The 115,343-nt window shown below is 45.4% G+C and carries 90 protein-coding genes and 4 pseudogenes (2 of these 94 only partly in view); 13 read left to right on the top strand and 81 right to left on the bottom strand.

Annotated elements, in window-relative coordinates; genetic code table 11:
- The 16 genes from G7035_RS23930 to G7035_RS24005 form a co-directional block, all read right to left on the bottom strand.
- Positions 1-367 (bottom strand): IS1182 family transposase gene (locus G7035_RS23930; protein ID WP_230877350.1); it reaches 994 nt to the left of the window's first position. Within the gene, positions 1-367 belong to an annotated coding region that runs on past the window's edge; the region does not span the whole gene.
- Between the two features lie 160 nt (positions 368-527).
- On the bottom strand, positions 528-5,087 hold the full coding sequence (locus G7035_RS23935) for an S-layer homology domain-containing protein (RefSeq protein ID WP_019687108.1): 4,560 nt from the start codon (positions 5,085-5,087) through the stop codon (positions 528-530).
- A 26-nt stretch (positions 5,088-5,113) separates the two neighbouring features.
- On the bottom strand, positions 5,114-8,584 hold the full coding sequence (locus tag G7035_RS23940) for an Ig-like domain-containing protein (protein WP_115293063.1): 3,471 nt from the start codon (positions 8,582-8,584) through the stop codon (positions 5,114-5,116).
- Between the two features lie 832 nt (positions 8,585-9,416).
- Positions 9,417-9,662, bottom strand: coding sequence for a type B 50S ribosomal protein L31 (locus tag G7035_RS23945; RefSeq protein ID WP_016821159.1), 246 nt, complete (start codon positions 9,660-9,662; stop codon positions 9,417-9,419).
- 176 nt (positions 9,663-9,838) lie between these two features.
- Positions 9,839-9,967, bottom strand: coding sequence for a hypothetical protein (locus G7035_RS27755; RefSeq protein WP_259348010.1), 129 nt, complete (start codon positions 9,965-9,967; stop codon positions 9,839-9,841).
- A 205-nt stretch (positions 9,968-10,172) separates the two neighbouring features.
- Positions 10,173-10,322: a 50S ribosomal protein L33 gene (rpmG, locus tag G7035_RS23955; protein WP_013370941.1), complete on the bottom strand. Its 150-nt coding sequence runs from the start codon at positions 10,320-10,322 to the stop codon at positions 10,173-10,175.
- A gap of 69 nt (positions 10,323-10,391) precedes the next feature.
- Positions 10,392-10,961: a hypothetical protein gene (locus tag G7035_RS23960; protein WP_019687106.1), complete on the bottom strand. Its 570-nt coding sequence runs from the start codon at positions 10,959-10,961 to the stop codon at positions 10,392-10,394.
- Between the two features lie 85 nt (positions 10,962-11,046).
- Entirely contained in the window at positions 11,047-12,423 is a 1,377-nt protein-coding gene (locus tag G7035_RS23965) for an MFS transporter (RefSeq protein ID WP_019687105.1), read from the bottom strand.
- A gap of 91 nt (positions 12,424-12,514) precedes the next feature.
- Entirely contained in the window at positions 12,515-12,982 is a 468-nt protein-coding gene (locus G7035_RS23970; protein WP_016821155.1) for a MarR family winged helix-turn-helix transcriptional regulator, read from the bottom strand.
- 211 nt (positions 12,983-13,193) lie between these two features.
- Entirely contained in the window at positions 13,194-16,223 is a 3,030-nt protein-coding gene (locus tag G7035_RS23975) for a GAP1-N2 domain-containing protein (RefSeq protein ID WP_019687104.1), read from the bottom strand.
- Positions 16,220-17,485, bottom strand: coding sequence for a TRAFAC clade GTPase domain-containing protein (locus G7035_RS23980; protein WP_019687103.1), 1,266 nt, complete (start codon positions 17,483-17,485; stop codon positions 16,220-16,222). Before G7035_RS23980 ends, G7035_RS23975 begins: the two co-directional genes overlap by 4 nt.
- Before the next feature lie 16 nt (positions 17,486-17,501).
- Complete coding sequence (locus tag G7035_RS23985) at positions 17,502-18,143, bottom strand: hypothetical protein (RefSeq protein WP_019687102.1); 642 nt, start codon at positions 18,141-18,143, stop codon at positions 17,502-17,504.
- Positions 18,144-18,161: 18 nt separating this feature from the next.
- Positions 18,162-19,451, bottom strand: coding sequence for a vWA domain-containing protein (locus G7035_RS23990; RefSeq protein ID WP_019687101.1), 1,290 nt, complete (start codon positions 19,449-19,451; stop codon positions 18,162-18,164).
- A 44-nt stretch (positions 19,452-19,495) separates the two neighbouring features.
- Entirely contained in the window at positions 19,496-21,862 is a 2,367-nt protein-coding gene (locus G7035_RS23995) for a hypothetical protein (protein ID WP_019687100.1), read from the bottom strand.
- A gap of 2 nt (positions 21,863-21,864) precedes the next feature.
- On the bottom strand, positions 21,865-25,254 hold the full coding sequence (locus tag G7035_RS24000; protein ID WP_019687099.1) for a tubulin-like doman-containing protein: 3,390 nt from the start codon (positions 25,252-25,254) through the stop codon (positions 21,865-21,867).
- 24 nt (positions 25,255-25,278) lie between these two features.
- Positions 25,279-27,081, bottom strand: a complete 1,803-nt coding sequence (locus tag G7035_RS24005; RefSeq protein WP_019687098.1) for a vWA domain-containing protein — start codon at positions 27,079-27,081, stop codon at positions 25,279-25,281.
- 301 nt (positions 27,082-27,382) lie between these two features.
- On the opposite strand from G7035_RS24005, the gene G7035_RS24010 reads away from it, so the two are divergent.
- A complete protein-coding gene (locus G7035_RS24010; RefSeq protein ID WP_017428401.1) occupies positions 27,383-27,535 on the top strand; it encodes a hypothetical protein in 153 nt (50 codons plus the stop codon).
- Positions 27,528-28,445, top strand: a complete 918-nt coding sequence (locus G7035_RS24015; RefSeq protein WP_019687097.1) for a hypothetical protein — start codon at positions 27,528-27,530, stop codon at positions 28,443-28,445. The genes G7035_RS24010 and G7035_RS24015 overlap by 8 nt, the downstream gene beginning before the upstream one ends.
- Before the next feature lie 137 nt (positions 28,446-28,582).
- Here the strand turns inward: G7035_RS24015 and G7035_RS24020 are convergent, their stop codons facing one another.
- From G7035_RS24020 to G7035_RS24030, 3 genes are all read right to left on the bottom strand, one after another.
- A complete protein-coding gene (locus tag G7035_RS24020; RefSeq protein ID WP_019687096.1) occupies positions 28,583-31,339 on the bottom strand; it encodes a PHB depolymerase family esterase in 2,757 nt (918 codons plus the stop codon).
- Between the two features lie 193 nt (positions 31,340-31,532).
- Entirely contained in the window at positions 31,533-32,663 is a 1,131-nt protein-coding gene (locus G7035_RS24025; RefSeq protein WP_017428386.1) for a bifunctional cystathionine gamma-lyase/homocysteine desulfhydrase, read from the bottom strand.
- Position 32,664: 1 nt separating this feature from the next.
- Positions 32,665-33,588 carry a PLP-dependent cysteine synthase family protein gene (locus G7035_RS24030; protein WP_016821132.1) on the bottom strand — a complete coding sequence of 308 codons (924 nt, stop codon included), beginning with the start codon at positions 33,586-33,588 and terminating at the stop codon, positions 32,665-32,667.
- Positions 33,589-33,841: 253 nt separating this feature from the next.
- Between G7035_RS24030 and G7035_RS24035 the strand changes: the two genes are divergently transcribed.
- Positions 33,842-34,204, top strand: a complete 363-nt coding sequence (locus G7035_RS24035; RefSeq protein WP_019687095.1) for a hypothetical protein — start codon at positions 33,842-33,844, stop codon at positions 34,202-34,204.
- A 117-nt stretch (positions 34,205-34,321) separates the two neighbouring features.
- Here G7035_RS24035 and G7035_RS24040 read toward each other — a convergent pair whose 3' ends face one another.
- From G7035_RS24040 to G7035_RS24170, 27 genes and pseudogenes are all read right to left on the bottom strand, one after another.
- Positions 34,322-34,621, bottom strand: a complete 300-nt coding sequence (locus G7035_RS24040) for a DUF6509 family protein (protein WP_019687094.1) — start codon at positions 34,619-34,621, stop codon at positions 34,322-34,324.
- Complete coding sequence (locus G7035_RS24045) at positions 34,615-36,582, bottom strand: ATP-dependent DNA helicase (protein WP_016821129.1); 1,968 nt, start codon at positions 36,580-36,582, stop codon at positions 34,615-34,617. The genes G7035_RS24040 and G7035_RS24045 overlap by 7 nt, the downstream gene beginning before the upstream one ends.
- A gap of 223 nt (positions 36,583-36,805) precedes the next feature.
- On the bottom strand, positions 36,806-37,810 hold the full coding sequence (locus tag G7035_RS24050) for an ABC transporter substrate-binding protein (protein ID WP_016821128.1): 1,005 nt from the start codon (positions 37,808-37,810) through the stop codon (positions 36,806-36,808).
- 100 nt (positions 37,811-37,910) lie between these two features.
- Positions 37,911-38,429: an RDD family protein gene (locus tag G7035_RS24055; protein WP_016821127.1), complete on the bottom strand. Its 519-nt coding sequence runs from the start codon at positions 38,427-38,429 to the stop codon at positions 37,911-37,913.
- A gap of 384 nt (positions 38,430-38,813) precedes the next feature.
- On the bottom strand, positions 38,814-39,956 hold the full coding sequence (locus G7035_RS24060) for a glycoside hydrolase family 88 protein (RefSeq protein ID WP_016821126.1): 1,143 nt from the start codon (positions 39,954-39,956) through the stop codon (positions 38,814-38,816).
- 56 nt (positions 39,957-40,012) lie between these two features.
- Positions 40,013-41,923: a hypothetical protein gene (locus G7035_RS24065; protein ID WP_019687093.1), complete on the bottom strand. Its 1,911-nt coding sequence runs from the start codon at positions 41,921-41,923 to the stop codon at positions 40,013-40,015.
- Positions 41,924-41,939: 16 nt separating this feature from the next.
- Entirely contained in the window at positions 41,940-43,856 is a 1,917-nt protein-coding gene (locus G7035_RS24070) for a heparinase II/III domain-containing protein (protein WP_029515008.1), read from the bottom strand.
- A 200-nt stretch (positions 43,857-44,056) separates the two neighbouring features.
- Positions 44,057-45,049 (bottom strand): cation diffusion facilitator family transporter, encoded by a 993-nt coding sequence (locus tag G7035_RS24075; protein ID WP_019687091.1) that lies wholly within the window; start codon positions 45,047-45,049, stop codon positions 44,057-44,059.
- Positions 45,050-45,280: 231 nt separating this feature from the next.
- Entirely contained in the window at positions 45,281-45,550 is a 270-nt protein-coding gene (rpsN, locus tag G7035_RS24080) for a 30S ribosomal protein S14 (protein WP_016821123.1), read from the bottom strand.
- Positions 45,551-45,814: 264 nt separating this feature from the next.
- Entirely contained in the window at positions 45,815-46,783 is a 969-nt protein-coding gene (locus tag G7035_RS24085; protein WP_019687090.1) for an ABC transporter ATP-binding protein, read from the bottom strand.
- Positions 46,776-47,759, bottom strand: a complete 984-nt coding sequence (locus tag G7035_RS24090) for an ABC transporter ATP-binding protein (RefSeq protein ID WP_019687089.1) — start codon at positions 47,757-47,759, stop codon at positions 46,776-46,778. Before G7035_RS24090 ends, G7035_RS24085 begins: the two co-directional genes overlap by 8 nt.
- A 13-nt stretch (positions 47,760-47,772) precedes the next feature.
- Positions 47,773-48,697, bottom strand: a pseudogene (locus G7035_RS24095) (ABC transporter permease).
- A 15-nt stretch (positions 48,698-48,712) separates the two neighbouring features.
- Complete coding sequence (locus G7035_RS24100; RefSeq protein WP_019687087.1) at positions 48,713-49,666, bottom strand: ABC transporter permease; 954 nt, start codon at positions 49,664-49,666, stop codon at positions 48,713-48,715.
- 107 nt (positions 49,667-49,773) lie between these two features.
- A complete protein-coding gene (locus tag G7035_RS24105) occupies positions 49,774-51,498 on the bottom strand; it encodes an ABC transporter substrate-binding protein (RefSeq protein WP_017428377.1) in 1,725 nt (574 codons plus the stop codon).
- 220 nt (positions 51,499-51,718) lie between these two features.
- Positions 51,719-52,633: a class I SAM-dependent methyltransferase gene (locus G7035_RS24110; RefSeq protein ID WP_017428376.1), complete on the bottom strand. Its 915-nt coding sequence runs from the start codon at positions 52,631-52,633 to the stop codon at positions 51,719-51,721.
- 127 nt (positions 52,634-52,760) lie between these two features.
- Entirely contained in the window at positions 52,761-53,699 is a 939-nt protein-coding gene (locus tag G7035_RS24115; protein ID WP_019687086.1) for an ArsR family transcriptional regulator, read from the bottom strand.
- 218 nt (positions 53,700-53,917) lie between these two features.
- Positions 53,918-54,853 (bottom strand): hypothetical protein, encoded by a 936-nt coding sequence (locus G7035_RS24120; protein WP_019687085.1) that lies wholly within the window; start codon positions 54,851-54,853, stop codon positions 53,918-53,920.
- Positions 54,854-55,044: 191 nt separating this feature from the next.
- The gene (locus tag G7035_RS24125) at positions 55,045-56,202 is read right to left on the bottom strand and encodes an amidohydrolase (RefSeq protein WP_019687084.1); all 1,158 of its coding nucleotides are present in this window, start codon (positions 56,200-56,202) and stop codon (positions 55,045-55,047) included.
- 57 nt (positions 56,203-56,259) lie between these two features.
- Entirely contained in the window at positions 56,260-57,276 is a 1,017-nt protein-coding gene (locus G7035_RS24130) for an LLM class flavin-dependent oxidoreductase (RefSeq protein WP_019687083.1), read from the bottom strand.
- A 14-nt stretch (positions 57,277-57,290) separates the two neighbouring features.
- Complete coding sequence (locus G7035_RS24135; protein WP_019687082.1) at positions 57,291-58,043, bottom strand: amino acid ABC transporter ATP-binding protein; 753 nt, start codon at positions 58,041-58,043, stop codon at positions 57,291-57,293.
- Positions 58,040-58,750: an amino acid ABC transporter permease gene (locus G7035_RS24140; RefSeq protein WP_016821111.1), complete on the bottom strand. Its 711-nt coding sequence runs from the start codon at positions 58,748-58,750 to the stop codon at positions 58,040-58,042. Before G7035_RS24140 ends, G7035_RS24135 begins: the two co-directional genes overlap by 4 nt.
- On the bottom strand, positions 58,747-59,526 hold the full coding sequence (locus G7035_RS24145; RefSeq protein WP_019687081.1) for an amino acid ABC transporter permease: 780 nt from the start codon (positions 59,524-59,526) through the stop codon (positions 58,747-58,749). The genes G7035_RS24140 and G7035_RS24145 overlap by 4 nt, the downstream gene beginning before the upstream one ends.
- Before the next feature lie 76 nt (positions 59,527-59,602).
- The gene (locus G7035_RS24150; RefSeq protein WP_019687080.1) at positions 59,603-60,454 is read right to left on the bottom strand and encodes a transporter substrate-binding domain-containing protein; all 852 of its coding nucleotides are present in this window, start codon (positions 60,452-60,454) and stop codon (positions 59,603-59,605) included.
- Positions 60,455-60,614: 160 nt separating this feature from the next.
- Complete coding sequence (locus G7035_RS24155) at positions 60,615-61,505, bottom strand: LysR family transcriptional regulator (RefSeq protein ID WP_019687079.1); 891 nt, start codon at positions 61,503-61,505, stop codon at positions 60,615-60,617.
- 107 nt (positions 61,506-61,612) lie between these two features.
- On the bottom strand, positions 61,613-62,143 hold the full coding sequence (ssuE, locus tag G7035_RS24160; RefSeq protein ID WP_016821107.1) for an NADPH-dependent FMN reductase: 531 nt from the start codon (positions 62,141-62,143) through the stop codon (positions 61,613-61,615).
- Between the two features lie 17 nt (positions 62,144-62,160).
- On the bottom strand, positions 62,161-63,501 hold the full coding sequence (locus tag G7035_RS24165) for an LLM class flavin-dependent oxidoreductase (protein WP_019687078.1): 1,341 nt from the start codon (positions 63,499-63,501) through the stop codon (positions 62,161-62,163).
- 29 nt (positions 63,502-63,530) lie between these two features.
- Positions 63,531-63,800, bottom strand: a complete 270-nt coding sequence (locus G7035_RS24170) for a glutaredoxin family protein (protein ID WP_017428368.1) — start codon at positions 63,798-63,800, stop codon at positions 63,531-63,533.
- Positions 63,801-64,071: 271 nt separating this feature from the next.
- Between G7035_RS24170 and G7035_RS24175 the strand changes: the two genes are divergently transcribed.
- Positions 64,072-64,941, top strand: a complete 870-nt coding sequence (locus G7035_RS24175; RefSeq protein ID WP_019687077.1) for a DUF421 domain-containing protein — start codon at positions 64,072-64,074, stop codon at positions 64,939-64,941.
- A gap of 120 nt (positions 64,942-65,061) precedes the next feature.
- On the opposite strand, the gene G7035_RS24180 is transcribed toward G7035_RS24175, so the two are convergent.
- The gene (locus G7035_RS24180; RefSeq protein ID WP_019687076.1) at positions 65,062-65,391 is read right to left on the bottom strand and encodes an antibiotic biosynthesis monooxygenase family protein; all 330 of its coding nucleotides are present in this window, start codon (positions 65,389-65,391) and stop codon (positions 65,062-65,064) included.
- Between the two features lie 131 nt (positions 65,392-65,522).
- Here G7035_RS24180 and G7035_RS24185 point away from each other — a divergent pair, with 131 nt between their 5' ends.
- Positions 65,523-66,389, top strand: a complete 867-nt coding sequence (locus G7035_RS24185) for a LysR family transcriptional regulator (RefSeq protein WP_017428365.1) — start codon at positions 65,523-65,525, stop codon at positions 66,387-66,389.
- Between the two features lie 5 nt (positions 66,390-66,394).
- Here the strand turns inward: G7035_RS24185 and G7035_RS24190 are convergent.
- Positions 66,395-67,581, bottom strand: a pseudogene (locus tag G7035_RS24190) (GTP-binding protein).
- A 183-nt stretch (positions 67,582-67,764) separates the two neighbouring features.
- Between G7035_RS24190 and G7035_RS24195 the strand changes: the two are divergent.
- Positions 67,765-68,744 (top strand): annotated as a pseudogene (locus G7035_RS24195) (DMT family transporter).
- Between the two features lie 67 nt (positions 68,745-68,811).
- Here the strand turns inward: G7035_RS24195 and G7035_RS24200 are convergent.
- The 4 genes from G7035_RS24200 to G7035_RS24215 all read right to left on the bottom strand — a co-directional run bounded on the left by G7035_RS24200 (position 68,812) and on the right by G7035_RS24215 (position 75,741).
- The gene (locus tag G7035_RS24200; protein WP_017428362.1) at positions 68,812-69,786 is read right to left on the bottom strand and encodes an aldo/keto reductase; all 975 of its coding nucleotides are present in this window, start codon (positions 69,784-69,786) and stop codon (positions 68,812-68,814) included.
- Between the two features lie 270 nt (positions 69,787-70,056).
- Entirely contained in the window at positions 70,057-72,732 is a 2,676-nt protein-coding gene (locus tag G7035_RS24205) for a YhgE/Pip domain-containing protein (protein ID WP_019687074.1), read from the bottom strand.
- 933 nt (positions 72,733-73,665) lie between these two features.
- Positions 73,666-74,295: a sugar O-acetyltransferase gene (locus tag G7035_RS24210; RefSeq protein WP_017428360.1), complete on the bottom strand. Its 630-nt coding sequence runs from the start codon at positions 74,293-74,295 to the stop codon at positions 73,666-73,668.
- A 69-nt stretch (positions 74,296-74,364) separates the two neighbouring features.
- Positions 74,365-75,741, bottom strand: coding sequence for an MATE family efflux transporter (locus tag G7035_RS24215; protein WP_019687073.1), 1,377 nt, complete (start codon positions 75,739-75,741; stop codon positions 74,365-74,367).
- 120 nt (positions 75,742-75,861) lie between these two features.
- On the opposite strand from G7035_RS24215, the gene G7035_RS24220 reads away from it, so the two are divergent.
- Positions 75,862-76,752: an AraC family transcriptional regulator gene (locus G7035_RS24220; protein WP_019687072.1), complete on the top strand. Its 891-nt coding sequence runs from the start codon at positions 75,862-75,864 to the stop codon at positions 76,750-76,752.
- Between the two features lie 197 nt (positions 76,753-76,949).
- Here G7035_RS24220 and G7035_RS24225 read toward each other — a convergent pair whose 3' ends face one another.
- The 7 genes and pseudogenes from G7035_RS24225 to G7035_RS24250 form a co-directional block, all read right to left on the bottom strand.
- Positions 76,950-77,750, bottom strand: a complete 801-nt coding sequence (locus G7035_RS24225; RefSeq protein ID WP_019687071.1) for a Cof-type HAD-IIB family hydrolase — start codon at positions 77,748-77,750, stop codon at positions 76,950-76,952.
- Entirely contained in the window at positions 77,743-77,931 is a 189-nt protein-coding gene (locus G7035_RS24230; RefSeq protein WP_019687070.1) for a hypothetical protein, read from the bottom strand. The genes G7035_RS24225 and G7035_RS24230 overlap by 8 nt, the downstream gene beginning before the upstream one ends.
- 178 nt (positions 77,932-78,109) lie before the next feature.
- Positions 78,110-78,402, bottom strand: a pseudogene (locus tag G7035_RS27600) (transposase); the annotation flags it as partial.
- A 202-nt stretch (positions 78,403-78,604) separates the two neighbouring features.
- Positions 78,605-79,213 carry a DUF2062 domain-containing protein gene (locus tag G7035_RS24235; protein ID WP_016821089.1) on the bottom strand — a complete coding sequence of 203 codons (609 nt, stop codon included), beginning with the start codon at positions 79,211-79,213 and terminating at the stop codon, positions 78,605-78,607.
- Between the two features lie 134 nt (positions 79,214-79,347).
- Positions 79,348-81,801 (bottom strand): glycogen/starch/alpha-glucan phosphorylase, encoded by a 2,454-nt coding sequence (locus tag G7035_RS24240; protein ID WP_019687069.1) that lies wholly within the window; start codon positions 81,799-81,801, stop codon positions 79,348-79,350.
- A gap of 46 nt (positions 81,802-81,847) precedes the next feature.
- The gene (gene glgD / locus G7035_RS24245; protein ID WP_019687068.1) at positions 81,848-82,951 is read right to left on the bottom strand and encodes a glucose-1-phosphate adenylyltransferase subunit GlgD; all 1,104 of its coding nucleotides are present in this window, start codon (positions 82,949-82,951) and stop codon (positions 81,848-81,850) included.
- Between the two features lie 23 nt (positions 82,952-82,974).
- On the bottom strand, positions 82,975-84,120 hold the full coding sequence (locus G7035_RS24250; protein ID WP_016821086.1) for a glucose-1-phosphate adenylyltransferase: 1,146 nt from the start codon (positions 84,118-84,120) through the stop codon (positions 82,975-82,977).
- Between the two features lie 255 nt (positions 84,121-84,375).
- Between G7035_RS24250 and G7035_RS24255 the strand changes: the two genes are divergently transcribed.
- Complete coding sequence (locus G7035_RS24255) at positions 84,376-84,513, top strand: hypothetical protein (protein ID WP_013370876.1); 138 nt, start codon at positions 84,376-84,378, stop codon at positions 84,511-84,513.
- 128 nt (positions 84,514-84,641) lie between these two features.
- On the opposite strand, the gene G7035_RS24260 is transcribed toward G7035_RS24255, so the two are convergent.
- The 6 genes from G7035_RS24260 to G7035_RS24285 all read right to left on the bottom strand — a co-directional run bounded on the left by G7035_RS24260 (position 84,642) and on the right by G7035_RS24285 (position 91,884).
- Positions 84,642-85,454, bottom strand: coding sequence for a DUF3891 family protein (locus tag G7035_RS24260; protein ID WP_019687067.1), 813 nt, complete (start codon positions 85,452-85,454; stop codon positions 84,642-84,644).
- Between the two features lie 135 nt (positions 85,455-85,589).
- A complete protein-coding gene (locus G7035_RS24265) occupies positions 85,590-86,390 on the bottom strand; it encodes a response regulator transcription factor (RefSeq protein WP_019687066.1) in 801 nt (266 codons plus the stop codon).
- Entirely contained in the window at positions 86,380-88,302 is a 1,923-nt protein-coding gene (locus G7035_RS24270) for a sensor histidine kinase (RefSeq protein ID WP_019687065.1), read from the bottom strand. The genes G7035_RS24265 and G7035_RS24270 overlap by 11 nt, the downstream gene beginning before the upstream one ends.
- 44 nt (positions 88,303-88,346) lie before the next feature.
- Entirely contained in the window at positions 88,347-89,993 is a 1,647-nt protein-coding gene (locus tag G7035_RS24275; protein ID WP_019687064.1) for a type 2 periplasmic-binding domain-containing protein, read from the bottom strand.
- Positions 89,994-90,019: 26 nt separating this feature from the next.
- Positions 90,020-90,907, bottom strand: coding sequence for a carbohydrate ABC transporter permease (locus G7035_RS24280; RefSeq protein ID WP_016821081.1), 888 nt, complete (start codon positions 90,905-90,907; stop codon positions 90,020-90,022).
- A gap of 14 nt (positions 90,908-90,921) precedes the next feature.
- A complete protein-coding gene (locus G7035_RS24285; protein ID WP_016821080.1) occupies positions 90,922-91,884 on the bottom strand; it encodes an ABC transporter permease in 963 nt (320 codons plus the stop codon).
- 254 nt (positions 91,885-92,138) lie between these two features.
- Here G7035_RS24285 and G7035_RS24290 point away from each other — a divergent pair, with 254 nt between their 5' ends.
- Complete coding sequence (locus tag G7035_RS24290; RefSeq protein WP_016821079.1) at positions 92,139-93,029, top strand: hypothetical protein; 891 nt, start codon at positions 92,139-92,141, stop codon at positions 93,027-93,029.
- Positions 93,030-93,197: 168 nt separating this feature from the next.
- Here G7035_RS24290 and G7035_RS24295 read toward each other — a convergent pair whose 3' ends face one another.
- From G7035_RS24295 to G7035_RS24310, 4 genes are all read right to left on the bottom strand, one after another.
- Positions 93,198-94,055, bottom strand: a complete 858-nt coding sequence (locus G7035_RS24295) for a DNA-binding protein (protein ID WP_016821078.1) — start codon at positions 94,053-94,055, stop codon at positions 93,198-93,200.
- Positions 94,056-94,232: 177 nt separating this feature from the next.
- Positions 94,233-94,679 (bottom strand): acetyltransferase, encoded by a 447-nt coding sequence (locus tag G7035_RS24300; RefSeq protein ID WP_019687063.1) that lies wholly within the window; start codon positions 94,677-94,679, stop codon positions 94,233-94,235.
- 124 nt (positions 94,680-94,803) lie between these two features.
- Positions 94,804-96,303 carry a UxaA family hydrolase gene (locus G7035_RS24305; protein ID WP_019687062.1) on the bottom strand — a complete coding sequence of 500 codons (1,500 nt, stop codon included), beginning with the start codon at positions 96,301-96,303 and terminating at the stop codon, positions 94,804-94,806.
- Between the two features lie 17 nt (positions 96,304-96,320).
- Positions 96,321-97,814 carry a tagaturonate reductase gene (locus G7035_RS24310; protein ID WP_017428346.1) on the bottom strand — a complete coding sequence of 498 codons (1,494 nt, stop codon included), beginning with the start codon at positions 97,812-97,814 and terminating at the stop codon, positions 96,321-96,323.
- 314 nt (positions 97,815-98,128) lie between these two features.
- Between G7035_RS24310 and poxB the strand changes: the two genes are divergently transcribed.
- A complete protein-coding gene (gene poxB, locus G7035_RS24315; protein ID WP_019687061.1) occupies positions 98,129-99,853 on the top strand; it encodes a ubiquinone-dependent pyruvate dehydrogenase in 1,725 nt (574 codons plus the stop codon).
- A 102-nt stretch (positions 99,854-99,955) separates the two neighbouring features.
- Here poxB and G7035_RS24320 read toward each other — a convergent pair whose 3' ends face one another.
- From G7035_RS24320 to uxaC, 3 genes are all read right to left on the bottom strand, one after another.
- Positions 99,956-100,960 carry a LacI family DNA-binding transcriptional regulator gene (locus G7035_RS24320; RefSeq protein ID WP_016821073.1) on the bottom strand — a complete coding sequence of 335 codons (1,005 nt, stop codon included), beginning with the start codon at positions 100,958-100,960 and terminating at the stop codon, positions 99,956-99,958.
- Between the two features lie 86 nt (positions 100,961-101,046).
- Positions 101,047-102,447, bottom strand: a complete 1,401-nt coding sequence (locus G7035_RS24325; RefSeq protein ID WP_016821072.1) for an MFS transporter — start codon at positions 102,445-102,447, stop codon at positions 101,047-101,049.
- Positions 102,448-102,598: 151 nt separating this feature from the next.
- Positions 102,599-104,023 (bottom strand): glucuronate isomerase, encoded by a 1,425-nt coding sequence (uxaC, locus tag G7035_RS24330; protein WP_019687060.1) that lies wholly within the window; start codon positions 104,021-104,023, stop codon positions 102,599-102,601.
- A 515-nt stretch (positions 104,024-104,538) separates the two neighbouring features.
- Here uxaC and alsS point away from each other — a divergent pair.
- Both alsS and budA read left to right on the top strand, forming a co-directional pair.
- The gene (gene alsS / locus G7035_RS24335; protein WP_029515004.1) at positions 104,539-106,254 is read left to right on the top strand and encodes an acetolactate synthase AlsS; all 1,716 of its coding nucleotides are present in this window, start codon (positions 104,539-104,541) and stop codon (positions 106,252-106,254) included.
- A 163-nt stretch (positions 106,255-106,417) separates the two neighbouring features.
- Positions 106,418-107,164, top strand: coding sequence for an acetolactate decarboxylase (gene budA, locus G7035_RS24340; RefSeq protein WP_016821069.1), 747 nt, complete (start codon positions 106,418-106,420; stop codon positions 107,162-107,164).
- Between the two features lie 155 nt (positions 107,165-107,319).
- Here the strand turns inward: budA and G7035_RS24345 are convergent, their stop codons facing one another.
- The 6 genes from G7035_RS24345 to murI form a co-directional block, all read right to left on the bottom strand.
- Positions 107,320-107,805: a tetratricopeptide repeat protein gene (locus G7035_RS24345; RefSeq protein ID WP_019687058.1), complete on the bottom strand. Its 486-nt coding sequence runs from the start codon at positions 107,803-107,805 to the stop codon at positions 107,320-107,322.
- A gap of 147 nt (positions 107,806-107,952) precedes the next feature.
- Complete coding sequence (locus tag G7035_RS24350; protein WP_019687057.1) at positions 107,953-108,933, bottom strand: S8 family peptidase; 981 nt, start codon at positions 108,931-108,933, stop codon at positions 107,953-107,955.
- A gap of 195 nt (positions 108,934-109,128) precedes the next feature.
- A complete protein-coding gene (locus G7035_RS24355; protein WP_019687056.1) occupies positions 109,129-110,523 on the bottom strand; it encodes an MATE family efflux transporter in 1,395 nt (464 codons plus the stop codon).
- A gap of 68 nt (positions 110,524-110,591) precedes the next feature.
- Positions 110,592-111,014: a metallothiol transferase FosB gene (gene fosB, locus G7035_RS24360; protein WP_017428341.1), complete on the bottom strand. Its 423-nt coding sequence runs from the start codon at positions 111,012-111,014 to the stop codon at positions 110,592-110,594.
- A 14-nt stretch (positions 111,015-111,028) separates the two neighbouring features.
- A complete protein-coding gene (locus tag G7035_RS24365) occupies positions 111,029-111,880 on the bottom strand; it encodes an aminoglycoside phosphotransferase family protein (protein ID WP_016821063.1) in 852 nt (283 codons plus the stop codon).
- A 103-nt stretch (positions 111,881-111,983) separates the two neighbouring features.
- On the bottom strand, positions 111,984-112,838 hold the full coding sequence (gene murI / locus G7035_RS24370) for a glutamate racemase (protein WP_017428340.1): 855 nt from the start codon (positions 112,836-112,838) through the stop codon (positions 111,984-111,986).
- 239 nt (positions 112,839-113,077) lie between these two features.
- Here murI and G7035_RS24375 point away from each other — a divergent pair, with 239 nt between their 5' ends.
- Positions 113,078-113,704: an FMN-dependent NADH-azoreductase gene (locus G7035_RS24375; RefSeq protein WP_019687055.1), complete on the top strand. Its 627-nt coding sequence runs from the start codon at positions 113,078-113,080 to the stop codon at positions 113,702-113,704.
- A gap of 140 nt (positions 113,705-113,844) precedes the next feature.
- Here G7035_RS24375 and G7035_RS24380 read toward each other — a convergent pair whose 3' ends face one another.
- The 3 genes from G7035_RS24380 to G7035_RS24390 all read right to left on the bottom strand — a co-directional run.
- A complete protein-coding gene (locus G7035_RS24380) occupies positions 113,845-114,354 on the bottom strand; it encodes a hypothetical protein (protein ID WP_019687054.1) in 510 nt (169 codons plus the stop codon).
- A gap of 174 nt (positions 114,355-114,528) precedes the next feature.
- A complete protein-coding gene (locus tag G7035_RS24385; RefSeq protein ID WP_019687053.1) occupies positions 114,529-114,684 on the bottom strand; it encodes a hypothetical protein in 156 nt (51 codons plus the stop codon).
- Between the two features lie 510 nt (positions 114,685-115,194).
- Positions 115,195-115,343, bottom strand: partial view of a lactonase family protein gene (locus G7035_RS24390; protein ID WP_019687052.1) — the final stretch only. It continues 937 nt past the right edge of the window; the window shows 149 of its 1,086 coding nt (coding positions 938-1,086); the start codon falls outside the window, past its right edge; it ends in the stop codon at positions 115,195-115,197.

The following is a 115,343-nucleotide window of genomic DNA, read 5'->3' on the forward strand; positions in this document are numbered from 1 at the left end:
CTTGAAAGATCGTAGTGTCTTTAAAGCGAGTACGACGATTCCAACTAATCGTCGAATGGTCCGGAACTTTATCCGTTAAGCCCAGCCCCAGAAACCAACGATAAGCCAAGTTCGTTTGAATTTCACGCTCGAGTTGCCGTTCTGAGCGAATGCCATAGAAATAACCGAGAAAGATCATTTTAAACAATACCGTAGGATCAATGGCAGGACGCCCGTTGTCTGCACAATACAGCGGGCTTACCTTCTCATGAATAAAGGAGAAGTCGATATAGGTATCCACTTTGCGAAGCAAATGATCTTGGGGCACCAGTTCTTCCAAGGAAACCAATTCAAAGGATTGTTGTTTGTCTCGATGAGATCGCAGCATACCAACACCGTCCGTTTCTATACAATAGTTACCTATATTATATAACATTAACGCGGTGTCGTCTTAAACAAATTTAACATAAAAATAGGCTGTCGAAACTTTCTCGACAGCCTGAAAGCCGGCGATTTTATCGCCGGCTTCCCGTTAATTCAACAAAATATTATGGAGTATGATGGCCAAAATATTGGAGCGTTCCATTGGGATAAGAGTTCCACTCTCCTGGAAGGTTATAAGAGGAGGAACCGGACTTAATCCCCGATTTTCGGATAATAGTCCCATTATTCAGCATAAATTGCGTTTTGCCGTCAGGATCACCTAAGACATCGATCGTTACACCGTTCTTTTTCAGGACATAGCCTGTCGTTACATTTTTATCTGATTCTGATAACATCATTTCTTCATTATAATAGGCCACAGGAACAATGTCGAAAAAGTCATAAAAGATGGAATCGATATATATATAAGGCATGCCTTTGTAAAACGAATTAATAGGCTGGCTCCACACTTTAGGAGTATTTGTAGCTAAATTGTATTGATGAATCTCAAGTGAGTATCCTGCATTTTCTATAGGCTTAGAAGTATCTCCTACCGGATTGTAAAACAGCTCAATGGCAGTACGGGTTTTATCCAAGGATAGATACTGAGAAAAATACAGTTCCTCCGGTCCTTGAGGGTTTGAGATCACTTGAAATACAGTAGCAGATCCGTTTGCTCCGATTACCCAGAAGTATTGAAAAACACCCCCGTTCCACGTCCAAACCGTCCCATTAAGAGGGGTTGGTCCAGTAAAGGTAGAATCTGCCGTACCCGAATAGACTTTAAATGAAGTTTCACCTGGGAACACTGTTGACATGTCATAAGTAATCGGATCTTTGACCCCTTGCTTAGTCCGGATTTGAATAATTCCATTCGTTGCAAGAGGGGCATTCGTTACCTGAAAATTATAGGTGGCTTTTCCGCCATGCCCATCATCCGCAGTAATTGTTACCTTGGTACTTCCTGCCTGATTACCTGGAGTAAGAGTCAGCGTTGATCCGTTAACCTCTGCATTTACCATACCGCTTGATTCAACAGTAGAAGTAAACGTCAGGGCGTCCCCGTCAGCATCACTGAACAATTGAGATAAGTCGTAGCTTCTTGCATTCGTAACTTCTGCAGTCAACACTTGTTCATAAATGACCGCATCTACTTGAGGCGGCTGATTAGAAGACGGGTTAGGCAAGCCGGATGATTGGACGCTGACCTGGAAGCTGGTTGAGGTTTCCCCTCCACGACCATCCATAGCTGTGATTTCTATGCTCGTCGTTCCTGCACTTAGTGCCTGAATTTTCAATTGAGCTCCAGCGATTTCCGCCGAAGCAACGGACGGATCGGAAGAGGTTGCCTTAAAGGTCAACGTATCCCCATCAGGATCAGTAAAAACGGAACCTAAATCGAGTGAGTAAACCTCACCACCTACAGTAAGCGACTGGTCGGCAGGTTTAGTTTCTACTGGATTCTGATTCTCCGGAGTTCCAGCTGTGACGGTGGCTTTAAAAGTTTCGATCACTTGCCCTCCCCGGTCACCTGTTGCTTTGATCGATACTAATGTGCTACCGATCGTTAACGGTGTAAGAGTGAGCATATCCCCATAAACGTCAGCCGTCACAACAGTCGAGTCAGAAACACTAACATCGTAAGTTAAAATATCGCTATCAGGACTGGAAAAGAAATCGTTTAAGGACAATTGAATATCGCCTGTATTTATTTCTTTTATCTGGTCCGGAATCCCTGACGAAACTGGGGATTCATTGACAGTAACATCAAAATCAGTAGTGACCTCGCCCCCGCGACCATCTTCTGCTTTAAGCTGAATCGTTGCTGTTCCTGAAGAAATTGCATGGACGGTGACTTGGTTTCCGTTAACGGATACAGCAGCAACTGATGAATTCGACGATTCTACCGAAACATCCACTGGATCGCCATCGGGATCGTGGAATACAGAAGATAAATCCAGGATATAATCTGCATTGCCTAAAATCAGTGTCTGATTATCAGGCTTCTGATCTATAACCGGTTTTTGGTTAGGAACAGCGGTTACTTCCATTTGGAATGACTTGCTTGTGCTGCCTCCATGGCCATCAGATGCTTTAACGGATACTGCTGTGCTGCCAATCTTTAATGGTGTAATGGTAAGCGTGTCCCCATTCAACACTGCAGTCGCAACCGAAGAATCGGAAATATCAATGCTGTATGATAACGTATCCTGCTCATGGTCGGTAAAGAAGTTGTTTAAAGATAATTGAATGTCGCCTGAATTGATTTGTTTCGTTTGATCCGGAATTCCCAAGGATGCCGGAGGTTCATTAACGGTAATATCAAAATTGGTCTTAACCTCGCCTCCAAGGCCATTTGCCGCTTTTAGCTGGATGTTTGCTGTTCCTGAGGAAACCGCATGAACCGTAGCCTGGTTTCCGTTAACAGAGACCGTCGCAATGGATGGATCCAAGGATTCTGCCGAGATGGTTAGCGGGTTGCTATCTGGATCAAGAAATACCGGGGATAAATCCAGGATGTAGTCCGCATCGCCAACAGTAAGCGTTTGGTTGCCTGGCTTCTGATTTACAACCGGATTTTGATTAGGTACTGCAGTTACCGCCAATTGAAACGACTGGCTTGCGCTGCCTCCACGACCATCGGATGCCTTGACGGTAACTTGGGCATGTCCTACAGTTGCCGGAGTTAATACCAATTGATCACCAGTCAGGGTAAAGGTGGCAATGGAAGGATCATCGATCGCAACCTCATAGGTCATGGGATCATTTTCAGAATCCGTAAAAAACGATCCCAAAGATAAGTTTACGTCGCCGCTCCCCAACTGCTTGCTTTGATCAGGGATACCCGATGAAACAGGAGATTCATTGACACGAACTTTGAAATTCGTTCCCGCTTTTTTCCCGGCCTGGTCATCGGCGGCAATCGTAATGGTTGCAGTCCCTTTGCCAACAGCCTTAATAAATAGATTTGTTCCCTCTACTCGAACTGTACTGATTTTTGTACTAGACGACACTGCCGTATATTTGAGCTCGGACTGCTCCTCGTCCGTAAAATGACCAAGCAAGTCAATTTGAAGTTCAGAATCGCCCACCGTTACGGCCTGATCGTCATATTTGGTCACTAACTTCGGCGCTGTATTGGTAACAACCGTAGAACGCGAGCTACCAGAAGAAGTTGTAGTGACTCCTGATACCGTCGAAGAGGACACACCTGCTGCAAATGAAGTATTCGTGACTTGGCTGGAGGAGCTTACACTAATATTTGCTGCAGAGTTATTTACTTGTAAATTTGAAATGGTTCCAGCTACCTCCAGACTGACCGGGGTGGAACTGTTCACAGCCAATGTATTAATGGAGGCCTTGCCTGTCAGAGCTACGGACTGATCGCTGTTGACCGACATTTGCTGAATAGTCCCCTGCAACTCTACCTGCTGGGCACCGGCAAGAACATTCAAATGCTGTATCGTTGAGGATGAATCATTTTCAATCGTTGCATTGGAAGTCAATGTCATTTGATCCACCGTCGAATTTCCTTGAATGACAACGTGGACATCCTGTTTGGAGACCTCGACATCCTTCAGCTCAGATGCATCAAATAATACGGTGTTCTGGTCACCACCCTGAATATATGTTTTTCCTTGTACCGTAAATTTAGAGGCATAGAAATCATGTCCAAGGCTTGACGTAACTGTAAAGCTATTTTTGACATTCAAATTCATAACTGAAATGTAATCACCGTCAATAGTTAAGTCTCCGTCAATCGTAGAGTTATGACCATCTAATACAAGATTACCACTGAATTCGGAAGCTTGCCCTACCGGGGCTTGCCCGCTCGCATGGATGACTAGTTTGGTGATCGATTCGATGATCCGCTGTGATGCTACAAATTGAATATCTGCTCCTTTGAGAATCTCCTGGTTAGAGGTTTGCAAGATTCCTTTAACTGAATCCGAAAGTTTATATTCAATCCCGTTAATCCAAGCCTTTCCATCCTCCACTTTTTGGAGTTGGACAACATGGTCCTTAGGGAAAAAGGTAGACATCATATACTGGGCTATATCTTGACGTTGAACAGACGATTTAGGTTTGAAAGCGGATTGATCCGTCTCCATGGAACCCGACTGTAAAGCCGTATTTACGTAAGGCCGTGCCCACGGGCTAACCCGATTCCAATCAGTAAGTTTAGCAGACTCCGTGGCGTCAGCTGTGATAGGAAGCCCGGCGGCCCGCATAAGCAGTACTGCCGCCTCCTCTCTGGTCACTACCGCTTTGGGTCTGAATTTGTTACCGTCGTCTCCATTCATGAGTCCTGCACGGTGTACAGCCTCAATATAGGGACTCGACCAACTTTTCGAGTCTACATCCGCAAAGCTACTGGTTGCTGCTTTAGAAATAGAGAGTTGCAGAGCTTGAGTTAATAGAACCGCCATTTCTTGACGAGTCAACAAATCCGTTGGCCGATAAGATCCGGATGGGTCTCCACGCAGAAGCCCAGCTTCAATGGCTTGGAGGATGCTTGTCTTTTGCTTAGAAGCAACATTATTGATGTCTTTAAAAGGCAGGCTGGCCAGAGCTGCTCCGTTTGATGCATCACTGGCAGCAGATGCAATCGTCTGCAAGGCTGTTGGAGCAACAAGTGCAGCCAAAGCTAATGTAATCAGCCATTTATTAGGTTTAGAACTCATGATGTTCCCTCTATTCTTTTTATTCATTATGGCGCCTCGCTGCTAAAGATACCGATATTATCCGTATAATCGATTCCTTCATCAATCCATTCACTTTCCTCGTAGTGGCCTGCATTTCCATGGGTAACACCGGATTGTCTAGCTATAGTGGTATGAGGCTGAAACACCGCCGTATCAATCAACTGATTATCGTAATAGAGCGATAAAGTGACAGGTGCTGAATCATCGTTATAAAATCCCATATCCGTGAAGTAATCTACATGTGCATCACCAAAATACATGGTATCTCCTATCACAAAAGTAGCTCCACCTGGAATAAAAGCACCAGCGTCTTGACTTATTTCAATCGAATTTCCACCGTTACTGCGTTCAATTCTAATTTTTGAAGCATCCAATTCCTCAGAACCTGCATTATAGAGCTCAATAATCTGCATCATAGAGTCGCTCTCCCCCCATGCCAACTCAGAGAAGAAAAGTCCCTTTTTTTCTCCAACAGTGACTTGGAAGATCGTTTGAACGGTTCCCCCCTTCCCATCATCTGCGGTGACTGTTACTGTAGCACTTCCTAATGCAAGCGGAGTAATACTCAGTTGGTCACCGGTAACGGAAACCGTTGCTACGCCAGGGTTCGATGAATCAGCAGAATACGTTAGCAAGTCCAAATCTTCATCTGCAAAAGTTGAAGCAAGTCCGATAGTTGTGTCCATAGCACCCGCTTCTGTAGAAATATCATTAATCGCGCTTTGAACAACAGGAGCATGATTAACCGCAGGCAAAGGAGTCACCGTTAGAGTGAAATTCGTATCCACTGTGCCGCCGTTTCCGTCATCTGCCGTTACCGTAATCGTGACCGTCCCCGCGTTCACTGGCGTTATTTTCAGATCGCTTCCGTTTACCGCTACTGTCGCCACGCCCGTATCTGTCGAGGTTGCGGTGAATGTCAGCGCGTCGCTGTCTTCATCTGCGAACACACCTGCAAGGCTCACGGTCTTGATGCCGTCTGCGACTCCTGTCGTTACATTGCTGATCGACGTTTCCACCGTCGGGGCATGGTTCACGGCTTCGGGGATCACCGGTGTGATCGTCACGTTGAACTGTGTATCCACTGTGCCACCGTTTCCGTCATCTGCCGTTACCGTAATCGTGGCTGTACCGGCGTTCACTGGCGTTATTTTCAGATCGCTTCCGTTTACCGCTACTGTAGTCACACCCACATTCGTCGAAGTTGCAGTGAATGTCAGCGCGTCGCTGTCTTCATCTGCGAACACACCTGCAAGGCTCACGGTCTTGATGCCGTCTGCGGCTCCTGTCGTTACATTGCTGATCGAAGCTTCCACCGTCGGCGCATGGTTCACAGCTTCCGGAATCACCGGTGTGATCGTCACGTTGAACTGCGTATCCACCGTGCCACCATTGCCGTCATTTGCTGTTACCGTAATCGCGGCTGTACCGGCGTTCACTGGCGTTATTTTCAGATCGCTTCCGTTTACCGCTACTGTAGTCACACCCACATTCGTCGAAGTTGCAGTGAATGTCAGCGCGTCGCTGTCTTCATCTGCGAACACACCTGCAAGGCTCACGGTCTTGATGCCGTCTGCGGCTCCTGTCGTTACATTGCTGATCGAAGCTTCCACCGTCGGCGCATGGTTCACAGCTTCCGGAATCACCGGTGTGATCGTCACGTTGAACTGCGTATCCACCGTGCCACCGTTTCCGTCATTTGCCGTTACCGTAATCGTGGTTGTACCCGCGTTCACTGGCGTTATTTTCAGATCGCTTCCGTTTACCGCTACTGTAGTCACACCCACATTCGTCGAAGTTGCAGTGAATGTCAGCGCATCGCTATCTTTATCTGCGAACACATCTGCAAGGCTCAACGTCTTGATGCCGTCCGCAACTCCTGTCGTCACATTGCTGATCGACGTTTCCACTGTCGGCGCATGGTTTACGGCTTCTGGGATCACTGGCGTGATCGTCACGTTGAACTGGCTGTTTATGGTCCCTCCCTTGCCGTCGTTCGCCGTAACCGTGACCTTGGTTGTTCCTGCACTCACCGGTGTGAGAGTCAGCTGACTTCCATTCACTGCTACCGTCGCTACGTTCGTGGCAGAAGATTCTGCTGTGTAAGTCAGAGTGTCTCCATCAGCATCAGTAAAACTATTTGCCAGATTAATCTTTTTAGGCTCATCTGCTGTACTTAACGTAGTGTCAGTAAACCCAGTAGTAACGCCTGGCGCATGGTTAGTCACTGATTTTGTTGAACTTCCACCTCCAGAGGAAAATGTCACGCTGCTCGACGTAACTGTAGTCGGTTCTTGAAACGTTCCGTCAGTCAACTGAATTTGTCCAATCTGCTTTTGTACTTCGTTGTAATTTTGGATAACTTGTGAAACGGATGCATCTTTAGGCAGCTTAATCGTTTCAACTTTAAAATTCGGATTCAATGTCACTTTAGCGTTCGTATTGGCAACTTGAAGCTCCGCAATTGTTCCAGTTCCTTTAATAGAAATACCATTGCCAGAATTCACAGTAAGATGGTTTACGTTGCCATTCAGCTGGATATTAGAAACACCGTCATTAAGCTCGATTACTCCTTGGATATCCCCTTTAATCTGAACACCATCACCTGAAATTCGAAGCAGGCTGCTCTCCGGCAGACCATCAGTGTTTAGCACAACATCTTTTTGTACGATCTCCAATTGTTGCAGCCCGTCCACATTACGATTGCGCGAATTAAACTTTAATATAGCTCCTTTTAACGCATCTTTATTGGAGTTTCCGATCAACTCTTTCAACTTTCCTTCTATTAAATAAGGAACATTATCGATCGTTACAATGTCTCCATCAATGCTATTGATAGTAGCTGTTTGCTCTTGAGTTTTGAAAATATCCAAGAGAAAAGGAGCAATATCCTCCCTTTTTACTTCACCTGTGGGATTGAGCTTGCTGTCATGAATGTCAATTAAGCCCAGACGAAGTGCCGTATCTACCGATCCAGCCGCCCATTGGCTTACCAAGAACTGATCTTTGGGCAAAATGCTTGATCCGCCCTCTGCATTAACCCCTCCAACTGCACGAACAAACACGGCTGCCAGCTCTTCACGTGTAACAGGATCGTTCGGACGGAAATTCCCTAATCCATCCCCGGATAGAAATCCAGCTTTTTGTGCGGCCTCTATATATGGCGCAGCAAATTGTTTACTTTGCACATCTTTAAAAGTAGAAGAACTCGAAACAGGGTCCAATTTTAAAGCTCTGACCAATAATACTGCCAGTTCCTGACGAGTTAATGTTGCTGCAGGGCGAAAGGTTCCTTGAGGATCTCCCGATAAAAGCCCCTGGCGTACAGCTTCTTGGATGGCTGCCATTTTATCACTCGTCACATAGGATGTATCTGAAAACAAATTATCGGCAGGCGTTGCAGCGTAAGCAGAAGTACCAAACGTCGCCTGAAGAGCAACAAGAGCGGCTGCCCACTTAAGTGAATAAACCTTCAATGGTTGTACCTCCTAATTACTTTTGAGTAAAACGACCCATTCGATCTTCGAAAAGTCGGGTAATAAGTCCGATCCACTATATTTCTCAACAAAAAAACACGTTTATATTAATCTTTTGTTCATATATTTATCGAAAATAAGTGATTTATGTCGTTTCGAATTAATATACACGGAACCACTGAACCAATTCTGAACAAAAGTTATTATAATGGTGCTAGTTACAGCAAGTGCCCAACTCTATTCTTCAAAGAACTCATTTCCGCGAGTGATTTATCAGAATCCTCCATTAATTGCGACTCATGTTCTATAAAAAAATAATCGCAGGCTAGATACCTGCGATTATTTTTAAGTAAGACAATCTTATCCAAAGTATAGAATTACGTTATAAAATGATTAGTTTGCCAAGATTAGCATTGTCGACAATTGTGCGCGTTCATTTTACATTGGAAAGCAGCAGCTTCTCGTACCGTTCCGGGAAAACTGCTGCTTTCATGTTCTTATTACACTTTGGCACTTGCAAAATGAGCATGTTATCAAACAATCAGGATAAGCGGTACCGATTAACAGTGTTGGGATTGGAACAACGTGCAGTTTGAGCAAAACGTGCGTGATGCGATCTACGGCTTTTTCCAGAGGAGAAGTGATCCACATGGCAATGACAAATCGGGTAACTTGATCAAGCTTACTTAAAGCTAGTAAAAGAGTGTTACATTTGAGGCGCAAAATACATTTGTTATTCGCATTGTTTTCGGACGTAACTAGTCCGTAGATAACAAAAAAGCTAGGTTTACGAATTATCAACATAATCCGTAAACCTAGCTTTCGAAGAGTCTTACTTAAGGTTGTATTTTTTGTTAAAGCGATCCACACGTCCACCGATATCCACGTTTCTTTGTTTACCAGTGAAGAACGGGTGGGAAGCGGAGCTAGTATCTACACGGATAACTGGGTATGTGTTGCCATCTTCCCATTCCATCGTTTCTTGCGAATACTTAGTGGAAGCACTCAGGAAAGAGAATCCACAGCTAGGGTCTAAAAAGATAACTTTATTCAATGTTGGATGAATATCTTTTTTCATTTGTTTCACCTAATCTTTCATGTAGTTTTAGTTTCAAACTCAAACGTACTGCAGCAATGCTCCATCAGTTAGCAAAAAGAGCGGTTATGTCTCAGAAAAAAAGACGACAGATCGTAACAGTTGCGCTCAAGGTCGTAAACGACAAGCGAACGATGCCGTATATATCGCATCGCCCATTACACGAACGCTCTGGATCTTTCGTTAGCCTCCATCGTTATATAAGCATATTGTGAATGGTTCTCCGGCTCGTCCTGCATGCTGACATCAGCATAGGAGAACTCGGTGGCCACGTGCTTTCGATTCAAAAGGCAAAGCGTGCCATGTAGCTTAGCATCTATCAAACAACCATGAAAAGAAGCCGTCCTCTTAGGTGCTAGCTTTAACTTTGGACACTCTGTCCACTGGACTAATTCAAGTTTTCGCCGGTTCCATAACGCAGGCTTTATGCAAACTTAACAGGCTCCGCTCACGAAGCAGAATCATTCAGGTTGCTATGCAGCAAACCACAAATTATCTAGTTTCACGATGAATCGTGTACTTTTTCAAACGCGGAGAGTATTTTCTCATTTCAATACGCTCCGGATGATTTCTTTTGTTCTTGGTTGTTGTATAGTTGCGATCACCGGATTCGGTGCATGCCAAGGTAACAATAACGCGCATTTGTTCTTCCTCCTCAATTGGAATACATGGTATACAATTACAATAGTAATTTTTACGATTAGTTCTATTCTATAATTCATGCTCCTCTTTGTCAACCTTGGAGTCGTGGTTTGTTGCTTCTTTTACCGTGTTCCAGCGATTACGGTACTGTACTAGCTTAGGATGAAGTTCCAAGGGTTCACTCGAAAGCACCAACCTGACGTTTCTAATCCATTCTCCAAAGGATGCATAGGAAGCGCACAAATTAGCAGTTTCAGGACTCATATACAAAAAAAGCGGAGTTGCATACTTTTCCGCCAAAAAACGAATGGCTGCTTCAATCGGCGTATACTTTTTTCGCTTACCTTCCCAGTTCTCAATCACAACAGCACTCAAAGCCTGCTCTCGCTGCCACTCTCCCAGCTCGTCGACCCGCTTATAATACGAGCGTACTGGCAGCTTCCACATTCTTCTGACGGTTTCTTCATGTAGTGGATACAGCACCAGCTTTGTAAAAGATAGTGCAGCCCCCGTTTCGGCAAAAAGCTCCAGCTCACTGGCTGTAGTCTGCTCAAACGTATCATAGTAGACCATAGTCCCTTTGTGCGTTTCGATTGGTGGTTCATAACCATAGGGTACATATTGAAGGTTTCTTGTCATGCTGGGCACTCCGTCCTTCCGTAGAAAATTTCTCCTTCTATATTATACCCTTGTTATGGCATGAGCTTACATAAAATGTTTATCCTTATTCGACAGCAGGCCTACTGCCACGTGCCCCTCGCCGGAACTGCAACGCATAAAGCCCCATCGTCACAAGTGCAATCAGCGCAAGCACCGTAAATATATTGCTAAAATTGAACACCTGGACATTAGATACAACAGGATTCAAATGAAAGGACGAGGAACTATCTAACGTTTTGCCCAAAATACTTGTTGTGATCGCCCCGGCAATGAAATTCAACAGAGATAACAGCCCCATTCCAACACCAATCTGATCTTTCGACAAAGTACGAGAAATTGTGTTGGACATGGCAATCTGCATAAAGGTCTGACCTACATTCCCGAAAATAAGCAAAAACAAAATCAGATACGGAGATGCACCTACAAACGTGGACAAGCTGATAAAGCAGATAAATAATAGCGATACGGCTGTATACACCAGAACTGAATTCCCTTTGCTATCGGCCAAGCGCCCCCCTTTTTTTCCTAATAGAGCTGACGCAATAGCAGCGGGAAACATAATCAGCCCAATCGTTGCTGGTGTAAGCTGGTTGAGACTATTCAGAAACTGTGGTGCCAAGTAAGGCAATCCAAAGCTAATCCCCGTCCCTAAAAAAGCGATAAGAAGCCCATATGAATATTGCTTGTTACGGAACAGCTTCGGCTGGATGAACGGATCGTGGGCAGTATTAATGCGCCATATAAACAGTCCAAATAAAACCACACCGATCAGAAAAAATAACATATTGGCTTGTGAAATGGAAAGCAACAAGAAGGCCACTGTTCCACCCAGCAATAATCCACCCAGAAAATCAAACTTCTGATCCTCTCCTCGCTGATCGTCCAAGTATTTGCGAAAGAACGGCAAAGCGATCAGTGGCAGCATGGAAATGACGAACAGAAAACGCCAGCTCGCAAAGCCTGTAATCAAACCAGAAATAATAGGAGCCAGTGCAGTGCCTAATGCTAAGCCGATTGCTGTGACGCCCAAAGCTCGCCCTCTTTTTTCAGCCGAGAAATAACGAACAGGAACAATCATAGCAGTTGCCGGAATAACAGCAGCCCCTGTGGCCTGGAGCAAACGAGCTACAATTAACATCCAAAATTGATTGGCCAACAGCCCAATAAGCGAGCCTAGTGCAAAAAAGATAATCCCAAATGTCAGCAAATCCTTGAGACGATACTTATCTGCCAGCTTACCGTAGGTCACCGAGCCAACCGCATACACGATCATATAACCCGTCAGCAGCCAGCTTACATCGGAGGCACTAATATGAAATTCCTCCCGGATCACAGGCATTACTACATTAAACATAAAAGCGTTCATCACTGAAAAAACAAGTGTGAAGGCCAAAACACGCATAAGCTTATCCGCATTGGGATAAGTTTGTTCTTTTATCATTTGGTTTCTCCCTCTCCTGTTAACACCTTATCTAGGTGACTTTTTATAGCTTATGGATTCCCCATCCGGGCACATTTTTCTATTTATCCGTTCAAACGCAGGTATTCGCAGGACGGTAATCGTGAAGAATTTTTTTGAGCAAACCGCGCAGCGCCTCTGACTCTCCGACAGATAACGTTTTGCCTACGGAGCTTTTAATTTGCTCAATGGTACGTTCGGCTACCTTGTGAATCTCCAAGCCTTCCTCGGTCAAATAGATTTGCTTCATTCGCGCATCTTCCGGATGACTTTGGCGTACTGCCCAGTTTTTCTTAACGATCCCGTTAACCAGGCTGGTAACACTTGATTTATCAATAAGCAATAGCTTTTCCAAATCCGTATTGGTGACTCCAGGCGACATCGCCAGTATATAGAGCGTCTGCGATTGTGGGGAGGTAAGCCCCAAAGGGCGCAGTGCTGTTTCAATCTCACGCCGGACAGTGGTGAAAATCCATTTAATTAAATACATCGTGCTCTCCTCCTCCCATGGAAGACAAACGGGGTACACCTCACTTCCCATTTCACTGCTAACCTCCATATCTATCGAATTTTAATAGTTTGAATTCCAACTAATTTTAATCAGCCGCCTATTTGGTGTCAATACCTTCGTAAAATGATCGTCTACTAAATACAGTCAGTTTCAAAATAACGAATACATTCTATATATAAACTTATACATAGCAAAAAAACAGGCCCTGAAAGGAACCCGCCTTTTTACTGTCTATAGTTGCTTAGTCCGCAGTTTTCACTTGAACTAGCGGATAATCTTCCCCATCAACGGTAACCGTGCTAGCATCATTTAGCTCTAGCCGTTGCCAAATGGTCAACAACGTACGATAAGGATACTTGTCGAGGTCATATTCCGTTATTCCTGTACCATTATCGGACGTGCTGGTCGTGGTTTTATCAGTTGCTATACCGCTACCCTCAGTTGATATCTCTGAAGTCGCGCCTCCGTCTGTGTTGTCTGTCACTGCTCCAGTCTGATCAGAGGTTTTTCCGCTGGATGTACCGTTCAAATCTGTAGAACCACCACCTGTGGATTCTCTGTCTGCTGTCTTGCTTTTGGTGGTAGCTCCCTCAGTGTTAACGTCACCGGACGAACCATTGTTAGCTTTACTGGCTGCTTCCTTATCATTCTGTTCAGCAAGCGTAAAATTTTCGTATGAGTGCTCCTGTTGATCCGCGCCGACAATGACGAGTTTTTTAGGCTTAAATTCTGCCTGCTCTGCCGATGTTTGAAACGCAAACAACAGCTTGACCATTTTCGTAGTGGACTTGGTGTTAGGTACATGTGTCACTATTGCAGTAGGCTCCTCTTTTACCGGCACTATAGGCTCTACTGGCTGTTGTACAGGCTTTGGAGCAGCGGCAGGCGTTGGTGTGTCCACAGATCCAATTACCCCGGTTGCTTTCAGGCCGCCTAATGTACCTGCAATAATGATTAATACGATCCCAGAAATCACCCCGCCTTTGCGGAAACGACGAAGCGTTTTGACCAAAGGCGTATCTGTCTCACGCTTTGCTGCCAAATAGAAATTTTTAAACACAGGCTTAGCAGATTCAAAATATTGACGCCAAAGCGTCTTTTTATGCAGTCCCTCTCGTCCTTCCTTTTGGAAGAATAAAAGCAACGCACGCCGATAGGCTGGCTCAAAACCACCACGTGGAGTAGCAAACTCAGCGTGTTCCTCCGACCAGCGGATAAAGCGGTACATCGTATCGTTATCCTTCGCCCATTTGCGGATCGAACTGACCAGGCGAGCAAAATCCAGTATTCCCTCGCCAGTACCATCAGAACGATAGAAAGCTGGCAACAGACGGGCAAAATGGCCTTCTGCAAGCTGCTGGGGCAGCCAACCATAAGCCCAATCTTGCACCTTTTCTACTTCGCTTGGCTCCAGACCGTCTAGCACCGATGGTTCCGGGTCCTCCGTGTTAAACCAATCATAAGCCGCAATCAATCGCACGGCTTGTCCCTTGAGAGGAGCAGGCAACTTTCCAACCCACTGTACCAAATCAGGCCGTGTGAAAAACGGAATCTGTACGACCTGATCAGGTGAAATTTCTTTTAGCTCTACTTCAGTGAGCAAATACCGATCCGCTGCTTCCTGTAAGCGTTCTGTCAATCCGGATTGCTCCAGCGGGGACAGTGTGCCTACGGCAGAACTACTGTCCCATTGACGCAAGCGTTGGTGAATGGCAGCCACAGCCTCTACCGGCTTTCTCTCAGCACGTAGCTTGCCCATCAATGCAGATTCGGCCAAAAGCTGAAAATCGACATTCGCCGACACTTCGATATACCGACTGCCCCATTCATGCACCACGGCCAACAGGCCCTTTACATCAGGCGTTCTTTTCATCTGACTGTCCATGTAGGGAATGAACAGCATTTTGGTGAGTGCCGGATTACCCAGTACTTTCGTAAAATAGACCTTGCCTAATGACGGATTCTCTTCAATCGTATGATAAATATATGTGACTGCTTCCGTATTCCTGGCAGTATAAGCATTGTTTAGCGAACGGATTAAATATTCTACCAGCCGATTTTCGCTGCTACGTGCATGAACTTTATAATAGTCCTTGAAGCAATCGACCAGCCCTACATCCGGAATATGTCCATCCTTCACCCGATCAAACTCATGATCAAAAAATGAAAGAAACAGATCATTCAGCCGTATTTTACGTGGTAGCGCATCAGATGGCGATAAATAATCAGTTAAGCTTCGTAACACAGTGATTCGCTGCTCGTTGTATAATGACCGCTCTCCCTGTTCAATTCTGTACAGCGTAATGAGCTCATGATAGCTGGAAGGCATTAGTTCACGTCCTGCCTCCATGCCTGTCAGCATTTGCTCGGCAAATTTGAGAAAATCGTCCGCAACCCCGCCATTCAGTAGCGTACGGACAATCCAGTCAAAATAAGGCTGTTTCACCTGCTCTGCATCCACATTCAGTATTCGACTATTGTTAGAGAGGTCAAATACAAAGTCCTTTTCTACATTCCGATCACCGGGACGCAAGCTGAAAGGCTCAACGAACATTAAGTGAATGCCTTTTCTGCTGTTCGGTTCCTGCGCATATGTAAGAAACCCGAGTCTGTTGCGAAATGCATAAGGCAGTGCCGCGTACAACACACTCAGCAGCTGCTTGGCTGAGGATGCTACCGCTTCTGCTGGCACATTCAGCGCTACATATACCTTTTTGCGACCAGCGGCTGACATCATGACTGCGTACAAGAGCTGCTTGAACACTTCTTCGCTCAGCTGCAATTGAGCCAGCACTGCAGACGGGTCAACAGCGGGGAATACACTACCACCAGGTAGACGCTCTAATTCCGGTAATTCCGTTCCCTGCTCAATATCATAGGTATCGACAAACGAAGTGTTCAGCCACTGCTTATAATCAGATGGAGACTCACCATGTCCGGCCGGAATCACATAGTTATGCGTAAAAAAAGCGCTCCGCAGCCCAGTGAAATCCGCTGCTTTATAAATACTGCGTCCGAGCACTACATCCCCGGACTCTGTCCGTACCAGATGTAAAGCTTCCGGATAGACACTCTCCTGCTTCTCACCACGCGCTGTCAAAGCCGCAGGCGCATCATACACACATAAAGGATGCAACACCTTTTTAATAAATGAAGTATCCAGTCCTTTGGAATTAGCCACGGTATCAAAGCCTTCGGTAGAACGGAAAATACCACGCCGTTCCCGTGTGTACATCTGCTGCTGTATCATACGAGAGGTAGAATAACTCACTGTGATTCTCTCCCCTCGATGTACTTCAACTTGTATAGCAGCCAAATGAATGGCTCATCTACACGGATCGGACTAACCAACCCTTGCAGCTTTTGCTCCACCGGATTGCTACCTAAAGCAGAAACCGCGAAATAGGCTGTATCTGTAAAATATACATCCATTGTGCCCTTGAACGGCTTATCCACCTTCTCGATAAAGCGCCGAACTTCGCCATCAATGTTGGCGAACTCATCCAAATCCATGTATTTGCGATGTTCCATTGGATTAAAAATATTGCTGTTCGTCTTGATATAAGTGCCTTCTTCATCTGCCAGCGCAGTAAGCATGTCGCTTTTGGTCAAGACCACAGCGGTTGGAATGTCCGTCTTGCCTTTTTCCTGGTATGCGATAAAGTCACCGAACATCGTAAGTACGACATCACGCGGCTCATCATATTGCGAGACCCATTCACCAGGCTTATCGCCAAGATTAATCTTAATACGTTCCCGGATAGAACGGATTTGTAGTGGATCGACCATAAAAAGAATACCCGCAGAATTTTTAATATGCTGTCCATGCAGTCCCAGATAGTCCTGATCGACCATCCCCTCACCAGCTACATCAAAAAATACCAAAGTCAGTGGTGGCTTTTCCTCATCCTTAAATACAAACTGGAAAATAAAAGGCTCCTGCATCTTTTCTTTTTGCGTCGATGTAAGCAGATCGCCACGTTCAAACAGTGGTTCCTCATACATCGTGCGGAACTTGCGGCTGATCTCTGCATTGAGCGGCATGCAAGCCGCGTCAAAATGGTCGGCCGTCACATGCTGCAGCGTGTGAATCAGGGAGGTCATATATACAGATTTCCCCGCCTGTGAAGCTCCAATAATCGAAATGATATTACTCGGCACCTTGCCTGCGGTTACAGGCAGCTCGTTATGGCAGTGTGGGCACAGTCGGTGACGCGTCAGCTCACCGTAACGGTCCGTCAGACCTGTCAGCACATGATCTGAATACAAGCGATGCTCCTCAGGTACATCATAGGGATGAAGAATGGCCTCCATATCATGCACACTATCCAAGCCAAAACGCTCCCGATATTTGTTCAACAGCTCATCTTCACCCAAAGCATAATCCTCATCATCTTCGCGGTGATGAGAAGCACGGAATACCACTTCCTCTGGTGAAAATTTACTAAAGCAATAAGGGCACACAATATCATAGAATAACGGCCGTGGCTCGGCCTGTGGCTTTCTTCTGAATAAATTGCTAAGAAAACTCATCGGTTGTGGCCTCCTTTCATTCAGGGACTAATTCATATATCGTGCCATACTTCTGACCGTCCGTAAAAAACAGCCGCACATACTCATCTCCCCCCACTTCAATAGCGGGTAAAACATTCCGTCCTGCGGCAAAGGGTGCCGTGAACGCATACAAGGTTCCATCGTCCCGGTCTGCCGGATAGCCACCGCGCTTCTTCACGTAGCAAAGCGCCTCCTGCGGAACAGGAACTTCGGCTGTCACCTGAATCTGGACTGTTTTGCGGCTGCGAAACCAGCTTTTTTTATGGTGAACCGCATATTTGATTTTAGCCCTACCCGTGCTCAACTCCAGTTGGTTGGCTCCGTCTTGCTGGCGGATTACAAAGGTTTCACCAGCCTCCCGAACAGCTGGATACACGGTATACCGCACACGTCCAATGCCTTCAATTCGGTCACGATAGCTGCCAGCGGCCTTATATTCCTCGCGTGTAAAAAGCTTCAGTTCAGAAGTCGGTGCTTCATTCTGTCTATTCGCACCTGTATCAGCTGATTGTTTGGCAATATAGACCACGGCTGCGCCTTCAGGCCACTGCCAGCGTAACACAACCCGGTTGTCGTCAATTTTGTGGCTCAGCTCCGAAATCACAGGATCATCGGGCTGTGCATCCCTATACTGCATAAGTTCCCGCCTCCCGTTCTAAAACCCACTGTTACGTCGATTGCGCGTCGGGCCTTCTGGTGTCCCTCTCCGGTGGCCTGACGGTCCCCCCTGGCTCCCACCACCAGAAGATCGGCGAGTATTTTCCGCAATCGGCAGAACAAGCGAAAAGACAGCAATAAGGGCCGCCAGTACGAGCGCTGCCAGCAAACGAATCATCAAGTCACCTATAGGCGAGCCCGATAACCCTCTTTCCAAAATCAAGCCAGCGAGCAAGCCGGCTGGAACTCCACCAATTGCGAAATTCCTCGCGAGAAAACGGTTATCAAACATCAATCCAAGAGCCAACCCTAATAGAACCCCAATGATAACCAGAGCCGTTACGCGATAAATGGCAAAATACAGACTGTGGGCATACTCACCTGTCCGCTCCGTTACCAGCGTGCGATCACCAATTTTGTTATATATTTTACCGAACGCCTGAGTAAGTCCTTGGGCATTAGCTACATTAGAATAAGTTCCGCCCGTTAGGCTGGCAATATTTTGCAACAAAGCTATACCTTCCGATTCTGCCAGTTTCAGGCCGATCGTATTAATCGGAATCTGGCGGGCAATGTAAGGAGCCAATGCGGTCTGAGTATCCAGTTCGCTAAAGCCGTCAGAGAGCATAATAACGAGTGAACCTTTTTCCGCATTGCCTTGGGTTTCAATCTCCTTGATCGTCTCGTCCAAAGCAAGCCCAATGTCTGTACCGGCTGACATTATAGTCTGCATACTATCGATTTTGGAATAAACCGCTTGCTTCTCTGCGTCTGTGCCAACGGGAGTAAATGGCTGCACCAACTGCGCAGTGGATTCAAATGAAACAATGGCTACGCGCTTGTCACCATCCATTTGCCCAATTAGACTCTTGGCAGCCGTTAGGCGCTCATTATCGGGATCTGTTTGCTGCATACTCCCGGAATTATCAATCACAAGCACGAGGTCCTGTACACTCTTGCGCCCTTCAGGGTTAACCTGATACCCCAGTTCTAATAGCAGACCTGCCACGAACAACATGACGAGTGTAGCAGGTACTAGTAATTTCCAGGACAATCCGGAGTATCGTTGTCGCCATGAATGTCCATTTAACTGTGGCGAAATCAGTTCGCCGATAAGGCAGCCTAGACCAATGCACAGCGCCATGATGCCAAAATATAGCCCGATCACGATGATATGCGGCCAGTGGCCTATTAATTTGTGAAGAATAAGCTCTCCCAAGATGAAGCCTACTACAGCGCCCAGCAAGCCAAACACCAATAGGAGAACGTTAAATTTACGCTGCTTCATAAGATTCGTTGCTTCCTTCCATCATTAAAGTAGGATAATTATGGCTACCGCAATTCCGGCAACCGGTCCACGTCGATTCCATGAAACACGAAACCATTCGCAGTATATGTCTCATAATACGTTTTGCCGTTGCGGTAAACCATCAGATCCTCCAGATGGAAGCCGCCCATCAAATGCAGTTTTTCCACCCCGCTGCTGCGACGCTCATGAACAAAACCCAGCTTGTAAATTCGCGAAGTAATGTCCACGTCCATCGCATAAGGAAGAAATTCGCCTTCGTAGTCACCAAAAAAATACTTTTCTTCATACCGATGCTCATGGGTATAGTCGAGCAAACGTACATTGATTCCGCCGTGCTCTTCTAACGTTTGATACAGTTTTTTAAACAGTTCATCCTTTGGAACGACCAGCCGATTTTCATATGCAGCAGCTACATTGGCACGACGTAATAATTCTTCTTCGAATGTCTGATTAAATGGCTGTGAGCTGAGAATCAAGGTACGGCAGGTCTGTGTAACTCTATCCACCAGCGCGGATAAACCTCCATCCAGCAAGCCAGATACAGGTCCCATATGCCGGGTGTCAAAGAATATAGATTTTCCCCGCTTGCTTTCTAGCTCACGCATGACATCCTCCGTCACACGCTCATAATACTCGAACAGGTTTTGGCCTGTGTAACTGTCAGCCTGTCGAATACTGTCCGTTGCAGTTTGATGTAATTCACGCTCCAGGTTGGCAAGCTGTACTGTAATATGCTTGGCCTGTGCATGCCATTTTTCCAATGCCAGTTCATAGCGGCGAAGTAGCTCCAAATCCACTTGAATCCGCAGCATGTGCATTTTATGCCCATAGACTGTTTCAGTCAGGTAACGGATCAAGCTGCGCACATTATGTTTATCCATAAGTGGCAGCCGTTGAAAGGGCTGATCCTCTACTCGTCCGTTGTACAACACATCCAGTTCGGCTGCACTAATCTGCAAATCATTGGACGTATCACGAATCAGTCCCCGAACAGCCGTAAGTACATTCCCTGTTTGATTTTCATCTGTCCAAGCTGTCAGCTCGAAAAAGCCGATTTGAGGATGTTCCTTAGCAGCTTCGTTTACGGCCATCTGCAAACGCATATCCGCCTGAAAATCTCCCAAGCGCTTATGTACGATCCGTTCACAGTTGTCGCGGAAAAAGGCTTCGCAGCCCTGACCAAACAAGGCTTCCTCTGCCTCACGCAATGTCATTCGTTTCAGCGAGCCGTAACTGGCTCCGCTGGTCATTAGTGCGCTCATGTCCATGATCGCCTCATTGTCAGGAACTAGATCATTTCGCGTGCGACTGCGCTCAGCAGCATCTAAACCAAAATAATTCAGCTTATCGCGTATGTCCCATTCCTGCTCTGTTTTCATACGCTCTAACAGCTTGACATAAAAGTGGTACAACACCGTAAGCGCAATCGACTGATTAGGTCGGTTAACCCGGGAAAATCCGGCCGACACATAACCCTGCCGCCCGGATTCCGTCATGATGTTATTTTTAAACGATGTATTATTGTAGCCCCCATCCTTTGACCGATAGGAATCCCCTGCCTGATAACGGTTTTTAAGAAGCTGAATGTGGCAAATAATATCACAGCTCTCGCGCAAGCTATTCGGCACCGTTACGCCTCGCTCGTTCTTGTCAGACAGCACATAGACAAGATCGAACAACGGAGATGGAGCATGAGATACCGGGATGGTCAATTTGTCCTCGGTCATATGCAGCGGTGCTGTAAACGTATATGCTGGGCTCTGGATGTAATCCAACTCCCGCATAAAAGCAACGGATGTTGCACTCCTGTAGCCGAATTGGGCAGCCTGATCGCTTTCGCTCACCAACACATACAAATCCATTTGTACCGATTTAAAAGATTGCGCAAAAATATACTCTGCCAACAGCGTAATTTCAGGAATTAATACGTTCATGGGATCATCCGCTGTTGTCAAGATCGACAAATGTACACGCTCGAACGAGGAATACAACCGTCCGTAATCAGCCAGATGTCCACTAGCACGGCGCAACGCGGTGTTAAGTTCAATTAACTTCGATTCATGGGTATAAAAAGCCTGGTGCAAGTCACGGCGTAGCGTTTGGTGGCTACTTTCTTCCGGTACTGCTATCGTATGAACGATGGCATCCACCGAGCGGTCTACAGCCGCATGTTCTTCCTGTGAGCGAATCTGAATATAGGTTACCCCTGTGCTGTTATCCCACTTGGTCCGGTTGATATCTGCAATTGTGTTCATCACCGGGCTCATGCGATCGCCGATAAAAAGAAACACGGACGGGAAATGGATGCTGCTGCGTCCATCCCCGCTTCCGATTAATTGGTCCTCTGCGGCTGCATAGTCAGCCGCATAACGTAACAGCTGCTCTCTCATACTTACTTCAACTTTCTGCGGATGTCGTTTAATTTTCCAGCCATTTGAGCATAGAATGCATAAAGTTCCGCTCCATTAGCCAGCTCTACCTTTTCATATTCCAATTGATTGCGAGCCTCTGTATAAGTTGCAGCCAATTCATCCAACTTCGCCAGCAGTGGTGTAATATCCTCAGATGAAGTCAATACAGCATCACGGCGATCCGCTTTGCGCATTAAAGCTGCAAATTTCTTTTCTTCCAAACCACGGAAGTTTGTAAACACTTCAAACTCCACATAATTGCGGCTCTTCATGACGTTGGCAAACGGCTCCCACGCTTCTTCCTCTTCATCACGATCATAGACGTACAAAGCGCCTTTTTTCGTAATCGTGTCCGTGTAGAGCGCCTGAATGAACTGATCCAACCATTTTTCTTCATCCTGATATTTGCCCAGCAAAGCTTCCAGTTCAGCAGCTTTTGCTTCGATTTGTATATATTTCGCCAGCTCATCACGAACCACCTGCGTTAACTCTGGTGAACGGATCAGGTTTTCCTTCGCCATCTCTTCATTGATGCTGCCAAAGATGTCCTTGCTTCCGGCCTGTTCGAGCCCTTCAGCCAGTAGACGTTTCAGCTCAGACCATGCTCTTTTCACCTCGCCCAAATTCGGCTTGGATTCCTGCAATCGCATATCGTAGGCTACCAGTAGCGCATTCAGATCTAGCGCTTTTGAGCGAATTACAGTAAAGCGGCTGCTTGTATTTTGATCAACATCCTTCTCCCGAATTACGCCGAGTGACTTGGCACGGTCGAAGTCATTGCGAATGCGGGCGTTGTGGGCTTGCACACGGGAGTTGACGTAAGTTTCTCCCCATGACTTTTCAGGAATCGGCGACGGCAGATTCGTCCAGTTGTTCTGACCTGTCTGCACCAGATGTCGGCCAATACCTTCGCGGTCAAGAATGGTTTTCTCATAGCTCTCTTCATACACTTTGAGCGGCGTATATACAAACAGAGGAACACCATTACGCGTATTGAGCCAGAAAATCCGGTTACGGACTTCACTTTCTTTAATAGTAAAGTGCGATTTGCCAATTGCATTATTTTGATAATTGCGAACGCCCTTCAGGATATTAGGCGACTGTACAGGTACCGAAACGAATCCCCATGACGGGAAGTACAAATTGCCAGAACTATTGCTCAAATGGAAGACAGGTACAGCCTCCTCATCCAGCTTGCTTGCAATGTAACGCTCCACAAATTTTTCAATTGCTTCGTCCTGTCCGTATTTCATGACCAGGAAGTCTTCCATAGAACGGGTAATGAGATCACCGAATTTGTCAGTCAAGAAATTAGAAATCGAGCTGATGATATCCATATCCTGATCTTTCACCCATTGATCTGAATTTTCCAGCAATTCTTGGGCAAAATCACGGATCAAATCGTCACCATTGCGATTATCCAGCAGCTTGGTCACAACTTCCGAGATATCCGGTACACTTACCAGATTCCAATAGTACGTCTTGTTTCCTTTGTGATCGGATTGTTCCTCGCCGTTAATCAGCAGATCGCCGTTCTTCTCGAAAATGGCACTCAGTGCATTCAAAATTTCAGTAAATACATTATAAATGCGGTTATTTTCTTTATTTAGCAGGTCATACAGGTCTTCATAGAATTCAATGAGCTGCTCTGTACGTTCCACATCAGCCCGCAGCCAATATTCATTAATTTTTGCTTCAATGTATGCATTTTTCTTCTTATCCTTGGATACAAACGCACTCTTGGCATCGCCCAGCTTCTCGTTCGCCTGCTCTCGCGCCCATTCAATGTCCGTAGGAATACGGTGCAGTGATTCACGCAACGTTTCAACATAGGAAAGCAGCATTTTCAGCAAGCTAAACCCTTTTTCAGTATATATCATGCGGGATACATAAAACGGCCCTTGCTCGGGATGTAGGAACATCCGGCGGATTTGGTCCGTAAACTGTCCTACAATTTCGCCTGGAAGCTGTTTCTTCGCTTTGATATATTCTTCGCGAGCACGCGTCAGGAACGTTTGCTCCAGCTCAGTGTCCATATTAACTACTTGCATCTTAACAACATTGTTATAACTTAGCCGTTCACTGTTTTCAAAGCCTGGAAGCGGCTCAGGTACACGGGACTCAAAGTTTTTGATCATGCTATCCAGATCCACGCCCAGCTTGCGGGCAAACTTCTCTACATCCTCCTGATTTGGCGCTTGCTCAAACATTTTGGACATTTTACCAAACATCCGGTAAGCCAGATATGTCGTCATTTCCTCCATGGGCAGCACTGCCGAAGAAGCTCCGATAATATTGTAATCGTAGTTTGCTGGATACGCCTTATTCATTTGCGCGATGTTGGTACGAATGTTGCTGATATAGTCATGAATGGCGAATTCTTCGCCTGACTGTTTTTCCTCACTCGCCATAAAGTTGGTGATGTTCTCGGCGGTGACATTCATGCAGTAATCATAGGCATTTTCCAACAGCTTGCCTTCCGTATTCGTAGCCGAAATAAGGTGACACAGATTAAATGGCGGCAGCGGCGAGTTTACAGTCAAAATGTTACCGTACTGTTGCTTAAAGCGTTCGCCACGACTGTCCACATTCATCCAGTAGTCCAGCTCTTTCAATGCAGCATAGCCGTTCTTTTTAATATATTCACGCGTATGCTCGCTCAGGCTTTTATTCGCCAGATTAATATCCGGCGTGAACAGATAACCCAGTGTGTTAACACGGTCTACACCAGCGGAACCATAATCGCGCTCAATGATGCCTCGGACGATATATGAGATATCAAGGAAAGTACCACTCCCTGTACCGCCGGACAATCCAGACAGCAGGAATACCATAAGCTTCTTGTTGGTGCCTTCAGACAGGGTTTTGATTTTTTTGTCAATGCTTTGTACGACCTGATTGATTTTGGTGAACAATAACAACCGTCCAGCCTGACGCACCCCTGCCGCCCCGTTCATACCGTCGGTAATGCTCAGCTCAGGAGACAGCCAGTCAGTGATATATGGCTCTAGAATACTGCGGTTTTGCAGCAATCCACCGATTTCCGCATTGGATAGCAGTACAAACTCATTGATGGGGTCCAAACCAATCCCTTTGTATTTTTTGTTACGGTCTTGTTCATTCGTTTCAAAAGCGAGAAATTCCACATTATCCGGCTTCTCGCTCTTTTTCTTGGAAATCGGGTCTGCAGGCAGCTTGAATCTGCGGTTTATTTGATATTTCAAGCGGAGAAGGGCGTCAATCCCCGTTCCCCCAAGTCCGATAATTAAAATAGGATTATCAATGGTATCTACTCTGATCTTATCGCTTACGATCCCTCCGCCGAGTGATACGTCTAATTGTTGGATATGCTCTCTAACTACTGGTTTCATAGATATGACCTCCTAAGGGTTCGTTTAGCTGTTTACTGAAATAAACTCCAGTAAAATGGTTTTGTCCACACTAGCCAGCGGGATCGTCAGACGATCACCGTTTTTCAGTTCAAGACCGTTGCCTGTGTCTACAGCACGCCCGGATTTTTCAATCGTAATCTCCGGAGTGCTACGCACCACAATCCGATCCTGATTCGCTGGCGTGAACACGACCTTATCGGTTCCGGCAAATTCCGGCGCCAGTTGCAGCAACTGGTGTAAATTGAATTTGCCCCGGAAGGTGTTCAGCTTCTTATACTGCGGGTATGTCTTTTCGCCGGTATTTTCATCCCGGATTTCCAGTACGATCTGGCCGACAAAGCCACGATTAGCTTTTTTGACAGCCTTCCAGATGAAATATGCCGCTACCAGCAGAACGAGCAGTCCCACCCCTAAAAGAATGAGTGGCAGCAGCTTAGACTTCTCAGCAGGTGTCGTAGGCTGGGTTGTGCCAGTATTCGTACCACTCGCCGCCCCAGCTTTGGCGCTGATGGTTACAGGCTGCGTTTCACGGTAAAAGCTCTTCTCCTCTGCTCTGACGGTTAGTTCATAGTCATGCTCATCTGGAATCGTATAAGAGCCGGTAAAAGCATCCCCTGCGTTAGTTAGGGGCACTTCATTTGTTGTACCCGTATCAAGGTCTTTGACCTTCAGGACAGCATTCATATTCGCATACAATTCCTGATCCTGATACTGCTGGTTATTGCTCGTCAGATAGGAACGAATCTGTACCGTGTCACCTTTTTTGTATGATTTCGCAGGCGGCGCGTCCAGCTTCAATTCCAAATCATAGTTAAATACCAGATTAATATCAATCTTATCCTGCTGCACTCCCTTGACTTGAAGCTTCCAGTCGCCAGCCACAGGCTTGAGCAATTTAATCAACGAGTAGCTTTTGGACTTGGACAGCAGTACATCACTCGAAGGAATCGGCTTCGTATTGCCCGACGGGTCTATTAATCTCGCGTCCACTGGTTTCGAGGACATAATTGAAATATTGGCTTCCAGCACGCTATCGTTTGGTACGGTTACCGTAACGTCCTGATAGTCGCCGTTGGCCGTAATGGACTGCAAAGGCACCACTTTCAATTTCAGATTGCTGGCGAAAATTTCACTCAAAATATTCGGCAGATCGTCCGCCGAGCTTGTAATAAAGGACTTGCCTCCCGTTTGCTGCGCGATGTCGGCGAGTTTATTCTTATTTAGCTTTCCATCTGCATTCAAACCGATGGTATAGATCGGCACACCGCTTTTTTTAGCCTCGGCTACAGCCTGCGCCATATCCTGAGTGGATTGGCTTTCAGTTCGACCTGTCGTCTTATTAAAATCGTTGTTACCATCAGCTAACATAACGATCATAGGCGCATGTCCGGCTGTTTTGCCATCCTGCAAAATACGGATCGCTTCCTTGACACCTACGGAGGTGTCAGTATACGCTCCCCGGTTCAGCCCGTCAATAAATGTCTTCAGTTCCTGCTTATCCGCTTCGGATGAAATATTAAGCAAGGCTTTCTCGCGTTGTACGACATCCGTATACGCTACAATCCCAACCTTGTCATTTTGCGTTGACAACATATCAATAAACATTTTCATGGCTTCATTGCCAATCTTCCCAGGATCACTGGTGTTCATCGAATTACTTACATCGACTACCAACACCGCATCCACTTTAGAAGCTGAGGGTGAAGCGGCATTCGCCGTCTGTGGCTGCCAGGCCGAAATCGAAGTCATGATCATTGTACATATGATTCCGATGACCAAAAACCATTTTCTGTCTCTACTAAACATCGCTTGTACCCCTTTGCCGATTAATTCTCATTCTAAATTACAGTTGTACTCCACTACTATTAAATTATAATGAGTTTTACATGAGCGCTAGCTGAAAATCCTGCCCGAACGGCCTGAATGCGACCAAAAAGCCTATTATATCGCGAGATTTTACCAATATCCTGCAGTAATGATATAATTATACCCCAACAAGGGCAATCGGGCACCAGTCTTCTCCTTTATACGACAAAAATAACCCTAGCGAAACCCACTCATGTAAAACAGTAAAAATAAAAATCTAAGCAGAAAGAGGAAGTACACTATGATCTCATACGGATGTTTGGCGATTATGTTTCTTTTTGTCGCCATTAAATCACTAATTTACTATATACATAAAAAACGCGCCCCGTCGATTGCACAAATCGACACCGAGCTTCTTGCGCTGCTGAATCGGAGAAGTGAGCACAATGAATAGTTCCAAGCAGGCTGTGCAATTTCGCCCCTTTACCCGCACAGAGCATGCCTTCCAAAAGCTGAGAGTCTGCAAGCGTTGCGGACAATTCACCGCCCTTTGGGAAGAGAAATGTACAGCATGTGGTCGGGATACGCTGGTTCCTGTAGAGCAATATGCTAAACTCAGAGCCAAACGTTATTTTCATAAAGACCTTGCTGTCGGCATTGCGTTGCTGGCTGCTTCTATCTTTTTCGCTCACTCGTCACAGCAAATGCTACTGTGCGGTATCGTCGGTGCGTTTCTCCTCCTGCCCTTGGTCCTTCTACAGCACCGCATTGTTCTTTATGAACAGCGTAGGCAGCTTATACGCCTATTCAGAGGCCGTATAGGACAGATCCAGGAAGGATTGGGCGTGAATCATAAGAACGCAGTAGCCCTGCGGCAGCTTAGTGAGCGTGTCTGCTATGAAATGCTACGCGAGATTGCCGTACTCATTCACAATGATCGGATAAGGCTCCAGCAGGTCGCTCTGCTGCAATCTTTTGTTCTCCGCAAAGATATGGAATTAACGCTCGATCCTCTTCTGATCAAAAGCTTTGAACCCCTTATGGTCAGATACATTGGAGAGGTTGCCAGACTCAATCGTGAGCTGATTAAGGACCGTACATTCCGATATGTGGTTTTTTATGAGCGCCGTATTTTGGAAATGGCCGGGGGCGAAGATATTCTCGTTCGCGTAGCCAGCGCAGCAGTCCGTAAAAAACGCTACGTAGTCACCCATGCCGCTTTCATCTCCAGATATGTTCGGAAGCTACCAAAGGAACGAATCCAACGTTTATATCATATCATTCAGGAGAATCCGTTAGAACCCTTTGGAGATTTGGCCGATGAAGTGAAGATCATGTACCTGATGGAGCAGTATAAAAGCTGAGCTGCCATAATGCCCTTTTATATATGACGTCATTACCATGACAAACCACTGCAATAAAGCAGCAAAAAACCGTCAGGATCGCCAATGTGCCTCCAGACGGTTTTTTTATATGGATTATGATAACACACTTGAATCTTTCATTGGCCTTGTAGCTTATGCTGCGCATGCCTAATGGAAGTAAAGTTAAATGCTCGTACTCCCTTGCTATCATACACAATAATCTCTTTATTCAAATACGGGTGTAGACCATTAAAATATCCGGGCATAATCAGTCTGCGCATAAAAAGGTTCTTACCCAGCAGACGGGGTGAATTGGTCGCTACAACAAGCATCTGCTGGGTTGCTGACCATGGGCTAGGCTGAATATATGACAAACAGTACTCGCCTGTCGTAAAATCGTCACCCCATGTATACCCGTCCTCGGTACATGCAATTTGAAGATGCGCTTGATACTTCTGAAGCAACTCATGTCTGGACAAATCCGAAGTGATACAAATCACGTTGCTTTCAGCTAGCTTTTTCTCTGAAATATCATTAGAAGACACCACCGGATAATGAACACCGATATACGGATTCCAAGTCGCTGTTCGTGGGCTAGCCAAGGCGTTCGCCGTCCGTCTCACCGCCTGCTCCTCCTCCGGTGTAGCATAGCTGGATGGAAGGACAATGTGAAGTCGATCCATATAAACGTCAAGTACACCCATACCGTGACTAGCACCATTTCTTCCCACGCTTTGCAAACCCGCAATACTCTTAGCTGCATCCGCATTTTTGGTGGAGTCTTCACTGCTCTCTCCCTCCCGTTCAGCAATCAAACGGTATTCGGGTGAGGGGCGTTTGTGCGAGTGTGTTTTAACAAAGCGAAAGCGGCTGTATTCTCGTAAATCCAACATGAAAATGCGGGCTCCAATACGAACCTGAGCGAGTTCCAAGGACATGTCCTCTTGCGAGAGATGAATCACAAATTCTTCTGCGTGAACAGCCTCAATATCCAATTCACCAGTGGAGCTCATTTCGCCATACAACTCCGCATATTCCTCGTTTTCATCCATGCGCGTCAGTTCCAGCCAGTAAGCCCGATTATGTCTGCCCCGTTCCGTCCGATAGGCAATACGCTGAGGCACGACATCTCTTTTCCATTGCATAAGCCAACCCAGTATGCCGTCCAAAAGTCTTAACTCATGCGTATCCCAATGATTAGACTGCCGCTCTATCACACCTTTAAAATGGTTCGATGAAAGCTCTGTTACAGGAGCTGTGTATGCTTGGGCAAATAAATAATCCTGGTCACCACATACATCTAATATTGGCATATTGATCAAATTTTTCAGATGCTTGGGATGTGGCGTCCCTGAGATTACTGCAATAGCTGCAAACCGAGAAGGATAAGCCTGTGCCATCGCCCAGGCAGCATATGCGCCATTCGAGTAACCCGTCAGATAGATACGTTCTTCGTCCACTCGGTACGCTTGCAGTATGACATCTAGTCCCTCCAAAAAAGCTGCTTCTCCAATATAACTGCCCAGCGTAACGCCACGACACGAAAAAGTAACAAATATAGCTTCGTCTTCCCAGCCCTGCCCAAAACCTCTATTCTGAAAATCTGGTAGCCCCAGCTCATATCGCTTGCCAGGCATTAGAACGATCAGAGGATACCGTCGCTCAGCCGTGTAGTTGCTGGGAAGCTGGATTGTATACCGTTGTAAACTATTGTCCAAACGGGAGACAAAAAAACCTTCGCCAATGCCGTCAGCCGTCAAAAAAATATGTTCTTTCTGGAGCAGCGATGGGTGCTGTGACTGTTCGGTATGTCCATGCATAAAAATTTGTTTTAATAGCTTGATATATTCACGCACCACCCGTGAATCCCAGATTTCAAAAGGATCTTCCGGCAAATCCGTTAATCGTTTTAATTCCTCAAGCAGGCCCTCTATTTGTATTTTCTGCGCAGAATGAAGAACATCTTTGGCGCAGGCTTGAATGAAATGATCATACTCTTCCTGTAAGCACTCCACGACGACTGACAAAGGCCGCACAAGTACCGAATACACAAAATGATGCTCTACGGCCTCATGATCCCGATATGTAACGGTGAAGTGCAGCATTCCCGTCTTCCTGGCCTTCTCCTCATCCCAGGCGTAGCTTTGCTCCTGCTCCCAATGGGCTGTAAACCGATCCAGCTTCATACCCTCATCATTCGTTACCTCGACCCATAACGTTTGATCTGAGGGAAGAAGTACCCGATCCTTACGCAACAAGTAAAATAGGATCGGGCTGTTTTCTCCTTCCCTGCCAGCACTTTGCTCAACTTCTAACCAAGCCATATGATTACGTATATTACGCTCTACGAATTCACGATGCAGTTCTATCACATCTGGTTCATCGCATACCTGATTTCCACTGATACGAATAGAACGAGCCTCATCAGGAATAAACGCAGCAATGATAACGACCGTGTGGTCACCTTCCTCCAGATATAAGCGAAAGGGACCAGATTCTGCATATACCAATGTTCCATCTATCCAAATTTGTCCAGTTCCTTCAAACGGTCTGAAAATCACTTCCTGTGCTGTCATACAACGTAGATTTGAAACCAGCAAAAGTCTTTCTTGTTCAGCCAAAGGCGGAAAAACACCTAGATTCAGTTCAGAGGTCCGGGGATCAAGCTCGGTCAATAATCGGCATGCTGCCCTTCCCCCTGCTGAAAGCTCAATTCCATCTTCACTACAAGCCTTTTCCAAATTCCATTCCTCATGCGTAAAATGACTAGACCATTCCCTGCCCACACCACAATTTTCCGGAAGCTCGACTGGACCGACTGCATAAGCAGACGCCAGACGTACCGGATGATCCAACAGCACAGTAGTTGCCTTTTCCAGATGTGTGAACCTCATAACATTCCCCCTCCAGGTTTTTGTTTCCTCAGAGACGTAGCCGCGTTATATTCGGTTTAACCTTCAAATGAACTATATAAAACTATTCGTTGTCACCTCTATGTACTCCTTTGTGCTTTCCAAAAAGAAGCTATTCTCACAACAAAAAAAGAGGCAGCTTCTGCCACCTCTCTGGATCATTATGCTTATTTTCTTACAATGCAGATTGCAAGTCTTCGATCAAATCCTCCAGATCTTCAATCCCAACCGAAATCCGTACCAAGCCCTCGGTAATACCTAGCTCTGCGCGACGTTCTGCGGGAATGGAGGCATGCGTCATACGTGCCGGAACGCTAATCAGACTTTCAACCGCTCCCAGGCTCTCAGCCAGTGTAAAATACTGCACTTTTTTCAGGAGGGCAACCGCGGTGGCATCGCTACCTACATCAAACGAAATGATGCCGCCAAAGCCTTCAGCTTGAGTTTTGGACAGCTCGTGCTGTGCATGGCTTTCCAACCCAGGGTAGTACACCTTACTAACCTTCGGATGCTTTTCCAAAAAGGCTGCAATTTCCTTTGCATTTTTCTCGATTGCTTCCATTCGCAGACCCAAGGTTTTGATACCGCGGATCAATAACCAGGAATCCTGCGGGCCGAGAATACCGCCAATGGCGTTTTGCAGAAAATGAAGCTGCTCGCCCAGCTCTTCACTGTTGACTACAGCCAAACCGGCTACAACATCGCTGTGTCCACCCAAATATTTGGTTGCCGAGTGAACGACGATATCAGCCCCGAGTGTAATTGGCGTCTGCCAGTAAGGGGTAGCAAATGTATTGTCCACAATCAATAAAAGCTCATGCTTTTTCACCAGCTCTGAAACTGCGCGAATATCAGTAACTTTCAACAGCGGGTTGGTTGGTGTTTCGACATACAATGCCTTCGTATTGGGACGGATTGCTTGGGAAATAGCCTCCAGATCAGTTGTATCCACAAATGTGGACTCAATCCCGATCCGACTAAGCACCTTGCTTACAATACGATAAGTGCCCCCGTATACATCATCGGTCAACAAAATATGATCCCCTGCTTTAAACAAGGAAAATACTGCATGAATCGCTGCCATACCGGAACCGAAAGCAAAACCACGTTTGCCTTCCTCCAGTTCCTTGATCAGCTCTTCCAGTGCAAACCGGGTCGGGTTGCCTGTACGCGAATATTCGTATCCTTTATGAACGCCGATTTCCTCTTGCTCATAAGTACTTACCTGATAAATAGGAACGTTAACCGCACCAGTATGAGGATCGGTAGGGAGTCCACCGTGAATCAGTTTTGTTTTGCGTCTCATTTTAAATCCCGCCTTCATATATTTTTTTGCTCAGATAACGTTCACTGCTATCTGGGAAAATGGTGACAATATGTGCACCATCCGGTGCGCTCTCTGCTTCCAGTAAAGCAGCGTGCAGGGCTGAACCGGAGGAACTGCCGACGAGAATACCCTCACGTTCCGCCAGTTCCTTGACGCGGTTGAATGCGTCCACATCGCTAATGGTATGAATGGCATTAAAAAAGCCTTTGTCCACAAACTCAGGGATTAATTCCATGCCGATCCCTTCTGTTTTATGAGGGCCTGACTCGCCACCATTCAGAATGGACCCTTCAGGCTCTACGATGACCGTTTTAATGGCTGCATTCTGCTCCTTAAGATAACGCGAGGTTCCCATAAATGTGCCCCCCGAGCCTGCTCCTGCCACAAATACGTCCACTTTACCGTCCAGATCGTTCCAAATTTCAGGTCCCATTGTCGTATAATAAGCCTCTGGATTATCAGGATTGCTAAATTGCTGTGGCAAGTATGCGTCTTTGATTTCAGCAGCCAATTGCTTTGTTTTTTCAATGGCTCCCTTCATCCCCTCACTTGTCGGGGTATGAACGATGCGTGCTCCCAATGCCTTCATCAGGTCCTGCTTCTCCTGGCTGAACTTCTCTGGCACAGCAAAAATAACCGAGATATCATAATGAAGCGCGGCCATCGCAAGACCAATACCTGCATTGCCTGCTGTTGCTTCTATTAAAGTCCCGCCCGGCTTCAACTGGCCTGTCTTTAATGCTTTTTCAATTAGAGCCTTTCCCACCCGGTCCTTCACGCTGCCGCCGGGATTCATAAACTCCAGCTTGGCGAACAGGCGAATTCCTCTGGGTAGAGAATAGCTATTCAGCTCCACTAATGGCGTGCGCCCGATGAGTTCAAGGGTATTGCGATATACATTCATAATTTCAAGCTCCTTTTAATGGCGAATCCAAAATAAACCAACGGTCAAAAATTAGCGCCCATTGTCGGAGAAATTCGCTGTCTTCTCCAAAAACATAGTAATGCGGTAAGTATTGATGCAATAAGATTTTATGTGTATTTGAAGCTTTTGTCAAATGGACCAGTCACAACACCCACACCCTTGATATCCTGCCTCGATATGATGGAGAATAATCTCTCAAAATTCCCTTTTCTAACATAGGAGGATGCTATCTATGGGTAAGCAATGCTTAAAGATAGCTGCCGTATATTTTGCCCTCGGTGCGCTGCTCAGTGCAATCATTGGCGTGTCGGGTGATTATAGCCTGTCCCCTATTCAGTCTCATATCCATTTACTGGGTTGGACGACTCTTGGGATCATAGGTCTAATCTATGTGGCCTTTCCTGCACTTTCAGTTACGATTTTGGCACGTATCCATTTTTGGATACATAACATCAGTCTGCCAGTGTTGATATTGGCGATTATAGGTAAAAATTACGCGATTGTAGAGGCTGGAGTGTGGATCGTCATAGGATGGGTGTTACTGGCGGCGGGTATTATGCTGTTTATGGTGAATATGTGGGACAGACTGCGTTAGAGCACATAGGTTCACTTCACTGGTCATAGAAAAAAGGAGCCTGGTCATTGCCAAGGCTCCTTGATGTCCTCATTATAGGTTGCAATATATAGCTGTGCTAGCTATGTGCCCTTACTGTTAATTTACTGCTCCATCCTGTACATGTTCTTTACAGAAGTTTTCAACTGCTTGCAGCTCATCCTCTTCAAGTTCAAGCTCGATGTAACGATCCGTTGCTTTTTCAAATAATTCATACTTCAGCAGTCCTGTCTTTCCTTCGTCTACTAAATAAAGAGCACGGATATATATTCCGTTTTCAGTGTATAGCTCGTCGTCTTCCTCTACCTCTATCTCAATGATAAATTCATAACGCTGTCCACTCAAAATACCAAAAGCATCTTTAATTTGATCTACTGTATATGCTGTAAAATTCAACATGTTTTTATTCCCTCCGGTTTTCCTTCAATTACGGTGCATTCTACGCCCGCAGGCAGTAGTTGTTCAACTTGTGTGCGTACTTCTGGACGATTCAAATCGTGACCCATGATCGAGATCCAGCCCTGATCATTACGCGAGCGGATTAAACGCCCTATGCCCTGTCGGAGCCTAAGTGCCATGTGAGGCATATCTATCTCATTGAACGGATCTGCTGCATCCTTGCGCAAAGCCGTAAAAACCGGATCGTTCGGAGGAAATGGCAGCGACCAGATGATAACATGTGACAGGGATGGTCCAGGGATGTCCAATCCTTCCCATAATGTAACAGCGCACAACACACTCTCCTCATCATTCTGAAAAGCGGAGATCAGATGGCTGATTTCAGCCGAACCTTCATACAGAAAACGATAGGCAGATGCCTCTGGGTAAGCAGCGAGTCCCCTTTGGAAGGCAGTCAGTTCCTCCTGAGAAGGAAACAGGATAAGCGCTCTTCCCTGCGATTTCTTCAGTAGCGTCAGCGCTCTCTGGATTGGATTATGTCCCGCTTGCAGCGGGTACAATGCCGCTTGCATCTGATCACTGTAGTCATAAGGTGAAGCGACGGAAAACGTTAACGGGTTTTCAATACCCAGACTCTGCGCCATATAGTCAAATGAACCCTCCACGGAAAGTGTAGCCGAAGAGAATACGATTGGAATATGCTGCGCAAATACTCGTTCTTTGAGAATCTCTTTTACCATCTTCGGCATAACCACAAGCGTTAATCCATCCTGGTCCTCCGTCACCCACGAGATGAGAAGTTCAGGACGCTTAAACAAAGCCAAAGCAGTTTGAATCATATCCAAATGTTCTTCTACAATTTTGACTTGATACTCATCCAGAGAGAATAACCCGCTTTCAAACACAAGCTCTTCCTCGATCGTGCCGATCAGTTCACCAAAACGGTTCACCTCCCGAATCAACGATTCATTCAGGATAAACTCCTTGCGATTAGACCCCTGTACTGGCTGACTGTTCTTATTGAGCGCGGCGAACAATGCCTCGCTTTGGGAGATTGCATCTTCGATCGTCATAGCCAGAGATTCCCGCACTTCCCCCTCTAGCAGTCGGGTAATAATAGACTCAAATTGAGTGTGCTTAAGCTTGTAAGTAAGCGCATTTTGTGCTGCTGTCTCCAGCAAATGCCCTTCATCAAAAACAACAGAGCTGTGCTCTGGCAGCAACGGCAGCTGACCCTCGCGCTTTCTCGCTTCGTAGGTCCATACATGCTCCATGTAAAAGTCGTGAGAGCAGATGACTAGATCTGCCGCTTTGCGGTAATGATCACGAGACAACGTCTGTCCGCAACGATGGCGCTGATGACAAACGAGACAGTCTTGAAATACATCCCATCCCAGTCTGCTCCACTGTCCATCTGTTAGCTCGGGATACTCTTTCCGGTTCCCGTATGGAGTGAAGGACTGTAACGTATCTGGAAAATGAACAAAATCAGGCAGACCCTGATAAATATCGCGGAAAACATCTGCGTCCTCATCCAGTCCGCTTCGCCCCTCATCCAGCTTGTTCAGGCAAATATATTGATCCGGTGACTTCCCCAATCGAGCATCAATCGTCAAGCTTAAGTGCCGTGCCAGCTTGGCGATATCTCCTTCTGGCTTCACCAGTTGTTCAATCAATGATTCATCCGCACAGGCAATAATCGCGGGTTTTCTCATGTATCTGGCATATGCAATAGCGTACAGCAGGTATACCAGCGTTTTGCCAGTGCCTACACCTGCTTCTGCAAAAATGGTCTTTTTTTCCTTATAGGCACGTTCCAGCTGGAATGCCATATAAATTTGTTCATCCCGAACCTCAAAGCCGACTTCAGGCAAAACTTCGTAAAATACATCTGCAATCCAGTCACTTGCCTGCTCAATAAACGGCTTGGACGGATCAAAGGCAAAAGGGTAAGTAGTCAATCGGGCTGTGCCTCCAATTCGTTCATAATGTGCATCCTTTCATTATAACGCAAAACAAGCTAAAAAGAACATGTAAACTGTAAGAATAACTTACGTTTTTTATTTTTCATGAAATTCTATAAAAGATAGGACATCGAGGGGTTTGTTTGTGAGGACGTAACACTGCCATAATGAAAAAACAAAGGAACCAGCAAATGCTTTCAGGCACTGGCTGGTTCCTTATTTACTTTTGCTTCATCAAATCTGGAATTTGTTCCAGCAATCGTTCTCTCGTAATGGCATCATCAAAATTCCACGAGCTGTCAAGCGTATAAACCCGTTTATTCTGAACGGCAGGAATCGTTTTCCACACTTCACTATTCATCAGGTTTCTGGTCGTTGCAATTGTTTCTTCACTCTGATCCGACAGAATAAAGAGTTCATCCCCGATAAATGAAGGAAGTACCTCGTTAGAAATGGTAGCAAAGCGCTCTTTTTTATCAATCAAGTCTGTCTGTACCTTGGAAGCTGGTATAAAGCCGAGCATATCATACAACGACACGGATATACCCTGATGTCCCATAACATACAGGTTATCCCCCATAACTAACAGCACTGTTGCTGTCTCTCCCGGCTTAATGTCAACATCCAGCTTGGCCTTTATTTGTTTGGCCTTCTCGTCATATAAGGTTTTAAACCGATCTGCCTCTTTAGTTTTTCCAAGAAGTTTACCTAGCTCCTGCATACGTTCAAAAGTTGCCAATTCGGAATTAAGAACCACGGTAGGTGCAATTTTAGCTAACGTATCAATCGTCTTTACATCCCAATTATCAAAAAGAATAAGGTCTGGTTTCAGCATCGTCAGCTTTTCCAGATTCACCGGGTAGCCTATATCGATAATATCCTTGGTAAGGTCTGCGTACACTATTTGTGACTGAATGACACTCAGACTCGCACCTGCTGGACGTACACCCAAGGCAAGCAAATCCCCTGGATCACTGCCTACATAAACAATTTTCTGCGGATTTACCGGAATCGTGACTTTACGTTTTTGAAAGTCTGTATATTCCCGGGTGGTCGGCGTTGTAGATGCCGTTTCCTTTTGCTCCGTGCTGTTTGTAGCCTGTCCTGCCGTAAGGGAAGTTTGGGCACCATTTTCTTGTGAGCTACAAGCTGAAAGTACAATGGCTATAATAAGCATTACACTCGTCAGCACGGGGAATCGAGGCGATATTTTTATATGTTGCATATGATGTATCCTCCAAGTTATGTAGTTTCATAGAAAATGATAATCATTATCATTCACTTTATATTACATAATAGTCCCATCATCTGCAACGGCGATTTCCTTAATTCATTCTATTAGAAGCTACTGGAGGCAGGGACGATTGCTGCTCATGTCGCTGCAACTCTTTTTTATTTACAACTAAGGTGCTGGCACAAAGATCGTGGACTCCCTGTTTTTTCGCAGTAAAAGCGACCACAATGTAAATAAGACGTAAAATCACAAAAGAAATGGCTTTAATCCAATAACGCCCTGAGGCATGTAAGAATCCAAGACGCTTTCCTTCCTTATCTACAACAACTAAAGAGAACACGAGCTTACCTGGTGTTGCTCTTACCTTCGACGACTCCCATAATACACAGTACAGCCATGGCACCATGAGCCAAAAGATTAGCGGCCACCACAAAAGCAGCATTTGTATGAACACCGTCTCCTTTATACCCAAAATATCTGGGATGATGTAAATTGCTCCCCCTATTGAAAGGATTATGGCAGTAAGGATGATTAGATCAATCATAAACGCTGCCGTTCTTATCCAAAATCCTCCGTAAATCTTTCTTACACTATCACTTGTTACTGTCATAATGATGTATAACTCCTTTGCATTCGTTAAAATCCATTTTATTCCTTTGCCCAAGGAGATATCATACGGCCACCTCCCTGAATTGTCAATTTACGAATAAACACTCATAAACAAGTGAAAAGACCTATTTCCATGCATTAAAGTGGACATTTTTATAGGATTTAAGAGCTTATATACCGTGATTTTACTCTGATTAGGCACGAAATAAGCGCTGCTACAGTCTCTTATCTACCTACACGTAGTACTTTGGCATCGAATTAAAATCAGCCTTTTCACGCATAAAAAAACAGCGTATGTGTAAATGAGTTTACACATACGCTGCCTAGTTATTATATCGATTTGACAAGCAACAACTCAGCTCGAATGAGCTTGTTCCTGACCATCTTACTCACTATATTTTTTGCCCTCCACACTAAACAAACCTTCCTCACCACGCAGCTTTGCCAATGCTTCGACAAAGAAATAATCGCCGTAGATGATGGGCACATTGATGTGTTTTTGCTCAGGATAATGTACGGTTCCGTTCATCAGCAATCCCTCATGTTCTTCGCCCCATGCCGTACACGTGTGATGCAAACCCTGAAGGATGGATTCTGCAGCTTTTGTAAATTGCTCAGCACGTGCCGAATATTTTGCTAGTTCCAGCAAACCGCTAGCTGCAATGGCCGCAGCTGACGAATCCCATGCTTCGCGGTGTCCTTCTTCTGCTCTAAAGTCCCATACAGGCAGGCAAGCATCGCCCAATTGGGACAGGAAAAAGTCAGCCGTGTTCTCGGCCACCTTTAAATAACGCGAATCGCGTGTGTATCCATACGAAAGCGTAAAACCGTACAAAGCCCAAGACGTGCCACGTGCCCAGGCGGAACCGGGAGCAAATCCCTGTCCGCCATGCTCAGCGACCTTTTTTCCAATCTCCGGATCGAACTCAACCACATGCGCAATGGAGCCGTCCGAACGAACGAACTCACGTGCCACGGTATCTGCATGCTGGACAGCGAGAGCCGCAAAGCGTGGATCTGCACTTTCCTCCGAGGCCCAATAGAGCAAGGGTAAATTCATCATACTGTCTATAATCGCAACACCCCGTGTATCCATATCCTTCGAGTGGAAGTTCCACGCGCGAATAAAGCGGCCATTTACGTTAAAACGGGCAGCCAGCAAATTAGCAGCCAATAACCCCCGTCTTCTGGACTCTGAATCTCCAGTCAACCGATGGGCGGCCACACCGCTGAGCAGCCAAATAAAACCGAGATCATGGTCTACAGCTTCGCTATTGTAGAGTATTTTTTCCAACCGGGCCTCACACCGTTGTGCAATTTTGGCAGACTCCCAATCAGGACGTGCCCGATGGGCCAGCCATAGCAGTCCCGGATAAAAGCCTGCTGTCCACCACGCTTCCTCACGATTATCATAACGCCCACCCTCTGCAACATGTGGAAAGGCGTCCCCCAGTCTTGCCGCCAAGGCAAGCGTTTTATCCAATGCCAGCTCCCACGATTGCTCCAGCCACGCTTCTGATTTTGTCATTCCTTTTTCCCTCTCCCTTTCCACATGATTGAAGATAACTATGGCTCCCGAACTATCTATTCAGGTAACCGAATGATAAAGGAAATGCGACTGCCGCCACACTCTAGACGCGCTCCCTTAAGTAAACCATTTCGGCAGGCTACGGCAGTCAATTCATCCGGCCATACGACGTTTGTTCCTTCCGTCGTGGGAATGACTTCAAGACTTGCGCCTGCGTATTCTACGCGAATGCTTTCGGTTTCTTCCCCGGCTGCCATCACATGATGAATCACACTTCGTTCCCGACCGTCATACGCCATCAATGGAATAAGTGCCCCCACATTCTGAATATTGCCCTGAAGCTCATACGACACTTCAATTTTGCCGGGCACCTGACGATAATGCGTTCGGATTTCCCTCACCCCCGGGAATGGACCTTCCCACAGCAGAGTGAAATCTGTCTCTCCATCAGACGCTGAGCTGCGCTCCATCTGTACGTTTCCTCCGCCATCCTGCGGATCAATCCCTCCATCACGATCGAACTCCAATGTACCGGGGATTCCTTCTGACAAGCTGTGCCATTTTCCGTCTTCGGTTTGCCAGGCTGGTGTATAGCTCAGCGGGAAAATATCTCCCTCCGCGAAACCCGTAAAGCCGCGATCTGCGTGTCCTGCTGAGGATGGGCCGATCAGAGACGGCAGCGCAGAACGTTGAATACGTACGATGCCCGGAATATTGTACGGATCGTTGATTGAGGTCTGAACAAGCATTTGCTGCCCGTCTACAGCTGCAATGACGGTCTGAAACCAGCCGTCCGTTGCCAACACCCGACTGCCGATCTCCGCCGGGATGGAGGTCGGAGGAATACGATCAATCTCCTTCCCATGTAGGAGGGTATGGGCCAGCACCGCTGCCGTCCACAGACTGTAGCAGGTATGATTCGAGTACACCTCAAAGCCATGGCGTGCCTCAGACGAATAATGGTTGCGAACGATATGCAGCTTGCCATCATCGGTCTGCCATCGGCTAATGGATTGCCAGCATAGATCTGCTGCCCGCCGAAATGCACCTGCAAGCCCATGCTCGCCTGCTGTATACGCCTGCTGAGCATGTGTTGTAAAAACAAAGGCCGCAGCCGCTTCGTTCCATTGGTGCTGCGCGCTTCTTCCACGCGGAGGAATTTCCCCATGTGGGGATAAAGTCAGCAATGAGCTAAGTGCACCTCTGCGAAGGTAGTCACGCACTTCGAGAGCACAGCCGCCATTATATCCGCTCTCCAGCATCACGCCCAGATGAAACCGTGTGACAATATCGTAGGCGAATGGGCTATTGGGCCGATCCAACGGACCATCTTGGTACAGCCCCAAACCGGTAAAGCGAGGTAAATGGTAGTTGCGGATATACGTCTCCATCCACTCAGAATCGGCTGCAATCCCTTCAGTGGCACGCAAAAACTCGCCGGAAATCATGATCGCGTTCCAGTTGATCATCCGGTTTGGATTTTTCATTTTGCTCATCGTAAAAATGTAAGTCTGCTCAGGTTGAATCCTGCTCAACTGCTGCTTCCAAGCCGTGGCTTGCTCTGGCAGCAGATTTTTAAGGATACGATACGCCCCCATCATCATAATTGGAAAAAAGTCCGGGTGATGATCTGGCGCTTTTTCGTCCACTACACAGGCTATGCTATGCGTCAAGGCCGCAGCAGCAGATTCGAGTAATTCATGCCGGCCTTCTTTGACCAGCACAGCCGCACTCAACGCATAGGATGGGGTGGAGTAATACCGTTCACTTTCAGAATGAGGGTCAATGATAGCTCCGTTTTCATCTTGATACAAGGCATATGCACGAACCAGCTTTTCCAGCACAGCCAGCTTACGTTCGTGTGTCCATCCATCATTTTCTCGATTTGGTGCGCTTTCCACCTGTTGTATAAATCTCTCCAGTTCCGTCTGCCAAGGGTATACGCTGCCTGTTTGAAGCTTATTCATTCTGTATGCCTCCCATTCAACATGAAGATTGATGTATGGTAAAAAATAGATTGCAATCGACACTTGCTGAGCCGTTCCAGCGATTGGAATCCAGTTGCAGTGATGTCATATAAAATACAAAGGGCACTCCGTCATGATCTATATGCTTCACAGCCTCCAGCCTCTGCCTCAGCGCGCCAGCATCATAATTTAGCCTAACCACTGCATTCGTTCCTTTCCATTCCACGAAGCCTGCTCCTGTATTAGGCTGAATACGGCTGATCAAAAGCTCCTCCACATCCCACGGCTTGACGTTCATACTAGACGTTTCAAACTCAAAATGATCTGTGACAGTAAGCCTTGCTCCCTCGTTTCCCTCCAGTACACTCCAGGCAAAAGAACGGGTGAAAACAGCCAATTCATCTACAGCATAAGCAGATGTCAAGTCGAGCTTAAAGCTTGTAACTTTCTGTGCTCCCTCCTGCTCATCCATAGCAACATCCAGCACGACCGCCCTTGCCTTTGCCCCAGATTGCTGTGTGGTCCCATTGATGATAGGCACGGAATGACCGCTGGAGGAGATATTGATAATCGACTCCCGTCCCGGTGAAAAATAGGCTTTCGTGTATAAGCCTGCTCCCAGATCACAGAGTAAATTTTCGCCGCCGCCATGAAGGATGAAATGTCCAAGATCATTATGATTGTGCGGCTCATTGTTATGCCCACCCTTGGCTGAAAAAGCAAGTATTGCATCTGAATGATCCTGCTGCCCCCCAGATCCATGATGACTAGAACTGAGGCTACGGCACATCAACCAGCCGAGTTGCGGCAAATAATCGATTTCGGCTTCACCGCATCCATACACCAAGGGATTCGTCCAGACTAGGTTACGCAATACATGAGCCCAGCGGCGACACGGATCTTCCAACAAACCAGGTACGCGAAAAGGAAGTGTAGATGGGCGTCCTTGCAAATAATTCACATGAGAGATGAGTCCGGAAGGTAACCGTTCAGTTTCACTACTATCTGAATAATTAGCGAAAATACCGTCCGACAAATGGACCCGTTCTGCGAAGGCTGCGATTTGCCTTACCTTTTCCGAGTTCAAAATATCCACAGCTCCCTCGGTAAACTCACGTAGCATATCGGCAAAATATATAAAGTACCCAAAGCCATACACCCAATAACCTACGCCTTCGGGACATCCCCCGTCCTCTCTGTAGCCTGCCAAAAAACAATCCAGTGCGCCCAGCATACGCTCGATGGCTACCGCTTTGGAAAAGTCGTCTTTTGCCAGCAGCAATGCAGCAATTCCGCAACCCGAAGCGCATACTGCCGACCAGTTATGCTCTGCCGTTTCCCAATCATAATGATGAGGCTGCCAAAAAACAGGTTCCAGTACACGGTGTTCAACCTCTTTGTGCACCTGAACGACTACGTGATCAGCCAGCTTTTCTCCAAGCAGCAATAAAATTTCAACCAGCATTTGCGCTGTTTCGGACGCGAATAAATCCACCTGCTGCCAAGGCGGTGTTACAGTGTCCTCTTCGTTGACATGTGCAGGAAGCGCCCAAGTGTACTCGCTGCATATGTCCAGCAGTCCGCTTTCCACCTCTTTCATCTTCCGAGGCACCGGATCGGCAACAGCTGCCAGCACGATAGCAACTAGTCGTCCGCGCCGTTCGAAGTATACATCCTCATACGGCTTGCGCTCCCCTGTATTAGCAAATTGCCGGAACAGAGACAATGGTAGTTCAGGCCAAGGCGCTTCCCGAACATCATTGCAGATGCGTTCGATGTCCTTCCAAAGCTCGGCGAATGCCGGTTTATCGACAGTTGCCCGTAGCCTTTGGGTCCAATTGCTCCTTAACCGTTGTCTTGCTGAACCCTGCACTCCGCCAGCCAGCGCGTTGACGAGCCGCGAAGCAGGCCAAGCCTCCTTCAGAAGACTCATTCGCATTTCCTCCCCATGAGAAGCATTCGTTTCACCCTCTTTTGTTAACGCTTTCATTGTATCTAACAATCAGCCTAAATTCAAAGGGGTAGGAATACAATTGGAAAAATATAAAAGAACCTCCACGCCACGTTGTCGTGGTCATGAAGGTTCTTATTTACATTCTTAAGCTCCGTCCAGGTTCGCTTTGGTCCATTTTTCTAAGTTTTAGGCTTCTCTTGTTTCCAGTTTCTAATCCCGTCATCCTCTAGAATCCCCAATGCGGCATCTGAAATATTAGGATCACGCAGCAGAGCATCCTCGACTCTAAATTTGATATCATCAGCATCGGCCAGCGTCATGCCCGAAGTAAGCTCAATTACCCCTTCGACGTGATAGTAACGCCCCTCCTGCAAAATACGCATTTGAGAAATATCGGTCACATGTGTATCTGCCAGGATAATGGAAGCCACACGTTCTTCGATATCGGGAGGTGCTGATACACCAATCAAGCCCACCATGTTGTCATAACCGACCCGGAACGCTACACCGACCATCAGACAGCCGATGAGAATACTCGAAATTCCGTCCAGCAACTTAAAATCTGTCAGCGATGTGACCACTACAGCTAGCAGGGCGAGTACCCCACCTGTCGTTGCAACCAAATCCTCATAGAACACCAAACGGGTTGGTGGCGCAGCACGTCCCACATGACGAAAGGCAGAGGTAAAAATACTTAGCCCCTTCGCTTCCACTCTGGATTCATGCAGCACTTCTTTCATCGCTTTGCTCCATACAAATCCGTCAACCGCCAATGACAAAACCAGCACCACTACATTAATCCAAAATCCTTGTGCAGATTCAGCCGGATGCTGTAGCAAATGAATTCCTTCCAATGCAGTTTCGTAGGCCATAATCGTTACGACAATAACAGCAACCATACAAAAAAGATTAATTACCCGTCCAAAGCCAGTAGGAAAACGTTTCGTAGGTTTTTTCTCTGCCAATACACTGCCCGCAAATACAAACATTTGGTTCACTGCATCCGCAATGGAATGCATCATCGTAGCAAACATAGAGCCACTGCCTGTCAAGGCAAAAGCAATCCCCTTAATCAGGGCAATGCCGGTATTACCCAACGCTGCCGAGCCTGAAGATTTATTTCCTTTTTTGACCATACTCCAAAAGGAGTCCTCTCTCTGTTTCACTTCCATCTTGTAGCTCCTCCTGAGGTATACATAATCTGACATATCCACATTATGTAATCGCTTGTTATGTATTATTTTTAACCCGTCCATATTCTACCTAACCAACTGAGGAGAATCAATACAAATGATAATATATTCCTTCGAAAAAGAATGCTCCACGCCACCCTACGGCATGAAGCATTCTCGTTACAACCTGCTATCAGATAAACACATATAAACAATTAATCGGTTTCTAAATTACCAGCTAGATTTCGTAATGCCTGGTATTTGGCCTTTATGGGCCAGCTCGCGGAACGCAATTCGGGACAGCTTGAATTTGCGCAGGTATCCTCTCGGTCTGCCTGTCAGCTCGCAACGGTTTTTCAAGCGGGTTGGGGATGAGTCCCGAGGAAGCTTTTGCAAAGCCTCATAGTCCCCTTTTGCTTTTAATTCACGTCTCAAATCCGCATATTTCGCTACAATTTCCTGACGTTTCTTCTCTTTTACGACTTTCGATTTCTTGGCCATGTACAATTCCTCCTTGTTATATATGCCAATCATAAAGGTTCCCCATCGCGATCGCGGGACGGAAGGGCACAAATATGGACATGCTTTTGCATTTTAATAGTAATAATTACGATTAATGTTTAATATACCTCTGCTTCAAGTAGATTGTCAACTCAAACATTTCAAAACACTATACAGCAAAAAGCCGTTGCTCTAGCAGAACCGTTTCATTGCGGTGAACGGTCTGCCGTGACAACGGCACAAAACTTGCTGAGTTAACTTCGTTCATTCAGCCAAATGGCAAGCCACCCAGTGATCTGGGCGAGCTTCACGATAGAATGGAATCTCTTGAGAACAGCGGTCGATTGCAAAGGGGCAGCGCGTATGAAACTTGCAGCCCGAAGGCGGATTCACCGGACTTGGAATATCTCCTTTGAGCAAAATTCGTTCTCTTTTTAGCTTCGGCACTGGTATAGGCACAGCCGACAGCAACGCCTTCGTATACGGATGCAGCGGATTGCCGAATAACTCGTCACGCGAAGCTGTTTCGACCATAGAGCCTAGGTACATCACGCCAATACGAGAACATAAATGTTCAACTACGCTCAAATCGTGGGAGATGAACAAATATGTCAGACCCCGCTCGGCCTGCAATTTGGCAAAAAGGTTAATAATCTGCGCCTGTATGGACACATCCAGCGCTGACACCGGCTCATCAGCGATGATCAGATCCGGTTGAAGCGCCAGCGCGCGGGCAATGCCAATCCGTTGACGCTGACCTCCCGAAAATTCATGCGGGAAACGGTCGATATGATATTCCGACAATCCGCACAGCATAAGTACGTCCAGCACGATCTGCCGGACCTCCTCTTTGGTAGCTATACCGTGGTCGAGCAGCGCCTCACCAATGGCATCTCCGATCCGTACACGCGGATTCAGCGAGCTGTACGGGTCTTGAAAGATCAGCTGAATTTTAGGACGAAGTTCCTGCATCCCTTTGGCCGACAAGCTGTGGAGATCCACCCCTTTGTATTTTACGGTACCATCTGTTTTATCCGTCAATCTGACAATTGTGCGGCCCACCGTGCTTTTACCGCTCCCCGATTCCCCCACCAGACCGAAGGTTTCACCCTGACGGATCGTAAAGCTTATATCGTCTACTGCCCGCACGTGCCCTGTAGTACGATTCATAAAACCGGACTTCACCGGGAAGTATGTTTTTAAACGGTCTATTTCCAAAAACGGCTCAGCCATAAACAACCGCCTCCTCATACAACCAGCAGGATGCTTTCTGCTGAGCTGAAACTTCTTTTAATGTAGGCTCCTTTACACGACAAATGTCCATGCAATGCCCGCAGCGGTCATGAAAATAACAGGAAGTCGTCAGCTCCAGTGGATTAGGTACCTGTCCGGGGATGGAATACAGCTCCTTTTGGCGCTGATTAAGCACCGGTTTGGACTTGAGCAACCCCTGTGTATAGGGATGCTTGGGGTGATTGAATAGCTGCACCACTTCGCCTTCCTCGACGATCTTGCCCGCATACATCACGATTACATAATCGGCCATCTCCGCAACAACACCCAGATCATGGGTGATTAGCATGAGCGACATATTGGATTGGGCTTTAAATTCACGCAGCATGTCGAGAATCTGTGCCTGAATTGTTACATCTAGTGCCGTGGTCGGCTCATCCGCAATAAGCAGCTTGGGTCCGCAAGAAACAGCAATAGCAATCATAATTCGCTGCAGCATCCCTCCGCTCAGTTCATGGGGGTAGCTTTTTAAAATCTGCTCCGGTCGGGATATGCCGACCTGTTCAATCAGCTCTAGCGCCCGCTTGCGAGCTTGCTTTCGGCCCATCTTTAAGTGCTCAATCAGTGGCTCAGACAGTTGTTCACCAATGGTCATCACCGGATTTAATGAAGACATCGGCTCCTGAAAAATCATAGAGATTTCATGTCCGCGAATCGTGCGCATCTCATTTCTACTAAGCTCTAGCAGATCGGTTTCCTCAAAACGGATACTTCCACCTGCCACTTTACCACCGGGACTCTGAATCAGGCCCATGATCGACATGGCGGTAATACTTTTGCCGCAGCCCGATTCACCGACAATGCATACCGTCTCCCCCGGCTTCACGCGAAAGCTGATATCATCCACCGCTTTGACCGTTCCTTCTTCTGTATAAAAATGAGTGCTTAAATGTTCAATGGAAAGTAAATTGTCCATGGTGCATGATCACCTACCTCTTATGTTTCGGGTCGAGTACATCCCGCAGCCCGTCACCAAAAATATTAATAGCGATGACTGTTGCAAAAATAGACAGGCCTGGTGGTATCCACAACCAAGGTCGTTGCTGAAAATCCAGTACATTGTTGGCGGCATCAATCATATTGCCCCAAGTCGGTGTCGTGGGCAACACGCCAAGACCAAAGAAGCTGAGTACAGATTCACTAAGGATGGCTCCGCCAATGTTCAATGTAGCGATAACGATCAACAATGGCAAAATATTCGGCAGCAGATGCTTAAAGAGCTTTCGGCGATTCGATAGTCCTAGTACCGTCGCTGCCTGCATAAATTCACGTTCTCGCAAACTAAGCATCTGACCTCTCACCATCCGTGCAATCCCCGGCCAGTTGACCAGACTCAGCATCAACATGACGATATACATCCGTTGATCAGGCGGAACCTTCCAGTCAGATAACAGCGCACCCATAATAAATAGCAATGGCAAACTGGGTATAGTCAGCAGCAAATCGGCAATGCGCATAATGATTTGATCCGCAATTCCGCGAAAATAGGCGGATATAACCCCAGCGTTGCTCCTAAAAGACAGACAACACCATAGAAGCCAAACCCACAGTAAGAGAAATTTGACCTGCCTGCATCACACGTGTCAGCACATCCCGTCCCAGCTTGTCTGTTCCTAGCCAGTGATGGATATTCGGCGCCTTGTTCATTATTAATATGTTCGTTTTGTTATCGGAATAAGGAGAAAATAACGGACCGATAAAACAGAGCAAAAACATAAATACCACGACGAGCAGCCCAGCCATAGCAAGCTTGTTTCTGAACAGCTGCCGGAGCGCTTGCTGCCACATTGAAGATTTGGCATTTAATCGCAGTCTGCCGTTGCTCTTGCTCAAATTACTGCTCACGGATGACATTCCATAGCCTCCTTCTTACACTTTCACACGCGGGTCAGCAATGCGATACAAAATATCGGATAACAGCGTCCCGATCACGCTCAATATGGCAATCAGCATCGTAAAGCCCATCAGCAGCGGATAATCCCGAAGCGAAAAAGACTGCATGTACAACTGACCGATCCCGGGCCAGTTAAAAATCTTTTCGATAATCAGAGATCCGCCAAACAGCGCAGGCAATTCAAAGCCAACGAGCGTAATGGCAGGCAATAGTGCATTTCTCAATGCGTGTGTAAAAAGCACCTTTCTTTCCATTAAGCCCTTTGCACGAGCTGTACGGATATAATCCTGCTGGATCACGTCGATCATATTGCTGCGGAAGTAACGGGTCAGCGAACCCAAGCCCAGCAGTGTCATCACGATCACCGGCAAGGTCATATGCTGGAGAACCTCCTTCACATACTCCATGCCTGTAGCGTTACTACCCGTATTGAGCATCCCGCCCGGTGGCAGCCATTTCAGATCGACCGCCGCAATTTTGATTAGATACAGTCCGATAAAAAAAGAGGGTACAGACATCGCGGCAAAAATCACCACCATGACCAGTGTATCGAACCATGAATACTGCTTGTAAGCAGCAACCACACCAATAATGACTGCAATCAGCCAGGTCAGGAAGGTGGATACAATGGCCAACAAGAATGAATTCCAGATATATTCATTAAATAAGGTTAGCACCGGTTTCTGTTGAGCGAGCGAATAGCCGAAATTACCATGCAGCGCATTGCCTAGCCAGTTTCCGTAGCGCTCAAGAATAGGCTTATTCAACCCGTAAATTTCCCTCAGCTCCGCTTTTCTCTCCGGCGACAGCTTCAGATTACCGCTAATGAAATCTCCCGGTGTCATGGCATACAGAAAAAAAATCATCATCGAAGCGGCCAACAAAATAATAATCATGTACGTCAGTCTTTTCGTTAAAAACGAGCTCATGACAGACTCCTTTCAATTCATGGTCGGGCTACTCATTACGCGTCCTCCATTTGGCGGACCCCTTGATCCGAACCTGAAGTTCTTCACAAGGGGCCCGCAAAGGTGGCTTATTTAAGGGACCACTCGAACAGATTACCAGACAAACCAATGAATGGGCTGACCTTTACATGTTCCATTCGACCATTGTAAGCATATACAGTCTTCTTGTAGTTGGTGAAAATAACGGGTAGTTCATCATTTAGCAGTACATATAATTCCTTATATATTTTCTTACGCTCTTCCATATTCGTCGTAGCCAAACCTTTTTCATAGAGCTCTTTGAGCTTCGGATTGTTATATCCCTTGATTTCACCATTGACGAACGGCTCGATTCCATCAGATGGGTCTGTCAGCATGGCTGTCGAGAAGGCGGCGAGATCATAATCTTTACCTTCCACTTTGGCGACCATTGCATTAAAGTCTGCAAAGATTTCCGGTTGCAAGTCAACGCCAATCGCTTTATAGTTTTCAGCCGCAAGCGCGATAAAGGTGTCTGTTTCTGGACGTTTGGAGGTCAGCAAGTGAATGGTCAGCTTCTGGCCGTTTTTCTCACGAATGCCATCACTGCCTTCTACCCAGCCCGCTTCATCCAGCAGCTTTTTCGCTTGCTCCGGGTCATAGTTGTATGGATTGATTCCATCGGTCGTGTATGACCAGAATATAGGAGAAGCTGGAATGTTGGCGACCGCCCCTGCTCCCTGTGCTGCGTCAACATAAATGCTTTTGCGATCCAATCCATAGGTCAACGCTTGACGAACCTTTTTATCCTTCAGCTTTTCATTTTCCAGATTGACTTGCAAATATCCATAGGTGCTCGGTGTATAAGGCAAAATATTCAAAAAGCCGAGTCCTTTCAGCTTGTCGATATTTTCTTGCGTTGCGGTAAAGGAAGCAAAATCGGTATCCCCTGTTTCGATGAATTGCCAAGCATCGCCTTCCGCTGTCTTATATATGAAGTGTTTCGTTTTCGGTTTGCCTTTAAAAAAGTGATCGTTTGCCTCCAGACGAACTTCTTGCCCTGGAATGAATTTTTCCAACTTATATGCCCCATTCCCCAATGGGCTACCATGCAAATTTTTAAAATAATCCAGCTGTCCGAACTTATAATCCTTGCCGTAGTAAGCTTTGGACAATACATATTCACCGAGAATAGTCAGAGCCAGCGCGTTTGGCTTTTCCAATGTCACAGAAATAGTCTGTGGATCAATTACCTTAATTCCATCAATTTGTTGTGCCTTGCCTTCCGTATAGGCTTTGCCGCCTTTAATGTTCAGCTTTCGGATTTGGCTATCGCCCGGATAGGCTTTGTCATAGATTAACGTCCAGGTAAATGCGACATCCTCTGCTGTCAAAGGTGAGCCATCGCTGAATTGGGTATTGGGAACCAGATGAAACGTATATGTTAAATTATCCTTGGAAATATCCCAGCTCTTCGCCAGATTGGGCAGCGGAAGTCCCTTCTCATCTACCGTAACCAGCGGAGTCCATAACTGCGAAATGACGTTGCCGTCATAGCCGCTTTGGTTAAAATACGGCGTAAATACTCCGGCCGGGTCAGTCAGGCCTACAATAATGGTGTCGTTTCTTTTTTTGGACACTTCCGGCAATTTGGACATATCAGAAGCCTTTACCAGACTTGTTAATGGCTGCGCTGTAGCAGTTGTCTGTGTGTCCCCATTATTTTGGGCAGTAGTATTGTTGTTGCTTTCCGATCCACCGTTAGAGCAAGCTGCCAGCAAGGTAGAGCTCGCCAGAAGTAGACTGCTAAGTAAAATAATACCCTTTTTCAACATAATCCCCCCGAGTTAAATGATTAAATTCCGATAGAACAAGTTGTGATTAAGAAGATAAACCTCATTATAGGAATTTATTAGGGTTCTGTAAAGGGAGAACTGCATTTTTTTATATAAAAACTCTGCTCATCAATATCTATCCGAATTCTTGTACAAATATAAATAAAACCTCTCAATCCCTAATAGTAGATTGAGAGGCTGTCTCTTATTTATTGTTATATTATTTTTTTATAGCATGGATATAATGAATCGTTTCGAATGCGGACAAATAATCTGCCCTCTCACCAAAGAAAAGGCTATTTATTGTATCCGGGGATAGATGTTCATAAATTAGTAAATCTGAAGCTTCTAACATTCCCTCAATTTCATCATAAGCAAAGCATGATTTCATGGGTTCACCACTTACTGAAGCCATTTTCACCATATTTTCAACTCGATTAGACATGCCTTTCTCTTTAAAAAGGTTTTCATCTGCATAGTCAAAAACGATCGAACTCCCCGATGGGACCTTGGTAAACAAATGATTTATTAATCTTGAAATTTCCTCCTTAGTTAAATAATAAGAAACACCCAGAAGGCTAAAGAATGTTTTTTTATTAGCAAACCCTTCATCCAATAGATTGGAATACGAAAATGGATGGGCAAAGTCCATAGAAACCAGATGAAGATTGCTCGGTATTTTTAAATTTGCATGAGCTAACCTTTTCTTTTTAGATTCCTGTGTTGCTGGATGATCCATTTCAAATATTTCTAAGCTATTTTTCAATTCTGGATGTCGGAAACAAAACGTATCTAACCCGGCCCCTAGTATGACATACTGCTGTAATCCTAACCTAACTTCATTAAGTAATACTTTTTCACAATATGCAGCACGTGCTAAGGTCGTTGGAGAAAGTTGAACTTGTGTAATCCATTTTAAAATTTCATCCGGATCATCTTGGAACCTTTGCGCAATATCTTTATTGAAAAACGCTATTCCTTTAATCATATTCTCTCTGATATCTGAAAACTCATTTTGGGAAATTAAATCTTTAGCCATAAAATCATCAAAAATTTTGGGTGTGTCATGTTGACTATGATATGCTCGGCCAAAAGCTGATATTAAGGAAGTTAAACTAGACTCATTTGGCTTCATACATTGATCCTCCCATAAAAACAAAAATAAGATTCCCCTGGCCAGGAGAACCTTATTATAATATCAATATAATTAATTGTAAATTATAGCACAAATAAATAATTTTGTCAATGATTAATATTGCGACCTACCTTCGCTCCATATAACCAAGGATACTCTCATGCATCTCATCCACAGCCGTAAGCCGTGCACTGTAGCCAAGCAATGTTTCGCCATCAAAATGTGCATGAATAAAGCCAGCGGCACGGAGCTTAAATATATGATCATGCGTGATTCCCTTGGATAGCTTGAGATGACGGACAATCTCAATGAAGGTTCGCGGGGACTGGCTTTGGTACAAATATTTTAAAATCTTGAGCCTGCTCTTCTCCCCTAAACTTCGAATCATTCGGTATTCCTGTGGTGATAAAAAATCATCCTCCTGAACATATACTCCTCCGGAATAATGACATAACAAAAGTGACCCAAATCGATAAATAATATTCATCGGCTGAAAATGATATTGCGGTACCAGCAACACCTGCGTCAGTCCAGCGGAAGGCTCGAATCGGAAGCCATTAGTTATACGATCCACCCGCTCCATAGAGCTATATGCGTTCTCCTCCCGTTTTCTGCATTCAGCTTCCAGTTCCAGGCCGCTAAGGATACTTGTATCCACGTGACGAAAATACTCCTCGTTCCAGCCGGATAGCAGTTGCAAAGCAAGTTTACGGAGGTTCTCCATGTCGTCAGACAGCGGAATCCCATAGGCTGATGCCTGTTGCTTTAGTTCCTGTAAAGACTGGCTTTCCAAACGATCCACGACCTCTTCAACGCCCCCCTGATCAGAAAGCATACATACAAGTCCATAAATAATTTTCCAGTCTGCATTGATTTCCATGGACTCCAGTAACGCGGACAGCCTCGGAGACAGCGTTCCACGCACTTGGTCCGCCCATCTGGATGCTATTAAATCTGTCTTCTTATACGCTTTACGACAAATAAAAGTGTGTAAGCTGCTGAGCAGTTCAAACACTGGTCCATATGCTACATGTACATCATAAGGAGCATTCACGTCGTGACTCATCGCTTTCTGTCCTCTTTTCTTTCATATCTGATGTCCATTATACATACTATCGTACATCCGTTCATTCTTAGTGATTCATTCATACGAAAATGAAGGCACAATACTGATGCAAAGCCAAAGTCAGTCCCATCCGAGTCAAACTGTTTATCTATAAAATAAAAAAGGTTGTCTCCCACCAAAAATCGCAGGAGACAACCTTTGAATACATACATTTTCTTTTAACGGGTGGGAAAACGAGAGGTGTCTTTCTTGACCTGGCTCCAGGTATAACGCAACATCCAGGTATCCCACTCCGTAATTTTAGGAGAATTTCCGGCCCACATAATCGTAGGCACAGGGAACCCGCCAGGTGGACGCTCGTGCTCTTCATAGAAATCAGGCAAGCCGAATCCATGCCCCATCTCATGCTCTGTGATCTGAACTTCATCCGAATTCAAGGTGCTCAGGATATAATCATCAGGCATACGTTGTCCCCAGTCACCACCGGCTCCACCCTGAAAATTAGACGTTCCCCATAAGTACATATCAAATCGCTTGTCCAGTCCCCCCGGATACGTATAGTTAGGGTCCATAAAATGTTCAAATCTCGACAGTGCATTAGGAGCAACCGGAAGTTTTGCCGGAATATTGGGGTCTGTTTTACTTAAGTCATCGGTAATCGTATCCGTGTAAACGATTTCATTCGATTGTTTGTTAAGAATCTGCGACGGATTTGCAACGGCCCAGCCTACTATTTTTACAGTAATATAATTATACGGCCAGCCGTCATATCCTTTTAGCTGCTTATTCCAGTTATTTATTTGGCGACTTAGCATGGAAGCCATATCTTTACGCTGCTGAAGAGTGATATTTTTAGAGGATTGCCAGCGTACTACATAATTTATCGTTCCTTTTCCCGCATAAATTTGATCAAAAATCAAATTTTTACGGTTGGTCGAGCCTTCTTTGACTATCCTATTCTTCCAAACCCATTCTACCGAAGGCTTAAATTTAGCAGGTATTTCAGCGGCAGCCAAGCTATTACTCGTTATTTCTATATTCGAGGTGCTTTCATAATCTGAGGCTGCTGAACCGACATTAGCTCCGCCAACCAGTAAAGAAGCAGCCATTACCAATGAAAAAGAAGCCATGATCATTCCTTTTTTCTTCGGCATTTTTTCAACCTCCGTACCTGTTATTTTTACGAGCACATTCAAAATAACAAACGTTTATCTCTCACCTACACCCACTCTCAATTTTGAATTAAATAACAATTTTATATTATCATTGGAATAATATACCGTCAAACAAAAAGATCCCCTCTTCATAGAGAGGGGATCAGCATCCATAGAGTAGCGTTGTATTCCTACTCTATGGATTTCAACGCCGATTCAGCCAGTGAAGCTAGCAACTTCGCTGTTCCCGGCAGCGCGCGTTCGTCCAGATCAAAGGCAGGATGATGCCATTCCTGGCTTCCCGCAGTGCCGATAAAGACAAACACACCTGGGACGTTCTTCTGATAAAATCCAAAGTCCTCGCTTGCCGAGGAAGGTATAGGGCGAACGACCTCCAGACCAACCGCTTCGGCCGCCTGCACCGCGATAACAGCCAACTTACCGTCGTTCAGTACAGGTGGAGGGCCCTCAATCCAGCGAATGGTCGCTTTCGTGCCAAAAGCATCGGCTACGCCCTTGACGACCTGCTCGAAGCGTTCAGCCACCTGAGCTCGGACGTTCTCGTCAAAGGTGCGAATGGTTCCGTCCAAATGAGCGCGGTCCGGAATGATGTTCCAGGCATTGCCACTGTGCAGCTTCGTGACACTGATGACCGCGCTATCGAGCGGGTTAACGCTCCTGCTCACAATCGATTGCAGTGCCGTAATGATATGCGACGATACCACAATGGGGTCAATCCCTGCATGCGGAACTGCCGCATGTGTGCTCAAGCCCTCCACCTCAATGTAAAATCCGTCTGCCGCTGCCATTAGCGGTCCTTCTTTGATACCGACCGTGCCTACGGGCAGGTCTGGTTTGTTATGCAGGCCGAAGATGGCCTGTACCCCTGCCAGCGCACCGCTTTCCAGCACTTGGGCAGCGCCTTTGGCTTTCTCCTCGGCTGGCTGGAACACCAGTCGAACCGTCCCTTTCAGCTTTTGCTCCCGCTGCTTCAGCAATGCGGCTGCACCTAACAGGGATGCCGTATGAAAATCATGCCCACAGGCATGCATCTTGCCAGGATGTAGCGAAGCATAGGGCAATCCCGTCTCCTCCTGGATGGGCAGTGCATCAATGTCTGCACGAAGCGCAACCGTTGGACCTTCCTGCTGTCCGCCGATTTCCGCTACCAATCCGGTACGCAGCGGCACATCCAGAATCGTTATATTCTGTTCTTCGAGCAGGCGGCGAATATAGGCAGTAGTTTCAACCTCCTCGTTAGACAGCTCGGGATAACGGTGCAGATGACGGCGAATTTCCACCAGCTTCTGCTCCAAAACCTGCTCCTTTGTCCCGGTTGATCCACTCATCCCTATTCCTCCTTTGTGAATCCATTATTGGCTATAACTTTCTTATGTCAATAGTATCTAGAACTGCACAGGCAATCCGGCAAAAGCCTCATGCAACAACTCGAATGAGCGCACACGCTTTTCGATATCCCGTATGCCTGTCGTCACGATCAGTTCATCAGCCTGATACTTCGCTTGTATATCCGTCAGCGCAGCATAGATTTCGTCTTTATTTCCTTTGTTAATTTGTGCTTCTGTAACTTCAATTGTATATTCTTCACCCGATTGCTTACCAAATTCCTCTGCACTTTCCAGCGCGCCCACCGTAGCCGTTTTGCCACTGGCCAGGTGAATCTTGTATAGCTTCTGCTCACCGGCCAACTCCGCTGCTTCCTTGGAAGTATCCGCCACAATAACCGATAGTGCAAAAAGAGCCTTCGGCTCACGTCCATAACTGTAATCGAAAGACTCCCGATACGTACGGAATGAATCCAGTGCAACCTGTTCACTACTATTAATAAATTGCGAGAAAACATAGGGCAACCCCAAACGCGCAGCAATGCCAGCACTGTCTGTGCTAGTGCCCAAAACATAAATATCTGCTGGTGTTTCTGGAATCGGATTCGCCTGTAATCCGGCGAGCGGTCCTTCTTCAGGCGGGATATTATGAATATAGCGGCTTACTTCATCAATTTTCTCTTCAAGAGAAGGCGCATCATGCACGTTGCGTTGTAACGCCTGTGTAGATTTCGGCAACCCGCCTGGCGCACGTCCGATACCCAAATCTACACGCCCCGGTGCAAGAGAGGCTAGCACATTAAAGTTTTCAGCCACTTTATATGGACTGTAATGCTGAAGCATTACCCCGCCAGACCCGATGGTAATACGCTCGGTACGTGCTAATAGATGGGAAATAAGCACCTCTGGTGATGAGCCTGCAACCTGCTCGGAATCATGATGTTCTGATACCCAAAAGCGTGTGAATCCCAGTTCTTCTACACGCTGCGCCAGCTTAATTGTGTTGCGAAGGGCCTGTGCCGCCGTTTCACCCTCGTGTATAGGGCTTTGATCCAATACTCCGATTTTTATGCTCATGTCTCCCTCTCCCGTCAAATGGAATAGTTATATTCTGGTGTAATTCGCTTCAGAAATTGCTGAGTACGTTCCTCTTTGGGGTGATTAAAAATAGCGTCCGGTGTGCCTTCTTCGATAATATGGCCACCATCCATAAAAACCACATGATTAGAAACATCACGCGCAAAGCCCATCTCATGTGTCACAACAATCATTGTTATGCCTTCCTTTGCGATTTTGCGGATCACCGACAGCACCTCACCCACCAGTTCAGGATCTAATGCCGAAGTCGGCTCATCGAACAAAATCACCTCCGGGTTCAGCGCCAAAGCGCGCGCGATGCCGACACGCTGCTGCTGCCCGCCGGATAGCTGGCTCGGATAATGATTCAGTTTTTCGCCGAGGCCAACCTTTTCCAGCACTTCAATACTGATTTTTTTGGCTTCCTCCTGCTTAACCTTGCGGACAACAATGAGTCCCTCCATGACATTTTCCAGCGCAGTTTTATGCTTGAACAAATGATATTGCTGGAACACCATAGCCGTCTTTTTACGCAAGGCCAAGACATCCTTCTTCGCAGGTCGCTTGCAGTTCACGGTAAAATCGCCAATGCTGACTTCTCCGTCATTCGGCTTTTCCAGATAATTAATGCAGCGTAGCAAGGTTGTTTTTCCTGAACCGCTTGGTCCTAAGATAACAACGACCTCGCCTTTGTTTACCGTCAAATCAATGCCTTTGAGCACTTCATGTTTGCCGAACGACTTTGTAATATTTTGCAGACGGATCATGATGCTCGACCTCCATTAAACACATTGATTTTTTTCTCCACCAAGCCGGATATTCGCTCAATCAATACCGTCAAGCCCCAAAATAGCAGTGCTGCCGCAATATACACCTCTAAATATTTCCAGTTGGTGGATGCCAGAATTTCAGCCTGTGCCTGGATTTCCGTGACCGAAACCGTGAAGGCCAAGGTAGAGCCATGCAGCATCCCAATAACCGAATTCGTCAGGTTCGGCAAACTCACCACAAACGCCTGTGGAAATACGATGCGTCTCAATACTTGCCATGTCGTCATACCAACCGCATAAGCCGCCTCAATTTGGCCCTTGTTGACCGACTGGATTCCGGAACGGACGACCTCAGACATATAGGCGCCACTGGTAATGGAGAACGAAATGAGTGCAAATACCATATAAGGAACGTCTTTGGATTGCAGTGACCAACCGAAATGCTTCGCTCCTGCATCAATCAACAAGGGCAAACTGAAATAAATAAGCAGCAGATGCATCAGCATCGGTGTACCTCGGATAAAAGTAACGTAAGCGTGAGAGATTTGCGACAACACAGGAACGTTATAAATTCGTGCCAACGCCGTTATAATCCCGATGACCAACCCTGCTAGCACGGAAACCACTGTAATGATTAAAGTGTTGGGCAACGCCGAGAACAATCCCAAAAAGGCGGTGTATACAAATCCAAAGTCCAGACTCATATGCCTTTACCTCCTTTACTCAGACGAGGACTTCTCAGGTAACGCACCACAAAACCTTTTCGTTTTGCGGGCTCTTTCTGTACTGAATCTCTATGCTCATGCCGGAGAAGCGTATTTTCCAGCACCTTGAATAATTTTTGTACAATCAGACTGATCACCAGATAGATAAGAGACAATGCGATATACGTTTCAACAAAATGCTGGGTAGCCGAGCCTAATGTTTGCGATTTTCCTGTCATCTCCATCGCACCGATGGTAAACGCCAGCGAAGTATCCTTCAAATTACCAATGACCAGATTGGAAAATACGGGAACCACCACAGCCAGCGCTTGTGGCAAGATGATACGTGTAAAAGTCTGATAGCCTGACATGCCGACTGACTGTGCAGCCTCGATTTGTCCCCGATCTACAGCTCCTACACCAGACCTGATAATTTCAGAAATAAAGGCTCCACTGTTGAGCGCATAGGTCGCTACAGCAAACCACAGCACATCCCACCTGGAGGAATTGATATCCACCAGCTTTAGTAACTCTGGCAGGCCGTAATACACCAGAAACAATTGAATTAGAATAGGGGTTCCACGGAAAAAAGAAACATACACCTGAGAAACACGTTTGAGAAATGGAATGTTATACATGCGAGGCAGCGCAACCAACAGACCAATGATCAGTCCCAACACAAGCGAGCTTGCCACAATAAACAAGGTGATGTGCAAATAGGACAGCATTTTCGGGATAAAGCTAAAAACATAATCAATATTGAACTCTCTGCTCATATGCCTGCCTCCTTTCTATACATCAGCGGTCAGAATACATAAAGTACCCTGACCGCTGAAATGTCCAAGTCTGTCCTTACTTCTTACTGCTGGAACCTACTTTTTTCACATCCTCCAGGGACTTTGTGAAGTCCTCTCCAAGCCATTTGATGCTCAGCTTCGACAACGTGCCGTCGTCCTTCACTTCCTGAATGGCTTTGTCCAGGTCATCCGCCAATCCTTGCTCATTTTTGTTCAGTACATAGAGCACATCCGATTGAGTCAAAGGATCACCGACGGTTTTCAGAGCTACTTCTCCTTTTTCATCGGTGTTAAAACGGTTCGCAAAGTCTGTCGTAATGGTCGCATCTATACGGCCGCTCGTAATTTGTTGCACCGTATCATTGGCTGCACCAGACGTATATACGATATTCAGAGCATCCCCGTGGGTTTTGTTATATTCTTTCAGCACATACGCCGCATTACTGGTTGGACTGGTGAGTACCTTTTTCCCTTTTAAATCATCAATGGAATGAACGCTATTATTATCCTTCGCTACAGCCACTCTGTTCAGAAAAATGCTATACGGATTTTTGTTGAACAGATACTTGGCTTCGCGTTCCGGGTTTTTCTCCATTTGATGCGATACCAGATCGATCTTGCCGGCATCGAGACTGAGCAGCAGATTTCCAAAATCCATCGTTTTGAATTCAAACTCGTATTGAGGCAGGCGCTTGTCCAGCTCCTTAATCAGCTCCACATCAAAGCCTGTTAAATTTCCATTTTCGTCAATAAAGCATACATTTTTAAATTGAGTACCTGTGCCTACGATAATTTTCTTCACGTCTCCGCTTGAACCTGACGCACTAGACGTGTCATCTGAGGAACCGCAGCCTGCCAACACCAGAATGATTGCCATAACAGACAATATTGCAAACCACTTTTTCATATGAATCCCCCTCATCTCTTTGCATATCAGCAGTTTGCGACATACATGGTAGCTATAACATTTGATATTTTATAATTCCTATAAGCTTAATTGGTTTTAGGATGTGATTAATTTAACACTTGGAAATCAATACGTCAATCCACCAACCTATAGAACTTTTCTATAACAAAACAGCCTCCCTGAAGCCTTCTGTCAGTGCATCTGCAAAATCCGAGGTCACTGCGCAGTCTTCTTTGGCCGCGATTATGCTAATCTGCATAGATACCCCAGCCACCTCTGGAACATGAATGCGGAACAGCTTCTGATCCTTCACTTCACGGTTCACACAGACATCCGGTAAAAAGGCAATGCCCGCCTCTTGCAATACCAGCTTTTTGGCCGTGACCACATTGTCTACCTGAAAAGCTATATCCGGTGGCTGCTCCAGTGATTCAAAAGATCGATGAATCCTCATCCAATCTAATGATCCGCATTCAAAAAACACCAGTGTTTCACGTTGGATATCCTGTATGCTAGCCTTACCTGTCTTCGTAAACGGATGGCCTTCATATACATACAGGGAAATCGGGTCTTCATAAAATGCAAGCGTACGAATAGCCGGATGCATCACTTTACGGACAAAACTAATGTCTACCTCACGGTTCAACAGCTTATGTACCAGTTGATCCGTCGTAGCCGTCACAATTTTGTAGTTGATTTCCGGATACCGAGCACGAAGCTGCTTTAATATTTCAGGAATAATGTAGTTCGACACCGATATCGTGCAGCCGATTCGAATTTGCTGAGGGGCTTTCTTGCGCTGTTGAAGTTTTTGCTTCCCTTTTTGCAGCACTTGGAGCATCTGCTCTGCATAAGGAAGAAACTTTCGTCCATCCTCGGTCAGAATCGTTTGTTTGCTTTGACGGTCGAATAACTTACACTCAAGCTCGCGTTCCAGCGTCTGAATCCGGGCTGTGACAGAGGGCTGTGACAAGAACAACGCTTCTGCCGCCTTATTAAAACTTCCATAATGATTCACGTATACAAAGGCTTCCATATTCTCGATATTCATACGCAAGTCCCCCAGTAAGTTTTATATACATTTATCCAATGAGTTAACTTGGTTTTTTGTATCATAGAACTCACTTAACGACCTGTCAATGGAAATATTGAAAATATCTATAACTTTAACAGTTCATTTAGTTCTTTAACCGAACGGTCCAATCGTACAACCAACTCTTCGGACAATCCATATGCTCCACCCGGCAGGCGCTCGACCCACTGATCCACCGCATACACCCCACCAAGAATATGTCTTCCCCCCAGCGCGTTGAGCACCGGCTTCAGGGCGTAGTCAATGACCAGCAGATGGGCCAGTGTACCGCCGATAAATAAAGGCAAGACAGGCTTCTCTCTCAGACCTTCCTGCGGAACCAGATCCAGAAATATTTTCAATAGCCCTGAATAGGCGGCTTTATATACTGGCGAAGCCACAATGACGGCATCTGCGTCTGCAAGCAACGCAAGCGATGCTGTGACGTCGGGACTATTAAAGTTAGCTTTGATCAAATCCTCAGCTGGCAAGTCGACCACATTCAGTAATGTAACCTCTGCTCCAGCCTCCCGTAACTGCTCAGTTGCATAGTGAATCAGGCCGTACAAACGGGATTGTGTAGATGGACTGCCTGATAGGATGACAACCTTGGACATCTCATTCCCTCCTTCTGTTATACGTCAACTTTCACTTTGGACCTGGCTGCTGTATAACGATTCTCAGGAATCGGTACGCCCAGGTTTTCACGCAATGTGCTAAATTCATAATCCTGACGGTAAATACCGCGCTCCTGCAAAATAGGCACAACTAGATTTACGAAATCATGTAGGCCCGTTGGCACGTCGGAACCGATAATGAATCCGTCTGCGCCTTTTCCTTCAAACCACTCTTGCACTCGATCCGCCACCTGCTCAGCAGTCCCAATAAAAGAGGTTCTCGGCGTAGCTGAACGTAATGCAACCTCACGCAGGGTCAAATTCTGCTCTTTGGCTGTTCGTTTGATTTTATCTGTACCACTGCGGAATGAATTACTGCCAATACCCTCAAGCTCAGGGAATGGCTCATCCAGCGGATATTGTGAGAAATCATGATGATCGAAAAAACGCCCCAAATATTTTAACGCAGCCTCGATCGTTACTAGATTGGTAATCTCCTCATACTTGCGTTCCGCTTCCTCTGGCGTACTGCCAATAATCGGCGAAATGCCTGGCAAAATGACAATATCCTCTTCTGATCTGCCATAGCGCACCGCACGTTCCTTCACATCACGGTAAAACTGCTGTGCTTCCTCCAAGGTTTCATGTCCTGTAAATACAGCATCCGCTTCCTTGGCAGCCAGGTTTTTGCCATCTTCTGAGGAACCCGCCTGGAAAATGACCGGCTGTCCCTGCTTGGATCGCCCAATGTTAAGCGGACCCTGCACAGAGAAAAACTCACCTTTGTGGTTCAGTGTATGCAGCTTGTCGGGATCAAAGAATACGCCGGCTTCCTTATCACGAACGAACGCATCCTCTTCCCACGAGTCCCACAGTCCTTTGGTCACCTGCAAATATTCATCGGCAATTTTATAACGCTGTGGATGCGATGGATGCTCCCCTTTGTTAAAGTTAAGAGCAGAACCTTCCAGCGGGGAAGTCACTACATTCCAGCCTGCACGCCCTCCACTAATATGATCAATGGAAGAAAACTGGCGTGCTACCGTGAACGGTTCGCTATAGGAAGTCGACAATGTGCCGACCAGTCCGATATGCTTCGTCACCCCAGCCAAAGCAGACAAAATCGTAATTGGCTCAAAACGGTTCAGAAAGTGAGGAATGGATTTTTCGTTAATAAACAAACCGTCTGCGATAAATACGAGATCAAACTTCCCTTCCTCTGCCTTTTGCGCCTGCGTTTTATAAAATTCAAAATTAACACTGGCATCCGCCGGTACATCAGGGTGGCGCCAAGTCGTCATGCTTCCCCCAACACCGTGAATTATCGCACCCAATTTAATCTGTCTATTCTTAGCCATGGCTCTTCCACCTCTCTTGAATATAATTGTTATACCGCTTGATTATAACTTTCCAGCACTTTACCCAGCTCTTCCAGATCCGGGTTAAGAAGTGCTTCATATTTGTTATCTCCGCCTACCTCTACGACAGGAACATAGCGAATACCATATTTGGTCTCCAACACATCACGCAGTGCATCATTACCGTCCACTTGGATATTTTCATACGGCTGATTTTGGGATTCTAGGTACGATTTTATCTCTCCACAAAAATGACAGCCGGTTTTGCTCCACACTACAACTTTAGGTTTGGATGACATATACATACCTCCGCGAGTTTAATGTTTATAATCCCGATTGATTAAATATGAATTATATCTATAATGTATCCTGCTCCCTTCTTTCCGTCAATCGCTTGACTAATAGACAATGGTAATTAAACGATAGAAAATTTTAATTTTATATTGCATTGAATCGGATAGGTGACAGCCTGTTATTTAAATTTGGGTAGATTAGAGTTTAAATGGGACTTGGCGCGGACATCCTTGGAATAGTAGCGCCCTTATGGCGAAATGAAATGAGGTTGGACAAATGCAGGAATGGACCATTGTAGCTTTACGTACGTTATTAGCCATCGTTATTCTTTTTGTGATTACCAAGATTCTCGGAAAACGTCAGGTATCACAGCTTTCCTTGTTCGAATATATAACTGGAATCACCATCGGTAACTTGGCTGCTTCTATCCCTTTGGAACGCGAATCCTCCTGGTACTTGGGTACTGTATCGTTAGCCGTATGGGTACTGACAACACTTGGCATTGAATTTTTGCAAATTAAAAGCAAGAAAGTCAGGGATTTATCAGATGGAAAGACGACAGTCCTAATCAAAGACGGCAAAATTTTAGAGGATAATCTGAGAAAAGAGCGACTCACCCTGGATGAACTCATGGAACAGCTTCGAAGCAAGAATGTATTCAAAGTAGCTGATGTAGAATTTGCTCTTATGGAAACTAGTGGCGAAGTTAATGTGCTGTTAACCAAAGACAAGCAGCCTGTGACGCTTAAGGATCTGAATATGCTGCAGCTACCGGAGAAGGAACCTACAGCAGTCATTATGGATGGACAACTTATGGAGCAACAAATGGCATACATGGGGATTACTCAGCAATGGCTGGATGCCAAGCTAAAGGAAAAGAGTCTAACGGTCAAAGATGTGTTTTTTGCCCAGGTGGACACACAAGGAGAACTATATATTGACCAATATAGCGATAATGTACAACAATCCAAGGTACAGGACTCTAATCAAGCCGTGCTGACTCTATTAGAACAGTGCACTACTGAATTGCAAAAGCTCGCATCTGGCTCCAGTGAGCAGCAAAGAAAACAACTATACGAACAATGCTCACAAAGTTTGAAAGAAGCTATACAGGAGATGAAGCCGGTAAATACATCTAACTCCTGAGCATATACACATAGCCCGTAAGAGTATAAGCATAGGAACAAAAAAAGGAGCGTCCTGCCAGCCGTTTATGGCTTGGAAGACGCTCCTTTTGTAATTACAGGGCCAGTGCGCATTTCATGTTTACACTGTAAAAAAATAATCTCGCTCTACCTTGCTCACTCTTAAACCGAATGCTGTATACCACTCGGATTTCCCTTTCTCCTGTGCTACCTTGTGCAACTCGTTATCCTTCCAATGTTTTATAGCGTCCAAAGACTCCCAATAGGACACTGTGATGCCCACTCCGTTTTGGTTACGAACACTTTCCACACCTAGAAAGCCAGGCTGCTTGGCAGCCAGTTCCACCATTTTGTCCCCCATCTTTCCGTATCCACCATCCCCTTCCGAACGTTCAGAAGTAAAAATAGCTGCATAATAAGGGGGTTGTGGTGTCTTTGCAATTGAACTCATAGGTACCTCCCAGAAATTAATGATTAATCGGCATTTTTCTCAAGTTCGATTATAACCACAAAGCTGAGATAAAAAAAATGAATATATGTGATATTATGTATGAATATATTTCATTCTAAGTTGGAGGACATATGAATTTGTTTAAATATAAGGTCTTTCTTAGCGTAATAGAAGCAGGAAGCTTTACCAAAGCAGGAGAACTTCTCAATCTTACACAATCCGCTATTAGCCATGCCGTTTCCGCTTTGGAGCAGGAATTGGGCCTGACTCTTTTAATTAGAGGACGTTCAGGCATCCAATTGACCAGCAACGGAGAACGTCTGATGAAGCATTTCAGAGAAATCATACAAATGAATGAAAAGCTGTATCAAGAGGTCGCCCTCATCAAAGGATTGGAAACCGGAACTGTAAAGATAGGCACATTCTCAAGTGTATCCATCCATTGGTTGCCTGGGATCATCCAAAAGTTTAACGAGCAGTTCCCACTTATTGAACTAAAGTTGCTTGACGGGAACTACCATGACATTGAAAAATGGATAGCCAGCGGAGAAGCTGATTTTGGCTTCGTTAATCTGCCTACTCTCGATGGACTGGAAGTATTACCGTTAAAAAAAGAAAGAATGCTGTGCGTACTTCCATCTAATCATGTGCTTCGGGAGCAAACAAGCATACGTGTGGATCAGCTTCTCCATGAACCCTTCATTATGCCGGCTTCAGGCTGTGACACAGATGTACAGAGAATTTTTTCCCAGCATAAGCTTGTTCCGAAAATCAAATATGAATTAGAAGATGATCATGCCATTATGGCTATGGTGCAAAATGGCCTGGGCGTAAGTATCCTGCCCGAAATGATTTTAGTGCAAAACCCTTATGAAATTTGTATTCGGCCCTTGGATGGACCATATTTCCGTTCCGTTGGTATCGCTACTGCCTCCTCAAAGAACATGGCTCCAGCCGCCAAGAAGTGTATGGATTTTATTACTGAATGGATCAACTAGTTTCTTCATGTTGGCCAAGGCAACGGATTCTCAAAGCTGGACCAGTCCATTTCCATTTCGCTATCGTCCAGCAGACATTCATCTAGCTCTTCTTCCAAGTTCAGCCGATTCATTCCGATACCGATCATAACGATTTCGTTCAAGCGGTCTCCCCATTGCTCATCCCAATGGTCCAGAACCTCAGGGTTGGCCGCGACGATTTCCTGCTGTTCTTCTTCTGGCAACGCCGCAAGCCAGCTTCCCGCTGGACCAAATTGAATAGATGGCCCTGCCTGGCTGATACTCGCTGCCCAATCCTGGGGGCTGCAATCCAGGCCAAACCCTTGGCGCGAACGATTTCCTCCGGCCAGTAGCTCATAAATTCTGCCAATCTTGCAGGATGGAACGGTCTTCTGCGGCGATAAACAAAGGAGTTGATTCCATATTCGTCCGTCTCCGGTGTGTGGCTTTCCAGCTCCAGCTCGCGAATCCATCCAGCGGATTGACTAGCTTTGTCAAAGTTGAACAGCCCCGTATTTAAAATGTCCGTAGGCGTGACCTTTCCCTTGGAGGTGCGAATGATTCGGGCTTCAGGCTGCAATCTCCGCAGCACACCCTCCAGCTTGTCCAGCTCTGCGGGCTGAACCAGATCGCACTTATTCAGAATCAATACATCACAAGTTTCAATCTGGTCAATTAGCAAGTCCGAGATATCACGTGTGTCATCTTCTCCAGTAGCCTGCTTGCGATCCAGCAGCGTTTCTCCTGATTCAAAGTCATGCCAGAAACGGTTCGCATCGACTACAGTCACCATACAATCCAGTTTTGCCAGCGAAGCTAAATCAATGCCTGTTTCTTCATCAGCGTATGTGAAGGTTTGAGCGATGGGTACGGGTTCACTGATGCCTGTAGATTCGATTAATATATAATCAAACTCACCTTGTTCCGCCAGCTTCTTGACCTCAAGTAATAAATCTTCACGCAATGTACAGCAAATACAGCCATTAGACAACTCGACCAGTTTTTCTTCTGTTCGGGACAAGCCGCCCTCTTTCTTAACCAGCTCGGCATCTATATTCACTTCACTCATGTCATTAACGATGACTGCTACTTTCATTCCGTCTCGATTGTTTAATACATGATTCAGAATCGTCGTTTTTCCTGCACCCAAATACCCGCTCAACACGGTTACCGGGATTGGTTTCTTATTCATTGCTGGTGCACTCCCTTTAATATTGGTTTATTATTGTTTTAATCGTAATTATTACTATTAAATCAGCATTCAGAAATATACATTATTCCTTTTGCTTTGTCAACTGTAAAGAAACTCTTGAAATGAATGATCTTGAGTCATTAATATGAGAAATAACGACACTTAAAGAATTAGGAGAATGCTATGCGCTCAATCTGGTTAGGTGTGTTTGCAGCTTTCTTTTTTGCTTTTACATTTGTTCTCAATCGGTCTATGGAGCTGTCTGGGGGAAGCTGGATCTGGAGTGCTTCGTTACGTTATCTGTTTATGGTTCCTATGCTGTTTGTCATTGTCATGGCCCAGCATAAGCTTAAGCCTCTGTGGAAAGTTATGAAGGAACAACCGGGAAGGTGGCTGTGGTGGAGCTTCATCGGATTTGGTTTATTTTATGCTCCGTTATGCTTCGCATCGCATATTCACCAGGTTGGTTGATCGCAGGAACTTGGCAAATAACCATTATTTCCGGTTCTTTGCTTGTTCCTTTATTTGCTGAGGTTGTCCATACGGAGAACGGACCTGTCAAAGTACGAGGAAAAATCCCTATCCAAGGACTATTGATGTCTCTGATTATTTTAATCGGAATTATTGTGATGCAGATCGAACAGTCGCAATCTATTTCTACTCAAGATTTTTTATTCGGTATATTGCCTGTCATACTGGCTTCTTTCGCATACCCTTTAGGTAATCGTAAAATGATGGAAGTTTGTGCGGGGCGGTTAGATGCCTATCAACGTGTGCTCGGAATGACTATAGCCAGCCTGCCTTTTTGGTTATTGCTTTCGTTATACGGGGTTTTTAGCACAGGATTGCCAAGCAAGGATCAGACCATACAGTCTGCTCTGGTGGCCGTGTTCTCAGGGGTCATTGCTACGGTTTTATTTTTTAAAGCTACAGATCAGGTACGTGGAAATATGCAAAAGCTGGCCACAGTAGAAGCCACACAATCGCTGGAAGTGCTTTTTGCACTAATGGGGGAATTAATCTTTTTGTCTATCCCCATCCCATCTGCTTGGTCATGGCTGGGAATGTTCATCGTTATCCTTGGTATGAGTCTGCATAGCTATGTATCACATCAAAAAACGACTGTTCAGCAAATACGATCTAAAAAGGCAGATTCCGTTTAATGCAAAAGCAGCAGATCATAGAAGAGGCTTCTGATCTGCTGCTTTTTGCCGATTTATGATCAATCCATTACCAAGCGTAGGCTTCTGGTGCAGGTTTTCCCGGACCCGGGAAAATCTCATCCAGCTTGGCAAGCACATCTTCACTTAATTTAACCTCAGGTACCCGCAGCGCATCCTCTAACTGTTCTAATGTACGTGGTCCGATAATTGGAGCCGTCACGGCCGGATGAGATAGCACCCAAGCCAGGGCAATCACGTCTTCCTTTTCGCCCAGCTCGCGGGACAACGCTGCAAATTGCTCCAGCTTCGCACGATTCTGCTCTACCTTTTCCTTGGCACGTGCGCTACGGGAACCAGTACCTGCTAATGCATTGCGTCCCAGCAGTCCGCCCGCCAACGGACTCCATGGAATCACACCCAGACCCAGCTCTTGAGCTGCCGGTAATACTTCAAGCTCAGCTGAGCGTTCGTTCAGGTTGTACAAATGCTGCTCCGATACCAGTCCCAGAAAACGCCGTGCCTTCGCTTCGGCCTGCGCCACCGCAATGTGCCAACCCGCAAAATTACTGGAACCGATATAGCCAACTTGTCCCCGATCCACCACGGACTCAAATACGCCCCATAGCTCATCCCATGACACGTTGCGGTCAATGTGATGCATTTGATATAGCTCTATATGGTCTGTTTGCAGACGTTTCAGCGACGAATCCAAATGACGGCGAATTTTGTATGCAGATAAGCCCGATCCTGCATTGGGCCCGTCATTTTCATTTTTCATGTCTCCATATACCTTGGTCGCCAATACGACCTTCTCGCGTCTTCCACCACCCTGTTGGAACCATCGTCCGATAATTTCTTCTGTCCAGCCTTTACGGTCATGGCCATATACATTAGCCGTATCAAAGAAGTTAATGCCCGCATCCAGCGCGGCATCCATAATTTTAAAAGCATCCTTTTCTTCAGTTTCCGGTCCGAAATTCATTGTGCCTAGACATAACCGACTAACCTTCAAGCCTGACTTTCCTAAGTATGAATATTCCATACTATCTCCCGCCTTTGCTTAAGGATTTTTTTAAATTCCGAAAAATTGCATAAAAAAGACCATACCCACTTCATTCACCAGAATAACCCCCTTTGAAACACCACAAAATGGATTTGAAAAGGTGGATAGCGCATGCAAAAAAGCCTCCGTACCATGCCGAAGCATTACATGCGGAGGCCACCCCTACATACTACACGCCGAATGTTAAGAAAGTGACTTTACGGCGGAGCCGCTCACCTCAGCCACCGTAACTCACTCTCTTTTTAACAATCAAGGAATTAATTTTGTTTCTTTCGCTCGCTCTGCCATTTTCTTCGTATGCTTGCTGAGCGGCTTCTTAAGTACTAATCCAAACAGGAAGCAAATTCCGATAAACACAAACAGCATCACTACATCTCGTGTTACCGTTGAAGGCAACATTCCTCCTACCGTTTCCCGTAGTAGACTAACCGCATAGGTGAACGGTACGAACGGATTCAGGGTCTGAAAGAAAGCTGTACTCGTCGCAATAGGAAATGTGCCCCCTGAACTGGAGAATTGGAGCACCAGCAGGATGACTGCCAGACCCTTCCCGATATTGCCGAACACCGAAACCAAAGTATAGGTCATGGCCGTAAACACTAGACTGATCAGCATAGAGGAGAGTACAAATGCTACTTTGGCATCCACATATGTTCCCAACAGGAACAAATCACCGAGAGATACGCTCAGCGCCTGAAAAATACCAATTGTAGAAAACGTCATGAGCCGTCCAAAATACACCTGGTAGCTTTTATATTGACCTTCCGGGTCATCCACATCTACCCTGAACATGGAGACCAGCAGCATCGCACCTACCCAAATCGATAATGTAGTGTAAAAAGGTGACATCGCAGAACCATAGTTAGGAATCGGGTATATCCGCTCCTGCTTCAGTGATACCGGACTACCGAGGAAATCACTTTCCTTTTTTACATCTCCCTTAAGCAACGCAATAGCTCTTCCGAGGGCATTTTCGCCCTTAAGCTTACGGATCGTGTCTGCTGCCTGACGTATGGAATCCTCGGCAGCAGGAAGATCGGTTCTGACAAAATTGGCTACCTGGTGTACCGCTTTTTCAGCTTCAGGAAATTTGTTTTCAATCAAATCCGCCATTTTAACAAACTGTTGTTCCGCTTTCGGCAAATCATTACGTACAAAGTCTGCCGCCTGATGAATTTTACTTTTAACCGTTGGCAAATCGTGCTTCACGAAGTCTGCTGCTTTGTTCACAGCATTCGTAAACTCGTCCATACGTCCCTGAATCGTCGTAGCGGCTTCATGCAGCTTTTGGCGATATTGTGGCAAGTCCTGCTGGATACGTGTTAGCTCTTGCTGGCCGAATTCAGCTGCGGCCTGTGCATCATTTAATAGCTTATCAATATTCGGGAGCTGCTCTTGAGCTGTGGTCAACACATTGGCAGAATTGCGGGCAACAGATTTGATTTGATCCAGCGCCTTTTGAATGGCAGGAGCATATTCCGTATCATAATTGTCCAAAATGCTGTCAATTCCGCTACTGATTTCTCCTGCAAGGCGGTCAGCATCATCCAGCAGATTTTGGGCAGGCTTCTCACCACGCTGAATAGCATCCCCAATGCTAGTGACCGTGCTATTCAATCGGCGGAAGCGATCCTCTACCCCGTTTACCCGGGAAATAAGTGAATTCAGTGCCTGGCTAGGCAAATATCCGTTCACACGGTTCAGCAGTTGAGAAATATGGTCCAGCACACCTACGGCAGTCGTGAGCCTACCGCTAATCCGATTCGCCGCAGCTTGTGCTGCTTTAGGATCAAAATCCACACCACGAATGATGCCTGTAATCTGTGAAACTTCATTCGCAATTTGTTGAACCAGCTGTAAATCTTCTTTAACTATGGTTCCGATCGAATCAAGCGCACCTTCGTTTTTATCCAGAAAGTCAAGTATACCAGTTGTAAAATCCTTGCCTGTATCGGCTATTTTCTGTACTTCCGGCAGTGCTGTCCGGGCAGCATTAATGACCTTTAGGGCCGTTTGCGTGTCCTCCAAGGCGGTAGCGAGTGCACTTTCTACCTTATTGAAATTCTGATCCAGCTCAACAATTCGGTCACCGGCTTTTTGAATATCGGGCAGTTTTTTTTGTATATCCAAAATAACTGCGGCCACCTTGTCCAGCTCAGGCAGGTTTTTGTCAATTTTAAGCACTAGGTCGCCAGCTCGGTTGATTTCAGGAATTTTTTCCTTCAATGCAATGATCTTTTGGCCCTGAGCCTTAATTTTCGGTAAATTCTGCTCCAGCTCCAATGCCTGCTTACCCAACCGATCGATATCAGGCAACCGATTATTCAGCTCCAACACCCGATTCTCAATGTTGCGAATCGTCGGCAACTCCTCTTCCAGCTTTACTCCGGCTTCCTTTAATTTCGTCAAAACCGCCTGGCTGGCCGTTTCAATAAAGTTTTGGCTAATTTGGTTTGTCAGAGAGGTTGCCCCTGAAGAAGTAATTTTCGGAGCGACCGCGTTGATTTTTTCATTCACAGCATAATCGATCTCCGGCTTCTGCGGATTTTCTGTAAGCACACTCGTAATTTTCTCTGAAAAATCTTTTGGGATCAGCAGGCTGGCATAATAATCACCGTTCAGTACCCCTTTTCGCGCTTCCGCTTCATTGACAAAAGTCCAACCCAGCTTCTTGTTATTTTCAAGGCTATGTATAACCTCGTCGCCGATATTAATCTTTTTACCATTTACCTCAGCACCCTGATCTTGGCTGGTTACTGCAATTTTAATACCTGATGTATTCGCATATGGGTCCCACATTGCTTTCAAATTCACCCATGCGTAGACGGAAGGCAAAAGAATGATGCCAATGACTAATAAAGTCCCGGTCGATACTTTGAATACATTTTTCCAGTCTGTTAAGTAGATTTGCCATATCTTCCGCAACCTCACCACTCCTCATATGTACATTAACCTATCGTCCAGTGTTGTATGCACACGTATTGTAAACGATTTGAGCGGCTGAAGCGAATGTAATAAACGAACTCCATTTGCAGGCATAGCCTCCATCAAATAAAAAGCACCCTATTTATTGATTTGGGGACTCCCCCCCCCATTTGTGAGACAGGGATCAAAACATTGGTTCTTCGCCATTTCGATACCACCTCATTCATGTTTGTAGCTGTGCCTTATTCTTTATTCCCAGTTGCTCCATAACCTCTCTTATCGAAACTCTTGCCAATCTCATTTCAATAGCTTTCATCTTTATTTCTAAGGATAACTCACTCTCGTTGCTAACGTAAAAACACCTCCAAGGTTATCTTCATATCTTACGACATGGCTTGATTCTCTTGAAGGTGTTTTGATTCGTCTCACGTTATGAGGGCAGTTCCTCTTAAGCTGAAGGCAGTACTTTCTTTAGTTTGCGTCTTAGTTTATATTTTGCCAGCAACATATAAAGAGACGGTACCACAAATAAAGTCAGAAGTGTAGAAAACAGCAAACTGCCAGTTACCGCGATTGGAATCATGCAGCCGACCACGTTGATCGGTTGCCTTTTAAGTTTTATTGAGTTATCGTCTCCCGTTAGCTTAATAATGCATTGCTATCAATTTGATACAATATGCTGATCATTTTGATGCGCATCTTCATTAAAGTAATGTTCAAACTGTTTTTCCATTTTATCGGCTACCAAGTTTGTGTAGCGTGAATGCACAATTGCTGTAATGACAAAATAAAGGGAAACTATTGTTAGAAAAAAATAAAGTATATTCATAGAAAAAACCCTCTCCAGAAGATAGATGGATCGAAGATTGTATGGTTCCATTTGACTTTATGTGAGCTGCATTTTTATTTTATAAAACTATTGGTCACTTTTTCTTACCATTCAACCTGATCAAAACGCATGTCTTTATAGTAGAACTCCCTATCATGATCCGTAATCTCACGAAGAACTCTGCATGGATTTCCAACAGCTATTACATTCGCCGGGATATCCTTGGTTACCACACTACCAGCACCAATTACACTCCCTTTGCCAATCGTGACTCCTGGAACAATAATCGCTCCGCTCCCGATCCATGCCCCATCCTCAATGACCACTGGTAATGCAAACATCCCGCCTTCTTTGCGCTTTTCTGGATGTACAGGATGATTCGTTACAGCAATCGTTACATTCGGGCCAAACATGACATCATTACCAATCGTAACTTTATAGTCGTCAACCACGGTTAGATTGAAATTGATATATACATTATTTCCTACGGTCGTATTTGAACCATAAGACATGCGAATTGGCGGCTCCATCCATACATTTTCTCCAATGCTTGCAAAGAGTTGTTTCATTAACGTTTTGCGCATTTCAACATCATCCGGATGCAAATTATTAATTTCATAGCATATTGCCTTACCACGCTGGCGTGCTTTCGCCAACTCTGCAGCCTCTTTCGGATAATTAGCATCGTGATCTGTAAATAATTGTTTGCTAGCCATTCGTTCTTGGATATTCATGCAACATTCTCCCTTATAAATGCTTGTATTTATTAGAGTAAATTGCATAACCCTTAGTTATGATCAGGTTTATGCAAAGTTTCTAGTTATGTTGTTAAGCCACTTAAACTGTCGATATCGAATAAAAGCAATGGGTAATTTAATCATCTCGTCTAAGCTGATGACGATATACAAAAAGATAGGCGGCACTTGCCAAACAAAAGCACATAGGTAACTAAGCGGCAGAATAATAAGCCACATGACAACAGTGTCGCACCAAAATCCAAATTTGGAATCCCCACCAGCCGTAAATATACCCGCTATAGTTGTGGAGTTTAACGATTTGGCCATACAATAATACGCACTAATGTAAAGCATTCCATCTAGGTAACTTTGAGCAATTGAATTCAAATTGACGATGGAGTATACCAATGGTTTAATGAACAGAATCGTGCAGCCTGCAATAACTCCAAATATCAAAGCATAAAAACACATTTTGTTGCCCGCATGCTTTGCCTTCTCGATGTCACCCTGTCCCAAATACTTTCCAACAAGTACAGAGCCTCCAGTAGCTATGCCTCCACAGAGAACAACTGCTAGGTTTTTAACTACAGACGCTATCGAGTTAGCTGCTACCATATCGGAGTTCACATGGCCAATAATTGCAGCCGTAGCGGTAAGAGCTCCTCCCCATACAATATAATTCCCCTGTACAGGCAGAGTATATTTTAAGAAATCTTTTAATAAATTTCGTTGAATGCCATCACGTACAGGCAAACGAAAACGAATGCCCCCCTTGGTTACGGAGTGAATCATACAACATACTAGTTCAATAATCCGTGCTAAAACCGTGGCAAGAGCTACTGCGGAAATGGCCAGTTCGGGTCTTGATGGGAATAAAATAAAAATGCAAAAGGCATTGAACAAAATGTTTAAGATCAAACATAAGGAGCTAATCCACGCACTGAGTTTTGCATTTTCCATACTTCTAATCACACTGAGATACATCTGCGATATTCCCATCACGAGATAAGAAAAGGAATTCATTTGTAAAAACTTAGAGCCATATTGAATCAGTTCAGTATCATTGGTGAATAAATACATAAGTGCCTCTGGAAGAAAGAAGGAAGTCAAAAAAAACAAAATGGAGATACAAAAGGAGAACATGCAAGCAATACTAAGAATGCGCTGTATGGTTGGTAAATCCTCCCTTCCCCAGTATTGCGCAGTCAGGATACTTGCCCCCGCTGACATCCCCATGTAAAACAATGTTAATGCAAAAGTAATTTGCCCTGCGAGTGATACGGCTGACATTGCAGATTGACTAATCATACCCAGCATAAATACACCAACGGATATCACGGTTGCTGATATTAAATTTTGTAATGCAATGGGAATGACGAGCATCATTAACTCTCGATTAAAATCACGATTGCTAGATCCTCTAAATTGTATACGGTTTCTCACCTATACCCTGTCCTCTCGTTGATTTCCACAATATAAGAATAGGATAGTATCATTGTTATTTCCATTAAAATTGGCTATAATTTTATAAAAATCGTATATATTCAAAGGATGATTTTGTTGATGACAAATTTAGAGGTGTTTTCTGATTTATCAGAACGTTTAAATTATAATATTCCTGATTTACCACTTTACGTAAGAAAGGGAAGCCTTCATCAATTTAACAATCATACAGCAGTAGCGCATTGGCATGTGGACGTGGAGTTTATCTACGTATTAAAAGGAGCGATGGATTTCTCTGTTAATGGAACTATCACTCGATTGCAGCAGGGAGATGGACTTTTTGTGAATAGCCAACGCTTGCATTTCGGTTATTCTCTTGCAGACCACAACGATTGTTTATTCCTTGTCATCGTCATTCATCCGTCTATCCTTGGTGTAAAGCCTTCATTTGTTCAAACATACTGGGGGGATAAGTTTAGTTTAATGATGGATGATTTTGTCGTGCTTACAAATCAGATTGATTGGCAGCAAAGAATATTACTTTCCATTCAAGAAATCTATCAGGAAATGCACAAGGACCATACTCCTCCCAATCCGCTTCGTCTGGCATCACAAGCTTTATCTTTGTGTGCTACTATAGGGGATCATTTGCAACCCATTTCTGGGCAATCTGGAGTATTGACACATGTTCAGGAAATGACTCGTTTCATTCATCAAAACTATGATCAAAAAATAACTCTTGAGGAGATCGCATCTGCAGGAGCTGTTTGCAGAAGCCGTTGCTGTACATTATTTAACAAATATGTGGGCCAGACGCCCAACAACTATGTCACTCAATATCGCCTTCAAAAAAGTTGCGAAATGTTAAAAGAAACACGAAGATCCATTAGTGAAATCGCACTTGCCTGCGGTTTTCAAAGTGCTAGCTATTTTTCGTCCATTTTCCATAAACAGATGGGTGTAGTTCCGCAAAATTATCGAAAACAAGTTTCGAATAACGATTCAACTTGAATGGAAGTAATACAAGCTATTTTGGAATAATATGGATTACAACAGTCTTTCAACTCAAATATTATTTTGTCAAAAGCGTAATATAGAAATTCAAACAATAAGGAGTACGGGCACTGCAACTCAAATGATAAAGAGCGGGGCAATCACACCATTGCCCCGCTCTTTTACAGAATACAATACCATTTGACAGACAAGGGTCACTGCAAATCCAGTATTTTTTGAATCGTGAGAAGAACACCATTTTCTTCGTTTGACTTAGTAATGAAGTTTGCTGCCTTTTTAGTATTTTCACAAGCATTACTCACTGCAAAGCTGTATTTCGCGATTGCCATGAGTTCCACATCATTCTCGCCGTCACCAAATGACATTGTTTCCTCAAATGTGACGCCCAACATTTCTTGCAGTTTCTTTACTGTCTCACCTTTATGCGTATGCAATGCCGTGATATCCAGCCATCTAGCTTCAGAATCAACAATATAAATTTGTCCACCCAACGTATTCTCAACATGTGCTCTTAATGCTGTACTTCGCCCCTCCGTGTCGAAGACCGTGATTTTGATAAAACGGCTATCTATGTTTGCAAAAGAGTCTGTTTTTAATACACGTTCATAGGAGCCTTTAACAACTTTATACATATCTTCTGAAATGGAAGAATGAACGTACGCAGCATCACTTGCACATACAATAAGCGTCATATTGTTGTCGAAGTCTTGAATTTGATCAATCGCCTGTAGAGCTAGATCCCGATCAATACTAAACTCTTTAACCACTTGGCCATCTTTTTTAATTCGAGCAGCACTGTCACCCAGTATCCAAACTCCCTTGCCATGTTCGTCAAACAATTTTTCAACACGTTCACATTGTTTACCTGTACATGCGACAAATGTGACTCCTTTTTGCTGCATCTCTGCATAAACTTTTTTGAAAAGTTCGACATCGTACTGACTTTTATTGTTCAGAAATGTTCCGTCTAGATCCGTGACTACAAGTTTAATCATACTTATGCCCTCCAGTTTTTTGCTTATCTTTTTTGTCCTTTTGATTGAAATGATCTACATGTTTCACTTGCATGTTTTCCACAAGAATTTGAATTTTTTGCGAATATACAATTGCGCTGATGATAAAATACGAATCTGTCAAAATGCATGTGGTCAATATAATTCCCACTAATATTCCCATGAGTATTCGCTTCCTGTGAAGTTCATAAAGGTCTTTTTTCAGATACTTTATAATGAATATTTAAAAAGTATCTAAAAAAATTCAAAACGAGTTGGTAACATGCTTATCTATGATCTCTCGCTACAAAACAAGATTAAAATATGTAACTGGTTTCATGTCAATAAATTATTTTCAGTACATCAGACTTTAGCGTGGAATGAAACGATTCGATAGGGGCATGATCAGTGGGTGTTCCTTTACGGGACATGCTCATGGTTATGCCTTTCCCTTTACTGCAGCTTGATAAGCCTGTGACGTATATACGCTTCCCTGAACGCTATGGAGCAGCATGCTTGTCTATTTTAGAAGTTGATTCAGCGTACCCACAACCAAGGACGTATCTTGCTTGTCCGCTATACTGTAAGCCACAATCTCCCCGTTGTACAGGTCTAGAATGCTAGAGAAGTACAATATCTTTCCGCCAAACGGTAAATTTTTCCCACAACAGTAGTCGTGCCTTTTTTAAGAATGTATATTCGTTTTTCTATATTTTCACGGTATATCCATTCAGGTTAATCCCAAAAAGAGACATACACATAATCCTTAGACGTGGCATAAAAGTAAAGATTTGCTTAACCCAAAAGAGCCCCTCAAGGCCTAAACGATAGGCTCAAGGAGCTTCTGATGTACAACATTATCCATTCTTCAGCAATCTGGTCGGCGAAAATCCTGCGCCATGACGCAGTTTCCGCTTTTCCAACCGTTTGTGCAGCGAACGGTTATACAGAACCTGAATGACAAAATACGAAATTATGCCCAGCACCACACCGAAAATAGACATGCCGATCAGGATGTGGAGGCCTCCGTGCAGTAAGTCTCTGAATACAGACCAGTTGCCGTGAAAAAGCTCCATAAAAGAATGCTCGTGAAGTCGACCGCCCCTGACATGTACCGGATAATGTGATGGATAAATCCAAGCTCCCAGTTGCTTGGCGAATGGCATCAGTACAATCGGCAAAAAGGTCAGCTTGCCGACAACGTTACCCACAATGGCCGCAGGCAGCGAACCACCGGACAGCCGAACAATCGGGTAAAACACGAGGTATACGAGAGAGGCCGTGGAAATTACGATCATCTCCAGACCAAAGCCAATGGCGAAGCCCAAAGAGATCTTTTTAACTCCACCAGGGGCGCGCAACAGCTTAATAAAATTCAGACGAATCGCCCGCCATATATTTTGAAACACATTGTATTTCTTCCTTGATTTATGAGGTTTGAGCCTTTTCGGATTGAACTTTATCAATAGGAGGACTCCTTCAACAGTACAAATTCAAGTTTAGGAATGAGTTCAAATAACTCCCCATCCTTACTTAGTCTATACTGTCATTATAACCCTCAGCGTTCGAAAAGCAATGCTATTCCGCCTGTTTCGCTATTTTAGAACACAATTCGCTTATTGACATCGCTGGATAGAGGTACAAGGTCCCAAATCTCAGCCGCGTATTGCTGGATTGTACAATCACTGGAGAACTTCCCGGAATGGGCCATATTTACAATAGCACGTCGTGTCCACTCCGAAGGATTGCGATACACCTGTTCAATATGAACCTGCGTATCTACATAAGCTGCAAAATCCTTAAGCACAAAGTATTCATCATTATGATCAATCAGAGATTGATAAATGGCCTCAAATTCCCGTTCATGCCGCGTAAAAGGTGCATCGTTCACCAGTTGATCCAGCACTTCACGCAATCTTTCATCACTGTTGGCTGTTTTGCGTGCCGAATACTGTCCATTCCGATAATAGTCTTCAATCTGATCTACCTTCAATCCAAAAATGAACATGTTGGCATCGCCTACCATTTCATGCATTTCAACATTAGCTCCGTCCAATGTACCCAGTGTGAGCGCGCCGTTCATCATAAATTTCATGTTCCCTGTGCCTGATGCTTCCTTGCCTGCCGTAGAAATCTGTTCACTGACATCCGCCGCAGGAATAATCAGCTCCGCCAGCGAGACCGAATAATTTTCAAGGAAAACGACTTTCAGCTTGTCCTTAACATCTACATCCCGATTGATCGTGTCCGCCACATTATTTATGAGCTTAATCGTCTGTTTAGCGAGAAAATAACCAGGGGCTGCTTTCGCGCCAAAAATAAATGTGCGTGGCGTAACATCCAGCGCAGGATTACTTTTGAGCTGGTTATATAGATGCATCACATGCAAAATATTGAGCAGTTGTCGCTTATATCCGTGCAACCGTTTGACCTGTACATCAAAAATGGAGGATGTATCCAGTCGTACGCCCTGTTTTGCAAACACATGCTCAGCAAGCCTGACCTTATTATTTCGCTTAATCACCTGAATCCGTTCTTGGAACGATTCGTCCCCACTGTAGCGAAGCAGGTCAATGAGTTCGCGTGGACGGGTTCTCCAACGTGTACCGATAGTCTCATCATACAAGCTTGCCAGCTCCGGGTTGGCATGCATCAGCCAGCGTCTATGAGCAATTCCGTTTGTTTTATTATTAAACCGGTCAGGATACAATTCATGAAAGGACTTCATCTCTCGTTCCTTCAAGATTTGCGTATGCAGTGCAGCTACCCCATTCACACTGTAGCTGCCGACGATGGCCAAATGAGCCATACGTATTTGTTCACCGTGAATAATCGCCATTTCACCAATTTTGATGTCCTGACCCGGATAACGCTCTAATAGCATAGCGCAATAACGTTTGTTCATTTCTTCAATGATCAAGTAAATCCGGGGGAGCAGCTCTCTCACCATGTTGACGGGCCATTGTTCCAGCGCCTCACTTAATATCGTATGATTCGTATATGAAACGGTCCGTGTCGTAATATCCCATGCTTCGTCCCACCCCAAGCCTTTCACGTCCATCAAAATACGCATCAGTTCCGGTATAACCAGCGTCGGATGGGTATCGTTAATGTGCAGTGCTATTTTATCAGGCAATTGACTGTAAGGTAAACGAAGCTTCTCAAACGTACGCAAAATGCTCTGTAATCCGGCCGAGCAGAGGAAATACTGCTGCTTCAAGCGAAGCAGCTTACCCTCATAATTGGAATCATCCGGATAGAGAAATGCCGAGATGGACTCTACCGATCGATTGTAATCGAGAAAGCGGTAATATCCGCCCTCGCCTCGAATCGGTCCTCGAACGGGATCAAGCGCGGATTCCGCACTCCAAATCCGTAGCGTATTCACCTGCGCATGACCATAGCCGACCAGCGGAATATCGTAAGGGACGGCCCAGACCGTCTCGGCATCCTGTGTCTCGAACACAAGACGCCCCTCCTGTTCACGAGTTTCCACACGCCCCCAAAAATGAACCTCGACCTTTTTGTCAGGACGACGTTCCTCCCATACATTCCCTTTCTGTAGCCAGTAATCCGGCAGTTCCACCTGATTTCCGTCTACAATACGCTGCTCAAACAGGCCATATTTATATCGAATCCCGCAGCCATGCCCTGCATAGCCAAGGGATGCTAATGAGTCCATGAAGCAAGCCGCCAGACGGCCGAGACCCCCATTGCCTAGCCCTGCGTCTGCTTCCTGTTCCTCGATTTCCTCCAGATTCCATCCCAATTCCCCCAATGCCTGCCGAACCATATCCAATACGCCCAAATTCAGCAAATTACTACCCAATAGACGACCTATTAAAAATTCCAATGAAAAATAATAAATCTGCTTCACTTGTCCTTCTTTGTAGGCTTGGTTCGTTTCTGCCCAATTCTTGCCGACTTGTTCACGAATCATGCCGCCCAAAACCTTATATACGTCTTCCGACTGAGCCTCCTGCATCGGTTTACCCAGTCTTCCGACTAGTTGCTCTCGAAAGGCCTGCTTAAATGCTTCTTTATTGCTGAACAAAGTGGTACCTCCTGTTAATTCCGTTTTAATGGCTAAGTATGATCTTTTAAATCACGCTATTCTTGGCAATCACATAGGGAACTTTAATGTCTCCAATCAGAGTTCGATCTGGTGAAAGCTGTACATCCTTATCTAAAACCACATTCTGCACAACTGCGCCTTTACGGATGATGCATTTTTGCATAACAATCGAGTTGCTTACCCGCGCGCCTTCCTCTACTTGCACGCCACGAAAAAGAATGCTGTTCTCGACCTTCCCCCCAATGGTGCAGCCATTGGCAACAAGGGAATGATCCACCTCGGCGCTGTACGTATAACGCGTCGGAGCTTCATACTTGATTTTGGTATGCACCGGCTGATTCTGGAACAGGGCTTGATATTGCTCCTGATCCAGCAGTTTCATGCTATTTTTATAATAGCTCTCGATAGAATTAATAACTGCATGATAACCATCATAGCGATACGCGTAGATGCGCAGGCCACTTGGATTTTTCTGAATCGCATCGCGAAAGAAATGATTATCCTGATGAGCAATGCAATGCTTTACCTGATCCAGATACAAGCTTTTGTCCATCACAAACATTTCTAGATAAATATTATGATGATCCTGCTCCTGATGAATACCGGTCACTCGTCCGCTGTCGTCAATCTCCAGCCGTACACACGGTGCATGCTCAGTTTCGAGCTGGTGAATGGGTTTATATACGAGGGTGACATCCGCATTCTTTTCCAGATGATATCGGTATACATCCTCTAAATTAACCTTGTTGATATGCTGAGTTCCTGCATGTACAATGGTTTGCCCCGATGAGCGATGGAAAAAATCCAGATTATTGTGCACATGCTGCAAGTCCCCACGTGATGTGTCCGTCGGATCGTTCCAATCCGGTGGCAAAATAAACAACCCACCCCTTCTGCGGTCTAAATCCCATGGCCGACCTTCACCCAAATGATCCAGCAGCGAACGGTATTTGCGGCGGATAAACAGTGCAATATCCTGCATCCCTGCATGCATCATATTGGATAAGGTGAAATCAATGAGCCGATATCGACTAGCAAAGGGTACTGCTGCCCCGCACCGGAAATAAGTCAACTCCTTCAATTGATCCAATTCGTGATCCAGGTTGATCACTCCAATGAGCCGGCTCATAGCGGACACCGTCCTTATCCGAGTTATATTCGTGCGTGAAGCTGGCTTTCCTGATCGAACAAAATAATCTCGTCCAGGCTATCTTCAGGTCCAATGACTGCGTTGTCTTCAATAACCATGTTCTCATTCACGATGGCCCGGTGAATACGTACATTGCGTCCGATTTTTACATTCGGCATGATGACAGAATCAGTAATAACGCTCCCCTCACCGACTTCAACCCCATAAAACAGTACGGAGTGTCTTACTTCTCCATCCACCATGCAGCCTTCATTTACGATGCTGTTTTTCAGGATCGCCCGCTGGGTGATATACTGGGCAGGTTGATTGGGGCTGCGGGTATAGATGCGCCAGAACGGGTCATTCAGATCTAGCGGCGGGTCCTGAACCAGAAGATCCATATTAGACTCCCACAAGCTCTGAATGGTGCCCACATCCTTCCAGTACCCAGCAAACGGGTATGCATACAGCGACCGGCCATGCTGAAGCAATAGCGGAATGATGTCTTTACCAAAATCATGTGAAGATTCAGAATCACTTGCGCTTTCCAGTAAGTAGTGACGCAACACATCCCATTTGAATAAATAAATACCCATAGAGGCCAATGTGCTTTTCGGCTGTTCAGGCTTCTCCTCAAAGTCGTATATCTTCAGGTCCTCATCGGCGTTCAGTATCCCAAATCGTTGGGCCTCCTGAATCGTGACATTGATAACAGAAATGGTGCAATCGGCTCCCTTTTCCTTGTGATAGTGGAGCATTCGACTGTAATCCATTTTATAAATGTGATCCCCTGACAGAATGAGCACATGCTCCGGGTCATACTGATCCAGGAAATGCAGGTTCCGATAAATCGCATCCGCTGTCCCACGGTACCAATTGTTTCCATTCTCTTTTTCGTGCGGTGGTAAAACGAAAACTCCTCCATCCAGGCGATCCAAGTCCCAGTCGCTGCCTACGCCGATATAGGAGTGAAGCACCAACGGCTCATATTGGGTCAATACGCCCACGGTGTCTATTCCCGAATGAGAGCAATTGCTGAGAGGGAAATCAATAATACGATAAGTTCCTCCAAAAAATACTGCCGGTTTGGCCAGTGTGCGGGTTAGTCCTTTGAGTCTTTTGCCTTGTCCGCCGGCGAGCAGCATGGCAACCACTTCCTTCTTTCTCATAACAAAGACCTCCCTGTCATGTGCGTCTGAAGCAATTGTGGCAGGATATTTGATAATATCCATTAAACGTGAAAAGACAGTCGTAATCGTTTCATTACCAATGGAACGGGTAAGATGTGATGGAAAGGGTAAATCATAGTTATGCGGAACGAGTGCAAGGAATCACTAAATCGTAAAATCCCGTTCATCATTTCACATTTTGGATGCTTTTTAGGCATTAGCGTATGACAACATGATCATAAGGAGGCGTTATTGATGAAGAATAAAAAATGGGTAGTAGCAGCATTGGGAATGGGTGTTACGTATCTGATGAAAAATAAAGGAGCACGTGATAAGGTGTTGAATAAGGTACAGACGATGGTCAACCGTGCAAAAACATCTGCAAAATCTTAATCGTAAATTTTAAAGCCAGAAACAAACGAGCCTCTCTGAAAAATTGTTCAGGGAGGCTCTGCTCTGACGCTACTCAGCAACCACGAACAATGCACAACACATCGGTTCGAGGCTGAATCATTAGACGTTCAGGCATTCTCTTTTTGCTCTTCTACTTCCATGATATGTTCGATGGTAAAGGTTCGATGCGTGCATTCGGAGGAACGGTACGCTTCTAGAAGACCCGAGGTACGAATGTTCTCTTTACTCACCTTCTTGAAGGTATGAGTAATCTCTACTTTGCCCTTGAAAGGGAAAAAGGACAGACCTACTGTCTGGTCCGATAACCACTCAGCCCGAACCCGTCCGCTTTCATGACGAACAGCCGGGAAGCTCAAACCTTCAGCAAACCATTCATAATCTGCTGTAGGAGTACCCGGCTCTCGGCTGCATAAAAACAGACTCAATTCGTCGCAAAATAACATTCTCCGTACATCCGTCCGCACTTGATGTTCGAAGGTTACACCGCATGCCAACTCCTGTCTTAGCCTCTGGCGACGCTGTTCCTCTGCCTCTTGATAAGCATGCGTAATCTGCTTGTCCTGAGCTTTTTCATGCTCGGTCCGTCCGACGAGCTCCTTGTACATCAAGCTGCACAGCAACGCCGCATACGCATTCTCTTGCTCGACTTCATCAATCCCGAGACGATAAAAAACAAAACGTGGACTAAGCGGAAAATCGATAAACGTATAAGGTGCTGACACATAATCATTCCAGAAAGGAGCAGCGTCCAGCCTAATCCAACCCCGGTCATGCTCCCTCGCTGCATATATAAAATCCTGTCTATGACGTCTATTTTTAAAGGCACTGTCTTCCCACTGTGAAGCCAACTCACCTGAAATACGAGCATGGTCATGCTGCGTCGTCATGATATAAGCTTGATCCGTTTCATAAATAACCATATGCTATCCCCTTCCGTTAGGCGTCTATCTGATATGTGTACAAACTTTCTGATCGAAGGCCATGGTTATGTTTACCTTCATTCATTATATCAGGATAAGGGTAAAAAGGCAGTGAAGTTTTCTCCATCCTTACTTTCAATTACCCCTTAGATTCTTCAGCCGAAACTGCTGCGGAGTCATTCCTTCCAGTTCACGGAACACCTTGTTAAAATGCTTGGCATTGTCAAAGCCCACAGTAGCCGCAATTTCATAAATCTTGCCCTCTTGACGCCCTAGCAGCTTTTTGGCTTCTGCAATGCGCAGCCTTTTTAAATATTGAACAAAACTAAGACCTGTATAGGCTTTGAACGCCTGACTAAAATACGTATAATTCAAGGATACTACATTAGATACTACCGCCATGTTCAAATCCTCGCTGAAATGAGCATGGATGTACTGGATTGCTCTCGTCAAGCTGCCGCTTCTATCGGCAATCGCACTAGTAGCGTCCATTCTTCCAGTCAGTTTATCTATCGCCCCGCTATTCACACAATCGTTTAATAGAGAGTTCCTTTGCTGTAATTCTTCGTTCAAAACTGCCAACGCACTGAACAGTTCCTCTCGCACAATCGGCTTCAGCAAATACTCCCGCGCTCCGCAACGAATCGCTTCGCGCGCATACTGGAACTCGTCATATCCACTGAGAATGATTACTAAAGGTCTGTCTCTTGGCTCCAGCTTGCGAATATGCTGCATCAGCATAATTCCATCCATAACAGGCATACGGATATCCGTTATCACCAACTCGGGTGAAAACTCCTTTACATGCTGCCAGGCTTCGCCTCCGTCCTTGACCAGCACGTATTCATAGAGATCGGAATACTCCCGTTCGATCATAGCTTGAAGCCCCATTCGAATGTTCTTCTCGTCATCTGCAATCAACAGCTTAGTCGTCATGGTTCGCCCCCCTCGTGATGTGACGTCTAGGCAAAATCAGGGTTACTGTCGTCGATTGTCCAGGAATGCTGGCCAGTTTTACGCCAAACCCTAGGCCATACTGCATACTCAAACGGCGATGCACATTATACAAACCGATCCCCCTATTTATCCCGGGCTCGTGGGAACCCATATCCGTCTGTTCCAGACCAGCCATGATGGCGTTTTTTCTTTCTTCAGACATCCCCACTCCATTATCCTGTATACGCAGTTCAACGATATCTTGCTTGGAGAAGGCTTCAATGTTGATGCGCAGCGGGCTTTGTAATGCACTCCAACCGTGCTTTATCGCATTTTCGACTACAGGCTGCAGCGACATTTTCAGTATTTCCAGTTCCATAAACGTCGACGACAGGCGAATGTCCAGTGCAATTTGGTTATCATGGCGGATGTTCATAATGGCTACATAATGCTGAATATGCCGAATTTCATCCCGCAAAGAAACACACGGCCCAGACCATTGGAGATTATAGCGCATCATCGAACCAAGGGAGGTGAGCGCATCCGACAGCGGATACTGTCGCTCGATCTCCGCCATCATTTTTAGATTTTCCAATGTATTATAGAGAAAATGGGAATCAATCTGATGTTTGAGTCCTTGTAGCTCGGCCTCCTGAGCAGCGGCCTGCTTCTGTACAGCCTCAGCAATGAGCACGTTAATCCGACTTAGTAAACTGCGAAAATATAGTGCCAGCTCCGCAACTTCTCCCCGCCCATATACCGGGATTGTAAGCTGAAAGTCGCCCTCCTGCTGTACTTTTTTCATAGATTCACGCAGTGTATGCAGCTGCTTGAGAATAAGGGCGTGCAAGGTATAAGAAATGACGGACATTAGCAATATCAATATACAAATAATGAGCAGCATGGCATTGCGTTTTTGACGAAGGTCACCCAGCGGACCGTCCAGCGCCACTACATTTAGCAGATAGGCATCTAGTCCTTCTATATAACGGTACAAACCAAGATAGGGCTTATTTCCAAAGGTAAAGTCAAAAGCACCACCCTGTCCCTGAACGCGGGACTGTAACAGATGGTGCACATGGGACAGAGGGATCGGAATGGGATCAGGTTGAAAGGAAGCTGTAGCTATATCGGTAGAAGACACTGATTTTCCACCGTTCAGGATGAACATTTGCCATGCATAATCACGTGGTACGGTTCCGAATACTCTAGGTGAAAAGAGCTCCAGCCTCATGTTGATTTCCACTAAGCCTGCGTGTTTTCCCCCGCTAGCCTGAATTTCACGCAGTAATGCCATATACCGTACCGCTTCACTTTCCTGCCCTGCTTGCCCCAGCAATAAGCTCTTAGGTCCCTTGTATATATCCCACCATATTTTTCCTTGCTGATGTTGAGCTGTTGTCAGCCAGGAAGCTTTGGGCAGGCGTGATTCATTGAAAATCATGGGCCATATTTCATGTACCTGGGGATTACTCGTATACAGCCGGATATTCTCTACGTTGGGATTGCTGTATAGCAAGTGCTGTAAATTGGGAAACACATTTAAGTTGAATTGAACCAATTCATCGCTACTTATTTCACGTTCCTCGGTTAGATAACGAAGTACGTTGCGATCTGAAATCGCAAGCTGTGCGGTCCGCTCCATAATTTCCATATTGCTGTGAATCTGGGCCAGCTCTGTATCCAGTACATACTGATTTTGTACGGTAATGTCATGCATGGTGTTCTCGTACAATTGATGAAAGGTATATAGCGAGAACAATACCACCGGGATTAAAATGACGCCGATATAAGCGACAATGAGCTTGACTTGAAGGGAGCAACCGCCTAGCCGATCGGCCGTATCCGTCAGCCACTGCCATATATGGCGGCGCAGCAGGCTCTTCAGCTGTGAACGTACACGGCCTGACATGAAATCACATCCTTAACATTCAATAGATAAATGATTGAGCGAGATCATTTTGTGAACTGTTCCATTTTTTTGAGGTTTTCCTCATAGGCTTTTTGTTGATAAGCCATTACTTTGTCATAGCCTGCTTTTCTGCGGTCTTCCAAAAAGCGGGCAAACAGCTGATCGAACTCCTCATCCGAGGAAGCTAGCAGCAGCTTCGGTAATGCCTTTCCCCAAATTTTGTCTATCTGGCCTGAAGCAATGCCTTCTGCCGAGGTTCCGGTCGGTTTGATATTTTCATATTGGGAGAAGCTGTGGGTCTTGCCTTTCGTCCAATCTTCCGGCTGCTTATACGGCTCGACGCTGGGCGGCGCCCACTGCAAACTCATATTTGTATCCATCAGCATCCAGAAGGTGGAGGAGGCGCCATACTTTTTGTCAAAAGCAGAGCGATCCTTGTTCAGCAGCTCCAGTACCTCTGGCTTGAAGGCTGGCTTACCGTTAACTGTGTCCCACAACTTTCCCTGCTCCCCCAGATACAGATCACGGTTCCCTTCCTCACTAATCAGATAAGTCAGAAATTCAATAGCCCGCTCCTTGTCTTTCACATCCTTCGAAATAAGTGTCACTGTCCATCCGGAAATGCCTGGCCCGGCCAGCGTCGGCGGGTCCAGCTTACTGTTGGAAGGTCCATCCACTGCAATGTAGACGGAGTTGGGATCTTTCGCATGCAATGTCACCTGTTGTGTAGCAAAATCAGACCGCTGATATAGCATGGCAAAATACCGTCCTTGTGCCACCTTTTCTTCCATTTGCGGACGTTTGTCGATAAATACGTCCTTGGCGATCAGGCCCTGCTCATTGGCTTGGCGGAATGTTTTGAGCCAGCGAATGTACTCTTCGTCCGAACGACGGTCATACAGTTTTCCGCCCTTCTCGTGAGGAATGGCAAGAAAGTTAAGTAAATAGTCTTCAAAAGAATAATTTCCGTTATCCGTAAATTCGTGGAACCCTATCGGGATCAGCGGCTGACCGTTCACCTCCGGAAATTTCTCTTTCGCCTTTTGAAGCGCTTTCAAAAATCCTTCCGGTGTTCTCATATCCGGCTTGCCAATCGCCTCATACATATCCTTCCGAACCATAAACGTCTGATTGGAGACAAAATTTTGGCCGTATTTTTGGTAGTCCTGCGGTGAAGAGGACGCGTTGGGATACCCATATACATTCCCGTCTGTTTGACGATACCAGGACATTTTGGCCGGGTCAGCCATTTTAATCAGATACGGATCGTATTTCTCGGCCAGCTTGTTAAGCGGGAGAACCATCTTGCCCTCGATCATTTTTTTGACCGCATCTTCCCCCCAACCAAGCGTGACAAAATCAGGCAGCTTACCGGAGGCGAGCATGGTATTCAGCTTTTCATTTTCATTCCCAGCAGGTACGATAAAATTGACACTGACTCCAGTCTTTTGCGTCACATACTTCGAAGTCATATCCGTCCCCCACTTGTTCGGGAACCAGGAAAAATTTAAATACCAGTCAAACGTAATCGGCTCTGTATCGGCCTTCCAGCCTGGCGCATCTGCCGAAGCCTTAGTCTTCTCGTCCTTCAATTCCGTGACAGCGCCACTTCCACCGGATGTACATCCCACGAGCGTTCCTACCAGTAGAACAACAGCTAACAGCCCCTTCTGCCATTTGCGAATGTTCATCATAAATCTCCCCTTTGGATGATATGCTAGCCCTTAACCGAGCCGATCATTAGCCCTTTGACAAAATATTTTTGCAGAAATGGATATACAAGTACAATCGGCAACGTTGTTATGACCATCGTCGCCAGCTTGATGGACTGCGAAGTAACGGACTGGGCGACAATCCCGGGTGCGGCAGACATCATTTGATTAGAGCTGGATTGGGCAACAACCCGGTACAAATACGTCTGAATCGGCTGAAGATCCGTATTATTGATATAGATCATTCCTGTAAAATAATCGTTCCACTGGTACACCCCATGAAACAACGAAATGGTCGCTACTACAGGCATCGATACAGGAAGTACGATCCGGCAGAAGATGCTGAAGTCGTTAGCACCGTCTATTTTCGCCGCCTCCTCCAACGCATCCGGCAGCTCCCGGAAAAAAGCCATAAAAATAATAAGGTCAAAAAAGCTGAACATTGCAGGAATGATGTACACCCAAAAGCTGTCCAGCAGCCCAAGATCACGGATCAGCAAATACGTAGGAATCAAACCTCCACCGAAAAATAGGGTAATGGTGCCGATCAGCATATACAGCTTACGCCCGATCAGCTCTCTACGGGAATATGCATATGCAATCATTGCGGTAAAAAACACATGTACAATCGTACCAATTAGCGTCTTGGCAACCGTTACTCCCATCGCAGTCATGATGCCGCTGTTGGCAAAAACAGCCTGATAGCTATCCAGACTAAAGAGTCTCGGCCACCAGTAAATGCCGCCTCGCATTGCGTCAGCTCCTTCGTTAAAGGAGTTCACCAGCACATACCACACGGGATATAAGGTCACAAAACAAATAACCAGCATGAAGATGTTGTTGAAGAAATCGAATATCGCTTCGCCTGCTGTTCTGCGTCGCAATAACTGCATACATCCGTCCTCCTTCAAAATAGAGAGGTATTATTCATCCGTTTGGTCACCGAATTGGCTATCAGCAGCAAAATGAGAGCAAGAACTGATTTTAGCAATCCCACCGCAGTAGAATACGAGAAGCGTCCCTGCTGAATGCCCACTTGATATACATAAATATCAACTACATTACTTGCACTTTCATTTAGCGAGTTACGCAGGACAAGAATTTGATCAAAGTTGGAGTTCAATATGCCGCTAACCGCTAAAATAAACAAAATGGATATTGTACCCTTGATCGCAGGAAGTGTGACGTACCACATTTTCTGAAACCGTCCCGCTCCGTCAATGGTGGCTGCTTCGTACATGTCCGTAGATACGCCCGCCATGGCTGCCAAATAAATAATAGCTGACCATCCAAGCTCCTTCCAAATATCCGAGCTGACGACGATAGTCCAAAAATAGCCTGGCTCCGCTAAATAACTAATCGGCTGGTCGATCCAGCCCCAAGCCAGCAACAGTTGATTGATCATCCCGGTATCTGCCAGCCATGTGGTTAAAATTCCGCCAAGAATGACCCATGATAGAAAGTGAGGAAGGTACGAAATGGTCTGAATGGATTTTTTAAACCGCGTAGACCGGATTTCATTTAGAAACAGAGCAAACACAATAGGTAACGGGAACCCGATTGCCAGCTTGAGCAGGCTAATGCCCAGTGTATTTTTGACAATATACCAGAAGCTATCATCCTCTAAGAAGGCACGAAAATGTTCTAACCCCGCCCATGGTGCGCTTGATATAGTACCAATAATGTCAAAATGTTTGAAAGCAATCAAAATGCCGTACATCGGAATGTAATGGAAAATAATCATCCATACCACTCCAAGCAGTGCCATGGTCTGCAAATGTCTTTGTTGAGCCCATCTGCGCGCTAGTGATGTCCCCTTCCTCGATCGAACCGACGGCTGTGGCTGTGGATTTTTCCATCCTGTACTCATGCAGAAGACCTCCCTTCTTTTTTTGTAAGCACTTACATCCATTATTTTAGGGGCTTCTGCTTTTAATGAGTAGTACTGGATTTTTTGATTTTGGTGTCTAAAGTTCAGGTGAAGATAGGACAATACGCAAAAAAATTATTCCAGCCCTTGGATTTTCTATTTCTATTAATTTACGAAAAAGACTATCAGATGGTACGATAAGACTATATAGAATTCCAATCATTACCTATGGGCCTAGATCAGGAGGATTAAGAATGGAAGAATTAGTTCGTTCGATTCAGAAACAGGTTCGGATTAAAAGGTTTGCCTGCTGGGCAGGGTTCTTCATGTTTGGCCTGTGTACTTTAGTCGGCGTGGCAGCTCAGGAATGGTTTATGACCCTCCTGGGGCTCGGGATGACAGTCCTATCGATTTATGGATTGACCATGCTACGCGGTATGACAAAGTTAAGTAAAGAGTATCAGCCAGGAAAGGGCTATGGTTATTATCGCCGTACGGCACAACAAAAGCTGCGTTATTTGACTTGGGGACAGTGGTTACTCGGCGGCTTTATCGTTTTGATGTTCTTTATATACCACGTCCGCCTTAGTGCTTTTCTTATAGCTATCTTGGGGATCTTGACCATTCAATTCAGTATCAAAAAACGAATTAAAAATCATCAGGAGCCCGACGTCACAGAGTTGGATGAGTTTGTACGGATGGGGATTGTCTCTCCGCATGAGCAAACTATTGGAGTGTATAAAGATTTCCTACACCTTAGCCATACGTTTCAGGGTAACCAAATTGTTATCGTTACTGACAAACGGCTGATATCTGTGTTTGTAGAGGAACAAGGACGTGCGTTGAAAACAGAAATACTACTTTCAGGTATAAACAAAGTACGCGCCATCGGTACGGGTTTTCAGGGTCAAGGTTTATTACTGTCTGTAAGCAACCGTGACCATAACGAGCTTCACATTCATATGGTCGGGAAAAGCATTTACTTTTCGCCAGAGCAATTCGTGGGCTGCTTGCTACGAGCACTGGACGCAGCATTAAAAATTGGATCATACAGTACAGAAGAAACATTCCCCGCTTACCAACAGACAAGGATTTCATTGCATCCATTAGAACAAGGTTTGTTGCACAAGCCTACAACCGCTTAAATATTCCTCATAAAAAACGCTAAATAGCAAGCAAGCTCTGATCTTCATGAGCTTACTTGCTATTTGGTTAATCAAAACATCCTACTTTTTACCATTCTCACTTATTAATGATTGGCTCCATGATAAAACACGGTGATGAGATCATGACTAGTTACAAACACCAGCAAACTAAACAGACTGAGCGACAACGGGCGTGAAATCAATTTTTTCATCCTTTAACACTCCTTTTAGAATAGTTATATATTGGTCTTGCTGTGTTGCCGTAGCTTGGGATCTGAAAATCTCAAATATAGCAGTACATTTCCTAAACTCATGCTCATGTTCCATACCCAGAGTATCGGACAGCTTGAGAGATTGCAGGATATAGCCCAACGCAACCCTAAACTGCCGCAGTTTTATATAATAAAGAGCCAACTGATAGCAGAAGCGAAAATAATATGAAACATTCACAGGCTCTTCAAAATATTTAAAATCCTCAATTTGTTCGGCAAATGATTCAAGCACGCGCTCCAAAGGATAGTCGTGTCTGGTCGCTCCCTCAACAATGGAAAGAAGTCCTGGTAACAGCTCTTCCGGATTGTCACGAAGAAATTGAACGTATTCCTGCAACATTTCGGAACGACCTGACAAAATATCAAGAGCATATAAATTAGCTCTCGCAGCATGGCGATAATAATCCACTTCTGCTTCTCCATATGGATCGAGACCATTAAACCAGCCTAACTCTGCATATTTTTCAATGCAGTCTCGGGCGGCCTCATACTTGCCCTGTTTTTGGAAGGCCATGCCTTTCATAAGATGACTGTAGCCGTAATAGTAGACTAACGGCCGTTTGGTATGTATCGGTTGTATAGGTTTCTTGAATGCTTTGTAGAGCTGCCACTCTTGATACTTCTGGTTGACGTGGTAATACAGCTGATCGCATAAAGCGATCATATGGGTACCATCCATAAACGAAAAGGACAGCTTAATCATGTTAACAAGTGTGTCTAGATCTGTGATGTCGGAGTGAACAAGATCATCCACCCTCCCCACCTCCTTGTCCGACTTTTGTACTCATCAAACAAACCATGATCTATATCTCAATCAAAAATAACTTAATTACGTATTTATAACGTAATTAAGTTATATCATGAAATCAAACATATGACAAGGAAAATTATAAAATATTCCAGTTTTCAAAATGTAGATCCTATAGAGCATTCATTTGTTCAGTTCCATATGAAGCAACGGAAATGCCCGGCCTGATCCATCCAGCGCAGATCGTCCTGTTTGTTTAAAGCCATAATGTCTATAGAAAGCATGCGCCTTCTCGTTTTGCTCATTCACATCTACTTTGAGGTGCGTCCCTTTTATTTTTTCAGCATGCTTGATAAGTCGGCTGCCTGTGCCCTGTCCATGCCGTTCTGGGTCGACAAACAGCATCTCTATTTTCTGCCCGTCCAGCCCGATAAAACCCGTCGGCTCCTGAAGTTCAGTACATTCTACCCAAACCTCAATTTCTCTAAAAGCGCCGTTACTTACGATGTGATGGTAAAATTGAATGTCCTCTTCAGACAAAAATGTGTGCGTTTGGCGTACTGCCCGAAGCCAAATATCTACGAGTTGATCATGATTTTCTTCTCGATAAGCAATAATGTCATGTGGCACTGTATTTCCCCCTTATGCGAATATCCGTATAGTATGGTTTGCAGTAAGTCTAACATGTGTATTTAGCAGCATTCAAACACAAAAAGGAGGCGGATTCTTCCGCCTCCTTTAGGTTACAACCCCTTTACAACGTAACGCCATTTTTGAAAATAGCAAGCTCCCTGAAATTGTTTTTCTCATTATTCACCCAGGTTCCACTGGCTACATCAATAATGTAATCGACAAAGTTGCGTAGCGCCTCTTCCATACTGACATCCTCCACCAGTGAACCAGCGTTATAGTCAATCCAGTGAGGTTTAGCCTTATATAACGGCGAGTTGGTCGACACCTTCATCGTCGGAACGAAGGAGCCAAAAGGCGTGCCACGCCCGGTTGTGAATATGACGAGCTGACAGCCCGCTGCAGCAAGAGCGGAAGAAGCAACCAGATCATTCCCCGGCGCACTGAGCAGATTAAGTCCCTTGGTCTTGAGACGCTCTCCGTACTGAATGACATCGGTGACCGTGGAGGACCCGGATTTTTGCGTACAGCCCAGTGATTTATCCTCCAGTGTCGTGATGCCGCCTGCTTTATTGCCTGGTGACGGATTTTCGTATACTGGCTGCTTATAATCCAGAAAATATTGTTTGAAATCGTTAATCAAATGTACGATCTTATCAAATACTTGCTCATCGGCAGCGCGCTCCATTAAAATCGTCTCCGCGCCGAACATTTCGGGTACCTCCGTCAGTACGGTCGTTCCACCCTGTGCTGCCATATAATCCGACAATCGTCCAAGCAGTGGATTGGCAGTAATACCCGACAGACCGTCAGATCCACCGCATTTCAAGCCGATGTTCAGATCAGACAAAGGTACAGGCTCCCGTCGATCTTCTTGCACAGCTGCAAAAATTTCATGGAGCAGCTTTACCCCTTCCTCCACTTCATCCGACACCTCCTGGGAAAGCAAAAATTTCACCCGCTCCGCGTCATATTCCCCGATGGCTTCTTTAAATTCTTTCATTTCATTGTTCTCACAGCCCAAACCAAGTACTAGTACGCCACCTGCATTCGCGTGTTTCACTGCATCAATCAAAATCGTGCGCGTATGTGCATGGTCGTCGCCCAACTGAGAACATCCATAGTTATGCTTGAGCACAAGTGCATTTTCAAAAGGTGAGATATCTCCCACTTCCTGCTTGAAGCGGTTTAAAATGAGTTCGGCAATTCCGTTCACACAGCCTACCGTCGGCACAATCCACAACTCATTGCGAATCCCTACACGACCATCCTTGCGCCGAAATCCTTGAAACGTCCGACTCTCCTGTTCATAAATATGAGGAGCTGGCTTAGGCTTGTAAGTATATTCCTCCACACCTGTCAGATTCGTTTTCGTATTATGCGTATGCACATGTTGACCTGCCTGAATGGGCTGAATGGCATGACCGATGGGATATCCGTATTTCAGAACATGCCCACCTTCAGGGATGTCCTGCAACGCAATTTTGTGCCCACGCGCTACATCCTCCGCCAGCTCCACGCATTGTTCTTGTTGTGCTCCCCATGCCAGCGTCTCTCCCTGCTTGTAATCACGCAAAGCGACAGCCACGTTATCTTGATCATGAATTTGAATGAATTCCAGCATTCCAGTCTCCTCCTTGCTTATGCTCCGGGTACGCTGTTCCCGGTTAGAGAATCGAGCGTCTCCTTCATTCCTCTGCTTGTAATTTCATACACGTGCTGCGCCGTTTGTTCAGCCAGCCCTTCGATCTGATTCAGATCTTGACCCCACCATGTCTGTTTGCTGAGTACCTGCTCGGTCAATTGCTTCGCTCCAGCGAGAGATCCGTCATACGTACTCCACAGTTCGCCAAACGTGCTCAATACTTCCGCTTCGTCGGCCAATGCAATCGACTCGCCATTTCTGTCTCCCCGGTAAAATACGAGTAAGGATGCTAGCGAAAATACGATTTTGGCAGGCAACGCCTTACGCTGTGCCACATACTGTAGCAAGGATGGCAAGTTCCGTGTCTTGAACTTGGATACCGAATTCAATGCGATGCTCATGACATAATGACTTACATAGGGATTACGGAACCGTTCAATCACATCGTCGGCATATACATTCAATTCCGCTGCTGGCGAGTCCAGTGTCGGAATAATTTCTTCTCGAATCAACGACTGGATATATTCGCCCATAACCTTATGCTCGACCGCTTGCCCCACTGTATCCAGGCCATATAGATAGGCTACTGGGGTAAGCGCCGTATGTGCTCCATTCAAAATGCGCACCTTCCGTGTACGATATGGCGCCATATCGTCGACAATCAGTACATTCAATCCAGCCAAATGAGCAGGTAATTCTTCTTTAAGCCACTGTGGCCCTTCAATAACCCATAAATGATACTGCTCGCCCACAACAACCAAATCGTCCTTGTAACCCAATTCCGCTTGGATTTCATGAATCCGGTCTTTGGGATAACCAGGTACAATCCGATCCACCAAACTGTTGCAGAACGTATTCGCTTTCTCTAGCCATGCAATAAATTCGGCCCCAAGCTCCCATTGGTTCGCATATTTTAGCACGATTTCCTTGAGAGCGTCTCCATTACGGTCGATGAGTTCGCACGGAATAATGACCAGTCCCTTGCTTTGATCGCCCTTGAAAAATTGAAAGCGCTTGTACAGAAAGGCGGTCAGCTTGCCTGGAAAGCTTTTTTGCGGGCGATCTTCCAATTGATCCTCAGGTGTATAAGCGATCCCTGCCTCCGTTGTGTTTGAAACAATAAAGCGCAGCTCTGGCTTTTGGGATAATGCTTCATACTCCATGAATTCCGGGCCGTATGGATTAATACCACGAGTGACGCACTCCACAACGGTATGCTCTTTCATGGCTTTCCCGTCCTTAATTCCTTCAAGGATAACCGTATAGAGACCATCCTGTACGTTAAGCTTCTCCACAAGGCCTCCTGGCTGCGGTTGTACAATCACAACCCCTGTATTCCATTCTGCCAGCTTATTCATTTTGTCAATTTGCCAGTCTACAAAAGCACGCAGGAAGTTCCCTTCCCCGAATTGCAGTACCCTCTCGGGATGTGGTTCTGTAATGATAAAGCTTTTTCTGTTTAATTGGTCTAATTCATCTACATGTTTCATCTGGAGTAGCCTCCCACTAGTACCATAATGATTTCACCGTTATTTTATCACAATGCACACGTTAACAAAATAGTTTTATCAACATTTTTAGTTTAAAAAAATAATAATGACAATAATATGAACACGTTAACATATACGTTTATATAAAAATATGCAAGTATATTGTCCTTCTTGCGTTGTTTCGCACCTGTTCCAAGACGGTTAAGGCTAACTATTACCCTATCCCGAGACCTTGTTCATATATACATTTCAGCAGAATAGACGCAAGAAAGCACGGGCAGGATAACACTACTTACTAGGCAGGAGGAGCATCTATGAAGACAATCACAGATACTATTGTACAAGTTTTAGTTAATGCAGGGGTCAAGCGGATCTATGGCATCGTTGGAGATTCATTAAATAATATGGTGGATTCCATTCGCAGCAATGGTCAAATTGAATGGATTCATGTAAGGCACGAAGAAGTGGCTGCCTTTGCAGCTGGAGCAGATGCTGATCTTAGTGGCAGCATTGCCGTATGTGCCGGTAGTAGCGGCCCCGGGAATCTGCATCTGATTAACGGTTTATATGATTGCCACCGCAATCGAGTGCCTGTACTTGCTATTGCGGCTCATATTCCAAGTGATGAAATCGGAAGTGAATATTTTCAGGCTACACACCCTGAGCATCTTTTTGGAGAATGCAGTCACTTTTGTGAGGTAATTACGACACCGCGTCAAATTCCAAGAACAGTGACCATGGCTATTCAGGAGGCAGTTTCACGTTCAGGTGTTTCCGTCATTGTTCTTCCCGGTGACGTAGCAGCTTTGGAAGCGGAAAAGGTGCCCACTCCTGAACATGTCTATCACCCCACAGCACCTGTCGTCCATCCGTCCGCTTCTGAAATTTCACGGCTGGCTGAATATTTAAATAACGGTAAACGAATTACGCTGCTATGTGGCGCTGGTTGTGCTCAATCTCACGACTTGCTTATGCAGCTGTGCGACAAGCTAAAGTCTCCCATGGTATCCGCTCTGCGAGGCAAGGAATATCTGGAATATAACAACCCTTATTATGCTGGATTGACGGGGCTGATCGGGTATTCTTCCGGGTACCATGCCTTGATGGATTGTGACGTCCTGCTCATGCTCGGAACAGACTTTCCTTACAGACAATTTTATCCTGAAGATGCGATTGTCCTACAGGTAGATATAGACCCTTCCCATCTCGGCAGACGAACTCCGTTGACGTATGGTTTATGCGGGGATGTAAGGGCAACGTTGGAAATGCTGCTTCCTCATTTAACGTCGAAGCATGATACCAAGCATCTGGAAAAAACCGTCTCCCATTATGCCAAGGTACGCCAGGAACTGGACGATCTGGCGGTTGGTAAGCCAGGCCATATGCCGATCCATCCGCAATATCTCGCCAAGGTTATCAGTGATGCCGCCCAGGAAAATGCTATTTTCACTTGTGATGTCGGTACTCCCACAGTATGGGCAGCGCGTTATTTGCAAATGAACGGTCAGCGCCGACTTCTCGGTTCCTTCAATCATGGTACGATGGCAAATGCACTGCCGCAGGCGATCGGTGCGCAAGCCACTGAGCCTGACCGACAGGTGATTGCCCTCTCAGGCGATGGTGGACTCACGATGCTGATGGGCGACCTGCTCACCCTAAAACAGCATCAACTGCCTGTAAAAGTTATTGTTTTCAACAATGGCGCTCTCGGCTTTGTCGAGTTGGAAATGAAAGCAGCCGGATTCTTGGAAAACGGGACTGAACTGGTTAACCCTGATTTTGGTGCTGTAGCACAAGCCATGGGAATTAAGGGCATTCGGGTTGAAGATCCGACCATGCTGGAGGATGCCATTCAGCAAGCATTGGCTCATGACGGCCCTGTTGTGGTAGATGTGGTGGTGAACCGTCAGGAACTATCCATGCCACCTAAAATTAATCTTAAGCAAGCAGAGGGATTTACACTGTGGATGATGAAAGCCGTGCTGAACGGACGCGGAGACGAGATTGTTGAACTGGCTAAAACCAATCTCTTTCGTTAAATACATGACGAAGCAGTGCTCATTTCAACAAAAAAGGGGCAGGAACAGTGCTTGAGCATTGTTCCTGCCCCTTTGGGGCTTGCCTCTTTTACATAACAAAACTCAGCGTAGTCTGTCTGCCGTCGATTTCCGCTTCATGAGCGCGGTTTCCATAAATATAAGCTCGCCCTCATTGGACGGTGACTGAATTCGTTCCAGAATGCAAGCGGCTCCGCGCTCGCTAATCTGCTCAATCGGTCTTTTGACCGTCGTTAACGGTGGAGTCGTATACATTGAGAAGCCGATATCGTCAAACCCAATGATAGAGATATCCTCCGGTACTTTCAAGCCATTTTCAAATACCGCATTCATCGCACCAATAGCCATATCATCGTTAGAGCAAAACACCGCTGTCGGTGGTTCTTCCAAGGCAAGCAGTTGCTTCATTGCCAGACTTCCGCTTTCCGTATCATAGTGACCCTGCACAATATATTCGTGTCGGATCGGCTTACCACGATCAATTAATGCATTCATGAAACCCTCGCGGCGTTGCTGGGTCGACTTGAAGCCTTCTACCCCCTCGATGATCGCAATGCGTTCATGCCCGCTTTCAATGAGAAAGGAAACAGCTTCATAGGAGCCTTCCTTATCATTAGAAATCACATTTACAATCCCAGCCCCAGACACCTGCCGGTTCAGTACAACTAGCGGAATGCCTTGACCTAGCACATGATAAATAAAAGGGTTGTCCGCTTCGCTTTGACTCATCAGAATGATGCCATCAAAACGCTTGCGATGAATAGCAGAAAAATCAGCGTAATCGTCAATTCCTCGCACAAACAGATTGTAATCCACCCCAATGACGTTGTTAACTCCACGGATGGTGTCCGCAAAAAAACTGGAGCTGGTGCCTTCTGAAATACTGGTGAAAAACAGGCCTATCGTATGCGAGCGCTGGAGAACCAGGCTTTTAGCATTGTAATTTGGAATGTAATTGAGCTGCTCTGCCAACTCCATAATTTTGCGTTTCGTATCTTCTTTAATCAGCGGGCTGTTATTGAGCGCCCGGGAGACGGTTGTATGGGAAACATTAGCCAGTTTGGCAATGTCTTTAATAGTAGCTGCCATATACGTATCCTTTCCTTAGTAAGGCTCTAAAAAATTATATACTCACCATACCACAGGAGCCGCCCGGAAAAGAAGACCTTCACAAATTATACGCGGTTGTCCGCATGTCGACGCTGTAATTCTTGAACCATTTCTGCATGTCTGCTGTCCGTCAGTTTGTACATTTTACCGATTACTAGCATGGCCAATGCCAAGGCAACAGCCGGATAAAGACAAAGCAAGGCTTTGATTCCAAGCAGCGTTCCAGAGGATTGAATCACATTCGGTACATATCCTACAAGCGCCAGTCCAATACCCGATAGAAAGCCGGACAAGGATTGAGCCAATTTACGTGAAAAGTTAAATAGTGAGTAGGTAATCCCTTCCTTGCGCTCCCCGGATGACCATTCGCCGTAATCAATGATATCGGACACGAATGCCCAGGTAACCCCGTTGGGAATACTAATACCAATGAACGAAATACTCGCCAGAATTGTGAAAATATATACGTTGGAAGGCATCAAAAAGTTAATCGAATCGGCAATAACGCTAACTAGCATCCCTAAGATTGCTGTTTTACGTTTACCAAAACGCCGTACCAGTTTGGGCAGGAACAATACACCCAGCAGTGACGAACCGATAATAATAAAATTCATATACGCCATTAATTCTACATGTCCCAAATTATATTCGGCAAAATAGATCAACAGTGCGGACTTGATATTGTAAGCGGAAATGGTGAAAATCGTCATTAAAACGAGCACCAGCAAGGGTTTATTATTCGTAAAGGTGTGCACAATCACGCCTAAAGATAGCTTCTCTTTTGGCCCGGACTGGCTAATAATACGTTCTTTCGTTCCTCGGTAACATATGATGAAAGCGATCACACCAATGAATGACATGATCCCCATGACCACCGGATAGCCAACATGATGGTTAGGAAACAATAAAATAAGCGGCATGACCACGACACTGGTTACGAATAATGCACCTAGTGATCCCGCCTGACGGAAAGATGACAACGAAGCACGTTGCTGAGTATCCTGCGTAATGGCAGCACCCAACGAGCCGTATGGAATGTTTACAATAGAGTAACCAATCCCCCAGATCATATAGGACGCGTAGGCGTAAATGAGTTTGCCTGTGGGTGAAATATTCGGCGAAATAAAGGTAAGAACCGTAAGAATTGCTAGGATAACGCTTCCAACGACAAGAAAAGGTCTAAATTTTCCACGTGTACCGATATGTTTGCGATAATCAACAAAGGACCCTACAATGGGATCACAGACGGCGGCAAACAGCTTGCTGACCAAGAAAATGCCTGCGGCGGCTCCTGCAGAAACCCCTGCTACATCCGTAAAAAATTTCAGCAAATACAACTGCCCCAAATCAAACATGAATCCGTTTCCAAAGTCACCCATACCATACGAAATCTTTTCTTTCAGGCTAATATGCTCACCTGTCTTGTTGTCAGTTTGGACGCTCTCCTGCACGATAGGCACTCCCATACCTACACACTCCTCTACACTTGTAATTATTTTCACATACTCATTGATATCTATTTTGGTTTTTAATTGCTCTTGCCGGGAGTTGGGTACAAGCTCCTAGCAAGAGCTCCTTTTCTCTGATGTTAGTGAGTCCTCACTTTAGAATGTAGCGTCACTTACTATGAACAACCGTTGGGAAGTTAAAATATTGCTCGGCGTTATTGTAGCAAATATTTTGTACCATGGCTCCGAGCAGTTCCAGATCCTCAGGGGCCTTGCCCTGCTGAACCCACGTTCCGATTAAATCGCAAAGGATACGGCGGAAATATTCATGACGTGTGTAAGATAGAAAGCTGCGTGAATCCGTCAGCATGCCAATAAAGCGGGATAGCACTCCGTAATTAGCCAGCAGCTTCATCTGCTCCTGCATGCCTTCGATATGGTCATTAAACCACCAAGCGGTACCAAACTGGATTTTCCCTACTGTACCACCGGATTGGAAGCTGCCTGCGAGACTTGCCAATACTGGATAGTCAACCGAATTAAGCGAATACAAAATGGTTCTTGGCAATCCTCCTGCCAGTTCCTGTGCATCCAGCAATGCTGCCAGTGGACGAGCGAGGGAACCATCATTTACAGCATCGTAGCCTGTATCCGGTCCCAAACGACGGAACATCGCAGTGTTGTTGTTACGCAGCGCGTGAATATGGTACTGCATCGCCCAGCCGTGTTCTGCATACTGTTTGCCAAGGAAGACCAGCACGTACGACTTATATTTCGCCTCTTCCAAAGGAGTCACACGGCCTTCCTCCAGCCCCTTGCTGAATATGGCTGCTGCTTCCTCCGGTGTTGTTTCTTCAAAAACTACAGTATCCAGCGCATGATCAGATACCCGACCTCCGGCAGCATGAAAATGGCGCACCCGGCTTGCCAGCGCATTCAAAAATCCTTCAAACCCGGAAACGTCCAATCCGCTGACTTCACCCAATCGAGCCACCCATGGCTGGAAGGTTTCACGATTAATTTCCAAAGCTTTGTCGGGGCGGAAGCTTGGCAACACAGCTACTGGGAAATCGGTCAGCTTGCTGATTTGTTTGTGGTATTCGAGATGGTCGGTCGGATCATCCGTGGTGCACACGACAGTTACCTTCGAGTTCACAATCAGATCACGTGCCCCATAGCCCGGCCCCTGCAGCTTTTGGTTTACCTTTTCCCAAATCACAGGTGCGTTCTGTTCATTCAGCAACTCGTAGACACCAAAAAAGCGTTGAAGCTCCAAATGTGTCCAATGGTACAACGGGTTGCCGATCAATGTAGGTACAGTTTTGGCCCAGGCCAGAAACTTGTCATAATCTTCACCATCACCCGTGATCAATCGCTCCTCGACCCCATTGGCCCGCATAAGTCTCCACTTGTAATGATCACCGTACAACCAAGCTTCCGTAATATTCTTGAATTTTTTATTTTCATAAATTTCTTGTGGACTTAAATGACAATGATAGTCAATAATCGGCATATCCTTGGCATATTGATGATACAAGGTTTCAGCCGTTGGATTGCTCAACAAAAAGTTTTCGTCTAAAAACGTTTTGGTCATTACTTTCTCATCCCTTCTATAATCGTGTTTCTTAATTAATTGTTAACGTTAACAAAAATATTCGAGCTCTACTTACCTTTTAACAATTACATTCTCCATAACATAGAAATCCACGTGGTTATACAGGATGAAAAAGCTATAATATGATTTCTGTACATCCTATCACGCTGGATTACTTCACCTTAAATTTAATGTTTACGTTAACAACAATTACATTGTAACCGCTATCCTTTGTAGAGGAAAGTGATTTTTATCATGTGAGCGGATAAAAATGATCTGCCCCCATTTGAGGAGAACTGTTCTAAACCTTCTCGATGACTGAGACCATAAGAAAATTCCACAAATTTTAATTTCCGCGATAAATCAAACTTTGAAAACGTTTTATACGATTTTCTCTTTTTTTCTGAAAATTTCTTTCTTGAAAATACCAGTTATTGTATTATAATTGCAATATACATCCATTGATTTACATTGAAAGTATTTCATTAGTTTATTTCACACACGAGGAAGAAGAGGTGGTAGCATTGAGTACAAAAGTGCAAGCTGTTCAAACTAAAACTAAAACTAAAACCAAATCCGATACAAAAGGAGCCGACCTTGTTGTCGACTGTTTGATTAAGCAAGGGGTTACGCATATTTTTGGCATTCCAGGTGCCAAAATCGATTCTGTTTTTGATGTTCTTCAAGATCGGGGTCCAGAATTGATCGTATGCCGCCATGAACAAAATGCCGCCTTTATGGCAGCAGCGGTCGGTCGATTAACTGGTAAGCCGGGTGTATGCATTGTTACCTCGGGTCCAGGCGCGTCTAACTTGGCGACAGGACTTGTCACCGCGAATGCAGAAAGTGATCCTGTCGTCGCCATTGCAGGTGCAGTCCCAAGATCGGAACGCCTGAAACGCACACATCAATCTATGGATAATGCCGGACTATTCGAACCTATCACTAAATACAGTGTAGAAGTAGAACACCCTGATAATGTACCGGAAGCCATTGCTAATGCATTTCGGATTGCGACCTCAGCCCAGCCTGGAGCCACATTCGTCAGCCTGCCGCAGGACGTGTTGACTTCGTCATCCGAAGTAACAGTCATTGAGAAGGTTTCCCTTCCCCAGCTTGGGACTGCACCCGCCGAGCTCATCAAACAAGTCGCAGACCAAATCAGAAAAGCCAAACTGCCCGTACTTCTTCTCGGTATGAAAGCCAGCACGCCTGAAGCCACCGCAGCTATCCGTGCTCTTATTCGAGATACAGATCTGCCTGTTGTCGAAACCTTCCAGGCCGCTGGAGCCATCTCCCGTGAACTGGAAGACCACTATTTTGGAAGAGTGGGGCTGTTCCAAAATCAACCGGGTGATATGCTGCTTGGAGCCGCAGATTTGGTACTGACGATTGGCTATGATCCTATCGAATACGACCCAAAAAACTGGAACATCCCGGCAAATCGAACACTCATTCATCTGGATGACCATCAAGCCGATATTGATCATGATTATCAACCGGACTACGAGTTAATCGGGAACATAGGTCTGATTGTGAGTGGCCTCGCAGAAGAGTTGCCTACCTTAAAGCTACCTAAATCCTCCTGCGACCAATTGAATCGTCTACGCCATGATCTGAACGAGCAAGCAGCTGTTCCAGCCCACAAGCATGATTTTCTGATTCATCCATTACAATTTATTCGCACACTTCGCAGTCTGATTGATGATAACATCACAGTCACCTGTGATGTCGGTTCACACTACATTTGGATGGCACGGTATTTCCGTTCGTATGAACCGCGACGCCTGCTATTCAGCAACGGAATGCAGACGTTGGGCGTAGCACTGCCTTGGGGGATTGCCGCTACACTCGTCAACCCCGGTCAAAAAGTCGTGTCTATTTCTGGAGACGGAGGATTTCTGTTTTCATCCATGGAGCTCGAAACCGCTGTACGTCTTAACTCACCGCTAGTGCATATTGTATGGAGAGATGGTACCTATGACATGGTCGCCTTTCAACAACAGATTAAATACGGCAGAACGTCTGGCGTAAAATTTGGAGATGTCGATGTCGTGAAATATGCGGAAAGCTTTGGGGCCACTGGATTACGCGTCCACTCTCCTGAAGAACTGGAAAACGTATTGCAGCAAGCTCTTCATACGGATGGCCCTGTGGTCGTTGATATTCCGATTGATTATCAAGATAATATCCAGTTGGGACGCAAACTGCTACCAAATCAATTAAACTAACTTTTACCGAGACTTTCTCGTGACGGTTTCGTGACAATTAAAGAGCAACACGTTATTTTTTATAATTTTTTTGAGCTATTTGTGTTATTTACTGAAACATTACGTTTATTATTGAAAAAGAAAGAAAATGAATGCATACAATTACAAAAGGAAGTGTATTACCATGACCGTTGCAGGACTGGAAACCAAGCAAGAAACTGATCATGATATTTACCAAACGTCCACTATGCTTGCTCTATTAGATGGTCTTTATGATGGAGTTGTTGCCTTTGAGGAGCTGCAAAAGCACGGGGATTTCGGAATTGGTACCTTTGATCAACTGAATGGCGAGATGATCGCGTTCGATGGTGAATTTTATCACTTGCTTCCAGACGGTACGGCCCATCGCGTAAAACCGGAAGAAACTACTCCGTTTTCCACCGTCACCTTTTTCCGCGAAGATTTCACATATACTATTGACCATCCCATGCATCGTGAAGAGCTGGAAGCTTTGCTGCTAAAGCTGTTTCCAAGCCGTAATCTGTTCTATGCCTTCCGTATGGATGGCACTTTTCGTGAAGTAAAGACACGTACTGTGCCTCATCAAGTGAAGCCTTACAAACCATTTATCGAAGCAACCAAGTCACAGCCTACCTTTACTTTTAATGACGCTTCCGGCGTGATCACAGGCTTTTGGACACCTGCTTATGCCCAAGGGATTGGAGTAGCCGGATTTCATCTCCATTTTATTAATGATGAACGTACTGGAGGCGGGCATGTTTTTGATTTTGTTGTCGACAAGTGCACAATCCGTATTTGTCAAAAATCCAATCTACATCTTGTGCTGCCCGATACACCAGATTACTTGAAGGCTAATTTGTCCAGAGTAGACTTGGAGAAAGAAATCGCTGTTACTGAAGGTGCACAATAATTACGCATATAGCTCATCAAGGTACGGTCTCTTAGCTAGACAATAAAAAAGCAAAAGATCACAGTCAGAAAATGAGGCTACTGCTCTCTGACTGTGATCTTTTTATGTAGGCAATATATATACACAATGCCGCTTATGCTCTCACTCCGGCCTACTTATTCCTCGATCTGGTCTAACTTATCAGCATAATATTGAATGGCACGGGAGTACTCCTGTAATGTTATGTCTGCGGTCGTTTCAGCCAACTCCATGAGCAGCCCCTCCATGGCCTTCCCGTGTTCCCCCAGATTATATAACACCATAGCGTAGAATACCCGAAACGGTCTGTAATCCGGAAATTCATTCATTCCTGTGTCCAACCACGCTTTCGCCTTGGCGTAATCCCCTAATACACGATATGTACTGCTTAATCCTAGGATGGCTCCTCTCCTGGAATCTGCGGCTAGTGCCATACCTAGGCTTTTTTCATAAAAGGGAACCGCCTCCCTTTCCATGCCCAATACGTCGTGCGTCCAGGCTGTCTGATACCATAACTCCGCTTCTTTCGGCTCCTGCTCAAGGGCCTCTAATAAAAGCTCACGTGCTTCCATTGCCTGTCCTGTACGTCTTAGATCGCTGACTTTTGCAATCATTTGTTCCATGCTAATTCCCCACTTTTTTCTTGACTATTTCCTTGAGATACATGTTACCCGACATTTGAATACGATGTAAATGGAGATTCTCAAATATAATGAAGCGCACAAAAAGACTCTCCGCTTAGGAGAGTCGTTATAGTCCGTTGTTACGACTTATTTAACCTTCAACGATGCTGTACTCAATATTCCCGCTACACGTTGCGTGTCGAAAATACGGGAAAGCTCCTCCACTGCTGTCAAGTACAGCAGGCCGTTGCCCTCCATCTTAGGAGAATTGCCGAGTGGAATTGTGCGTTTGATGAGTTGGGCGTATAATTCCGGTTCGGTGAGATCACGCTCAAAGCTCGCATTCGCCAACTGCTTAATCAACGCCAATGCACCTGCTACGTGCGGAGTAGCCATCGATGTTCCGCTAAAGGTCGCATATTTCCCGCCCGGAACTGTGGACAAAATATCTTCTCCTGGTGCAACCAAATCCACCTCATTATTAGAATTACTGAACTCTGAGGCGTGTCTGTCAAAGTTGATAGCACCTACGCTGATCACTTCATTATAGCAGCCAGGGTAGCCGAGCTCGTCCGTTCTGTCGTCACCGTCTCCCTCATTTCCAGCTGCACAGATGACCAGGATTTGGCTGGCTACAGCCTTTTTTACTGCTTCATGAAGCTCAGGCACATCCTCAGGGCCACCAAGCGACATTGAGATGATGTCTGCCTTTTGCTCAATCGCATAATAGATACCTTGGATGATCCAGTCATATTGACCGGAGCCCTGCTTGTTTAGCACTTTGATGATGAGCAGATCTGCCTCTGGGGCGACACCTACGACACCATTCTCATTTTCCGCTGCCGCAATGGTTCCTGCCACATGTGTACCGTGACCGTTGTAATCCTTGAAAATTTCCGGATCACCTTCGTCATCATCCGTGAAATTGCGGCCACCAATAATGCGTGCCTTCAGATCCGGATGGTCCGCATCACAGCCCGTGTCCAGTACCGCCACCTTTACTCCTCGGCCTCGAGTCTGGTTCCATACCGCAGGTGCCTGGATCATCTCCACCCCTCGCGGTATTTCATTCACTTGTTGCTCCTGCTTGATCACTTGGTAAGGAATGATATGCACTTTACGTTCCATCTTATTCCCTCCTTCATGGATTCAATTGGAAACCATCCGTCTTTGAAACTTTGAAAACCTCTACTGCATTCGAGGTTACTATATTCTAGCAATTTTTGAAAAGTTTGAACATCCCAATTTGCTTATTTTTGCAAAAAAAAAACAGACATCAACCAAATCAATTGGGAAATGTCTGCTCTAGTCCCTCTATGAGCCTTAGATTGATTCCGCTTGTAGCTCAGCCTTAGATAACAACGATTTGTGCTGCCATTTCCGGCCTTTCCAGCGTAAATAGTGAAAAATACCTCGTACCCATTCATCGCATGCATGTGCTATCCACACACCCAGAACACCATATCCCATATGAATGCCTAGCACATATGCTAGCGGGATTTTGATCCCCCACATTGAAATAATGGCCATCATTAAGGGGAACTGAACATCTCCTGCTGCTCGCAGGGAGTTAATGACCACGTGATTGAACACACGGCCCGGCTCCAGCAATATACAGAACAACAAAATCGCTGCCCCTAATTGAATGATCGCTGGCTCGTCCGTAAAGATCGCCATCACTTCATATCGGAAAAAGGATACAGCCACGATCACAGCAATCGTAATGACTAGTGACCATTTCAGGCTTCGCAAAAGTTGATGATATGCTTTTTCCTTGTCTCCAGCTCCAATCAGGCGAGCCACAATAATTTCGGTTCCCTCGCCAACGGCCATTCCAAATACCATAAAAAAGTACACAATCGTATTCGTATAAAAATGAGTTGCAATCGCTGTTGTACCCATAAAGCTGACAAATCGGGTCACCATCATTTGACTAAGCTGATAAGAAAGCCATTCCAGTCCAGCAGGAATCCCAATTTTAAGGATCGCCACCAGCTTGCTCCATTGAAGCTGTACATAATATTGGATACGAATCGGCGCACTTACACGTTTGTACAGCAGGATAAAAATCCACACACATGCGACGACGCGGCTAATAACCGTTGAAATCGCTGCTCCCGCCACTCCCATTTGCGGCAGACCAAACCAGCCGTATATGAGCAATGCATTTCCCACAACATGCAATATATTCATGCCGATGCCTACGATCATCGTATCTTTGGTAAAACCATGCGAGCGAATGACCGGCCCTGCGGTTAGCATAAGGGCTTCCAAAAAAAGCGAACCCCCTGCCAGCATCATATAGATTTCTGCATTTTCCTTAATGGTCGGAGTAATATGATAGAAGGATAGTAAAAAATCCCGGCTCACGATAAACATCAAACTCAGCGCCAGGCCAAATACCAGATTAAAGGTTAGTGCCGATGCGGTAACACGGCTTGCGTCCACATGCTTTTGCGCACCTAATAACTGAGCAATGATCACACCTACTCCAAGACCAAGCAGATTGAAGAGTATAATCGTAAATTCAATTAACTGTCTGGATACACCGACAGCCGATACAACCTCATCTGAAACATGGCTAAGCATGAACGTATCCACGCTACCCATCAAAATATGAAATAGCATTTCTATGAAGATCGGCCAAGTAATCGCGAAAACCGTCATCGTTTTAACGGCCTGCGCTTGCTTGGAGCCACTTTCCTGCGACAATGACATACTTCTGTATTCCTCCCGCTTCCGTATGTAAATCCAAATTTACCCATACATTTTTTGATAACGCTTACTTATTGGTAAAAAATCATATGTTTTTTATCATTTTTATAATATTCCAAGCGGTCCTGCAATTGTCCTGTGTGGAATTCGAACTTGTGTCCGTCTGGATCTGTAAAATAGACTGATCTTTTATCCTGTTCATTTCGCTCCCGTCCGGGCAGAATAGGGACATTAAGAGTTTTCAGCTTGTTAAGCATACTTTCAAAATCCGCTTCCGCTACTGAAAATGCAATATGCGTGTAGGAATGATGAATTTCATTTCTAGGAATATCCTCTTCCACATTGAGAGCCAACCACATTCCCAGGCAATCCAGATAAGCCAGCTTGCGTCCTTTAACGAGCAGTTTTCCATCTAGTACATTTTGATAGAATTGTATAGACTTCTCCAAATTAGACACCGAAAAGCAAATGTGATTCCATCCTTGTATGCTCATGCTTCCTATTCCTTTCAACGAACCCTGTTCAGCCAGTAATTCCATGCTTCTGTATATTGGTCTAGATCTTCCGGATGATGGCGAATGCAGGTAGCTATACGAAAGTATAATCCCTGTAGCACTTCCCTGTTCAGCTCATATTCCCCTGTCATCTCTGGACTAAGCTTATCTACTGCCGGCAAAATGGTATCGATGGTCAGCCTATCCGGTGAAGAACAAAAGGCATATATCAAATCATACAGAGGTTCTCCCACCACTGGATCAGGGTCAATAATACCTGTCAATGTACCATTTTCGGCAAACACAAAATTATGTACTCCGAAATCGCCATGAAGCAAATATTTAATATTCCGTTGCGGTGATCCGGCCACAAGAGTGTGGATGAACCGATGATTTTCTAAGGGTAAGACGTCTTGTATAATCTTTTCGGATTCTTTCGTTCTGTGGAGCAAAAAATCTCTCCATTCCACAAACGGATGATCCGAATAACCATACTTGTGTTCCTCTCGAAGGGATTTGTAGTGTGCAATGACCTCTGTCGCCAGACTGAGCAGCAAATCACCCTTATTTCTTTCACTATATTGCCTAGTGAACCCTGGCTTGAACGCATATACCAAATAACGATGCAGGGAATCTACATAAATCACTCGAGATAGCTTCTCAATCTGTGCATAGGTAAGCAAAAATTCTGCCTCGGCTTTTACAATCGCGGGATCATTTTGCTTAATGACATATCGTGGTCTGGTACCGTCCATGACAACAACCACTTCACTCGAAGTTCCGCCAGTCAGCGGTTTGAGATTTTGCATATGGCTTTCAAGCACGCCTGCTTCATACAGCTCATTCAGGATAAATTGAATGTCCATGTAAAACCTCCCTATGCATCTGATCCATAAATAATACGACAAATAATGCGGCTGGCGCTTCGGATTGCTAATCTAGCCCACCTGTTCGCCAGCCATTCTTTTCTTACAAATATATTTTTTCACGCTCCGCATAGATTTCAAGCGCCCGCTCCATCTTATGGACATAGGCCTTATCCTGACTGGTACATAGAAAAGTGACATGTCCCTCCTGCAATTGGCCCGTTGTCAACGGAGCTGCCAGTAAATTACGCTCGGACAGCACCTGTTTCAAGCGTTTGACCGTTCCCTGGCTCCCGTCAATAAGCTGAATATGAGAAGGCAGCAGTTCTCTCAAAATTTCCTTATAGAATGGATAATGTGTACATCCCAATACGACCGTACCATAGACGTCTAAGTTAAACGAAGACAGCTTATGGTTAAAATAATTGAACAATTCCGTACGGTCAAAATTCAACTGTTCGCAATATTGTACGAGCTCCGGCAAAGGCAATGAATCCACACTTCCGTGATCGTCAACTCTGGATACCAGTGCTGCATAACCAGATTGTTTTAATGTCAACGGTGTCGCCAGCACCAGAACTCTTTTACCATTGGCTCGGTTCATCTCGACCGCTGGCTTCACGGCTGGTTCCATTCCGATAATCGGAAATTTATATTCCTTCCTTAGCTCCGCCACCGCGATACTTGTAGCCGTATTGCAGGCAATCACCAATGCCTTAATATCCTCTTTTAGAATCGTTTGCACCGAAGCCTTGACATAACCAAGCACCTCTTGGGGTGTTTTCGTTCCATAAGGAACATGAAGCGTATCCGCCATGTAAACAAAATTTTCGTTTGGCAAACGTCTTAGCGCCTCAGACAATACTGTAATTCCACCCAATCCCGAATCAAAAAAACCTATCTTCAAGCTACTCACCTTTTTTCGTTCAACTATGGTGTTAAATCTTGATGGCACCATGTTCATTTCCTTCCTCGCCTATCCAAGCATACTCTTAATTAGACTTTACATTTAAATTTTACCGCAAAACTGATATTTTGCAAAAGAAACACGTAAATTTCACAGTGTAAAAAATAAAGCAGCTTTTCAAAGTAAATTTAATATAGAAGTGTTGACAGATATTATCTTTATATTGTAATATTACGTGGTAACTTACTAACTAAACTTACTTATTCAACTTACTTAGGGGGAAATAAATCATGTCTAAAGTATTATTTGTCAAAGCTAATGATCGTACAGCTGAAGAATCTGCAACAGTTAAATTGTATAACGCATTCGTGGAAAGCTACAAGTTTTCCCACCCATCTGATGAAATCACTGAGCTGGACCTGTTCTCCGTCGAGCTTCCTTATCTGAACGCTAACATGATCAACGGCACGTTCAAATCCGCAAGAGGCATGGAGCTGAACGCAGAAGAAGCTCGCCTGGCAAACATCGCTAATGGTTATCTGGATCAATTCTTGGCAGCAGACAAAGTCGTATTTGCTTTCCCGCTCTGGAATATGACGATTCCAGCTGTACTGCACACATACATTGACTACCTGAACCAAGCTGGTAAAACATTCAAATACACTGCTGAAGGTCCTGTAGGTCTTGTAACTGACACTAAAGTAGCCCTGTTGAATGCAAGAGGCGGCGTTTATTCCGAAGGGCCTGCTGCTGCTGCTGAGATGTCTTTGAACTTCATGAGCAACATCTTAACCTTCTTCGGTGTTAAAGACATTGTGAAGGTTGTACTGGAAGGACATAACCAAGCTCCTGACCAAGCACAAGAGATCGTTGCTTCTGCCGTACAACGTGCAGTAGACGCAGCAAAATCGTTCTAATTATATATATGAAAAAAGAGGATGTCCGCACCCTTTACGGGATGGAAATCCTCTTTTTTTTTGCTACAAAATACAAAAACACGTGCTCCCCTGATCTGTGATCAAGTAAGAAGCACGTGTCTGTATGAGCTTACCTCTATTTAAGGAATGAACTGCTGCACGATTTTTACAACCCTACCGTCACGAAGCGTAACATGGTATGGAAATTGGCTGAGGTCCAGAACATCCTTTTTAGCAAAATCCTTCTCAAACTGTGCCAAAGGAATGGATTCGTTCCATTGCACGTCTGTGTCTTCTATATTCCCTGTGTGGTCATAAATCTGCACCTCTACCGTAGCATCTGGTGCAACCTGATACACGTCATTTTGTACGGAATTGTTTACGATGTAGTAGCCATCCGGCGCTCCATCCAATCCTGTATTTCCTTCATGCTCCACAAATGCTTTGTCTGCTGCTGCGCCTTCGTACCATTCAATCGGGTCTGCTGACAAATAAATTTGTCCATCGCGAATGTCCATTTGGTTTATATATACGGTCTCCTGATTTTCAGCAGCTGCTACAGGTGTGTAGCCTTGCGCTGTTGCCCCTGCCGTCGTAATCAGCATCATCATCAAAGTCAATACGGTCCATTTCGAAGCTAATTTCATCATGTCTGATCTCTCCTTGCCGTTTGGGTATGTACACGGTGTCTGTAAGCTTCATTACCCTTGTGTACCTATCATAAACTTTGAACGGTTAAAAAGTGTATCAGATACATAAAAAATAAGTTACGATTTTTTAAGACTTGGTCTTAAAACTTGATGACATGTCCTAATTTACCTTTGTTATTTTAGTAATCCCACCTGACGTGCCTGTTCCTCGGTGAGAATAAACTCTTCATTATGCCATACCTCGTCCTCTTTGGTTACAGCAAACATCCCCATAATCTCTGTCCAGATTCCTTTGTCGGCGGCTTCCTTTTGTGTAATGATTATTTTCATATGAATCCCATCCTCCTCAAGAATGCGTGCAATGTGTAGCCCACTGCGCAAACAGATGGTTTCTCCGATCGCTACTCCAAATCCAACTGCCCGCTTCGTTACTCAGCTTATCCTTGCCATTATCATCTTTCATGAATTTGTCCAAAACAACAACGATCTAACAAACTGATACCAATACTCAGACTAAAATATATCTTTTCGTTTCAAAGCTCCAACCCTTATATATGGGAGCCACAGTGCTTGTCCTAAATTGCAAAAGGGATAACTGTTCCGCTTATAACATATGTACCCTTTTCCCACCGAGATTATTCGTATTTTATTTATGATCTTAAAACTTTATATTACTTCCGTGGGTAATGATCTATTTGGAACGACTGGGTATAAAATAAAAACGGCTGCAGTTATCCTACAAGCCGTTTCTACTAATAAATTTTTATGTTTGGTCCGTTCTCGTAGCGGTCACGAGCCGCATACCGTTACTTCAATAATTCTGATGTTTTTGCCCTATTTTTACACGGAAAAGTAAAGAGGCTGTACGCATACAGGCTTGGACACAGTTACTTGTTGTCCGTTATAGGTCAAGCGGCCGCTTGCCTTGTCCACTTTGAAGGTAACAATATTGTTGGTGTCGCGGTTAGCCACGAGCATATAATCACCAT

Origin of the sequence: Paenibacillus polymyxa (assembly GCF_015710975.1) — a bacterium.
GTDB classification, from domain to species: Bacteria; Bacillota; Bacilli; order Paenibacillales; family Paenibacillaceae; genus Paenibacillus; species Paenibacillus polymyxa.

What these genes read in the sequence shown, in the direction of transcription:
- G7035_RS24375 (WP_019687055.1), top strand. Translation starts at nt 113,078, where the DNA reads ATGTCTAAAGTATTATTTGTCAAAGCTAATGATCGTACAGCTGAAGAA.
- G7035_RS24200 (WP_017428362.1), bottom strand. Translation starts at nt 69,786, where the DNA reads ATGGAATATTCATACTTAGGAAAGTCAGGCTTGAAGGTTAGTCGGTTA.
- G7035_RS24380 (WP_019687054.1), bottom strand. Translation starts at nt 114,354, where the DNA reads ATGATGAAATTAGCTTCGAAATGGACCGTATTGACTTTGATGATGATG.
- G7035_RS23980 (WP_019687103.1), bottom strand. Translation starts at nt 17,485, where the DNA reads ATGAGTTTTCTTAGCAATTTATTCAGAAGAAAGCCACAGGCCGAGCCA.
- G7035_RS23995 (WP_019687100.1), bottom strand. Translation starts at nt 21,862, where the DNA reads ATGAGAGAGCAGCTGTTACGTTATGCGGCTGACTATGCAGCCGCAGAG.
- G7035_RS24050 (WP_016821128.1), bottom strand. Translation starts at nt 37,810, where the DNA reads ATGCAACATATAAAAATATCGCCTCGATTCCCCGTGCTGACGAGTGTA.
- G7035_RS23970 (WP_016821155.1), bottom strand. Translation starts at nt 12,982, where the DNA reads ATGGGAAGTGAGGTGTACCCCGTTTGTCTTCCATGGGAGGAGGAGAGC.
- G7035_RS24170 (WP_017428368.1), bottom strand. Translation starts at nt 63,800, where the DNA reads ATGTCATCCAAACCTAAAGTTGTAGTGTGGAGCAAAACCGGCTGTCAT.
- rpsN (WP_016821123.1), bottom strand. Translation starts at nt 45,550, where the DNA reads ATGGCCAAGAAATCGAAAGTCGTAAAAGAGAAGAAACGTCAGGAAATT.
- G7035_RS24265 (WP_019687066.1), bottom strand. Translation starts at nt 86,390, where the DNA reads ATGACGACTAAGCTGTTGATTGCAGATGACGAGAAGAACATTCGAATG.
- G7035_RS24355 (WP_019687056.1), bottom strand. Translation starts at nt 110,523, where the DNA reads ATGTCATTGTCGCAGGAAAGTGGCTCCAAGCAAGCGCAGGCCGTTAAA.
- G7035_RS24075 (WP_019687091.1), bottom strand. Translation starts at nt 45,049, where the DNA reads ATGGAAGTGAAACAGAGAGAGGACTCCTTTTGGAGTATGGTCAAAAAA.
- G7035_RS24070 (WP_029515008.1), bottom strand. Translation starts at nt 43,856, where the DNA reads ATGAGTCTTCTGAAGGAGGCTTGGCCTGCTTCGCGGCTCGTCAACGCG.
- G7035_RS24010 (WP_017428401.1), top strand. Translation starts at nt 27,383, where the DNA reads ATGATCTCATACGGATGTTTGGCGATTATGTTTCTTTTTGTCGCCATT.
- G7035_RS24150 (WP_019687080.1), bottom strand. Translation starts at nt 60,454, where the DNA reads ATGAAAAAGTGGTTTGCAATATTGTCTGTTATGGCAATCATTCTGGTG.
- G7035_RS24140 (WP_016821111.1), bottom strand. Translation starts at nt 58,750, where the DNA reads ATGAGTCTGGACTTTGGATTTGTATACACCGCCTTTTTGGGATTGTTC.
- G7035_RS24325 (WP_016821072.1), bottom strand. Translation starts at nt 102,447, where the DNA reads ATGGGAGTGCCTATCGTGCAGGAGAGCGTCCAAACTGACAACAAGACA.
- G7035_RS24125 (WP_019687084.1), bottom strand. Translation starts at nt 56,202, where the DNA reads ATGAGTGGATCAACCGGGACAAAGGAGCAGGTTTTGGAGCAGAAGCTG.
- G7035_RS24155 (WP_019687079.1), bottom strand. Translation starts at nt 61,505, where the DNA reads ATGAATATCGAGAATATGGAAGCCTTTGTATACGTGAATCATTATGGA.
- G7035_RS24275 (WP_019687064.1), bottom strand. Translation starts at nt 89,993, where the DNA reads ATGAACATTCGCAAATGGCAGAAGGGGCTGTTAGCTGTTGTTCTACTG.
- G7035_RS24085 (WP_019687090.1), bottom strand. Translation starts at nt 46,783, where the DNA reads ATGGCTGAGCCGTTTTTGGAAATAGACCGTTTAAAAACATACTTCCCG.
- ssuE (WP_016821107.1), bottom strand. Translation starts at nt 62,143, where the DNA reads ATGTCCAAGGTTGTCATCCTATCAGGCAGTCCATCTACACAATCCCGT.
- fosB (WP_017428341.1), bottom strand. Translation starts at nt 111,014, where the DNA reads ATGAGCATACAAGGATGGAATCACATTTGCTTTTCGGTGTCTAATTTG.
- G7035_RS24015 (WP_019687097.1), top strand. Translation starts at nt 27,528, where the DNA reads ATGAATAGTTCCAAGCAGGCTGTGCAATTTCGCCCCTTTACCCGCACA.
- G7035_RS24060 (WP_016821126.1), bottom strand. Translation starts at nt 39,956, where the DNA reads ATGACAAAATCAGAAGCGTGGCTGGAGCAATCGTGGGAGCTGGCATTG.
- G7035_RS24115 (WP_019687086.1), bottom strand. Translation starts at nt 53,699, where the DNA reads ATGAGTCACGACGTGAATGCTCCTTATGATGTACATGTAGCATATGGA.
- G7035_RS24145 (WP_019687081.1), bottom strand. Translation starts at nt 59,526, where the DNA reads ATGAGCAGAGAGTTCAATATTGATTATGTTTTTAGCTTTATCCCGAAA.
- G7035_RS24020 (WP_019687096.1), bottom strand. Translation starts at nt 31,339, where the DNA reads ATGAGGTTCACACATCTGGAAAAGGCAACTACTGTGCTGTTGGATCAT.
- G7035_RS24345 (WP_019687058.1), bottom strand. Translation starts at nt 107,805, where the DNA reads ATGGAACAAATGATTGCAAAAGTCAGCGATCTAAGACGTACAGGACAG.
- G7035_RS24030 (WP_016821132.1), bottom strand. Translation starts at nt 33,588, where the DNA reads ATGAATGTATATCGCAATACCCTTGAACTCATCGGGCGCACGCCATTA.
- G7035_RS24165 (WP_019687078.1), bottom strand. Translation starts at nt 63,501, where the DNA reads ATGGCTAAGAATAGACAGATTAAATTGGGTGCGATAATTCACGGTGTT.
- G7035_RS23945 (WP_016821159.1), bottom strand. Translation starts at nt 9,662, where the DNA reads ATGAAAAAAGATATTCATCCAACATTGAATAAAGTTATCTTTTTAGAC.
- G7035_RS24035 (WP_019687095.1), top strand. Translation starts at nt 33,842, where the DNA reads ATGGGTAAGCAATGCTTAAAGATAGCTGCCGTATATTTTGCCCTCGGT.
- poxB (WP_019687061.1), top strand. Translation starts at nt 98,129, where the DNA reads ATGAAGACAATCACAGATACTATTGTACAAGTTTTAGTTAATGCAGGG.
- G7035_RS23985 (WP_019687102.1), bottom strand. Translation starts at nt 18,143, where the DNA reads ATGCAGTATAGGGATGCACAGCCCGATGATCCTGTGATTTCGGAGCTG.
- G7035_RS23935 (WP_019687108.1), bottom strand. Translation starts at nt 5,087, where the DNA reads ATGAGTTCTAAACCTAATAAATGGCTGATTACATTAGCTTTGGCTGCA.
- G7035_RS24185 (WP_017428365.1), top strand. Translation starts at nt 65,523, where the DNA reads ATGAATTTGTTTAAATATAAGGTCTTTCTTAGCGTAATAGAAGCAGGA.
- glgD (WP_019687068.1), bottom strand. Translation starts at nt 82,951, where the DNA reads ATGAGCCGGCTCATTGGAGTGATCAACCTGGATCACGAATTGGATCAA.
- uxaC (WP_019687060.1), bottom strand. Translation starts at nt 104,023, where the DNA reads ATGACCAAAACGTTTTTAGACGAAAACTTTTTGTTGAGCAATCCAACG.
- G7035_RS24135 (WP_019687082.1), bottom strand. Translation starts at nt 58,043, where the DNA reads ATGATCCGTCTGCAAAATATTACAAAGTCGTTCGGCAAACATGAAGTG.
- G7035_RS24305 (WP_019687062.1), bottom strand. Translation starts at nt 96,303, where the DNA reads ATGCTGGAATTCATTCAAATTCATGATCAAGATAACGTGGCTGTCGCT.
- G7035_RS24365 (WP_016821063.1), bottom strand. Translation starts at nt 111,880, where the DNA reads ATGGACATTCAATTTATCCTGAATGAGCTGTATGAAGCAGGCGTGCTT.
- G7035_RS24310 (WP_017428346.1), bottom strand. Translation starts at nt 97,814, where the DNA reads ATGAAACATGTAGATGAATTAGACCAATTAAACAGAAAAAGCTTTATC.
- G7035_RS24320 (WP_016821073.1), bottom strand. Translation starts at nt 100,960, where the DNA reads ATGGCAGCTACTATTAAAGACATTGCCAAACTGGCTAATGTTTCCCAT.
- G7035_RS24260 (WP_019687067.1), bottom strand. Translation starts at nt 85,454, where the DNA reads ATGGTTATTTATGAAACGGATCAAGCTTATATCATGACGACGCAGCAT.
- G7035_RS24040 (WP_019687094.1), bottom strand. Translation starts at nt 34,621, where the DNA reads ATGTTGAATTTTACAGCATATACAGTAGATCAAATTAAAGATGCTTTT.
- G7035_RS24285 (WP_016821080.1), bottom strand. Translation starts at nt 91,884, where the DNA reads ATGAGTACAGGATGGAAAAATCCACAGCCACAGCCGTCGGTTCGATCG.
- G7035_RS24090 (WP_019687089.1), bottom strand. Translation starts at nt 47,759, where the DNA reads ATGGACAATTTACTTTCCATTGAACATTTAAGCACTCATTTTTATACA.
- G7035_RS24100 (WP_019687087.1), bottom strand. Translation starts at nt 49,666, where the DNA reads ATGAGCTCGTTTTTAACGAAAAGACTGACGTACATGATTATTATTTTG.
- G7035_RS24000 (WP_019687099.1), bottom strand. Translation starts at nt 25,254, where the DNA reads ATGAAACCAGTAGTTAGAGAGCATATCCAACAATTAGACGTATCACTC.
- G7035_RS24005 (WP_019687098.1), bottom strand. Translation starts at nt 27,081, where the DNA reads ATGTTTAGTAGAGACAGAAAATGGTTTTTGGTCATCGGAATCATATGT.
- G7035_RS24385 (WP_019687053.1), bottom strand. Translation starts at nt 114,684, where the DNA reads ATGAAAATAATCATTACACAAAAGGAAGCCGCCGACAAAGGAATCTGG.
- G7035_RS24220 (WP_019687072.1), top strand. Translation starts at nt 75,862, where the DNA reads ATGACAAATTTAGAGGTGTTTTCTGATTTATCAGAACGTTTAAATTAT.
- G7035_RS24270 (WP_019687065.1), bottom strand. Translation starts at nt 88,302, where the DNA reads ATGTCAGGCCGTGTACGTTCACAGCTGAAGAGCCTGCTGCGCCGCCAT.
- G7035_RS24290 (WP_016821079.1), top strand. Translation starts at nt 92,139, where the DNA reads ATGGAAGAATTAGTTCGTTCGATTCAGAAACAGGTTCGGATTAAAAGG.
- rpmG (WP_013370941.1), bottom strand. Translation starts at nt 10,322, where the DNA reads ATGCGCGTTATTGTTACCTTGGCATGCACCGAATCCGGTGATCGCAAC.
- budA (WP_016821069.1), top strand. Translation starts at nt 106,418, where the DNA reads ATGACCGTTGCAGGACTGGAAACCAAGCAAGAAACTGATCATGATATT.
- G7035_RS24230 (WP_019687070.1), bottom strand. Translation starts at nt 77,931, where the DNA reads ATGGGAATATTAGTGGGAATTATATTGACCACATGCATTTTGACAGAT.
- G7035_RS24025 (WP_017428386.1), bottom strand. Translation starts at nt 32,663, where the DNA reads ATGAGACGCAAAACAAAACTGATTCACGGTGGACTCCCTACCGATCCT.
- G7035_RS24105 (WP_017428377.1), bottom strand. Translation starts at nt 51,498, where the DNA reads ATGTTGAAAAAGGGTATTATTTTACTTAGCAGTCTACTTCTGGCGAGC.
- G7035_RS23990 (WP_019687101.1), bottom strand. Translation starts at nt 19,451, where the DNA reads ATGAAGCAGCGTAAATTTAACGTTCTCCTATTGGTGTTTGGCTTGCTG.
- G7035_RS24210 (WP_017428360.1), bottom strand. Translation starts at nt 74,295, where the DNA reads ATGAATATCCAAGAACGAATGGCTAGCAAACAATTATTTACAGATCAC.
- G7035_RS24055 (WP_016821127.1), bottom strand. Translation starts at nt 38,429, where the DNA reads ATGACAGTAACAAGTGATAGTGTAAGAAAGATTTACGGAGGATTTTGG.
- G7035_RS24175 (WP_019687077.1), top strand. Translation starts at nt 64,072, where the DNA reads ATGCAGGAATGGACCATTGTAGCTTTACGTACGTTATTAGCCATCGTT.
- G7035_RS24130 (WP_019687083.1), bottom strand. Translation starts at nt 57,276, where the DNA reads ATGAGCATAAAAATCGGAGTATTGGATCAAAGCCCTATACACGAGGGT.
- G7035_RS23960 (WP_019687106.1), bottom strand. Translation starts at nt 10,961, where the DNA reads ATGACAAGAAACCTTCAATATGTACCCTATGGTTATGAACCACCAATC.
- G7035_RS24280 (WP_016821081.1), bottom strand. Translation starts at nt 90,907, where the DNA reads ATGCAGTTATTGCGACGCAGAACAGCAGGCGAAGCGATATTCGATTTC.
- G7035_RS24250 (WP_016821086.1), bottom strand. Translation starts at nt 84,120, where the DNA reads ATGAGAAAGAAGGAAGTGGTTGCCATGCTGCTCGCCGGCGGACAAGGC.
- G7035_RS23965 (WP_019687105.1), bottom strand. Translation starts at nt 12,423, where the DNA reads ATGATAAAAGAACAAACTTATCCCAATGCGGATAAGCTTATGCGTGTT.
- G7035_RS24225 (WP_019687071.1), bottom strand. Translation starts at nt 77,750, where the DNA reads ATGATTAAACTTGTAGTCACGGATCTAGACGGAACATTTCTGAACAAT.
- G7035_RS24120 (WP_019687085.1), bottom strand. Translation starts at nt 54,853, where the DNA reads ATGCCGAAGAAAAAAGGAATGATCATGGCTTCTTTTTCATTGGTAATG.
- murI (WP_017428340.1), bottom strand. Translation starts at nt 112,838, where the DNA reads ATGGTGCCATCAAGATTTAACACCATAGTTGAACGAAAAAAGGTGAGT.
- G7035_RS24180 (WP_019687076.1), bottom strand. Translation starts at nt 65,391, where the DNA reads ATGAGTTCAATTGCAAAGACACCACAACCCCCTTATTATGCAGCTATT.
- G7035_RS24255 (WP_013370876.1), top strand. Translation starts at nt 84,376, where the DNA reads ATGAAGAATAAAAAATGGGTAGTAGCAGCATTGGGAATGGGTGTTACG.
- G7035_RS24110 (WP_017428376.1), bottom strand. Translation starts at nt 52,633, where the DNA reads ATGAAGCCAAATGAGTCTAGTTTAACTTCCTTAATATCAGCTTTTGGC.
- G7035_RS24350 (WP_019687057.1), bottom strand. Translation starts at nt 108,933, where the DNA reads ATGGAACGTAAAGTGCATATCATTCCTTACCAAGTGATCAAGCAGGAG.
- G7035_RS24065 (WP_019687093.1), bottom strand. Translation starts at nt 41,923, where the DNA reads ATGAATAAGCTTCAAACAGGCAGCGTATACCCTTGGCAGACGGAACTG.